We start from the raw sequence: 114190 nt of genomic DNA on the forward strand, positions 1-114190 counted from the left end.
GGCGCAGTCGGTGCAGCAGTCGGGTCTGCTGGGTCACGACCAGCCGACGGTGGGTGAGCAGCAGCAGGTAGTCGCCGGTGACCGGGCGGTCGGGGCGGCTGCAACGGGTGACCAGGATGGTGGCGTCACCGGAGCCGACACAGCGCCGGAAGACCGGCATGTGCCGGCTCACGGTCTGCACGGCCAGGCCAGCCTCAGCGGCGGCCGGAAGGAACGTTCGGGAGAAGACGTCCATGACGTGCCCAACGACCTCCCCAGCGGGGTGACGTGGGTCACGCCGATTTTTTGGAAGTTCCACGCGGCGGGTCGCACTGCCTGTCCGACTTCCGACTCCGACGGATCATGGTCAGGAGTCGGGCTGGAGGGGGTTGGCGGCGAACAACTCCTCCAGCCAGCCGGGAACCGCGTCGGCGTACTCGGCGCGGGACTCGTCGACGGTGTCCAGGGCGCGACGCCAGGAGAGTGACCGGCTCACCGGCCCCAGGCTGATCGCGAGGTCGGCGGCCTCGACGAGAGCCAGGCGGTCGTACCGGTCGGTCCACGCCTCCAGGTAGGCGTCGCGCAACCGGGCCAGCCGGGCGTCGTCGGCTGCCAGCTTCTTGGCGTACCGGATGGAGCGCAGGGTCACCAGCAGCGTGCCGAACGGGTGCCCCACCGAGGCGTCGCCCCAGTCGAAATAGCGGTACACGTCCCCAGCTGCGAAGACGTTGCCGTCGTGCAGGTCGTCGTGTTGCACCGTGGCCGGAATGCCGATGTCAGCGAGCCGGCGGCACCGCTCGGCGTACGACGGCACCTCCGCCCGCAGCCGCTCGTACAGGTCCGGGCTGAGCCCGCCCTCGGCACCGATCAGCAGTGACCCGCGATCGTCGAGCAGCTCGGCGAGCAGCCCGGCCAGCACCTCGGGGCGGTGGTCCGGCACGCCCAGAGCGACCAACTCGTCGGCACGCGGTGCGGTGGCCAGTTGGAGCGCCGCATACCCGGGCAGCGCCCGCTCCCAGTGCGCCAGATCGGGGTCTCGTCCCAGCACGTCGCGCAACGACTCGCCGCCGTCGGGCAGCAGCGACCAGCCCTGGACCGGGTCCACAGCGATCGGTGTCAGCACCCGTTCGGGCGTCAGCTGGGCGAGCGTCGCGATCAGGACGGTCTCGTGCACCGTGCCCGGGTTGTTGGCCTTGAACCAGACCGGGCCGTCGTCGGTGGGCACCCGCCACACCAGCGACCAGGGACGCACCCGGGGCTCCACCAGCCCGGTCACCCGCCGGCCGGCTCGGCTCAGGTGCGCATCGACCCAGGACCGGGCCCGCACCTGCCACTGCTCGCTGGACCAGTCGGGGGCGCGCTCACCGGCGATCGTCGTCACGCTGGGCACCCTAGGCGGCCTTACCGGGCCGGGGCGAGACATTTTCCTCGCCGGGGCGTCAGAGCAGCTCGACGATGGTGGCGTTGGCCATGCCGCCGCCCTCGCACATGGTCTGCAGACCGTAGCGGATGCCGTTGTCCCGCATGTGCTGGAGCATCGTCGTCATGATCCGGGCACCGGAGCCACCGAGCGGGTGACCGAGGGCGATCGCCCCACCGCGCGGGTTGAGCCGCTCCGGGTCCGCCTCGGTCTCCGCCAGCCAGGCCAGCGGCACCGGGGCGAACGCCTCGTTCACCTCGTACACCCCGATCTCCTCGATGCCCAGCCCCGCGCGGCGCAGCGCCTTCGCGGTGGCCGGGATGGGCGCGGTGAGCATGGTGACCGGGTCGTCGGCGGCGACCACGGCGGTGTGGATGCGGGCAAGCGGCCGAAGGCCGTGCCGGCTGGCCCATTCGGAGGTGGTCACCGCGAGAGCCGCTGCCCCGTCGGAGATCTGGGACGCGGACCCTGCGGTCACCACACCGTCGGCGCGGAACGGGGTGGCCAGCTCACCAAGCTTTTCCAGGGAGGTCTCCCGGCGGATGCCCTCGTCGGCGGCGAACTTGCCACCATCGGCCAGTGGCACCGGCGTCAGCTCCGGGTCGAACGCGCCGGCGTCCTGCGCGGCGGCGGCCTTCTCGTGGCTGGCCAGCGCGAACTCGTCGAGCTGCGTACGCGAAAGGCGCCACCGCTCGGCGATCAGCTCGGCCCCGACCCCCTGATTGAACGGCAGCGGCGCGTCGTCGGCGAAGCCCTCGACGCCCCGGTAGCGGGCGCGCAGCTGGTCGCTGAAGGGCATGCCGCCAGCCACACTGGAGCCCATCGGCACCCGGGTCATCGACTCCACCCCACCGGCGACCACCAGGTCGGCCTGGCCGGAGAGCACCGTCGCGGCGGCGAAGTGCAGTGCCTGCTGGCTGGAACCGCACTGCCGGTCCAGCGTCGTTCCGGGCACCGTCTCGGGCCAGCCGGCGGCGAGCACGCCGTTGCGGGCGATGTTCCACGATTGCTCGCCGACCTGGGACACGCAGCCCCAGTAGACGTCGTCGACCTGCTCCGGGTCGAGGCCGGTGCGCTCGGCGAGGGCGCGCAGCACGTGCGCCGAGAGATCGACCGGGTGGACGCTGGCGAGGCTGCCCTTGCGCCGCCCGACCGGGGTTCGTACCGCGCCGACGATGACCGCGTCACTCATGTTTACTCCCCGGTAACTTGGGCTGCCCCGATCCTACGTCGTTGATGGACCGGTCGTCCGCCCAGGCGTCGAGGTGCCTGCACGCCCAACCCGACGGCCGCTGGCATGCTGGGCGGGTGGATGAGACCTCCCCCGTACGGCAGTGGCGGGTGCCGGCAAGCCTGCCCGCCGCGAAGCTGGCCGGCGCGGTCCTGCTGGTCGCGCTCGGGCTGCTCTTCGCCGACGGCGACCCGGTCCGCCTGGCTCTGGCCGTCCTGGCCGCCGCACTGCTGGCCGGCTGGGCGCTACGCGATCTGGTCGTGCCCGTCCGGTTGGCGGTGGACGCCGCAGGGCTCACCGTCGTCCACGGATTCGCGAGCCGGCGGCTGCTGCCCTGGTCGGCGGTCGAGGCGATCGCCGTGGACCGTCGGCCACGGTTGGGGCTGGCCAGCGAAACCCTGGAAATCGACGCGGGCAACTCACTGCACCTGTTCGGGCGGTACGACCTGGGCGCCACCCCGGAGGAGGTGGCCGCCGCGCTGCGTGCCGCCCGCCCGAACCCGGCCGGATAGCCGCGAACAATCAGGCGAGCAGTTGGGCCGTCCGGAAGAGAACCAGGGCGAGCAGGATCAGCAGGATGATCGCACCGCCGGCGACCTGCACCAACGTGCGTCGGCCGCGCGGCGCGTACGCGAGCACCAGCGCCAACAGCGCGCCGACCACCAGGCCACCCAGGTGCCCGGGGATGGAGATGCCCGGCACGGCCAGCGTGAACACCAGGTTGATCACCAGGATCGGGATGATCTGGGAGATGTCCCGGCCCAGCTTGCGCTCGATGATGATCAGCGCGGCGAAGAGCCCGAAGATGGCGGTGGACGCCCCGGCGGTGGCGGAGTTCTGGGCGCTGAACAGGTAGGCGGCGACGTTGCCGCCGAGGCCCGCGATCAGGTAGAGCGCGGCGAACCGCACCCGCCCCAGGTTGGCCTCCAACGATCGGCCGAGCACCCACAGCGCCCACATGTTGAGCAACAGGTGGATCACGCCGTAGTGCAGGAACATGGCGGTGACCAGCCGGTACCACTGGCCGTCGGCGATGCCACCGAGCGTGCCGTCGGGGAAGACCGCCAGCCCGAGCACCGACCCCCAGTTGGTCAGCGGGGTGCTGCCACCCATCAGGCCGCCGAAGCCGGAACCGCCCACCGCCGCGTCCCCACCCCGGTCGGAGGCGATGGAGAGCAGCATGAGCAGCACGTTCACGGCGATCAGCGCCTTGGTGACATAGCCGTGCCGGCCGGCCGCACCGCCACCGAAGGCGGTACGCGCCGGCCGGACACTGCGACGTCCCTCGTTGACGCACTCCGGGCACTGGTGCCCGACGGACGCCTCCCGCATGCAGTCCGGGCAGATCGGCCGGTCGCAGCGGGTGCACCGGACGTAGGTCTCCCGACCTGGGTGCCGGTAGCAGACCGGGGCGGTCGGAGGGGACTCGCTCACCGGGCCGACCCTCCGTCCACCGCAGCGCGATACACCGGCGCCAGCCGGTGCGGTGCTCCGGAGCGCTCAATCATGCGAGCAAAGGTACCTCGCCGGTCAGTCAGGAAGCAGACCGCTCGATCTCGACCCGCTCGATGACGACGTCCTGGAGCGGACGGTCGCTCGGGCCGGTCGGGGTGCTCGCGATCGAGTCGACGATCTTCACCGACTGCTCATCGGCAACCTGGCCGAAGATGGTGTGCCGGTTGTTGAGGTGCGGCGTCGGAGACACGGTGATGAAGAACTGCGAACCGTTGGTGCCCGGTCCGGCGTTCGCCATCGCCAGCAGGTAGGGCCGGTCGAAGCGCAGCTCCGGGTGGAACTCGTCGGCGAACTTGTAGCCCGGCCCGCCCCGACCGGTGCCGGTCGGGTCGCCCATCTGGACCATGAAACCGCTGATCACCCGGTGCGAGATGGTGCCGTCGTAGTACGGACCACTGCCCGGCTGACCGGTGCGCGGGTCGGTGTACTCCCGGTTGCCCTCGGCCAGGTCGACGAAGTTGCGGACGGTCTTCGGCGCGTGGTTGGGGAAGAGCTCCAGCCGGATCGGGCCAGCGTTGGTGTGCAGGGTGGCGTAGACAGCCTCGGCCACGGGTACTCCTCACTTGTTGGTCAGTTCCATGCGGATCCTCCCATGTGCCCGATCTGGCATCGCGGAGGCATCCGAAGGTGGAGGATGACGAAGGAACAATTCCCAGGAGGTAGGACCGTGTTTGGATTCGGGCGGCGTAAGTCCCAGGGGCAGCAGGCCTTGGCCGAGCTGAACCAGAGCATCAGCCACCTGGTACAGGCAGCCAACCACGCCGCGAAGGGCGCCGGCGCAACCGTCAGCCCTCGGGTCCAGGTGGCCCGGGGCTACGTCGGGCCGGCCGCGGTGAAGGTACGCGACCGCGCGTCGACCAGCTGGGGGACGACTCTCACCACGCTGGCACCACTGACGGCGGCGGCCCGTAACGGCGCCACGCAGGCAGGGCCGCTGACCAGGAAGGCCAAGTCGAAGACCATGCGGATCTCCGGTAAGAAGAAGCAGCCGCGCCGTCGCGGCTCGATGATGACCGGCCTGCTGGCGGCGGGTGCCATCGCCGGCCTGGCCGGCGCGGTCGCCCTGCGTCGCCGACGGGAGCAGCAGGAGTGGGCCGAGTACGACCCGACCCGCACCCTGGAGCCGATGCACGACGAGGTCGACTCGATCGAGGTACGGACGCCGTCCGCCACCAAGGGGACCGACGGGTCCGCCATGACCGGTACGGCTGCCATGACCGGTGCGGGCAGCTCGGCGGTGGCCGGCGGCACGAGCGCCAGCACCACCGGCACGGCCAAGCAGACCGGTATCCGCCCGACCGACAAGGTTCCGTCGGTTGCCGAGGGTGCCACCGACGTCTCCGGTCGGCCGACCGACGACCTCACCAAGGCGCTGGGCAAGGACACGGCCCGCACCAACGGCCGCCGCTGACCGCAGCGTCACGGACAAGCGCCGGCGAGGCGGGGACCACCCCGCACCGCCGGCGCTTCCGCGTCCGGGTTGTGGTCCGACGCTGCCAGGCCGCTCGGTCAGAGCCAACCGTTACGGCGGAACCAACGGTAGAGAGCCAGGCTGACGCCGAGCATCAGGGCGAGTACGACGGGATAGCCGTACGTCATCTTCAGCTCGGGCATGTTGTCGAAGTTCATCCCGTATATCCCGGCGATGGCGGTCCACACCGCGGCAATGCCAGCCCAGGCGGCGATCTTGCGCATGTCGTTGTTCTGGTCGACGGTGACCTGCGCCAACCGCGCCTGGAGGATCGAGTTGAGCAGGTCGTCGTAGGAGTTGACCTGCTCCACGGTGCGGCTCAGGTGGTCCTGCACGTCCCGGAAGTAGCGCCGGATCTCCTTGGGCACCTCCCGGTTGACCTGGGAGGTCAGGGTCATCAGCGGGCGCTGCAGCGGGATCACCGCCCGCTTGAACTCCACCAGCTCGCGCTTCATCTGGTAGATCCGCTGGATCCGCCCATGGCCCTGACGGTCGAAGACCTCGGCCTCCAGCATGTCCAGGTCGTCCTCGAGCTGGTCGGCGACCTCCAGGTAGAGGTCGACCACCCGGTCGGTCACCCCGTACGCCACCGCCCACGGGCCCTGGAGCAGCAGATCCTGCTTGGTCTCCAGGTCGGCGCGGATCGGGGCGAGCCGGCAGGCATCACCGTGCCGGACGCTGATCACGAAGTTCGGGCCGATGAAGAGCATCACCTGACCGGTCTCCACGACCTCGGAGTTCTCGGTCAGCTCGGCGTGCTCGCAGTATCGGGCGGTGCGCAGCACCAGGAAGACGACATCGCCGAACCGCTCCAGCTTGGGGCGCTGCTCGGCCTTCACCGCGTCCTCGACGGCGAGCTCGTGCAGGCCGTAGGTCTCCGCGATGGCAGTCATCTCGGCCAGCTCCGGCTGGTGCAGGCCGATCCAGACGAAGCCGTGATCCTCGCGGCGGGCCGCGGCCAGCGCGTCCGCGTACGTCCAGTCGCCGGGTTGCCGCTTGCCGTCGACGTAGAGCGCGCAGTCGACCACGCCGCTGCGGCCGGTGCCAGTGGGGGTCGGCACGGGCGGCGAGCCGTCGGCGTTGAGGATCCGGGTCATCGCCCGGACCGGGGACGGCCACGCCCGAGGGCGTAGCACCCGACCGGTCGTCGACGATGCCGTCCGGTCCCGCTCTGTCCGATCCGTCATCGCGTCACCTCCCGCGCTCAGCTGCGGCTTGCAGGCTACGCCGCCTGCGGTCGAGGACACGTGTGACGGCGGTCGCGTGGGGGCGGCACCGGGTGGGCCGGGCCGCATCGGGGGGGTGCGGGGACGACACGGCCCACCCGGCGCCTGTGGGGGCGGGGGGAGTGCTGCCGCGTCATCCGGGTCGCCCAGCCTGGAGGCCGGGCGGTGAGCTCCACTACACCTGACGGGTGACGCTCGCAGCATTGTGGGCCGCCGGCCGCCCGGGCGGGAGCCCCGGGACGGCCGGCATCGTCATTCTGTCGGGAACCCGACAGACCAATCAGCTGCGTACGGCTTCGACGGCCTCCGCGAGGCGGCGAACGCCCTCGTCGATCCGGTCGGCGGTCACCGCCGAGAAGGCAAGTCGAAGGGCGTGCTGCCCACCATCCAGCACGAAGTCGCTGCCCTTGACCACGGCGACGCCGCGCTCGGTCGCCGCCGGGGCGAGCCGGTCCACCAGGACGTCCTCCGGGAACTCCACCCAGAGGAAGTAGCCACCGTCGGGCTCCACGAACCGGGCCTGCGGCAGGTGCCGGCGCAGCGACTCGGCGAGCACCCGGGCTCGCTCGCCCAGCGCCGCGCGTACGGTCTCGATCGAACGGTCGATGTCACCGGAGACGCAGAACTGGTGCACGATCGCCTGGGACACCATCCCGGGCGAGATGTAGAGGCTGGTCGCGTTCTTGGCGATGTCGGCGATCAGGTCCGCCGGGCCGACCAGGTAACCGACCCGCACACCCGGGCAGACCGTCTTGGTGAAGCTCGACGCGTGCACCACCACGTTGCGGGTGTCCAGCGAGAGCATCGACGGCAGTGCGTCACCACGGAAGCGGATGTCCGCGTACGGGTCGTCCTCGAAGATCGTGAACTCGTACTCGGCGGCCAGGTCGAGCAGCTCCCGACGCTTCTCCAGGGAGAGCGTCATGCCGGCCGGGTTCTGATAGTTCGGGATGACGTGGGCGAGCCGGGGTCGAACCCCGGACTCCAGCAGCTTGCGCAGCTCGGCGGTGTCCAGGCCATCCGGCTGGACCGAGATGCCGTGCAGCTCACTGCCCATCCGCTGAAGGTTGAGCAGCGTCCGGTCGTACGTCGGGCGTTCCACCACCACGGCGTCGCCGGGTCGGACCAGGTGGTCGAAGAGGAACGCGTCGGCCTGGAGCGACCCGTTGGTGATCAGCACCTGGTTGGCTTCGACCCCGTGCTTCTCGGCGATCCACTTTCGCAGCGGAAGGTAACCGACGGAGGTGCCGTACGCCGTGACCCCCGCAGGGTCGGCGTCGAAGGCGCGGACGGCGGCGGCCTTGAGCCCCTCGACATCGACGATGTCCAGCGAGGGAGCGCCACGGGCAAAGGAGATCAACTGCTCGGCGGTCATGGATGTTGAGCGTACGGGCGGCGGCGGGGGACGCGCGGACGGCACGGCGATGTCCGCATCCTGAGCCACCGGGTCGGGTGACCCGACTCCACCGGTCGGCGGCAGATCAGACCGGAAGGGCGAGCGCGTCGTGGTGCGCCGCCCGGGAAAGTCCCTCCAGCTGCACGCCGAGCGCATCGAGGAGCCGGCTCCAGTCGAAGTAGGAGCGCCAAGCGGTGATCCGACCCTTGCGGGCCCGGACCACGTCGGCCACCTCCCAGCTCACCACCCGGCCGGTGGGCGCGACGGTGCCGTACGGCGAATGCAACGTGCCGCTGTGGGTGCCGGTCAGGCGCAGCTCGACGGCCGCGCCACCTCCGGTGCGGACCGCGCCAAGCGGGTCGACCCGCAGGTCGGGGAACGCGCCGGTCCAGGTCCGCAGGAGCGCGGGCAGCTCGATCGGGCGCACCGTCACGCCCGGCATGGCGTAGAACGCCTCCGGGGCATAGAGATCCGGCAGGCGGGCCACGTCCCGACGCAGGAGCATGGCGTACTGCTGCTCGACCAGTCGCTCCGCGTCGCGCATCGGGACCTCCCCCGCGGGCCGCGGCACCTCCGCACCCGCAAGGGATCCCTACCCGTCTATCCGGCCGGGCACACCTACGCGCGCCGAGATTCCGACCCGCCCGGTCTGGTCGGCCCGCCGGTCACGACGCGGCGATGGCGGCCTGGTTCTCCGACCAGACCCGCATGATGTCCCGGACAGAGATCACCCCGGCCACCTCGCGGCCGTCCAGCACCACCAGGTGCCGGAACCCACCCCGCGCCATCGCGGCGGCAGCCTCGGCCACCGTCCACTCCGGCCCCGCGTAGACCACGTCCCAGGTCAGGTGGGCACCGGTGCGTTCCACGTCGCAGTCCAGGCCGGCGCCAATGGCCTTCAACACGTCACGTTCGGTCATGATCCCGACGCCCTCGGAATCCGGGTCGATCACGACCGCCGACCCGACACCGCGGGCCGACATCATCCGGGCCGCCTGACGGAGCGTGTGCTCCGGACCGACGACGAGGACCTGGCTGGACATCGCATCCCGTACCTGCATCACGCATCACCCCTTCGGGACGGTGGCATCCGGTACGGACATGGTGGTCCGTAGATGTTTCCGGGACAAGACCGAACATCGCCGAACCACCGGACGCTCGCTACTGTCGGACGGTGTCCACCGAGCCCCTGCGCTGCGCCGGCGCGCTGATCGTCGACCATGACGGCCGTATCTTCTTCCAGCGCCGCTCACCGCACCGGCGCCTCTTTCCCGACTGTTGGGACATTGTCGGCGGCCATCTGGAGCCCGGCGAGGAGATCGACGAGGCGCTCCGCCGGGAGATCACCGAGGAGACCGGCTGGTTCCTCTCACACGTCCTCGGCCAGGTGGGCGAGTACAGCTACGTGGGCGACGACGGCCTGGCCCGGATCGAGTACGACTTCCTGGTCCGCGTCGACGGTGACCTCGACCGCCCGACGCTGGAGGCCGGCAAGCACACCGAGTACCGCTGGCTGGCCGAACACGAGGTGACCGTGCTGGACGAGCACCGCGACGTCAACGACGGGCTGATCCGGCGGATCGCGGAGGAGGGCTTCGCCGTCCTGCGGTCGATCGGTCTGTGAACACCGTCGAGCTGGCGCCGCACCGGATCGCCGGGCTGCTCGCCCCTGCCGTGGACCGGACCTTCCGCGCCGGCATGCTGGCCGGCCGCGACGGTGGCGGCGCCGAGCTGTCCCAGCGGTACGGAGGCGTGGCGGCGAGCGGCTTCCTGGTCGACCTGCGCACCCGGCTGGCCGCACCCGGTGGCACGGTCGACGGGCCGGCGTTCGCGGCGATCACCCGCTACCACGACCCGGTCGCCTGCCAGCGGACCGTGGACAAACAGGTGGCGCACGGGATGCTCCACCGCAGCCCAGGCGGCGCGCTCTCCGCCACCGAGCGCGGTGCGGCCTTCCTCAGCGAGCTGTACCAGGTGCACGCCGAGGTCACCGAGGAACTGTGGGCCGGGCACGACGAGCGGGTGTCACGGCTGGTGGCGGCGCTCGGCCGGCTACTGGCGTACGCCCTGGTGCTGGCCGACGAGGAGAGGGACCGGGGCGGCTCGGCCTTCGCCGCGATGGCGCCACCGTACGAGCCGGACGGCACCCCGTCGGGCGTGCTGCTGCTCAACCGGCTCGGCACGCTGCGATACCACCGCGCCGACGCGCACGCCGCCGCCTGGGCTGCCGCCGGGCACACCGCATCGAGCATCGCCGCCCTGCCCACCGGCCCCGAGCGGCTCGCCATCGAGCTGGAAACCGACCGACGGGCAGCCGGGCCGTACGCCGCGCTCAGTGCCGAGGAGCGGCTGACCATGCTCGCCGACCTGGCGGCGTTGCCCGGCTGACCCGGTTGGCCGGAGCGGCGCGGCCACCCGGCGCTATCCTCCAGCGGTGACGGGGAGCAGGACGAGGGAGGATCTCGCGATGATCGGAATGGTGCTCGCGGCCGGAGCAGGACGCCGGCTGCGCCCGTACACCGACACCCTGCCGAAGGCGTTGGTGCCGGTGGACGGTGAGACCACGATCCTGGACATCGCGCTGGGCAACCTCGCCGAGGTCGGGCTCACCGACATCGTGATCGTGGTCGGCTACGCGGCGGACGCGGTCCGCGAGCGGCAGGCCGACCTGGAGAAGCGGTACGGGGTCACGCTCACCCTGGTGCACAACGACAAGGCCGAGGAGTGGAACAACGCCTACTCGCTCTGGCTGGCCCGGGAGTACTTCGCGCGCGGGGTGCTGCTGGTCAACGGGGACACCGTGCACCCGGTGAGCGTGGAGAAGACCCTGCTCGCCGAGCGTGGGCCGGGCATCCTGCTCGCCGTGGACACGCTCAAGCCGCTGGCCGACGAGGAGATGAAGACCACCTTCGACGCCGCCGGCCAGCTCACCCGGATCACCAAGCTGATGGACCCGGGCGAGGCGTACGGGGAGTACATCGGCGCGACGCTGATCGAGCCGCAGGTCGCCGACGCCCTCGCCGACGCGCTGGAGGCGACCTGGCGGCGCGACCCGAACCTGTACTACGAGGACGGCTACCAGGAGTTCTCCGACCGGGGCGGGGAGGTGCGGGCGGCGCCGATCGGTGACGTCCCGTGGGTCGAGGTCGACAATCACGCCGACCTGGCCCGCGCGCGGGAGATCGCGTGCCGCTACTAGCGCGGAGCGTCCTGACCCCGCTGCACATCGACGTGCGCCGGGGTGCGGTCGCCGACCTCGGCGCGATCCTGGCTGACGGGCGGATCTCCGCCGGCGGTGACGTCGCGGTGGTGGTCGGCCCAGGTCAGGGTGCCCAGATCGCGGAGATGATCCGGCCGTCGCTGCGGACGGCCGACGTGTTCACCGTCGCCGGGGGCACCCTGGACGCCGCCGACGACCTCGGCGGCAAACTCCGCGCCCGGTCGTACGACGCGGTGGTCGGCATCGGTGGCGGCAAGACCATCGACGTGGCCAAGTACGCGGCGACCCGCCGGGGTCTCCCGATGGTGTCGGTCGCGACGAGCCTCGCCAACGACGGGATCGCCTCCCCGGTGGCCAGCCTCATCACCGATGGGCTCAAGGGCTCCTACGGGGTGCACATCCCGATCGCGGTGATCGTCGACCTGGACTTCGTGGAGAGCGGCCCGGACCGGCACAACCGGGCCGGCATCGGCGACGTGATCAGCAACATCAGCGCGCTGGCCGACTGGGAGCTGGCCCGCCGGGTACGCGTCGAGCCGTTCGACGGGCTGGCCGCCTCGCTCTCCCGGGCGGGCGCCGAAGCGGTGCTCAACCACCCGGGCGACATGGCCGACGACGCCTTCGTCACCGTGCTGGCCGAAGCGCTGATCTCCAGCGGCCTGGCCATGGCGATCGAGGGGACCAGCCGCCCGTGCAGTGGCGGCTGCCACGAGATCATGCACGCCATCGACGCGCTCTTCCCCGGCACCGCCTCGCACGGCGAGCTGGCCGGGCTGGGTGCGCTGTTCTGCACCTGGCTGCGCGGGGACCTGCGCCGCTTCGGGGAGATGTCGGCCTGCCTGGCCCGGCACGGTCTGCCCCGGCTCCCCGCCGAGGTGGCGCTCACCGACGACCAGTTCGTGGAGGCGGTCCAGTTCGCGCCACGTACCCGACCGGACCGGTACACCATCCTCGAGCACCTGGCGCTGTCGCCTACCGAGACGCGGGAGCGGCTGGCAGACTACGCCGGTGCAATCCGCGACCAGCTTGGCTGACCCCCGTCCCACCGTCGCCGACTTCCACCGGGTGAACCGGGGCGGCGGCCTCTTCAGCGAGTCGATCAGCCAGTGGCTGGGCGCCGTCTTCGCGCTGGTCGCCCAGCGGCTCGGGCTCCGCCCGACCGCGTTGACCATCACCAACCTGGTGCTCGGGCTGGCCACCTCGGTCACCGTGGTGGCGCTCGCTGGCCCGGTCGCCGCCGGCGACGTACCGGCCTGGGTGGTCGGCCTGCTCGCCCTGGTCGGCTGGCAGGTGGCGTACTCCCTGGACTGCGCCGACGGGCAGCTGGCCCGGGTGACCGGCCAGGGCAGCGCGGCCGGCGCCCGCGTCGACGTGCTCTGCGACGTGGCGGCGCAGATCGCCCTGGTGGCCGCGCTGGCCGCCACCGCCGTGGCGCAGGAGCCGTCGACCCCGACCTGGCTGGTGGCGACGTTCGCGGGCACCTGGATGGTCAACCTGGTCACCTCGGTGATGCAGTCCGGCCCGAACGCGGCCAGCATGGTCACCTCGACCTCGCTGCCGGTTCGCCTGGCGAAGCTGGTCCGCGACTACGGCGCGGTGATCTTCGTGGCCGCCGTGGTGCTGGCCGTGGCCCCCGCGCTGGTCCTCTGGGTGCTGGTCGCGTTCACCATCGTCAACGGCGGCTTCCTACTCGCCAGCATCGCCTTCTCCGCCCGAGCCTCCCTCCGCTAACCCCCTGCCCCCGCCCCCACCCCGCCCCCGCCCTGCCCCACCCCTGAGCCGCGTCGATCTAGGGAAGATCGCAGTCAGTTGATCTCCAACAACAGCGATTCGCCCTAGATCGACGCGGCTCAGGGGTGGGGCGGCGGGGCGGCGGGGCGGGCGGGGCGGCGGGGCGGGGCGGGCGGGCGGGCGGGCGGGGCGGCGGGGGGTTAGGCGCGGGTGGGGGTGGGGGTTAGGTTGGCGTAGATATCGAGTAGGCGGTTGGTGACCACGTCTGGGTGGAAGGTCTGCTCGTAGCGGAGCCGAGCCGGCCCGGCGAGTGCGGCGGCGCCGGCCCGGGCGACGGGGAGCGCGGCGGCCAGTGCGGCCGGCTCTGGCGCCACCACCCAACCGGCGGTCCCGGTGGTCACACCGGTCGGCATCGGCACTCGGCCGCCCCCGGCGACCGCGGAGGCTACCTCGGCGGGTCCGGTGCCGGCGGGCTCGTGCGGGGCGTCGGCCCCGACCAGGTACGGGATGCCGCCCAACGCCGTGCCGAGGACCGGCCGGCCGCTCGCCATCGCCTCGATGATCACGGTCGGGAGCACGTCGTGCCACATGGCGGCGGCGATCACCACCGCGCTCGCCTCGACTGCGGCCCGCACACCGGCCCGGTCGAGCTGACCGAGGTAGACCACGTCGGGTCGCTCGGCGGCGGCGGCCTCGACGAGCGGGCGCAGCTCGCCGTCGCCCGCCATGCGCAGTGTGCCCAGCGCACCGACCGGGTGCCGGCGCCAGGCGTCCAGCAGCAGGTCGACGCCCTTCTCCGGTGAGAGCCGGGCCATGTAGAGGAACCCGTCACCGAGCGGCGTCGGCCGGCCCGGGTCGGGCACGGAGTTCGGCTTCACCACGATCCGGTCGTCCGGGATGCCGTAGTCACGGAGGTGATCGGCGATCGCCGAGGTGAGCGCGATGTACCGATCCACCGACCGCCAGGTGCCCCGGTGCACGGCCAGGGTGGTCGCCATCAACGCGCTCTGCGCCGCCGAATCGCGGTAGCAGCGGTGCTTGATCGCCGGCACGCCCAGCACACGGCCCTTGCAGTCCTGGCAGATCACCCCGTCGCGGAAGTAGATCCCCGACGAGCAGACCTGCCGGTAGTTGTGCACCGTCTGCACGACCGGCACGCCGTGGCGGTGCGCGGTCCGCACCACCCAGGGCGACAACAGGGGGTACGGGTTGTGCAGGTGCAGAACGTCCGGTTGGTGCTCGGTGAGCAGCCGGCTCAGGTCGTGCTGGGCGCGCGGAGCCCAGATCGGCGAGATCGGCAGCAGCGCCTTCGCCACCTTCGACATCGACGGGATCTCGTCCGAGCTGCGAATGAAGGGCAGCACCTCGACGCCAGCGGCGGTGAGTTGGGCGATCTCCGAATCGACGATCGTGTTCTCACCGGAGGGCTGGGCTTCCCGGTACCGGTTGTGCGCCACCACGATTCTCACAGAGCTCGCCTTTCGTTCGCGATTGCGGGACTCGCAAGCTCATTCCTCGCGCTCACCGGAAAGAAGGCTACCGTTGGCTGGTGCCCGAACTACCGGAGGTTGAGGCGCTCGCGGGTTACCTGCGACAGCGCTCGGTGGGGCGGCGTGTCGATCGGCTGGAGATCGCCGCGATCAGCGCCCTGAAGACGTACGAACCGGCGCCGACCGCGGTCACCGGTCGGGCGGTGGTCGACGCCAGCCGACACGGCAAGTTCCTCGATGTGCTCTTCGAAGGCGACCTGCACCTGGTGGTGCACCTGGCCCGGGCGGGCTGGCTGCACTATCGGGAGGCGTTCCCGGCCACCACCCCGTTGCGTCCCGGTAAGGGCCCGATCGCGCTGCGCGTACGCCTCGATGACGGCTCCGGCTTCGACCTCACCGAGGCCGGCACCCAGAAGAAGTTGGCCGCGTACCTGGTCGCCGACCTGGCGGCGGTGCCCGGGGTGGCCAAGCTGGGTCCGGACGCGCTCGCGGCGGACCTGCCCACCTTCGCCGAGCGACTGCGTGGCCGGCGTGGGCAGGTCAAGGGGGTGCTGACCGACCAGTCGGTGCTGTCGGGGGTGGGTAACGCGTACTCCGACGAGATCCTGCACGCCGCGAAGCTGTCCCCGTTCGCGATCACCGATCGGCTCACCGACGCCCAGATGGCCACGCTGCACGCGGCCACCCGGCAGGTCCTCGGTGACGCGGTCGAGCGGTCCCTCGGTCAGCGGGCCGCCGAACTGAAGGGCGAGAAGCGCTCCGGGTTGAAGGTGCACGCCCGCACCGGGCTGCCCTGCCCGGTGTGTGGCGACACCGTTCGCGAGGTGTCGTTCGCCGATTCCAGCCTTCAGTACTGCCCAACGTGCCAGACGGGCGGAAAGCCGCTCGCTGACCGACGGTTGTCCCGTCTCGTACGGTGAGTAATTCCACTCGGCGACTACGGAGCGGAATCGCCCTCACTGAGCGGAAGCTCCCGTCCGCCGTTCTGGTCACACGCGCATCCATCGGTATAGTGGCCCGGTCCCCGGCTTCTGGAATGGTGCGGAGCCGGCCAGATCCCGCCGGCACCATCGGTCGCCAATCTCCTTCGGGGCGGCGACCGGTCGGAGCCCGCGTGGGAGACTGGGACGGTGGGCGACCCGGGCCCTCACGCCGAGTGAGCGGCCCGTGTCATGCGGGAGGACATGGGTGAGGTGACGGCAAGCCTCCAGCGCCCGGTATCCAACGAAGGCCGGAGCAGACTCGTGCGGCACGTCGACAGCTTCGAGATCCAGCCGCCGACGCCGCCGTCACACAACGGCGTCCCTCGGTCGGCGTGGACCCGGGCGCGACGTCGTGTCTCCCGCTGGCACCGCCCCTACATCGCGATCCTGCTGCTGCTGGACTTCGGCGCGGCCGCGTTCGCCAGCTGGATCGCGATCCAGCTCTTCGACCAGGCTGCCTCCGGGTTCTCCGGCACGAAGCAGGACCCGACCTGGTTCCACACCATCTCCTACCTGCTGCTCCCGCTCGGCTGGGTGGTCATCCTCTGGAGCAACCGGGCGTACGACCGGCGCTATCTGGGTCTTGGCCCGGACGAGTTCAAGCGGGTGATCCGGGCCTCGGTGACGGTGGCCGCGAGCGTCTCCTTCCTCGCCTTCTCCACCGTGACCCAGCTGTCCCGGTTCACCGTGGGCACCGCGCTGGTCGGTGCGACGCTGCTGATCCTCTGGGGTCGGTTCGTGGCCCGCTGGGCACTGCACTACATCCGTCGGCGGGCCGGTCAGGCCGCCCACCGGATGGTGCTGGTCGGCACCCTGCCCGAGTGCCTGGAGGTCTACGCGGCTGTCACCCGCAGCCCGGCCGCCGGGCTGATGCCCGTCGCCATCCACATCACCGACGGGTACGCGGCGGCCCGCGGGATGCCGACCCCGGTTCCGGTGTACGCCGGACGCGACGTTCTGGCCCTGGTTCGTGAGGTCGGTGGCGACACCATCGCCGTCTGCGGGTCGGCCAGCGCGGAGCCGGGCGAGCTGCGCCGGCTGGCCTGGCAACTGGAGGGCTCCGGCGTCGACCTGGTGGTCGCCCCGCAGCTCACCGACATCGCCGGCCCTCGGGTGCACATCCGACCGATCGAGGGTCTGCCGCTGCTGCACGTCGAGGAGCCGACCCTCTCCGGGCCGGCGCTGCTGGCCAAGAATCTGATGGACCGGGTCGCCGCCGGCCTCGGCCTGCTGCTGCTGGTCCCTCTCTTCCTGGGCATCGCCGTGGCGATCGGGATCTCCGACCGTGGGCCGGTCTTCTTCCGCCAACCCCGGGTGGGGCACGAGGGGCGCACGTTCCGGGTGTGGAAGTTCCGGACCATGTACGTCGACGCCGAGGATCGGTTGGCCAGCCTGGTCGACCGGAACGAGACCGACGGCATGCTGTTCAAGATGAAGGAGGACCCCCGGGTCTTCCCCGTCGGTCGCTTCCTCCGGGCCACGTCGTTGGACGAGCTGCCGCAGCTGATCAACGTGCTCTGGGGTGAGATGTCGCTGGTCGGGCCCCGCCCGCTGCCGGCCGACGACGGCGACTTCCTGGGTGATGTGCGGCGGCGGCTGCTGGTCCGCCCCGGCATGACCGGCCTGTGGCAGGTCTCCGGCCGCTCCGACCTGTCCTGGGACGAGTCGGTCCGACTGGACCTCTACTACGTCGACAACTGGTCGCTCGCGTACGACCTGAGCATCCTGTGGCGCACCGTCGGGGTGGTGCTCGCCCGCAAGGGTGCGTACTAGGGGGTTGGCCTTCCGGCCCGCAGGGGCAAGGATCGCTGCGTGGGCGCCAACCTCTCCGCCGTGGTCGGCGTCGTATCACTCGTCACCGCGCTGACCGCAGCCCTGCTGGCGGTGTTGCGGTTGCGTGCCCGCCGTGGCATCGCCACCGCCACCCAACGGGCCACCTACGAGGTGCTGCACACCGCCGGCCTGGCTGCCGAGCCGCTGCGGGCTGGGCTGAGTGAGGCGGGCGCGGCGAAGGCCGTACGCCATCTGCGGGCCCTGGTGGGTGCGGCCGGGCTGGCGCTCACCGACGCCGACCGGGTGCTGGCCCTCGACGGGCGCGGCACGCACCACGGCGAGCAACTGCTCGCGGCGGCCCGACGGACGGTGGACACCGGGCGTTCGTCGGTGCTCGGTGAGCAGGAGCTGCACTGCGACCGGGTCGACTGCCCGGTCCGAGGGGCCGTGGTCGCGCCGTTGCAGGGGGCGGACGGCCGGGTCGTCGGCGCGCTGGTGGCGATCGCCGACGGCCCACCGGCACCGGGGTTGGTGCAGGCCACCCTGGAGACCGCGCACTGGGCCGGCAACCAGCTCGCCCTGGCCGAGCTTGACTCGTCGCGGGAGCGGTTGGCCCGTGCCGAGATCCGCGCGTTGCGGGCGCAGATCAGCCCGCACTTCATCTACAACGCGCTGACCGCCATCGGCTCGTTCGTGCGCACCGACCCGGAGCGGGCCCGAGAGCTGATCCTGGAGTTCGCGGAGTTCACCCGGTACTCGTTCCGGGCGCACGGGGAGTTCACCACCCTCGCCGAGGAGCTGCGGTCGATCGATCGCTACCTGACCATCGAGCGGGCGCGGTTCGGCGACCGGTTGCAGGTGCGCTTACAGATCGCACCGGAGGTGCTGCCGGTGACACTGCCGTTCCTCTGCCTGCAGCCATTGGTGGAGAACGCGGTCCGCCACGGGTTGTCCCGCAAGCCGGGCACAGGCATGGTGAGCATCGAGGCCCGGGACGCGGGCGCCGAATGCCACATCACGGTGGAGGACGACGGAGTGGGAATGGATCCGACCACGCTGACCGCCGGCATCGCCGAGCTGGCCCGCGGCACCGGCGACCCGGGCGACGACACGGGTCAGCACGTCGGCCTCTCCAACGTCGACGAGCGGCTGCGGTCGGTCTTCGGGGACCGGTTCGGCCTGGTCGTGGAGACCGGGCTGGGATCGGGCACCAAGGTGAGCATGCGGGTGCCGAAGTTCCACCCGGGCGTACGGGCAGGATCGTGAGCGAGCGCAGCGTGCGACCCGGGGCAGAGCAGTGAACGCAGCCGGTTTTCTTCGGGTGCTGGCGGTGGACGACGAGCCGCCCGCGCTCGACGAGTTGGCGTACCACCTGCGGGCTGACCCCCGGGTGGCCCGGCTGCACACGGCCGGGGACGCGACCGAGGCGTTGCGGCTACTCCGTGACGGTGACGTGGACGTGGTCTTCCTGGACATCCGGATGCCCGGCCTGGACGGGATGGAGCTGGCCCGGGTGCTGCGCCGGTTCGCCCGGCCGCCGGCGATCGTCTTCGTCACCGCGTACGACGACGGCGCGGTGGATGCGTTCGACCTGGGCGCCACCGACTACGTGCGCAAGCCGGTCCGCGCCGACCGGCTGGCCGAGTCGTTGCGCCGGGTGATCGGCTCGCGGGTGGTGCCGTCGCACCCGGCGGCACTGGCCCGCGCGGAGGAGGACCCCACCATCCCCATCGAGTTGGCCGGCACCACCCGGATGCTGCCCCGCTCGGCGGTGCGGTGGGTGGAGGCGCAGGGTGACTACGCCCGGTTGCACACCGCGGAGGGGTCGCACCTGGTGCGGGTCTCGCTGGCCACGCTGGCGGAGCGCTGGGCCGATGCTGGTTTTGTTCGGGTGCATCGGTCGTACCTGGTGCAGTTGAAGTTGATCGCGGAGCTGCGGCTGGTCAACTCCGGCTATGTGGTGGTGATCGACTCCACCGAGTTGCCGGTGAGCCGGCGACACACCCGGGAGCTCAAGGACAAGCTGGTCAGGGCTGCGAAGCAGGATTGGAATCGCTGAGCCGGGAATGGGAAGACCCCCGCCGTACGTTGTACGCTAGTCCGTACGACTTCCGGGAGGCCGCCGTGACCGTGACCCCGTTCGACGCCGAAACCGAGTTCGACCGTCAACTCGACCGACTGGTGCAGGTCGGCTACCCCGCCCTCGCCGGGCTGCCCGAGAGCACGTTCCGCGACCTGGTCACGCCGCTGCGGACCAGGGCGGTCGAGGGCACCGCCGGGCTGCCCGCCCCCACCGACGCCCGGGTGCCGTTCCTGCTGGTCATCACCCGCGACCTGGTCGGAGTGCTGGAACGGCTGGCACTCACCACCTTGGCCGGCAAGCGCAAGCCCGGCATCCTGGACCGGAACTACGCCGAGGACGACCTGCCCCGCTTCGACCCGATCAAGGAGTTGGAGGTCCCGGCCGGGCCGGCGTACCTGCTCTTCGACGTCGACCGGGGCGAGGAGTTCCGCAACCTGGCACCGGCCTCGGCCATGGAGGGAATCACCGCTCAGGGTCGGCTGCCGCTCACCATCGACGAGGGTCTCGCCTTCATCACGCTGCACCCGGCCGCGCTCGCGAGCAACCGGTGCTTCTCGCTCGTCGGCTCCCGGTGCGGCGACAAGCGGGTGCCGGCGCTCTGGATCAGTCAGGGCGCACCGAAGCTGGGCTGGTGCTGGTACGGCAACCCGCACACCTGGCTCGGCTCCGCCTCGGCCCGACCAGAGCGCATCGGCCTGGACTGACAGGCGCCGCGCCATGATCGAGCCACCCGCACTGAACTCTTTCCGTGCGAGGCGGTCAGTCCGGAGTTATCCACAGGCGTGACCGGTTCTCCACAGGTTATTCACAACGCGACCCACTGATCTCCACGGCGGCTCCCTACAGTCGGGACCCATGAAAGAACGCCGGGTACTGGTGGTCGAGGACGAACGGACCATCGCCGAGTCCATCGCCGCCCGATTACGGGCCGAGGGTTTCACGGTGGAGATCGCGGCGGACGGGCCCAGCGCGGTCGCGCAGTTCCACGCCGGGCAGCCGGATCTCGTCGTCCTCGACGTGATGCTGCCCGGCTTCGACGGCCTGGAGGTGTGCCGCCGGATCCAGGCCGACCGGCCGGTGCCGGTGCTGATGCTCACCGCCCGGGACGACGAGACCGACCTGCTGGTGGGGCTGGCGGTCGGCGCGGACGACTACCTCACGAAGCCGTTCTCGATGCGGGAACTGGCCGCCCGGGTGCACGTCCTGTTGCGTCGGATGGAGCGGGCCGCCGCCACTCCCGCGCCGCCCGCCATCCGCCTCGGCGACATCGAGATCAACGAGGCCGAGCGACGGGTCCGCCGGGGCGGCGTGGACGTACACCTCACCCCGACCGAGTTCGACCTGCTGGTCCACCTCGCGGGGCGACCCCGCACGGTGCTTCCCCGGGAACGGTTGCTCGCCGATGTCTGGGGATGGGGCGACGGGAGCGGCACCCGCACGGTGGACAGCCACGTGAAGGCGTTACGGCGCAAGCTCGGCGCCGACCTGATCCGGACAGTCCACGGCGTCGGGTACGCCCTGGAGGTGCCCGCGTGATCGACCGGCTGGCGGACTGGCTGGATCGGGTGCTCCCCCGTCCGCTCGACCCGGTCCGCTCGATCAAGATGAAGCTCGGCGTCCTTCTGGTCGCCTCCTGGGCCGTGGCCATCGGCTACTTCTGGTACGGCATCGGTTGGCTCCCGCCGGGTACGTCGATCACGGTCATCTGCATCGCGCTGGTCACCTCGCAGGTGCTCGCCCACGGCATGACCTCGCCGTTGCGGGAGATGACGGCGGCGGCCGGCGCAATGGCCCGTGGCGACTACACGCGTCGGGTGCGTGCCACCTCCCGCGACGAGGTCGGCGAGCTGGCCCAGGCGTTCAACAAGATGGCCGAGGATCTGCACGCCGCCGACCAGCGCCGACGCGAGCTGATCGCCAACGTCTCGCACGAGCTGCGTACGCCGATCACCGCGTTGCAGGGCGTGCTGGAGAACATGGTGGACGGGGTGGCCGACCCGGAACCCGCGGCGCTGCGCTCGGCGTTGGCCCAGACCGAGCGGCTCGGGCACCTCGTCGCCGACCTGCTCGACCTGTCCCGCCTCGACGCCGGGGTGGTGCCGCTGCGGCGGGTACGCATGGACGTGGGGGACTTCCTCGACGAGGCGGTGGAGCACGCCACGGCCAGCGCTTCCGGCGCAGGCCTGGACGTGCACTTCCAGCTCCGCGACCTGCCGGCTCCGCTGACGGTCCACGCGGACCCGTGGCGGCTGCACCAGGTTTTCGCGAACCTGCTCGACAACGCGGCGCGACACAGCCCACCCGGCGGCACCGTGCGGGTGAGCGCCGAGGAACACGGCGACCAGCTCCGCTTCGAGGTGAGCGACGAGGGCCAGGGCATTCCACCGGACGAGCGTTCCCGGGTGTTCGAGCGTTTCACCCGCGGCGACCGGTCGGCGGGCGGCGGGACCGGGCTCGGCCTGGCCATCGCCCGGTGGGTCGTCGAACTGCACGGCGGTCAGATCGGTGTCCTCGATCCCGCCGGACCACACCGGGGTGACCGGCCCGGCTGCCGCATCCAGGTCACCATCCCGTGCGACAGGCCATACCGAGAAGAGGCCGCATGACCAGCCCTGGCAGTACCCCACTTCCGGCCACCGGGCCGACCGGGCCGCCGCAGGTCGCCCCAACGGTCCGGCCCGGCCCGGCCGCACCGGCGACGGCGGCTCGACCCCAAGCCTCTCCGGCCGCACCAGCCCTGCCCCGGCCACCGTCGATGATCGCGCGGCGCTGGCCGGGACCGTCCGGCGCCGCCCGTCCGATGGTGCTGGCGGCGCTGACGGCGGCGGCAGTCGTCGGCGCCTCGGCGCTCACGATGGTTCGTCCGGGCCTCGGCTGGTTGGTGGCCGCGCTGGCCGGCACCGCCGCCCTCGTCACCGCCGGAGTCATCCGGTCCGGGACGTCCTCCCCGGTCGCGGACCGCACCACGCCGACCGCATCCGGCGCCGTACCCGCCCGTCCCGGTGCCACGGGGGCACCGGGGCGGGTGGCGCAGGCCGCCTGGGCCGCCGCGACGGTCGCGTTGGTCGCCGTCGGCACTGTCCGGGCCGCTGGCTGGCTCTTCGTCCTCTGCCTGCTCGCGGCGGCGGTGACCGGGACACTCGCGGTGACCGGCGGGCGAAGCCCGCTCGGGATGCTGGTCGCCGCGACGCTGCCGCCGGCCGCGACGGTACGGGCGCTCCCGTGGGCGGTACGCGGAGTGCGCACCACCCGCCCGGCGGGGTCGGGGATCGGGTTCGGGCGCATCCTGACCAGCCTGGCGATGTCCGCCGTCCTGCTGACGCTGTTCGGGCTGCTCTTCTCCTCCGCCGACGCGGTCTTCGCCGGCCTGGTCGGCGGTCTGCTGCCCGACATCTCGCTGGGCGGTGTGATCGGCTGGTTGATGCGTCTGCTCCTGATCGGCGGTGGTCTGCTCGGCGGCGCGTACCTGGTCAGCCGTCCACCCGACCTGGAGGGCCTGCGGCCGGCACCGTCGCGGCCAGCTCACCGGCTGGAGTGGACCCTCCCGCTGGTGTTGCTCGACGCCCTGTTCGCCGTGTTCGTGCTGGTCCAGCTGACGGTGTTGTTCGGCGGCGCGGGGCACGTGCTGCGCACGGCCGGGCTCACCTACGCCCAGTACGCCCGCGGCGGGTTCTGGCAACTGCTCGCCGTCACCGCGCTCACCCTGTTGGTGATCGCGATCGCCGCCCGCCGGGCGCCGAAGGCCACCCGGGCGGACCGGCTGCTGGTCCGCGTACTGCTCGGCACGCTCACCGCGCTCAGTCTGGTGATCGTCGCCTCGGCGCTCTACCGGATGCAGGTCTACGCCGACGCGTACGGGGCCACTCGACTGCGGCTCGTCGTGTCGACCGTCGAGCTCTGGCTCGGGCTGCTCTTCGTCCTGGTCGGGGTGGCCGTGGTGCGGCTGCGGGCCGACTGGCTCCCCCGGTTGGTGGTCGGCACAGCGGTGTTGGCGCTGCTCGGGTTGGCCCTGGTCAACCCGGATCGCCTGATCGCCGATCGGAACGTCGACCGGTATCTGGAGACCGGCCGCTTGGACGTCGGCTACCTGTCCGGGCTGTCGGCCGACGCCGTACCGGCGCTGGGTCGGCTGCCCGAGCCGATGCGCTCCTGCGCGCTGGGGGAGATCGCCGCCGAGCTGCCCCGGGACGGCTTCTGGGCGACGAACCTCGGCAGGGAGCGGGCCCGACGGGCGCTCGACTCGGTCCCGGTGAGCGGCAGCATCACGGACTGTCCCGGTCTGCGGCGCTGGTGAGCGCGAACGCTTGACAATCGCGTACGGCGGGTGAGACTGCCGGGGTGGCCAAGCAAATCCCTGACGTGGGGTCGGGCGGTGCGGTACCGCCGCCCCGGCGGACCCGGATCGTGCTGGCCGAGATCACCCGGCAGGACACCCGCGCCGAGCGGACCCGCGCCGAGTTGGCCCAGCAGACCCAGGTCGGCGAGGCGCTGGTCCGTGGCCTGGTCCGGGCCCAACTCGCGCTGGCCTTGCGGCTCTCCCTGGTGGTGGCCATCGGGTTGGGCGGGCTGCCCTGGCTGTTCGCCATCGCACCCTCGCTCGGCCGGACCACCGTCGCCGGCGTCAACCTGCCGTGGCTGCTGCTGGGGGTGGCCTCCTTCCCCTTCCTGATCGGGGTGGGCTGGGCGTACGTGCGGCTGGCCGAGCGCAACGAGCAGGACTTCACCGACCTGGTGCAGCGGCCGGAGCACTGAGGTGGGCAACGACTTCGTGGTCCCGGCCATCGTCGCGGTCACCCTGGTCACCGTCGGGATCGGCTTCTACGGACTGCGGATGGCCAGGACCACGTCCGACTTCCTGGTCGCGTCCCGGGCGATCAGTCCGACGTGGAACGCCGCGGCCATCGGCGGGGAATACCTGTCGGCGGCGAGTTTCCTCGGAATCGCCGGGCTGGTCCTCAAGTACGGCGTGGACGTGCTCTGGTATCCGGTCGGGTTCGCCGCTGGTTACCTGGCCCTGCTGCTCTTCGTGGCGGCGCCGCTGCGCCGCTCGGGCGCGTTCACCCTGCCCGACTTCTGCGAGCTGCGGCTCGGGTCCCGCCGGCTCCGCATCCTGGCCACCGCGTTCGTGATCTTCATCGGTTGGCTGTACCTGGTGCCGCAACTCCAGGGCGCGGGGCTGACCCTGGCCACGGTGGCCGGCTCCCCGTACCCACTCGGTGCCTTGCTGGTGGCCACCGTGGTCACCGCGAACGTGGCGCTGGGCGGGATGCGGGCGATCACCTTCGTGCAGGCTTTTCAATACTGGCTCAAGCTGACCGCGCTCGCCGTACCGGTGATCTTCCTGGCGCTGCAGTGGCAGGCCGACGGCCGCCCCGCGGTGACCCCGCCCGACGGGCCGACGTTCCGGGCCGCGACCACCGTCGTGGTCGAGCACCGCGCGACCCTCACCCTGCCCGACGGTGACATCCGGGAGGTACGCCCCGGCGACGAGTTGACCTTCGCGGCCGGTGACCCGGTGCCGGAGGTGTCCGGAGTAGCCACCGACGCCAGCGACTGGTTGCTGCCCAGCGCTGCGGGTGACGACGACCGAGGGCTGTTCGCCACGTACTCGCTGATCCTGGCCACGTTCCTGGGCACCATGGGCCTGCCGCATGTGCTGGTCCGCTTCTACACCAACCCGGACGGCGCGGCGGCACGCCGGACCACCCTGGTCGTGCTGGCCCTGGTCGGCGCCTTCTACCTGCTGCCCACGCTGTACGGGGTGCTCGGCCGGATCTACACCCCGCAACTGCTGGTCAGCGGGCAGACCGACGCGGTGGTGGTGTTGCTGCCCGGCGCGGCCCTCGGCGACGGGACAGTCGGGCGGCTGCTCGCCGCACTGGTCTCGGCGGGCGCGTTCGCGGCCTTCCTCTCCACCTCGTCCGGGCTGCTGACCAGCGTCGCCGGCGTGATCTCGACGGATGTGCTCGGCCGAGGGTCGGTGCGGGGCTTCCGGCTGGCCACGGTGATCGCCGGAGCTGTGCCGACGGTGCTGGCGCTGCACGTCTCCGGGCTTGACGTGTCGCAGGTCGTCGGGCTGGCCTTCGCGGTCGCCGCGTCGAGCTTCTGCCCACTGCTGGTGCTCGGCATCTGGTGGCGAGGGCTGACCGATCTGGGCGCCGCCGCCGGGGTGCTGGTCGGTGGCGGGGCGGCGATCGGCGCGGTGCTGGTCACCGTGCTCGGCCCGCCGCTGTCCGGTTGGCCGAGCACGCTCACCACGCAGCCGGCCGCCTGGACGGTGCCGCTGGCCTTCACCGTGATGGTCGCGGTGTCGATGGCGACCCGCCGACGGGCCCCCGCCGACGTCGCGGCCATCATGCTCCGCCTGCACACACCCGAAGCCCTCCGCCTGTAGAGGGGTGCCGTTAAGGCGGCGGCGGTGGCGGCGGCCGGCTCGGCGAGCGCCTGATCACTGCGCATCCTCTGGTGGCGGGGGTGTTCGGGTTCTCCTTTGCTCTGCTTCAGCGGAGGCAACACCCGGTGTCCGGATATCGGACGCGCGGTGTTGCCTCCGCTGAAGCAGAGCAAAGGGAGATGCGTAGGTGCATGCCCCTTCCGGACGCGCCAGAACTCGGTGCCGTCCAGACCGCACCGGACATTCCAAGACACCAGCGGTGCCATCCGCCTCGGGGATGACGGCAGGTCCGCCCGTTGCCGGACGGCAGAACTGGCGATCGGCGGATAACGTCGGCGCATGACTGTTGAGCACCCCGCGCTCGCACTGCGTGGCCTGGCCAAGCGGTTCGACGGCACGATCGCGGTGGCCGGCGTCGACCTGGACGTCCCCGCCGGCTCCTTCTACGGCCTACTCGGTCCGAACGGCGCCGGCAAGACCACCACCCTGTCGATGGCGGTCGGGCTGTTGCGGCCGGACGCCGGTTCGGCCTGGGTGCTCGGCCACGACGTCTGGCGGGACCCGGTCACCGCCAAGCGGCTGCTCGGCGTGATGCCGGACGGGGTCCGCCTGTTCGACCGGCTGACCGGGGCGGAGCTGCTGGCGTACAACGGGTTGTTGCGGGGGATGGACCCGGCGGTCGTCGACCAGCGGGCTGCGGAACTGCTGGACGTGCTGGCGCTCGGCGACGCCGGTCGGACGCTGGTGGTGGACTACTCGGCGGGCATGAAGAAGAAGATCGGCCTGGCCTGCGCGTTGCTGCACGGCCCTCGGGTGCTGGTGTTGGATGAGCCGTTCGAGGCGGTCGACCCGGTCTCCGCCGCGCTGATCCGGGACATCCTCACCAGGTACGCGTCCGGCGGCGGCACCGTGGTCTTCTCCAGTCACGTGATGGAGGTCGTCGAGCGGCTCTGCTCGCACGTGGCCATCCTGGCCGGTGGCACCATCAAGCGGGTCGGGACGATCGGTGACGTTCGCGGCGACCGCTCGTTGGAGCAGGTCTTCGTCGAGGTGGTCGGCGGACGCACCGCGACCGGCGATGAGCTGTCGTGGCTCTCCCGGTGAGCGCGACCGTCACACCCGCGGCACCCGTGCGTACGGTCTCCGCTCGGCACTTCGTGCGGCTCAAGCTGCGGGTGATGGGCAACAACTTCCGGGGCCAGGGCTGGCGGATCGCCCTGTTCATCGGTGGTGGGCTGGTCGGGCTCTGGTTCGCCGTCAGTGGCTTCTTCCTCTTTGCCGCGCCCGGCCTGACCGGCGACGGCCAGTACGCGGTGCTGGTCGCGGCGGCGGGTGGCGGGCTGCTGGTGCTCGGTTGGCTACTCCTGCCGCTGGTCTTCTTCGGTGTGGACGAGACTCTGGACCCGGCCCGGTTCGCGCTGCTGCCGCTGCCCCGCCGCACGTTGGTGACCGGCCTGTTCGTCGCGGCTCTGATCAGCGTGCCGGTGCTGGCGGTGCTGGTCGCGTCGTTCGGGCTGGTGTTCACCGCCCTGTCTCTGGGCGGTTGGTCGGCGGGGTTGGTCGCCGTCGTCGGCGTGATCGCCGGGCTGCTGCTCTGCGTGGCTGCCAGCCGGGCGGTGACCAGCGCCTTCGCCACCATGTTGCGTTCCCGCCGGGTACGCGACCTGGCGGCCGTGCTGCTGGCGGTGACCGCCGCACTACTCGGCCCGTTGCAGGTCTTCGGCCTCGCCGCGTTGCGGGAGGCGGACTGGGCCCGGCTGACCGGTGTGGCGACCGTGATCGGCTGGACGCCGTTCGGCGCACCGTGGACCGCCGGCATCGACGTGGCCCAGGGCCGGGTCTGGGCCGCGCCGATCAAGTTGCTGATCACGGTGGTGGCACTCGGTGCCCTGCTGGTCTGGTGGTCGCGGTCGCTCGAGTCGGCGATGGTGGGGGCGGCGAGCACTGGCAAGGCCCCGACGCTGCGCGGAGTTACGGGTGGGGCGGTCGCCCAACTGTTCCCCCGGGTCGCCGGTTGGGCCCGTCGTGACCGGTTCGGTGCCATGGTCGCCCGGGAGGCCCGTTACTGGTGGCGGGACGCTCGCCGCCGGGCCAACCTGATCACGATCGCGGTGGTCGGCATCTTCGTGCCAGTAATGATCAACCTGGGCGGCGCGGGGTTCGTGGCCGGGGACGGGCCGGATCTGACGACGAGTGCCAGCGACAGCTCACCGGTCCTGGTCACCATCTCCATGCTCTTCGTGGGCGTGCTCGCCGCGGTCACCCTCGCCAACCAGTTCGGCTTCGACGGCAGCGCGTACGCCGCGAACGTCGTGGCCGGGGTGCCCGGCCGGGTCGAGCTGCGCGCGCGAATGACGGCCTTCTCGCTGTACGTGCTGCCGATGCTGGCCTTCGTCGCGGTGGTGCTGTCGTTGCTGCTCGGCCGACCGGGATGGATCGGGCTCACGGCCGGCGGCCTCGCCGCCACCTATGGTGCCGGGCTCGCGGTGAACAGCCTGGTCTCGGTGCTCGGGGCGTACTCGCTGCCGGAGACGAGCAACCCGTTCGCGATGAACAGCGGTGCCGGCGTGGCGAAGGGGCTACTCACCCTGCTGGCCATGTTCGCCTCGGCGGTCGCCGCGGTGCCGATGGTGGTGGCCGCGGCGCTGCTCGGTGACGCCTGGCTCTGGCTGGCTCTACCGGTCGGCGCGGCGTACGGGCTGGGGGCGGCGCTGCTGGGTGCGTACCTGGCCGGCGACGTGCTGGACCGTCGTCAGCCGGAACTGCTGGCCACGGTCACCCCGCGCCGCTAACCGGCGTATCGGCTGGGGGCCTGGGCAGTGTCAGCGATGAAGCCACGCCAAGCGGCCGGAGCGAAGGAGAGGGCCGGTCCGGAGCGATCCTTGCTGTCCCGAACCAGGACGACACCGGGCAGGTTGTCCGCCACCTCGACGCAGTTGCCGCCGGAGTCGGTCGACCGGGTGGACGTGCGCCAGCGTGGCTCGTTCATCGTCATGGCGTCACCTTCAGCTTCCGGATCAGATCGATTGAGGCGTTTGTGGAGAGCGCTTCGCCGAGCAGACTATCCCATTTGAGATCAATCAATCCGATCATTTCGGGGTCATCCATGACGTGTCCGCGAGCGGCATTCTCCAGGTAGAGAACCCTGTCCCCGTCGGGCAAATCGGCGCACACGAACCCACCGCCAAGGCCGACATGCTCACCGACGCTCAGTGGGATGACGTGCAACCGGACGAACGGCAGATCTGCCGCCTCAAGCAGTCGGCCGAGCTGGGCATTGAGCACGGCGGGGCCGCCCACCGGACGGTGAAGGCCCATCTCGTCCACGAGGAAAACGCAATACGGTGGCATATCCCGGGACAGCAACAGTTGGCGTTCCAAACGAACCGCAACAAGTTCGTCGACCACATCCGGCGGATGCAGTCCACCTGCCGAGATAACGGCGCGGGCATACTCCTCGGTCTGCAGGAGGCCGGGCACGAGGCATGCCTCGAAGGCTCGTAGGCGCGTCGCCTGCTGCTCATATCCCCGCCACGGGACGAACCAGGATGGACCGCGCTCCTGGTCCGCAGCCTTGAGGAGTTCGGCTAGGAGGCCGCCGGTCGCCAGGGCCTCGTCGGCGGCGACCGCGAACTCCATGGTCGGTCGGCGTCGGCCGGTCTCGATGGCAGCCACCGTGGACGGGCTCCACTTGGTGAGGGTCGCCAGTGCCTCCTGGGACACCTCGGCACCGGCCCGGGCGGCCTTCAACGCCCGCACCCACATTTCGACGTTCATCCTTACCTCTCCGGTAAGTACGTGACCCCGCTGTGTAGTAAGCCCTGGCATCCTCCCCTGTCCGCGCCTCTCCGTCCAGGGTGGATGACACGCGGCCCGGCCGGTGGAGGCGACGTCCCGGCGTCCGGTCCTGCGTTCGGGGCCGCCCCGGTCATCCCCCGATCGGGGCGGCCCCGTTGACCGGGAGGAGATCAGCAATGTTCGGGTTCATTCGCGGCAGGAACGGGGCGCGGTGGTCGTACCGCAAAAGCAGGGTTGCGGCGGCGGTGCCGGGCGCGACCGGATCGGAGCGGTCGGCGGGCCCGCCGAATCAGCCACCCGCGTGGGCGAACGGCCCGACGGTGGCCATGCCGCGACCGGGCCGGGCCGGGTGGCTGACCCCGGCGCAGGCCTGGCGGGCGAACGGCGGCCGGCCGGCTCCGCCGACACGGTCGACCGGAGAGCGGTGGTGAGCCGCCCACACCTGCCGATGCGCCCGCTCTGGCGGTGTCGGGGCTGCGGCGCGCTCTGGCCATGCCAGCCGGCGCGGCTGGCGCTGCTCGCCGAGTACCGACACGACCGCGTGGCGCTGCTGGTCTACCTGGGCTCGGCGATGGCGGAGGCGGGCGATCAACTCGCCCGCCTCAACGGGCGACCCACCGACCTGCACGAGCGCTTCCTGGGTTGGGCGCGGGGCCGGGGCGGCACAATGTTTCACGTGAATCATGAGCCGGGTGCCGAGATCCACCACACTGATCCGTTCGCGGTGCCGACCGGGCAGCGATCACCGGTACGTCGTCTGCGTGGTCGGCTCGCCGCACCGGTGACCCTGTGGACCGCGCCTGGCCCGGCCGGGCTGACCGTCTCGTCCACGCTGGTGGCCGAGGGGGAACCGGACCGGCTGCTCGGGCTGATCGACCCGGAGTCCGACCTCTGGGCGGCCGTAGAGGAGGCGGGCCGGTTCGCGGTCGCGCCACTCGGCCCGCCGCACCGGCAACTCGCTGACCGGTTCGCCGGCCTCTTCCCCGCCCCGGGCGGGCTCTTCGCCACCGGCGCGTGGATCGAGACGCCGTACGGTCCGGTCCCGGCGGACGCCGGCGGCTGGGCCGGGTGCCGACTGGACACCGCCCGGGAGTACGGCTGGGCACTGCTGGTGGAGGCCACCGTCGAGGCGGTCGACCTGGCCGAGGAGGCCGCTCCGCTGCTGCACTATCGCGGTCGATATCACGAGCTGCCGGGCTGAACGGACGGGCCTCCCAGACCAACCGGTCACCGGAGTGACCTGGGTCACTTGGCGCAGCCAGCCAACCGCTCGGCGCACTTGCTGACCGGTGTCGATCTCAGCCTTCCTTGCTGGGAGTGCGCCTTTTACGGTGCGCGAAACTCCTCTGATGCCTGCGAAGGTGGTGATCCACAGATGTCCACGGACACACCCGCTCCGGCCGCTTCCCAGTCGGACAAGTACCTGGCCGTGCAACGGTCGGACGAGTTCGCCGGGCTGCGGCGTGCGTTGCGCGGCTTCGTCTTCCCGATGACCGTCGCGTTCTTCCTGTGGTATGCGCTCTACGTCATTCTCTCCGCGTACGCCCGGGACTTCATGGGCACGAGACTGTTCGACAGCAACATCAACGTCGCGCTGGTCTTCGGCCTGCTCCAGTTCGTCTCCACGTTCCTGATCGCCTGGCTCTACTCCCGGTACGCGGACCGGAAGATCGACCCAATCGCCGACCGGATCCGCACCGAGATCGGGGAGGTGACCCATGAGCAAGGTCCTCGCGGTTGAGACGTTCCTCGCGGCCGAGGCGGGCAACCACACCGCCCGCAACCTGACCATCACGCTCTTCCTGGTCTTCGTGGCGGTGACCCTGGCCATCACCATCTGGGCCAGCCGGCAGACCAAGACGGCGACCGACTTCTACGCGGGCGGCCGTTCCTTCACCGGATTCCAGAACGGCATGGCGATCGGTGGCGACTACATGTCGGCCGCCTCGTTCCTCGGCATCGCCGGCATCATCGCGCTCTACGGCTACGACGGCTTCCTCTACTCGATCGGGTTCCTGGTCGCGTGGCTGGTGGCCCTGCTGCTGGTCGCGGAGCTGCTGCGGAACTCTGGCCGGTACACGATGGCCGACGTGCTGGCCTTCCGGATGCGTCAGCGTCCGGTGCGTACGGCGGCGGCGGTCTCCACCATCACGGTGTCGATCTTCTACCTGCTCGCGCAGATGGTGGGTGCCGGCGCGCTGGTCGCGCTGCTGCTCGGCATCCGGCCGGGGACGACCTTCCTCGGCATGGACGCGGCCACCGCGAAGGTGGCCACCATCATCATGGTCGGCACCCTGATGATCATCTACGTCACCGTGGGCGGCATGAAGGGCACCACCTACGTACAGATCGTCAAGGCGTTCCTGCTCATGGGCGGCGCGCTGGTGATGACCGTGCTGGTGCTGGCGAAGTTCAACTTCAACCTGTCGGAGCTGCTCGGCCAGGCGGCCGCGGCCTCCGGCAAGGGCAGCGCGTTCCTCGAACCCGGGCTGCGGTACGGCGTCGAGGTCGCCGGCAACTCGACACAGACCTTCTACAACAAGGTCGACCTGCTGTCCCTGGGTATCGCCCTGGTGCTCGGCACTGCCGGTCTGCCGCACATCCTGATCCGCTTCTACACCGTGCCGACCGCGAGGGCGGCCCGTAAGAGCGTGCTCTGGGCGATCGGCATCATCGGCACCTTCTACCTGCTCACCCTGGCCCTGGGCTTCGGTGCGGCGGCGCTGGTGGGCAGCGAGGCGATCACCGCGCAGGACAAGGCCGGCAACACCGCCGCGCCGCAGTTGGCCGAAGCGCTCGGGATCGACTTCTTCGGCGGCGAACTCGGTGGGGCGGCTCTGCTGGCGATCATCGCGGCGGTCGCCTTCGCCACCATCCTTGCCGTGGTCGCCGGGTTGACGCTGGCCTCTTCGTCCAGCCTGGCGCACGACTTCTACGCGAACGTCATCAAGCGGGGTGAGGCATCGGAGCGGCAGGAAGTGCGGGTCGCCCGGATCTCCGCCCTGGGGATCGGCGCGGTGTCGATCGCTCTGTCGATCTACGCGCAGAACCTCAACGTGGCGTTCCTGGTGGCGCTGGCCTTCGCGGTCGCCGCCTCGGGCAACCTGCCGGCGATCCTCTACAGCCTCTTCTGGCGGCGGTTCAACACCTCCGGCGCGGTGTGGGCGATCTATGGCGGTCTGCTCGCGGCCGTACTGCTGGTGTTCTTCTCGCCGGTGGTCTCGGGTGCGCCGACCTCGATGTTCCCGGACCACGACTGGCAGTGGTTCCCGCTGTCGAACCCGGGCATCCTCTCCATCCCGTTCGGTTTCCTGTGCGGGTGGATCGGCACTGTCATCTCCAAGGAGCACGACGAGGAGAAGTACGCGGAGCTGGAGGTGCGGGCCCTCACCGGCTCCGGCGCCCACTGACCGCGGCACCTCTGAAGAAGGGCCCCCTGTCGATGCGCGACGTCAACAGGGGGCCCTTCCGCAATTTCGGGGGTCGGTAGGCTGAGCGGTATGAAGGTTGCTGAGCGCTTTGGGTCCGGTCACCGCGTCCTCGTCACCGGCGGGGCTGGTTTCGTCCCGTCGCACCTGGTGGACGTCCTGATCGCTCGCGGGTGCACGGTGGTGGCGCTGGACAACTTCGTGACCGGCTCCAAGGAAAACGTCGCCCACCTGCTGGATCGGCCAACCTTCACCCTCGTCGAAGCGGATCTCTCCGAGGGCCTGCCGACCCACCACCCAGCGCTGGCTGAGCGGTTCGACGCGATCCTGCACATGGCCTCACCGGCCAGCCCCACCGACTTCGCCCAACTGCCGGTGGAGATCCTCCGGGTCGGTTCGGTGGGCACCCTGCACCTGCTGGAGCGCGCGGTCGCCGACGGCGCCCGGTTCCTGATGGCCTCCACCTCCGAGGCGTACGGGGACCCGAAGGAGCACCCGCAGCGCGAGACCTACTGGGGCAACGTCAACCCGATCGGGGTTCGCAGCGTCTACGACGAGGCGAAGCGCTTCTCCGAGGCCGCGACGATGGCGTACCACCGCTACCGCGGGCTCGACGGGGCGATCGTCCGGATCTTCAACACGTACGGCCCGCGGATGCGTCCGGACGACGGCCGCGCCATCCCCACCTTCATCTCCCAGGCGCTGCGCGGCGAGCCGATCACCGTGCACGGCACCGGCAACCAGACCCGGTCCATCTGTTTCGTCGAGGACCTGGTGCGGGGCATCCTGCTGCTGCTCGACTCGACCGAAACGGGCCCGGTCAACTGCGGCACCGAGCACGAGCTGTCCATGCGGCAACTCGCCGAGTTGATCGTGTCGCTCTCCGACAGCACCTCGCAGGTGACCTACGTCACCCGCAGCTCGGATGACCCGGAGATGCGTCGGCCTGATCTCACGCTCGCCCGTGAACTGCTCGGATACGAGCCGACGGTGGCGCCCGAAGACGGCCTGCGACGCACGATCGAGTACTTCCGGGCGCGGCTAGGGTAACCGTTTCACCGCGCACCGCCTGCCGCTGAGTGTCGCCTGAAGGCGGCGGTGGCTCTTGCTACGTACCCTGAGTTACATGTCCGCGACTTCGTCTGCCGGCGTCCCGCATCCGCACCTGCACCGCAGCGCCGGACGCGCGTCGGTGCCTGGCCCCGATCGGGGCGCCTCCGGGCGTGCCCGTCCGACCGAGACGCGCTTCTACCCCTCGTACGACGAGGAGGAGCCCAGGTCCGGCGGCCCGGTGGGGCCGAGAGGACCCGGCGGACCTGGTGGCGCCGGCGGGTCGGGGCGGCGTGGCCCCCGACCGCGTTGGGGTCGGATCGCCCTCGTGGCGGGGATCGCGGTGCTGGTGCTGGCGCTGCTCGGCAGCGTGGGTGCCTGGCTGTACGCCCGCAACCTCAACAGTGACCTGGCCCGCACGGACCCGTTCGCGGAGATCACCGGTGGCCGACCGGCGAAGACCGTCGACGGTGCACTGAACATCCTGCTGGTCGGTAGCGACTCGCGGGACCCGGACGCGCCGGTCGACGCCAAGAGTCAGTGGCGTGCCGACACGATCATCGTCATGCACATTCCGGCCGACCACCAGGAGGCGTACCTGGTCTCCATCCCGCGTGACCTCTACGTGCCGATCCCGGAGAGCGCCGGCGCGGACTGCGACTCCGGCCAGCGCGCGAAGATCAACGCGGCGTTCGCGTTCGGCGGGCTGCCGCTGGCGGTGCGTACCGTGGAGTGCTTCACCGACGTTCGGATCGACCACGTGATGGCGATCGACTTCGGTGGTTTCAAGGAGGTCACCGACGCCCTCGGCGGGGTGGACCTGAAGGTGGAGCGGACCGTCACCTCGATCCACAAGCCGTACCGGACGTTCACCAAGGGCACCAACCACATGGACGGCGCGGAGGCACTGGACTGGATTCGGCAGCGCAAGCAGTTCCCGGACGGGGACTTCGCCCGCATGCGGCACCAGCAGGAGTTCCTTCGGGCGTTGATGGACAAGGCGGCGAGCACCGGCACGCTGGCGAACCCGAAGAAGCTCAACGACTTTCTCCAGTCGGTGACCGCGGCCGTAACCGTCGACCAGGGTTTCTCGGTTACAGACATGGCACTGCAGTTCCGCAACCTGCGCGGCCAGAACCTCACCTTCGTGACCAGCCCGAACTCGGGCAGCGACACGATCAACGGCGAGTCGGTGGTGGTCTCCGACCGGGAGAAGGCGCTCGCCATGTACCGGGCCATGTCGGCGGACACCATGGCGGACTGGGTCAAGGCCAACCCGCCGAAGGGCAACAACGGCGGCTGACCGTACGGGCGGGGTGGCCTGCCGGCACGGCTGTCGGCGGCCCTGCGGCCACCCGGCCGTTCGGGTCATCGAGCAGCGACGATAGACTGAATCCGAAAAAGTCGACGTCCGGATTGACCCGGGATGAACTCGCCAAGTCGATTTGATGTACGTACAGTGGTGCCTCCCCCTCCTGATCACGAGCTGGAGCACGAATGCCGGTTCAGGCCAGTCGTCGCCCTTCGTCCCCCGGGTCCGCCGCGCCAAGCGGCCGGGTTGCTGCGGCCATACCAGCGCAGCCGCGCTCGTCGGGCGGCGGGCCGGGTGGTCGCCCGCCCGGGAACGGTGGCGGTGACGGTGGCGCGGGTGGCGGTGGGTCGAAGAAGCGAACCAAACGCAAGGACCCACTCTGGGCCCGGCTGACGGTGGTGTTCGGTGCGGTGCTGATGCTCAGCAGCGGGGTGGCCATCGTCGGCAGCAAGGTGATGATCGGGCAGGCGACCGGCGACATCGCGCAGCGCAACCTGCTGGGTGAGGCCGGCAAGTCCGACGCCGAGGGCGGCGCGAGCCTGGACGGCCCGATCGACATGCTGCTGCTCGGCGTGGACGCCCGGGAACGCTGGGCCGCCGATGACGTCCGGTCGGACAGCATCATCATCCTGCACATCCCGGCGTCGCACGACCAGGCGTACCTGATCTCCATCCCGCGGGACACCGAGGCGCAGATTCCGGCATTCAAGGCGAGCGGCTACGCCGGTGGCACCGACAAGATCAACGCCGCGTTCCAGATCGGCGCCCGCAACGGCGGCGGCTGGGAGGGTGGCGCGCAGCTGATGGCGCAGACCATCAAGCGACTCACCGGGGTCACCTTCGACGGTGCCGCGATCATCAACTTCGGTGGGTTCAAGGGCGTCATCGATGCCCTCGGCACGGTGCGGATCTGCGTGACCCAGGAGGTCACGTCGCTGCACATGAAGTATGTCGACGGCAAGCCCATGTGGAACGCCGACGCCAAGAAGACCGGCAAGACGATGAAGCCCGTGGTGCACAAGAAGGGCTGCCAGGAGATGGAGGGCTGGGCGGCGCTGGACTACGCACGGCAGCGCAAGACCCTCCGCAACGGCGACTACGACCGGCAGCAGAACCAGCAGCAACTGATCAAGGCGATGGCCAAGAAGGCCACCGACGGCGGCATGCTGACCAGTCCGACGAAGCTCAACCAGCTCATGAAGGCGGCCGGCAAGGCGTTCGTGCTGGACACCGGCGGTGCCAAGATCGAGAATCTCATCTTCACCATGCGCGGCGTCACCGCGAACGAGCTGACCATGCTCAAGACCAACAGCGGCACCTTCAACGCCAACGGCAACGGCAGTGAGGGCCTGAACGCCGAGACGTTGGAGATGTTCCAGGCTCTCAAGCAGGACAAGCTCGCCGAATTCGTCTACAACCACCCCCAGGTGATGTCCAGCCGCAAGTAGCGGCCCCCTCAGCCGCCGGAAGTCGCCAAACTCCGGCGACCATCCGGTCACCCTCCGTAGGCTGACGTGAGTAGGTTTCACGTATCGGCTGCGGGGAGGCGGTCACGTCCAGGTGGGGACGGAACGCGGCAGGCCGGGCCGGAACAGCCCCGTCCGCCCGATCAGGCCGTGCCCGTGGGTCGCGGATCATGCTCGGCATCGGCCTGGCCCTCGTCCTGCTGGCCGGGCTCGCCGTGGCCGGGCTCAAGACGCTCAGCCACCGGTACGACCGCACGGTGACCAAGGAGCAACTGCTCGACCCCGACGCCCGTACCGACCGTACCGACCTGGACGGGCCCCTCAACTACCTTCTGGTCGGCTCCGATCGGCGACCCGGCGACAGCGGACCGGACCAACGCTCGGACACCATCCTCATCGTGCACGTGCCTGCCGGGCAGCGGGAGGCCTACCTGATCTCCATCCCGCGTGATCTGCTGGTCGCCATCCCGCCCGCGAACGGTTTCGGTGGCGGCCAGGACAAGATCAATGCCGCGTACGAGCACGGCGGCGGCGGTCAGGCCGGCGCCCAACTGCTCTCCGCCACCCTGAACCGACTCACCGGAATCCAGTTCGACGGTGCCGCGTTGATCGACTTCTCCGGTTTCCGGAAGGTCATCGACCTGCTCGGCGGGGTGGACATGTGCGTGGACACCGAGGTCCGCTCGATCCACACCAACCGGGTCTTTCCCACCGGCTGCCAGAAGATGGACGGGCCGCAGGCGCTGGACTACGTCCGACAGCGCTACGACCTGCCCGGCGGTGACTACGACCGGCAACACCACCAGCAACAGTTGCTCCGGGCGATGCTGGACAGCGCCGGCAAGGCGAACCTACGCAGCAACCCGGTCAAGCTGGACCAGGTGCTCCGGGCGGTCGGCGGCTCGTTGACCGTCGACACCAACGGCGTACCCCTGGAGGACCTGCTCCTCGCGCTCCGCGCGCTGCCGCCCGACGGGATGCGCGGCGTCCAGGTGCCGTCCGCGCCGCAGACCATCGACGAGGTCTCGTACGTGGTGCTGGACAACGGGGGCAACGGACTCTTCGAGGCGGTTCGCGGCACACAGGTGCCGGCCTGGGCGCAGGCAAACCCCCGCTGGGTGACCCGGTTGTGACGGTGCTGACGGCCAGGTCGGTGCCGAACCGGTCGACGAGGATCTAGTGTTGCTTCCTGTGTTCGGACCCCAGGTTCCCACCGTGCCCGTGACCGAAATCGCCGACGAGACGTACCTGCTGGATGTGCGGGAGGACGACGAGTGGGCGGCCGGTCATGCCCCCACCGCCCACCACCTGCCGATGATGGAGCTGCCGGCCCGAATGGCGGAGGTGCCGACCGACCGGGACGTGGCGGTCGTCTGTCGCTCCGGCGGGCGTTCCGCCCAGGTCGTCGCCTACCTGGTCAACAACGGCTGGGAGCAGGTGCGTAACGCCGACGGCGGGATGCGCCAGTGGGCCGCGGTCGGCCGCCCGGTGGTCGACGCGAACGGGCAGCCCGGCCAGGTCATCTGAGGCGGCCGGAATGGGTGGCCCACTTGTCTTCGCGCACCGCGGAGCCTCGTACGACCTTCCCGAGCACACCCTCGCCGCGTACCTGCGCGCTCTCGACGAGGGTGCCGACGGCCTGGAGTGCGACGTCCGGCTGACCCGGGACGGGCACCTGGTCTGCGTGCACGATCGACGGCTCGACCGCACCAGCAACGGGCGCGGTCTGGTCAGCGCGCGCACGCTCGCCGAACTGGACGCGCTGGACTACGGCTCGTGGCATCCGGGCAGCGCGCCGAACGGGGACCTACCGCCGGACGAGTCGCACACCCGGCTGCTGACCCTGGCCCGGTTGCTGGACGCGGTGCTCGCCGCCGGCCGGCCGGTCCGGCTGCTGGTGGAGACGAAGCACCCGTCCCGCTACGGCTCCAACGTGGAACGACGACTGGTCAGCATGCTGCGCCGGTACGGGCTGGCCGACCCGGCGCCGGACGACCCGGTGCAGGTCACTGTCATGTCGTTCTCCCCGCTGGCCGTCCGCCGGGTACGCGAGCTCGCTCCGACGCTGCCCACGGTGCTGTTGCTGGAGGTGTTGCCGCGCTGGCTGCGGTTGGGTCGACTGCCGTTCGGCGCCCGTGTCGCCGCGCCGGGCATCGGCCTGGTCCGGGCCCGCCCGCAGTTGCTGCCCGCACTGCGTGCGGGTGGCAACCAGGTGTACGTCTGGACGGTCAACGAGCCGACCGACCTGGAGCTGGTGCTCTCCGCCGGGGTCGACGGGATCATCACCGATCGGCCGGCGTACGCCCTCGCCCGGCTGGGCCGTTGACCGGGCGGGGGTGCCCAAATCCGGGTCGGCGGGGCAGACTCGGCACATGCCGGAGCGTATTGATTTCCCCGCTCTCATCACCGGCCACACCGTCGTGATCGAGATGATCAACTCTGGGGACGCGGGCCTGCCGGTCCTCACCCAGCTGCTCCGGGTGGCCCAGCCGGCACTCGGCGCGACCGGTATGGCGTTCGTCGAGTTCGGTCCGACCGGCGGTCGCGTGATCGCCGCGACCGGCGCGGCGGAATGGGCCCTCGGCCGCCCGCTGGCAGCCGACGACCCGGACACCGTCTGCCTGCTCTCCGGGCCACGGGTGCGCAAGGCTCGGGTGGGCCACCTCAACGGCAAACTGGCCGCCGAGCTGGCCGGCAGCGGCCTGGGATGGATGGCGGTCTCCCGGGCCGAGATCGGCGGCCACACCGTCGGCAGCCTGCACGCGCTCTATCCGGGCGTGGACGAGCCGGGTGTCGAGCAGCAGGGGGTGGTCGCCTACCTCGCGTCCTGCGTCGCGCACATGTACGGCGACCAGAGCGGCCTTCCGGTACACGGCGACGGCCCGGTGGTGGCAGCGCTCTCCGACGGGCTGGCCGTCGTCGACCGGGACGGGCACGTCCGACTCTGGAACCCAGCCGCCGCCCAGGTCACCGGCCGACCGGTCGAGCAGGCGCTGAGCCGCCCGCTGCCGTTCCCCCTGCCGCCCTCCGGTCAGGTTCGGGACCACCGGATGCCGGACGGCCGTTGGCTGCGGATCACCTCCGGTGAGTTGCCCGGCCCGGGCACGTTGCGCGTGGTCACCTTCCGCGACATCACCGACCAGCAGCGCCGCGACCACGACCGGGAGCTGTTCGTCGCGGTGACCAGCCACGAGCTGCGCACCCCGGTCACCGTGATCAAGGGGTACGCGGACACCCTCACCGACCACTGGGAGTCGCTGACCGACCTCGACCGACGGCAGGCTGCCCGGGTGATCGGGCAACGCGCCAACGAGTTGGCCCGGTTGGTCGACCGCCTCCTCAGCTCGGCAGCTGAGGCGGGGCCCGGGGACGACCCGCCCACCCCGTTCGACCTCGGCGAGGCGCTGCGCTCCGCCGTCGCGGACCTGCCGGCGGAGTTGCGTCGCCGGCTGGTGCTCCTCCTCCCGACCGACCTGCCCAAGGCGCTCGGCCATCGGCCCAGCCTGACCACTGTGCTGACCGAGTTGACGACCAATGCCGGCAAATACTCGGCACCGGATTCCCCGATCGAGATCAGCGCCTCGGTCGACGGTCACCTGGTGGCGTTCCGGGTCAGCGACCGGGGCATCGGCATCCGACCCGAGCACGTGGAGCGGGCGTTCGACCGGTTCTGGCAGGGCGAGTCGGGCGACCGGCGCGGCTACCCCGGGGCGGGGCTCGGCCTCTATCTCGTCCGCCGAATCGTTGAACAGCAGAATGGATGGGTATCCCTACGTCCGAGGAGCGGCGGCGGTACGGTCGCAGAGGTGCGGCTACCGCGCGGTTGACCGAGGTGGCGCGACGTGGAGGCGACGGTGGCAGCGGCAGCGAGGGACCGGGCGTGGTGCGTGGTGGTCCCCCACCACCCGGGCGGAGCACGGCTGGCCCGGCACCGCCTCGCCGGTGAGCTGGCGGACGTCGTACCCCCGATGCTCCTCGCGGATCTGATCGCGGTGCTCGCGGAGCTGGTGGGCAACGCGGTGCGGCACGCCAGACCTCTGCCCGGCGGGGTGATCCGGGTGGCCTGGCGGTTGCGGCCCTCGGCCGACGGCGCCCTGATCCAGCTGCGCGTCACCGACGGGGGCGCGAGCACCGGGCCACGGCTCCGGACGGCCAGACCCGACGCGGCGGACGGGCGAGGGCTGCACATCGTGGCCGGTCTGGCCACCCGCTGGGGCGTCGAGCGGGACGGCATGGGCCAGCGCGTCTGGGCGGAGTTCGACCCGACGCCGACACCCCGACCCGACCTGGTGTCGGCGGGCTGAGCGCGGCTCGGGCGGGTCCCGCCCACGGCGAGCCGGTCGGGGCTCTAGGCTGTGACGCCGTGAGCAAGCGTCGAAAGAGCCAGCGCACCGCCGCCGACACCGCCCCCCGCCGAGAAAAGGTGCGGGACGTCTTCGTGCCGCGTCCGTTCGAGGGGCTGGTCGACGAGCCCGAGTGGATCGCGTTGCGCGAATTGGTCCCCGCCGCCTCCGCGCCGCTGCGGCTGGCACCCGCCCTGGTCGAGGAGTTCGGCGACCGGTCGGCGACGCTCGCCACGGTGCTGCCGATGGCCGCCCCGGCGATCACCAAGCCGGACGGCCGGGTGCTGATCGGCCTTCAGCGCCATCAGCAGTCCGGTGACGTCTCCCGGGATCTGGCCGAGGCACTGCTCTGCGCGCTGCGGGCCGAGCCGGGTGGCCAGGTGACTGTGCCGCCGCTGCCCGGCCCCGGCCCCCGCCTACAGGACATCCTCGTGGACGGGCCGCTCGACATCACCATGCACGACGGTTTCGATTTCTGGCTCGATCCCGGGGCCGCCGACGATCCGACCGTCCAGGCGTCGCTGGAGCGGGCGAACGCGGCCATCTACCCGACGGTGCGGCTGACCGCGGCGAAGGCCGCGTACTGGTGCCAGGTCCCGGAGAAGTCACACGTGCGCTGGGTGCTGCCGGACGACGAGGACGCCGCCCTGGACGCGTTGGCCCGCCTCGGCGCGGCCGGCACGCTGCCACTGGGCGAGCAGACCAAGTTCGCCGGCATGTTCCGGGCGCACGGTCGACTGGTGCCGGTCTGGGACCTGCCCGAGAAGACTCCGGCGACCGAGTGGGAGGAGCCGGTGGCGCAGTTCGCCAAGCGGTACGCCGAGGCGCTCACCGCCACCGACCCGCTCGACGCCGCCGGCCGGCGCGCCCGACAGGGCCTGCTCGGCCGCCAGCTCACCCTCCGCTGACGTTCATGCGGTAGGCGTCAGTGAGGGGCCCGTCCTTGTGAGCGGGTCGCGGGTGATCGGGCAGGACATGCACCGCGGCCCGCCCCGGCCGGAGCCCAGCTCGGAGCCAGCGATCGGGATCACCTCGATGCCCGCCCGCTCCAGCTGGGCGTTGGTCTCGGTGTTGCGCTCGTAGCCGACGCAGAGCCGGGGCGCCAGAGCGAGGGTGTTGTTGCCGTCGTCCCACTGCTCCCGTTCCGCGGTGACCGGGTCCAGCCCGGTGTCGATGACCCGGAGCAGGTCGAGGTCCATCGCGTCGGCGGCGGCCCGCAGGAACGGCGCGGGCCCGTCCACCCTCGGGTCCTCACCGTCCGAGCCCGCGATCACGGTGTACGCGGACAGCGTGCTCGCGATGTTGGGATACATCAGTACGGCGTCCACGTCGACCATCGTGCAGACGGTGTCGAGGTGCATGGTGGCGCGCTTCTGGGCGATCGGCACCACCAGGATGGTGTGGGCCAGGCCGGCGGCGAAGACCTGCCGGCCGAGGCGTTCGGCTCCGGCTGGCGTTGTCCGCTCGCCGACCCCGACCGCCAGCACCCCGGGTGCGAGCAGCAGCACGTCCCCACCCTCCAGGTGCTCAAGGTTCGGGCGGTAGACGAACTCGGTGCCGGCGAAGCGCGGGTGGTGGCGGTAGATGGCGTCGGTCAGGGTGGTCTCGCGGCGGCGGGCCGGCATGGCCAGGCTGGTGACACCGACCCGATCGCCGATCCACAGCGAAGAGTCGCGGGTGAACAGCAGGTTGGGCAACGGATCGATGACGAAGTCGTGTCGGTCCATCAGCGTGTAGACCAGCCCACCCGGCCGCTCTGAACTGATCCGCAGTTCCTCGTGGGCCAGCCCGGCGGTGAGTACGTCGGCCAGGGCCGCCGGGTCCAGGTAGGAGAGGTGGTCGGCGACGCGGGCCCGCAGGGTGTCACCGAGTCGCCGGGAGCGCAGCACCTGCTCGGTGAGTTCGGCACGGGCCTCCGCGACGGCCAGCGTCTCGGTCAGCAGGGCCGCCAGGTAGAGGACCTCGACCCCGCGCTCGCGCAGGGCGGCGGCGAACGCGTCGTGCTCCTCCTGTGCCCGCCCGACCCAGGGGATCGCGTCGAACAGGAGCGAGTCGTTGTTGCGAGGGGTGAGCCGGGCCAGTTCCGGGCCGGGCCGGTGCAGCAGTACGGTGCCGAGCCGGCCGACTTCACTGTCGACGTAGTGGGTCACTCCCGCAGCGTAGGGCAGGGTTTGGCGGTATCCGAGAAAAGAACTGTGGATGAATATGGCATTCATCCACAGTCACTCCGGCGTTCCGGCTTGCCGAACACGGGTAGTGGCAACGTAGGGTAGTGAGGACATAACTTCGAGGGACCTTTTGCCGGAGGTCGCGATGACTGTCTTTCCCGCACGACGAGCCGTACCGTCCGCTCGGGCACTGCCGCCCGTCGCGGTGCCACACCCCCGCGTCGAGTCGCCGGGGGTTCTCGAACCGATCCGTCCGACACCTCTCGAATGGGCCCGCCGCCGTCGGGCCGAGCGGGGTGCGCGTCGCCTGGAGGCGGCCGGGGCGCGGGCACTGGGTCAACTCGACCACCTCGGGCCTTCCTGGCACGTCATCGAGTGGCCACGTACCGACGTGGCCGACGTCCTCGACCGAGGTCAGGACGAGCGCGCAGGGTTCCTCGCCATCGGGCCCAGTGGCCTCTTCGCCGTGACCATCGCCGACCACGGCCGGGCCAGGGTGCTCGTCGCCGGGGACGTCGTGCAGATCAACGGCAAGCGACCGCCGTACGTGGCCGAGTCCCGCCGGGACGCCAGGCGGGCCAGCAAGGCCCTGTCCGACGCGGTGGGGCTGCCCGTTCCGGTGACGCCGGTGCTGACCTTCGTCGGCTCCGGCGTGATCAGTGTCTACGGCCTTCCCAAGGACTGCCTGATGGCCACTCACCGGGAGCTGGACCGGCTCCTCGTGGCCGGTGGCAGCCGGATCAGCCCCGCCACCGCCGAGAAGCTTTCCCGGGTCGCACAGCACCCCGGCACCTGGCTGAACGGCACTTACCGTCCAACGGCCGACTACCGGTGGTATGACGAGGGCCGAACGGCCGCTGACAAGCCGGCCCACCACCGGTAACGTCACCGGCGACGCCACGCGGCTCCGGTCCCCCCGTCCACCTCACCGGTTTTCGCGCCGTCACCGGCCGCCTCGGTTCAGGCTGTGCGGCCCGGTGACCCGGTGCGCTCGGTGATTCCGTCGGCGACCCGCTAGCGTGGACAGTCGATCGGAGTACATAGGAGGCGCGGTGGCCCACGTCGAACTTTCGCTCTCGGAAGCGTTCGTGCCGGCGGCGCGGGCCTCGACAGAGCCGGAGTCCGACAATGTCGGCCAATGGTCGTCGACAGTCTCCCGGGCCGACGAGCCGTGCCTGCTGATCGACGCGGCCACCCGGGTGGTGGCGATCTCCACGGCCGGCTGCGCGCTGCTCTGCCTGGGCGAGCCGGACGGCCTGATCGGGCGACCGCTGCTCGACGGCGGGCTGCGCCTACTCGATTTCACGGCCAACCGGGGCGAGCTGACCGAGGCCGAGATCGACATGATCCCGCCCCTACTGGCGCTCTCCTCCGGCCGACTCGCCCGCGGGCTGCTCCGGGTGCAGGCCGCCTCGGCGAGCAGCTCCGACGCGACCGTCGACGCGATCTCCACCCCGTTGCTCACCCACGGCGCCGTCGCCGGCTCGCTCACCTTCTTCTCCGAGGTCTGACCTGCGGCGGAGTGTGTCCTTCGCCGCACGCGGCGTTGCCGGTGCGGCCCCACCAGGAGGCCGTAAGGTGCCCTCATGCTCGATATCGCTCTGCTGCCGGGGGAATACGCTGTGTGCCGGTTGACCGCCGGTGCCACCCTGCCGCACGCGTTGTCGAGTGGGCTACGCGGCACCGACGTGGTCACGGTGAGCTGGACTTCCGACGGGATCTCCGTGATCTGCCCGACCGACCGGGCACCGGCGCAGGCCGTTGTGGAGACCGCCTGGCGCTGTCTTCGGGTCACCGCCCCGCCGGAGTTGGCCAGCACCGGTAGCCTGGCCGCGCTCGTCGACCCACTCGCCGAGGCACGGGTCAGCGCGGTCACGTTCTCCACCTTCGACACCGACTACCTGCTGGTGCCGGCCGTCCGGCTGACCGAGGGCACGGCCGCACTGCAGCGCGCCGGGCACCGCGTCATCGGCTGAGCTTCACCCGGCCGGCCGCTCACCCTACGATGGGCTCGGCCACCCCGGCCGCGAAGAATTCTCCGATGTCCCGAGGATCGGCCCGTGCCGTTCACCCCGCCCCGCCCCGCGTCTCCCCCACCGCGGGCGACGATCCACACCCCACCCGCGATCCTGCCAGTGGTGCTCGCGCTGCTCACCGTCGTGGCGCTGGCCGGCTGTGGCGCCCCACCCGGGCTGGGGGAGCCGACAGCCGTACCCACTCGCACCGCAACCCCGACGACACCCGGCCCGAGCACCCCACCCGCCACCGCACCCGCCACCGCACCGCCAATCCGTACGGTCACGCCCACCCCGGACGCCGGGCTGGTCGCGACGGCCTGTCAGAACGGGCCGACCGGGCAGCGCGTGGTGCAACTGTTGCGCGGCCGGGCAGGAGTGCTCCCGGCCAACGTCCGGGTCCAGGTCCGCACCGGGCCGCTCTGCGCCGGTGACTGGCAGTTCACCGTGCTGGAGGTGACCGGGCATGAGGAACTCCAGGTGGTCACCCGGGGGCAGCCCACCGCACCGGTGCTGGTCACCGCCGGCACTGACGTCTGCACCATCGAGGTACGCGCCACCGGCCCGGCCGGGATTCGCACCCTCGCCTGCGACGCCGGTCCGGCCATCCAGCCGGGTGCGTAGGCTGTTCGGCATGCCGGGAACACCGCCGACGCGCTTCGTCTACCTCGGGCCGGAGGGCACCTTCGCCGAGCAGGCCCTGCGCACCGTCCCCGCCGCCGAGCGCGGCAACCGTACGCCTGCCCGCAGCGTCGGGGAGGCCCTGGACAACGTCCGGGCCGGGGACGCCGACGCCGCGCTGGTGCCGCTGGAAAACTCGATCGGCGGCGCGGTGGGCGTCACGCTGGACGAGATGGCCGAGGGCGAGCCGTTGGTGATCACCCGAGAGGTGATCCTGCCGGTGGAGTTCGTGCTCGGCGCTCGGCCCGGCACCTCGCTAACCGCGATCCGCACCGTGGCGGCCCATCCGCAGGCGTCCACCCAGTGCCGTGGCTGGCTTCGCGACCATCTGCCCGACGCCGTGGTGGTCGACGTGCTCTCCAACGGCGCGGCCGCCGCCGGTGCCGGTGCCGGCGAGTACGACGCGGCGATCTGCGCACCCATCGGGGCGACCCGGCACCGGCTCGTGACACTCGCCGACAAGATCGCCGACCACCCCGACGCGGTGACCCGGTTCGCGTTGGTGTCCCGCCCCGGGCCGCCACCGCCCCCGACCGGCGACGACCTCACCTCACTCGCGGTCTACATCGCCCACGACCGGGTCGGCGCACTGCTGTCGGTCCTGATGGAGCTGGCCGTCCGTGGGGTCAACCTGACCCGGATCGAGTCCCGCCCGACCGGTGAGGCGTTGGGCCGGTACGTCTTCTTCCTGGACTGCACCGGGCACGTGGCCGACGTACGCCTGGGCGAGGCGTTGCAGGGGCTTCGCCGGGTCTGCGCCGACGTCCGCTTCCTGGGCTCGTACCCCCGGCACCGATGGGCCGAGGCGGCTGGCGAGCGGCCGGTGCCCGCGCCGGCGGGCCTCTCCGACGGGGACTACGCGGACGCGGCGGCCTGGCTGGCCCGCCTGCGCACCGGTGAGTTGACCTGACCGGGCGGGGCGCCCCCAAAGATCGGGAGCGCCCCGGGCGCCGCTCCCGACCAACCCAACAGTCCGGGAGCGCCCGCACCGCTGCGATCAGCTCAGCAGACCGCCGAGCAGACCGCCCTCCTGCTGCTGCTGGCCGCTGCCCATGACCGGCGGCTCCTCGGACGGCTGCACCACCACGAAGCCCTGGCCGGCGAAGCTCATCGTGAACGACTCACCGGTGCGTCGACCCAGCAGCGTGCCGAGGCCCATCTGCTCGGCCCGGTGGTAGCCGGTCTGGAGGTTGGCCGACCAGCAGACCGCGGCCTGCGGGTCGACGTACGTCGGGGCGTCCACGTTCAGCACCACCGGGGTGCCCTTGGTGGTGATGGCGATCCGCCCGTAGCCACTGAACACGCAGTTGAACAGGCCGGACGAGGAGGCCATCCCGGCGCCGCCGACCATCCTGATGTCGTACTGGAGGGTGGAGTCGAAGGCGAGCACGCTGGAGCCGTTGATGGAGAGGGCGTCGCCCGGCTCCAAGTCGATGATGTGCACGTCCTTGGCCAGCTCGGCGAGGAAGACGTCACCCTGGCCGGAGACCTTCATCAGCGGAACGCCCTCGCCGGTGAGCTTCTGCTTGAGAAACTTGCCGAGCCCGCCCGAGCCCAGGGCCTGGAACTGCACGTTTCCCTGGTAGGCGACCATCGACCCGACCCGGGCCATCGCCTCACCGTTGAGCTCGATCTTCAACATCTTGGAGTTTTGCAGCCGCATGCCGGGCTGCGCGGACTCCTTCTCCAGATTTTCCGCGGAGAACAGCTCGCTGCGCATGAAAGTGCCTCCTGAAAGGGTCGCGGTAGCTGCACCGAAGGTAGGCGACCAGGGCAACCAAGGGCCATCGGCCGAGCGGCGTGGCGCGGCAGGCGGTGAGCCGGCCGGTCAGCCCCAGCCCAGCGCGTGCAGTCGCGCGTCGTCGATGCCGAAGTGGTGGGCGATCTCGTGCACCACGGTCACCGCCACCTCATCGACGACATCGTCGTCGTTGTCGCAGATCCGCAGGATCGGACGTCGGTAGATGAAGATCCGGTCCGGCAGTACGCCGGAGTAGTCCCAGCCGCGATCGGTGAGCGCGTGGCCCTCGTAGAGGCCGAGCAGATCGGGCTCGCCCTGCGGCGGGTCGTCCTCGACGAGGATCACCACGTTGCTCATCAGGCCCAGCAGTTCCTCGGGCACCTCGTCGAGAGCATCGGCGACAAGTTCCTCGAAGCGCTCGCGGGTCATCTCCACCGGCACCTCACCCATTCTGCCCGATGCCGGGTCCGGCCGGCCCGGTCACGATGTGCCGCTGACCGGACCCGCAGGTCCACGGCGAGAGTGACCGCCCAGGGACGGGCGGAGACTCTGACCGTGAACGAGCGGGTGTGGGTCGACCGGCTCAGGCAGCCAGACGGGCGTTGAGAGTGATCTCGGCGCCCGGCGAGAGCAGCCGGGAGATCGGGCAGTTGGCCTTGGCGGCCTCGGCGAGCTTCTGGAACTCCGCGTCGTCGATGCCCGGGACCTGGCCGACGGTCTCCAGGTCGATCCGGGTCACGGTCATCCCGGCGTCGGTCTTGTCCAGGTGGACCTTGGCGGTGGTCTCGACCGAGGTGGCCGTCGAGCCAGCGTCGGCGAGCGCCTTCGAGAACGCCATCGAGAAGCAGCCAGCGTGCGCGGCGGCGATCAGCTCCTCGGGGTTGGTGCCCTCGCCCTCCTCGAAGCGCGACTTGAAGGAGTAGTTGCCCGACAGGCCACCCTTCCCGGTGCGAACGGTGCCGGCGCCCTCGGTGAGATTGCCCTGCCATTGTGCTGAAGCGGTACGGATAGGCATGAGGAGAACGCTATCGGAAAGGTGACCGCCGAGCGACCGACCGGCACGACGCCCGCCCTGCGATCCCGGTCACCGCCGGCAGGCTGTGCCATGATTCGACCCAGGTCCGTGACCGGCGGAGGGATGGCCGATGTCCGAGGAGCTTCCGATCCCACGGCAGGGCGACCGTTCCGAGGGTCCCGCCGTGATCGAGTGGGGTGCTGTCGACCCGAGCCCGCGGCGCCGGTTCGGTTGGTCCCTGACCGGCCTCACGCAAGATCCTCGACTCCCCCTGCTGCTCGCCGGTCTGGGCGCGGTGGCCGGGGTCGCCTCGATGATCGGTGAGTGGCTGGTGATGAGCCTGCCGAACGGCGGGCCCGAGGGGGACACCACGATCGAGGTGCCCGCCGGGGTGTCCGAGGTCGGCGGCTTCGGGGTTGGTTACCTGGTTGGGCTTCTCGGCCTCGTCTGCGCCGTGGTGCTGGCCCTGCGGGGCACGGCGGCCGTGCGGCCGAACGCCCGGCTGGCCGGTCTCACCCTGGCCGGCGCCCTGTTGGCGCTGCTGATCGCCGCCACGGCCACCCTCAACGATCCCGGTCAGCGCAACTTCTTCTACTCGCCTCAGGACGGCTTCCGGGCCGAATACGGACGCGGCATGGTGATGGCGTTCGCCGCCTGCGTGCTGCTCGGCGCGGCTCTGCGACTGGCTCCAGCCGCACTGCCCGGCACGCCGGCCGGGTCCCCGGAGGACGACCAGCTGCGGGATGCGCCAGCGACCCGCGCAGGCTGGCGCCGCCGCCGAGACCGCGACCCGGTTCAGGAGGACGGCCTGCCCGCGCCGGCCGACCTGACCGTCACCCCGGCCGCCCCGTTCGCCCGCCCCGAAAACCCTTCCTGAGCTGCACGCCCGCTCGCCGCGCCGATCTTGCACTTCCTGCCCCGACATAAGGTGCATTCCACGCAGCACAGCGACCGCGAGTGCAAGATCGCGCGGGGGAGCCTGGGGGCGCGTGTTGGTGTCTGATTCGCCTGGAAGCCATGGATGCGACCCGTTCCGCGAGGTACGGTTGCTGCCCGCTGTTGCGCCGGGTCTCGGCTTTTCCGACCGCACGGCAGGCTGCGACGCGCGGCGGGCGAAGGAGGAACGATGACTCGCCCGGGACTACCCAAGCTGATCGCGACCGACCTCGACGGCACGCTGGTGCGCAGCGATGACACCGTCTCCGCGTACACCCATGGGGTGCTCGACCGGGTGCGGGCCGCCGGAATTCCGGTGGTCGGCGCGACCGGTCGCGGGCCTCGGCTGACCGAGTTGACCCGTAACGACATCCGCGCCGCCGACTTCCTGGTGATGGCGGGCGGCGGACGGGTGGTCGACCAGAGCGACCCGACCGGCCCGCTGGTGCTCCGCGACGAGCGGCTGCCCGCCGAGGTGCTGGCTCGACTGCTCGCCGACCTGGAGGCCGAGGTCGGCCCGCTGACCGTGATGGTCGAGGCGTCCGACGAGCACGACGCGCCGCTCTGGGGCGACTACCACGAGAGCTGGCCCTACCAGGATCGGTTCGAGGCACGGAGCCGCACGGAGTGCCTCTCCTGCGACGTGATCAAGGCGTTCGCCCGGACCGCCGACCACCACGTGGACGAACTGTTGGCGGTGGCCCGCCGGATCGTCCCGCCGCAGGTCGCCACACTCACCCAGGCGGGGCTCGGCTTCATCGAGATCTGCCCGCCCGGTGTGGACAAGGCGAGCGGGCTGACCGTGGTGGCGCAGACCCTCGGGGTCGACCCGGCCGACGTGCTGGTCTTCGGTGACATGCCCAACGACCTACCGATGTTCGAGTGGGCCGGCTGGTCGCGGGTGGCGGTGTCCAACGCCCACCCCGACGTCCGGGCCGCCGCCGACGAGGTGACCCTGCGCAACGACGACGACGGCGTGGCGGTGTATCTGGACCGGCTACTGTCCCGGTGATGGGAGAGATACCCCGGCTCATCGCCACCGACATCGACGGCACTCTGATCCGCGACGACCACACGGTCAGCCCGCGCACCGCCGACGTGCTCGCGCGGATCTCCGCGCGAGGCACGCCGGTCGTTCTGGTCACCGGCCGTCCGGTCCGCTGGCTCAAGATGGTGTACGACCAACTGGCCGAGCCGCTGCCGGCTGTCTGCGCCAACGGCGCCGTGGTCTACGACCCGTTCAACGACGAGGTGCTGCGGGCCGATCCGCTCGCGCCGCAGCACCTGGCCGAGGTGGCTCGGAGGCTGCGCGCCGAGGTGCCCGACATCAGCTTCGCCGTGGAGATCCTGAACAGTCGGGAGATGCGGCACGAGGCGCACTACCCGCTGCGCTGGGACGTCGACCCGGACGGCATCCGGCCGATCGAGACACCGGAGGAGTTGCTCTCGGTGCCGGCGGTGAAGCTGCTCGCCCGGGCCGGCGAGCAGGACCCGGATGCCTTCGTCGAGCTGATCGCCGCAGCGGTGGCGGGGCTGGCCGAGGCCACCCACTCGTCATCCTCGGGCCTGGTGGAGATCTCCGCAGCCGGGGTGACCAAGGCGGCCGGCCTGGACTGGTACTGCGACCGGATCGGGGTGAGCGCGACGGACGTGCTGGCCTTCGGCGACATGCCCAACGACGTGCCGATGCTGAGCTGGGCCGGGCGGGGCGTGGCCGTTGCCAACGCGCACCCCGCCGTCCTGGCGGTCGCCGACGAGGTGACGACGGCGAACTCCGAGGACGGCGTGGCGGCGTACCTGGAAAAGGTCTTCGGGGTGGGCTGAGCGGGCCGTGACCGGTCGGTCAGAGGTACTGGCCGGTGTTGTGGCCCTCACCGCCGCCCGGCTGGCCGATGCCCGGCATCCCGGGGACCACCCCGCCGGGACCGCTGGGCAGCGCCTGCCGGCCGCCGCGCATCTGCTCCAACTGAACCCGGGCGGCCATCTGCTGGGCCACCAGGGCCGCCTGGATGCCGTGGAACAGGCCCTCCAGCCACCCGACGAGCTGGGCGTGCGCGATCCGCAGCTCGCCCTCGCTGGGGGCCTTGTCCTCGGCGAAGGGCAGCGAGATGCGCTCCAGCTCGTCGCGCAGCTCGGGGGCGAGGCCCTCCTTGAGCTCGACGATCGATCGCTCGTGGATCTCTCGCATCCGGTTACGGCTGGCGTCGTCGAGGGGGGCGGCCTTCACCTCCTCCAACAACTGCTTGATCATGCTGCCGATCCGCATCACCTTGGCCGGCTGTTCGACCAGGCGGGTCGGGTCCTCGCCCTGGCCCTCGTCTGTCTGCATCGTGCCGATCGGCCGGCCGTCCGGGCCGACCACCACAACCGTGCCGGAGTGGCCGGAGTCGTCGGTGCCGGCCTCTTCGTCCTGTCCAGCTGAGCGCGCGTCGGTCATGGGGTCCATCTTTACCCAGTGGGCTCGACCCATGCCGCTCGGGACCTACTACCGGGGCCGAACCACCCGGGCGGGGCGCGCTACCGTCGGGCCATGCCTGCCGACCCGCGCGCCGTGCTGACCCGGCCCGCACCGGAGCCCGACGGGACCGTGGCGTACGGCGACCACCCGGATCAGGTGGCCGACCTGCGGCGCCCGGCGGGAACCGGCCCGGCGCGGCCGCTGGTCGTCGTGTTGCACGGCGGTTTCTGGCGGGCCGAGTACGACCGGCGGCACACCGGCCCGCTGGCTGCGGCCCTCGCCGCCTGCGGCTATCCGGTGGCGCAGCTGGAATACCGGCGGACCGGGCAGCCAGGGGGTGGTTGGCCGGGTACGTTGACCGACGTGCTGACCGGGGTGGCCGAGCTGCCCGTGCTGGCCGCCGAGGCGATGCCCGGCCGGGTGACCCTGGCCGCGCCGATTCTGATCGGGCACTCCGCCGGCGGCCACCTGGCGCTGTACGCGGCAGCCGCCGCCCCGGCGACGGTGGGCGGGGTGCTCGCGCTGGCCCCGGTGGCCGACCTGGGCGAGGCGTACCGGCGGAATCTGGACTCGGGCGCGGTGGCCGCGTTGCTCGGCGGCGGCCCGGCAGAGTTTCCGGACCGGTACGCGGCAGTTGATCCACGATTGTTGGTGCCCATTCGGACACGGACAGTAGTCATTCATGGCTCAGAGGATCAGCAGGTTCCGGCGGAGATGAGCCGGGACTTCGTCACAGAGGCCCGTGACGCGGGATCCGATATTTCCCTTGTTGAGCTGCCCGGGTGCGAGCATTTCGGGCTTATCGACCCGAAGTCTCCCGCGTGGCCTCGGGTTCTTGATGTGTTGCGGTCCATGCACGATGATCATTAGCCATTGACGCAGCGTCGCGGACCAGGTAGAACGCCGGAGGGGCGGTGTTCTGCCCTGCAACGCTCCTTGGAAGGAACTCGGTGTCGCAGATGAATCGCAGGCGGGCGCTCCAACTGTTGGCCGCGCTCGGTACCACCGGGCTCGCCGCCGGATGTGGCTCCGACACCGAGGCCGAGCCGAACGCGAACCGCAGCCCGATCAAGATCGGGCTGATCACGCCGCAGGGCGGCGGTGTCAAGAGCATCGGCGACGACATCACCAACGGCTTCCAACTCTTCCTCGACATGCACGACCAGCGGCTGGGTGGCCACCCGGTGGAACTGCTGACCGCCGACGAGGGTGACACCGCGAAGACGGGCAAGGCCGCCGTCGAGGGCCTGCTCAAGCAGGGCGTGCTGGCACTCACCGGGGTGGTCAACTCGGCGGTGATGGTCGGCATCCGGGACACCGTGGAGCAGGCCCGGGTCCCGCTCATCGGCTCCAACGCCTCACCGAGCAGCCTGCAGAGCGTCTTCTACATCTGGCGGACGTCGTACGTGCTGGACGAGGCCGGCCGGGCGCTGGGCCGCTACCTGCGCGACCAACTGCCGCCCAACGGCCGCGTCGCAATCATCATGCCGGAGAACGTCGGCAGCCCGGACGTGGTGCGAGGCTTCCGGCAGGAGTTCGGCACCACCGACTCGCGTATCGGCGACCCGGTGACCTACACCAACCCCACCCCCAACCCCGGCAAGACGACATACTCCGCGGACATCAGCAAGGCACTGGCCAAGAGGCCCACGGCGGTCTTCTGCTTCTTCGCCGGGGCGGCCGCGGTGGAGTTCATCAAGCAGCTGCGCGAGGAGTTCTCCGGGCCGATCTACGCGCCCGGCTTCCTCACCGAGGGCAGCGTGCTGGACAACCTGAAGGAAAACGCGCTGGGCATCCAGACCGCGCTGAACTACTCGGCCGACCTGAACAACACGTCCAACCGGGTCTTCGCCTCGGCCTACCGCAAGAAATACCAGGTCACGCCCACCACGTACGCGATGGCGTCGTACGACGCGGCGCAGGTGCTCGACCAGGCGATCCAGCTGACCGGCGGCTCGCCCACCCCGCAGCAGGTCAACCTGGCGCTGGGCAAGATCGGCCAGATCGACAGCCCGCGCGGCATCTGGCAGTTCAACCAGCCGCGCACCCCGCAGCAGAAGTGGTATCTGCGGGAGGTGCAGCGCGACGGTCAGGTCATGTCGAACGTGCTGATCAACGAGCTGGCCACGCTGGGCTGAACGCCCACCCGCAGCACGGTTCGGGGCCGGTCTCCCATTGGGAGGCCGGCCCCGAAACAGGCGCGGGTCAGTGCCGCAACTCGGCGATGCAGCACTTCACACTGCCGCCGCCCTTCTTCAGCTCGGCCAGTTCGACGGGTACCGGGGTGTAACCGGCGGCCTTGAGCTTTCCGGCCAGGCGGGTGGCCTCGCTGTTGAGCACCACATTCGCGCCGTCGCTGACCAGGTTGAGCCCGAAAGCCATCGCGTCCTCGTCGTCGGCGATCACCGCGTCCGGAAAGAGTTGGGTCAGCACCCGCTGGCTGGCCGCGGAGAACGCGCCCGGGAAGTAGACGACGTTCGAGTCGTCGATGGCCGCGAGCGCCACGTCCAGGTGGTAGAAGCGGGGGTCGATCAGGCGCAGCGACACCACCGGCCGGCCCAACGCCTCCTGCGCCTCGGCGTGCGCCGGGATCTCGGTGCGGAAGCCGTGCCCGGCCAGGATGAGTCCGCCGTGCGCCTCCGGCACGTACGCGAAGTCACCCTCGCCCTCGTTGGTCTCGCTCGGTGCGATGAACCGCCAGCCCTGCGACTCGTAGAACGCGTGGTGGACGCCGGCCTCAGCGGCCCGCTGCTCGTGCTTGAACCGAGCGCCGTACACGCTGCCGTCCACCATGAAGGCACCGTTGGCGGCGTAGACCATGTCGGGCAGGCCCTGCTCGGGGGTGAGCAGGTGCACCTCGTGGCCGAGGCCGACCAGCGTCTCGCGCAGCCGGTCCCACTGCTTGACGGCCAGGTCCCGGTCGACCGGGGTGGTCACGTCCATCCACGGGTTGATCGCGTACTCGACCGCGAAATGCTCCGGCGAGCACATGAGATATGTCCGCTTTCGCGGCAGTCGCTGCTGGTTCACGGTCACCAAGAGTAGGTACCGTAGAACTTTGGTAACAGCCACAACCGTTGCTTCCCAGAGGCGGAACGTTGCAGATAGACGCGGTAGACCAGCGGATCATTGCGTTACTCGTTGCAGACGCCCGCGCGTCGTACGCCGACATCGGCACTCGGGTGTCACTCTCCGCCCCAGCGGTCAAGCGTCGCGTCGACCGATTGCGCGCCACCGGCGTGATCAGGGGATTCACGGCGGTGGTGGATCCGGCCGCCGTCGGCTGGACCACCGAGGCATTCGTCGAGCTGTTCTGCGCCGGCCGGACCACCCCGGCGCAGATCGGCGTGGCCTCCCGCCGACACCCGGAGGTGGTCGGCGCGTACACCGTCTCCGGGGAGGCGGACGCGCTGGTGCACCTGCGCGCCGCCGACATCGCCCATCTGGAGGCGGCGCTGGAACGGCTGCGCGCCGAGTCCTTCGTGACCTCCACCCGCAGCACCATCGTGCTCTCCCGGCTGGTCGAATCCCCCGGCGTCGGCCCGTCCCCCCGCACCCCTTGACCTCAACCCCGGTTGAGGAGATGGACTGGCCAGGAGTGTGGGCGCGCGCCCACCGCAGCCGAGGGGGATTCCATGCGGGCAGTCTGGCTACGTGAGTTCGGCGGGCCCGAGGTGCTGGTGCCCGGCACCGCACCCGACCCCACGCCCGGTCCCGGCCAGGTGCTGATCGACGTCGCGCACGCGAACATCACCTTCGTCGAGACGCAGCTGCGCTCGGGTCGCCCTGGCCCGTTCCGCGTCACCCCACCGCTGATCCCCGGCAACGGCGTCGGCGGGGTGATCGCCGCCGTCGGGCCGGACGTCGACCTGGCGCTGATCGGGCGGAGAGTGGTCAGCGCCACCGGCGGCTCCGGCGGATACGCCGAACGCGCAGCGGTGGACGCTTCCGCGCCGATCGAGGTGCCAGCCGGGTTGGCCGTGGACGCGGCCGTGGCGCTGCTGGCCGACGGGCGTACCGCGACCATGCTGGTCGACGCTGTCGGCGTACGCCCCGGTGACCGGGTGCTGGTGGAGGCCGCCGCGGGCGGAGTGGGCAGTCTGCTGGTGCAGCTCGCCGCGCGGGCCGGCGCACGGGTGGTCGGCGTCGCCGGAGGGCAGCGCAAGGTGGACCTGCTGCCCGGGCTGGGGGCCGAGCTGGCGGTCGACTACCGCGAGCCGGGCTGGGCGGACCGGATCCGGGACGCGGTGGGCGGCGTCGACGTGGTGCTCGACGGGGTCGGCGGGGCGGTGGCCCGGGCGGCCTTCGACCTGCTGGACCCGGGCGGCCGCATGGTCAGCTACGGATTGGCGAGCGGGGAGTGGTCCCCGGTCTCGGCAGAGGCCGCCACCGCACGGCAGGTCACCCTGGTCCGGCCGGACGTGCCACCCGAGCAACTGCGGGCGTACACCCACCAGGCCCTGGCGGACGCGGCGGCCGGCCGCCTGCGACCGCTCATCGGTCAGCGCTTCCCGCTGGAACGCGCCGCCGACGCGCACGCCGCCATCGAGGCGCGCGCAACGGTCGGCAAGACCCTGCTGGACGTCTCCTGATCGGGTCTCAGAGGTACATGCCGGTGCGGTGCTGCGACTCGTCGCGCAGAACCGGCTTGTCGCCCTCGCCGAAGAACCGCTTGCCGCCGAACTCGCCGTGCAGACGGTCGTCCAACTCGTCGGCGAGACCGGTCATCACCTGCACCGCCAGCATCAGGTGGGTGGCCTGGAAGTTGCGGCCGAAGACCGGGATGGACGCCCAGACCGTGTCGTCGGCGCAGTAGAGGCGGCCGATCGGCATCCGGTTCGTCAGCTCGGAAAGCTTGACGTAGAGCCGCTCGGTCGGCTCCACCTCGGTGAGCACCGGGGAGAAGACGTCCACCAGGGGCGGGTTGTCCCGCACCCGGACGAAGACCATCGCCGAACCCGCCCGGATGTTGATGTCACCGTCCGAGTCGATCTGCAACCGGTCGGTGTCCGACTTGAGCATCGTGGAGACCACGGTGCGGACCCGATCCGCCAGGTCGAGCACGTCGTCCCGCTCGACCTGCGCGGCGGCCGCCTCGGCCAGCGCCTCCTCCAGGTCGGCCTCGACGTCGGCGTCCGGACCGAACTCGCTGCGCGCGGTGCCCAGCGGGTCCACGGCCAGCGGTTCGCCCTCGGTGTCGTGCACCAGGTAGACGAGGAAGGCCGGGTGCGGGGCGCCGTAGACGTCACGCAGCGTCCGCGAGAGCAGCGCGGCGATCCGGGTCGACTCGGTCGTCGTACCGTCCATCCCGAAGGAACCGCCGGAGCCGGCGACCACCCCGGGCGGAGACCAGCCGAGCGCGATCATGTCCGCCACCGCGCCGCGGTCCAGCCGGTAGCCCGCCGGCAGGGCGGCGTTTCCGACTGCTCGGGCGGACAGCACGCCATCGCCGTCCACGTCGACGCTGATCGAATAGACGGCGTCGCCGGTGCCGGAGGCGGTGGGGTCCAGGGTCACGTCGAGGTGCGCGCCGACGGGAAGCTCTCCCAGCCGTACGGCGAGCGCGCGGGCGAACTCCCGCCACGCCTCGGTCACCTTCGCCCGCAGGTCAGTGGTGCTGGGCTCGTCGAGCAGGATCGATTCCGTCGGCCCAGTCGTAGCGCCGGGCAGCTCACCGTGCGGCGCCGAGGGGTGGTCAGCCGTCATGATCGCCTCCGTCCGTCACGATCACCCTACCCACGCCACCCGAAAGCCGAATCAGCCCGGACCGGGATCGGACAACGGCGGTCAGGGGGCCGTCGGGTCCGCGGGGTCGGCGCCCAGCTCGACCGGCCAGGTCCCCGCCAGGGCGCTGAGTCGGGCCGCGGCGTCCACCGGGTCCGCACCCCGGCCAACCGCCAGCCCAAGCAGGTACGCGGTGACCGGCGCACCCGGCCGCAGCACCTGGTGGGCGACGTCGCGGGCCAGATCCAGCACCGCCGGCACGGGCACCCCGGCCGGGTCCAGATCCAGCTCGGCGCACACCGCAGTGACCCAGTCGTCCAGCACCGTCATCGCGCCCACTCCTCCGCCCGGCGTACGTCCTCGTCAGTGTCGCAGTCGAACCAGGGCGGCGGGCCCTCGCCGGACCAGGGCACCTCCCGCACGACGAGACCGGCCAGCAGCGCCCGGACCGGGGCTCCGGCCAGGCTCCCACCCCGCTCGACCGTCAGCCGGTCCAGCCCGGCCCGCAGCGCGGCCACCCGCCAGACACCACAGAGCGACTGCCGCCGTCCGTCCCCGTCCACGAAGCAAGCTCCGTCGGGCCGCCTCTGCGACCCGGCGAGGCTGGTGCCGCTCCGGGCGGTGCCGTCGCCCGAGGTCAGGTGGTTCAGCAGGTCACCGATCGCGGCACGGGTGAGCAGTGGCAGGTCGGCGGCGAGCAGCGCGACAAGTGTCGTGTCGGGATCGAGCAGCGCCAGGCCGGCCGCCGCCGCGCAACCGGGCCCCCGCCGGGCGGATCCTCGCGGGTGACCCGCACGCCCTCCGGAACGGCGTCGGCCGGACCGACCAGAACCCGTGGCGCGGCATCGGTGACGGCTGCCAGCACACGGTCGCGCATCGGTCGGCCGCCGACCGGGAGCGCGGGCTTGTCGACCCCGCCCATCCGTCGGGCGGCCCCACCCGCGAGCACCACGGCGGCGTACGTCCCCACCCGGCCACCGTAGCCGTGTCGACGCTCGGTTGGCGGTCGCTGCCGGGTGCCCGATGCCCGGTGGCCGTGCGAGCGTGCCGGGGCGGGGTGGAGGATGGCGGGATGGGACGGGCAACTGATCGACGGGGCGTACTCCGGATCGACCTGGACGCTGCGGACGCCGGGCGCGGGTCCGTCCGCCGACCGGACACCCTCGCGGTGGAGGAACCGCTGGAGATCCGGGTCGGCGCGGCCGGCCCCGGCCGGCGAAGGCCCCTCGCCGTCACCATGCGCACCCCCGGCGACGACCTGGACCTGGCCATCGGGTTCCTGCTGACGGAGGGGCTGATCCGGTCGACCGACGACGTGCTGACCGCGCAGCTCTGCGCCGGCGCGGAGACGCCGAACACGTACAACGTGGTGGACGTGGTGCTCGCCCCTGGCGTGCCGGAACCGACCACCGACCCGTCCCGGAACTTCTACACGACCAGTTCCTGCGGGGTCTGCGGCAAGGCCAGCATCGACGCGATCCGCACCCGGTCGCTCTTCCCGGTCTCGGCGGATCCGCTCAGCGTGCCGGCCGCGCTCCTCACCGAGTTGCCCGATCGGCTGCGCGCCGCCCAGCGTGGCTTCGATCGGACCGGCGGACTCCACGCGGCAGGGCTGTTCACCCCGGACGGTGAGCTGGTGGTGCTCCGGGAGGACGTGGGCCGGCACAATGCCGTGGACAAGGTGATCGGCCGGGCGGTACGGGAACGCCGGCTGCCGCTCGCCGGGCACCTGCTGCTGGTCTCCGGCCGGGCCAGCTTCGAGCTGACCCAGAAGGCGTGGATGGCCGGGTTGCCGCTGCTGGCCGCGGTGTCCGCGCCCAGCACCCTCGCCGCCGAGTTGGCCGAGGAGGCGGGGATGACGCTTGTCGGCTTCCTGCGCGGCCGAACCATGAACGTCTACACCGGGCCGCACCGGATCACGGTGGAGCAGCCAGCCTGACGCGCAGCGGCCCGTCAGCGACCGATCCGGTCGATCAGGTCGAACAGGGCCAGCCGTGCGGCGGCGTCGCGGGCGATCAGGAAACCGGCGATGCCGAGGATCCAGCCCAACGCGCTGCCCGCCTTCGTGACGATCCAGGTGTTCAGGCGGGCCAGCACCGGCTCGACCAATGTCGGTCGGGCCACCCTGGCGCCCAGCAACAACACCGCCGGCAGCACCATGACCAGGCAGTATCCGGCGAGCAGCCCCACCACGCCCGCCGCTCCCACGTCTGAGGTGGCCAACAGACCCACCGCACCGAGGTACGGGAGCATGGTCGCCACCTCGGCCAGTGCGGCGAGCAGCGCGAGCCCCACCAACCAACGGGCCGAGGAGTCGCCGGCGGTAGCCCGGTCCCGCCAGCGCAACACGCCACCGCTGCGGGGGCGTCGTTTGCCGTCGTAGCGGAAGCTGAGCGCCAGCATTCCCACGCCCAGGACGAGTTGCGCCCAGAGGACGCCCCGGTTGTCCAGGGCGCCACCCAGCGCGTCGCCCAGCGTGCTGCCGCCCCAGACCAGCAACAGCCCCACCGCGAGGTAGAACACCGCGATGGTGGCGAGGTAGCCCAGGATCCGCCGGACGTTGACCGGCCCGGGGGCGAGCAGCAACCAGACCGGGATGAAGAGGGTGCCGATGCTGGTGCTGTCGATCAACGCCAGCCCGGCCAGCGACAGCAGCAACTCGAGGGTCATGTCGTACCAGTACGAAGAACGGACACTCAACCAGTGTCCGGCGACGTCTGCCCCGCCGAGTCGGCCGCGATCAGGAGAATCGCGTACATCCTTCGACGGAGGCCCGCCGAGGGAACCCGCCCCGGGCGATCGACCTCGGGGGACGAGGGATCAGCGCCGGGGCGGGAATCGGCGGGGCTATCGAGCCTGGACCCAGCCGGTGAATCGTTCGGTCAGGCTGCCCGGAGGCGTGCCGCTGTTCAGCTCAGTGAGTTGTTCGGTCGCCTCGGCTTGCAGTGCCTTGAGGTGCTCGAACAGCTCGTCGCGGTGGGCGCGGTACTCGCCGAGCAGGCGCAGTTTCGCGGCGGAGCATGGCCACGCGATCCCGCAGGTTCGGCATCGCCAGGCCGGCTTCATGACGGCGTGCTCCGTGCGGCGGGTCATCTATCCGGCCCGCACTGGGACACGTCCGCCCTGCGGTCGGGTGGTGGGGCAAGCTGTCTCGGGCCGTCCGGATGACAACAGGTCGACCCCCTCGCGGAGCACGAACAGTTCCCGCTTGGCCCGCGCACTGCCGTCCGTTCCCAACTCGTACGCCTCAATCCAGGTCCAGCCGTGGTAGGTGTGGCGGTCGGTGAGTTCGCGGATGATCCGGACCGTGATGGGTTGGACGAACTGCGGGCTCGCGGCGCGAGTCAGGCGAATGAGGTCTCCGGCTTTCATCGTCCCGATCATCTCGCCGCCGTTGGCGCGGTCCAGCGCGACGCGGGTCGCGTCGGTGGCGGGTCCGTGGGCTTCGGCTTGTCCGGCATGGTTTCCCCTCGTCGTTGGGAAGGGCCGCCCCTGAGTGCTCGCCCATGGGCGGCCCCGCTACGAACGCGACCGCCGGGTCTCGGGTAGTCCCTGCCGGCCGCGCCGCCTGAGAAGCACACTTCCAAGGGTTGCGGTCCGAATACACTGCGTAGGAATATCTCTTGTGGACGTCTGGGACGTACCGGAGAGGATTCGGATGAACCGCGCAGTCGCTGAAGCCATGTCAGCATCCGGCCTGACAGCGGACAGTCTCGCAGCTCAGATCGGGGTGGATCCGAAGACGGCGGCCAAGTGGGCGAACCCGGGACGGATTCCGCAGACTCGCCACCGATCAAAGGTCGCCGAGATCCTCCGCCGCGACGAGGGCGACCTTTGGCCCGACCTGTTCAAGCGGCGCGAGCCAGCGTGGTTCCGGCCCTGGACGGACATCGAGCGCGAGGCGGTGGGGTTGCGCTGGTACGAGTCCGCGGTCATTCCCGGCCTCCTACAGACCGAGGCGTACGCCCGAGCCGTGTTGAGCAGCGGGCTCTGGGCCGACGACGACCTGGCGGCACATGTGGAAACCCGCCTTCGCCGGCAGGCCGCCGTGTTCGATCGGCCTCGTCCACCGCTGAGCGTCTTCGTCATCGACGAGGCCGCGCTGCGCCGGGGACGACCCGACATCATGGCCGACCAGCTCGACCACCTGATGGTGCTCGCCGAACGGCCGGCCGTGATGATTCACGTGCTTCCCCTGACGGCTGGATTCCACCCCGGCCAGGCCGGGCCGTTCGTCATCGCCAGCACACCCGACGGCGGCGATGTCGGCTATCTCGACGACCAGGCGGCGGGGCGCCTCAGTAATGACGTTGCTCCGTTGTGGGCGGTCTGGGATAGCGTGAGGTCGTTAGCGCTACCGCGAGACCTGACCATCGACCTGATGAGAGCGCGAGCATGGATGACCTGAGCGGCGCCCGTTGGCGCAAGAGCACCCGCAGCAGCTCGAACGGTGGAGCGTGCGTCGAGGTGGCCGACAATCTGCCGGGTGTCGTGCTCGTCCGCGACACGAAGGACCGGGACGGCGGCACGCTGACTTTCGGGCCGGCGGCCTGGGCGGGCTTCGTCACGTTCGCGAGGGAGATCGGCCCCGTCGGCTAGGCGAGCCCTGTCGATCGTCACAATCGACTCGGGTTCGCTGATAGCGGGGTGTCCCGGTAGCGGTAACACCCCGAGTTCCGGAAAACGGAGTTGATCAGCACCGGTCGCGCCGTGGACGCTGCCCTGCCGTACGTCAGGTCAGGTCGAGGATGCTCCAGTTGGTTGGTAGCACCTTCGCCGCCATCGTGGACTGCGCGGTCGCGTAGTGCGCCTCGTGGGTGAGTGCCGCACGGGCGGCATGGCCGAGCGAGATGTCTCCACCCGCGGCACGGGCCAGTGTGCCGGTGTCCCGCACATCGTCGGCATCGAGTGGCAGCAGGCAGATCATCGGGGCAGTCATCATCAGGGCCAGCAGCGCGGCACCGATGTCGTCGTCCACGCTCGCGAACGCGACCGCCAGGCAGGTCGCGGGAACGGCCACCTGCCGCCCCTCATCGGCGACCTCCAGCATCAACTCCCCCACCGACACGTTGCCCTCGAGGTAGGCCGTCAACGCTGACGCGTCGAACACGGCCGCGATCCGATCGCTCATCCGGCACCTCCCAACATCCGGCGTCCCTCGGCCAGGGCGTCCGGCGGAATGGGTGTCGCCAGCCGCTCCCGCCACCGTGCCCTGCCCGCCTCGGTCGCCTCGATGCCGGCTCGGCGCAGCACCTCGTGGACGTGCACGCCGGCCATCTGGGCCCGCACCGCCGCGGTGATCGCGGCCGAGACGTTGGGCTGCTGGTCGAGCCACTCCGCGACGTCGTCGGGGAGGCTCACGGAGCGCTTCACGGTCATGGCCGCCAGCCTATCAACTCTGGTAGCACCGCCGGTGCTACCGAACTGGTCAGCGGCGGCCACGTCGGCTCCGTTTACGAGGGCGGATCACACCGGGCATCCCGACCGACGGCCAGCCGTCCAGCTCGGACGGGGGCACGCCGCGCCGGAGCAGGTCGTCCAGCAGCACGGCGAGCGAGTAGTCGGGGTGCAGGCTCAGCGTCCGTTCGAGCGCGACCGCCGCCAACGCCCCCTGCCCCGCGCGCCAGGCCGCGAACGCCAGCAACGCACCGGGCGCGGCGGCCAACTCCGGCTCGACCCGGCGCAGCACGTCGGTCCAGAGGGCGATGTCCCGGTCCCGACCGTCGGTGCGTTCCCAGGCGTGATCGCGGACCGGTAGGTGGGTCAGCAGCAGGCTCAACCAGGCCACTTCATCGTCGTCTAGTCGCTCACCGCGCCGCTGCCGGCGCTGGGCCTCGCGGACCGCCGCCACCCCGGCGGAGCGCAGCGCCCGAGCGCCGAGCAGGTCGCTCTCGGGAGCATGCTCGACCAGCTCGACCAGCCTCAACTGGGCGCGGGCGGTGGCCGCGCGCGCCGCGTCCCGGGCCGGGCCGTCCACCGGTGACACCTGCGCCACGAGGGCGGCCCGGTCGGGGAGTGCGACCTGGCCGGCGAAGACCGCCGAGGCGGTCACCGGGTTCGCGGTCGGGTCGTAGCGCCGACCCTCGGGCGGGCAGCAGTCGGGCTCGGTGCAGAGATAGGACCACCACCGGCCGTCGGTCACCCGCAGCGCGTCGAGCACCTCCATCCCGGCGGCGCTCAGTGCGGCGCGCACCGCGTCCACGACCGGGGTGACCCGGTCGGGTTGCCCGTAGCCGACCACGGTGGCGGCCTCCGCGCCCTGCCGACGGATCACGCCGGCCAGGTGCCGGGCCCGCTCGACCGCATCAGTCGACGGGTCGGGCAGGTCCGCACGGGCGGCGAAGATGATCTGCCGGCCGAGCAACGCCACGGCGACCACGCTGTCCGTGGGATGAAAGCCGAGCAGGTACGGCACAGCGGCGATCAGATCGGCGGGCGAGCGGACGGCGAGCTGAGGGCGTTCGGTCGAGGTCATGTCGGAAGCCTGCGGCGGATCTGCCCGGCTCCACAGACCCTGTGGATGACACGCGGCTTATCCACAGTTACTCAGCGTGTTTTTCCTGCTCATCCCGCACCTACGGGTGCCGGAAGAGACTCGATGTCTTCGGGCGGGACCGAGTTGTCGCGGGGAGCGGTTACCGTGCGCTGATGGACCTGGCGTACCTGCGCGCACACCCGGCACACCTGCCGACCTTTCGGACGCACCAGCGGATCCGGGAGACGCCGGTCGCCGGGGGAAACATCTGCGCCGCCGCCCGACTCACCCTGGACGACGGTCACTCCGTCTTCGCCAAGTCCTGGCCCGAGAGGGCCGACCGACCGGCGCCGGAGGGCTTGTTCGCCGCCGAGGCCGCCGGGTTGCGCTGGCTGCGGGAGGCCGGCGCGGTCGGCGTACCCGAGGTGATCGTGGCGTTGCCAGACCTGCTGGCGCTCGACTGGGTGGAGCCCGGCGAGCCGACGCCGGAGGCCGCGGAGCGCTTCGGCCGGGAGTTGGCTGGCCTGCACCGGGCGGGCGCAACCGCCTTCGGTGCGACCTGGCCCGGTTTCATCGGGTCACTTCCACAGGACAACACCCTCGCGGACGGGCCCTGGTCGACCTGGTTCGCGGAGCGGCGCCTCGCCCCCTACCTGCGACGCTCGGTCGACGGTGGTGCGCTGACCAGTGCCGACGCCGCGCTGGTCGAGCAGGTGATCGGTCGGGTCGACGGGCTTGGCGGCGACGAGCCGCCCGCACGCATCCACGGCGACCTGTGGCCGGGCAACGTGCTGTGGGGCGTCGACGACCGGGCCTGGCTCGTCGACCCGGCGGCGCACGGCGGGCACCGGGAGACGGATCTCGCCCAGCTCGCTCTCTTCGGCGGCATCCCCTACCTGGACCGGGTGCTGGCCGCCTACCAGGAGAGTTGGCCGCTGCCGGACGGGTGGCGCGACAGGGTGCCACTGCATCAACTGCATCTGCTGCTCGTGCACACCGCGCTCTTCGGTGGCAGCTACCGGGATGTGGTCGTCCAGACTGCCCATGCCGTCCTGGGCCGGGCCGAGCGCGCTACGGTCGACAGGTGAGCGTCACCCCGGGGACCGACGGCGTCCTCGTCGACCGGTACGACCGCGTCGCCCGAGACCTGCGCGTGTCCCTCACCGACAAGTGCAACCTGCGCTGCACCTACTGCATGCCGGCGGAAGGGCTGCCCTGGCTGGCCGGCCCCGAGTTGCTGACCGACGAGGAGATCGTCCGGCTGGTCCGGGTGGCCGTCGAGCGGCTCGGTGTGACCGAGGTGCGGTTCACCGGCGGTGAGCCGCTGATCCGACCCGGGCTGCTCGGCATCGTGAGCGCGGTCGCCGCGTTGACACCCCGCCCCCGGGTCTCGCTGACCACCAACGGCATCGGCCTGGACCGGCTGGCCCCGGCGCTGCGCACGGCTGGCCTGGACCGGGTGAACGTCTCACTGGACACCCTGGATCCGGACCGCTTCCTCCGGCTCACCCGCCGCCCCCGCCTCGACGCGGTGCTGGCCGGGCTCGCCGGGGCGGCGGCGGCCGGGCTCAGTCCCGTGAAGATCAATTCTGTGCTGATGCGCGGTGTCAACGAGGACGAGGCGCCGGCCCTGCTCCGCTTCGCTCTCGACCACGACTACCAGCTGCGGATCATCGAGCAGATGCCGTTGGACGCCCAGCACGGCTGGGACCGCGACACGATGGTCACCGCCGAGGAGATCCTGACCTCCCTGCGTACCGCCTTCGATCTCAGTCCCGACCCGACCGAGCGCGGCGCGGCACCGGCAGAGACGTGGCTGGTCGACGGCGGCCCCGCCCGGGTCGGTGTGATCGCCAGCGTCACCCGCCCGTTCTGCGGGGACTGCGACCGCACCCGGCTGACCGCAGACGGCCAGGTCCGCGCCTGCCTCTTCGCAACGGAGGAGTCCGACCTGCGTGCCGCGCTCCGCACCGGCGCGGACGACGACGAGTTGGCGCGTCGCTGGCGTACCGCGATGTGGGGCAAGCGCGCCGGGCACGGCATCGACGACCCCACCTTCCTCCAGCCGACCCGGCCGATGTCCGCGATCGGAGGTTGAGGCGTGGACACGACGCCGCTGACCGTCCGCTACTTCGCGGGTGCCCGCGCCGCCGCCGGGCGCGCCGAAGAGGGCATGCCCGCAGGCCGGTCGCTCGACGCCCTCACGGCCGAGCTGACCCAGCGACACGGCGACCGGCTCGCCGCCGTGCTTCGTGTGGCGAGTTTTCTGGTGGACGGCGTCACCTGTCATGATCGTCAGGCACCCCTGCCGGCCGGGGCCACGATCGATGTCCTGCCCCCGTTCGCGGGCGGCTGAGGGAGGCGCGCGCACATGTTGGCGGTTCTGGGGTTCGTGGCTGTCCTGGCGCTGGCCGTCGGCGGCATCCATTTCTACCTGTGGAAGCGGCTCATTCGGGACACCACCACCCCGGGCCGTTGGCGGCGGGCCGGCGCGATCGCCGCCGTGGTGTTGGCGCTCCTCGTGCCGGTCACCCTCGCCGGAACGCAGGCCGGGCTCTACTGGCTCGCCTGGCCGGGCTACCTGTGGCTCGCGCTGATGTTCTACCTGCTGGTCGTGCTGGTCGTGCTGGAAGTACCGATGCTGGTCACCCGGCTGGTGCTGCGCCGCCGGGTGGTTGCCGCGGAGCCGACCACCGCCGCGCCGGAACCGGTGCTGGTCGGTGCCGCCGGGCCGACCGAGCCGCCGGCCACCGGCGCTGTCGCGGCACCGGACCACGACCCGGCCCGTCGGCTGCTGCTGGCCCGTGGGGCGGCCATCTTCGCCGGCCTCACCGCCACGGGCATCACGGGGTACGGCATCCGCACGGCGCTCGGCCCGCCACGACTCGACCGGGTGCAGATCCCGCTCGCCAAGCTCCCCCGCAGCATGGATGGCCTGCGCATCGCCACCGTCTCCGACATCCACCTCGGCCCGCTGCGCGGTCGGGCACACACCGAGCGGATCGTCGCCGCGATCAACCGGCTCGACGCGGACCTGGTCGCGGTTGTCGGGGACCTGGTCGACGGCTCGGTCGCCGAGCTCGGCTCGGCCGCCGCGCCGCTGCGCGACCTGCGTTCCCGGTACGGCAGCTTCTTCGTCACCGGCAACCACGAGTACTACTCGGGGGTGGAGGAGTGGGTCCAGGAGGTCGATCGGCTCGGCCTGCGGGTGCTGCAGAACCGGCGGCAGGAGATCCAGGCCCGGGGCGGTGTGCTCGACCTGGCCGGCGTGAACGACCTGACGGCGGCGGGCACTGGCCTCGCCGCCGGGCCGGACTTCGCCGCCGCCCTCGGTGACCGCGACCCGAGCCGCCCCGTGGTTCTGCTCGCACACCAGCCGTTGGCGGCGAAGGAGGCGGCCAGGTACGGCGTCGACCTGCAACTGTCCGGGCATACCCACGGCGGGCAGATGGTGCCGTTCAACCTGGCCGTACGACTGGAGCAACCGGTGGTCAGCGGGCTCGGCGAGGTCGACGGCACCAAGGTCTACGTAACCAACGGCGCCGGTTTCTGGGGGCCGCCGGTCCGGGTCGGGGCCGAGCCGCAGATCAGTCTGGTCGAGTTGCGCTCGGCATAGCGAGCGTCACGTCCGCGCGTGGCGGCAGGCGGCCGGCGCGGCGGGCGTGACAGGATGCGGCGTGCCTCCGTTCAGCGCCGTACCCCCCGGTGGCCTCCCGCCATTCGTCGCGGACCTGCACATCCACTCGAAGTACTCGCGCGCGTGCAGCCGTGACCTCACCCTGCCGAACCTCGCGTGGTGGGCTCGGCGTAAGGGCATCGGTCTGCTCGGCACCGGCGACTTCACCCACCCCGCCTGGTACGACCACCTGCGGGAGACGCTGCGCCCGGCCGAGCCGGGGTTGTACCGGCTCGACGCCGAGGCCGAACGGGACATCGCCCGCCGGCTGCCGCCCCGCCTCGCCGGGACGGCGGAGGCGGACCCGGTCCGGTTCATGCTGAGCGTGGAGATCTCCACCATCTACAAGCGGGACGACCTGACCCGCAAGGTGCATCACCTGATCTACCTGCCGGATCTCGACGCGGTGGCCCGCTTCAACACCGCGCTCGGTCGGATCGGCAACCTCGGCTCGGACGGCCGGCCGATCCTCGGCCTGGACTCCCGCGACCTGCTGGAGATCACCCTGGAGGCCAGCCCGGACGGTTACCTGGTGCCGGCGCACATCTGGACGCCGTGGTTCTCCGCGCTGGGCTCCAAGTCCGGCTTCGACGCGATCGCGGACTGCTACGCCGACCTGGCCGAACACATCTTCGCCGTGGAGACGGGGCTCTCCTCCGACCCGGCGATGAACTGGCGGGTCGGGAGCCTGGACGGCTACCAACTGGTGTCCAACTCCGACGCGCACTCGCCACCGGCCCTGGGTCGGGAAGCGACCGTGCTGACCGCCGAACGGGACTACTTCGCCGTCCGGGAGGCGCTGCGGACCGGCGATGGCCTGGCCGGCACCATCGAGTTCTTTCCGGAGGAGGGCAAGTACCACGCGGACGGGCACCGACTGTGTGGGGTCACCTGGTCCCCGGAGCGCACCCGCGCGGCCGGCGGGCGCTGCCCCGAGTGCGGCAAGCCGCTCACCGTGGGCGTCCTCAGCCGGGTCGAGGAGCTGGCGGACCGCCCGGTGGGGCACCGGCCGGCGCACGCCCGTGATGTCACCCACCTGGTGCCGTTGGCCGAGATCCTCGGTGAGATCAACAAGGTGGGCGCCCGGTCGAAGAAGGTCGAGGGGCGACTCAACGAGTTGCTCGCCGCGCTCGGCCCGGAGCTGGAGATCCTGACCACGACGCCGCTGACCGACATCGCGCAGGCAGGTGGTGAGCTGCTGGCCGAGGGCATTGGACGGTTGCGGCGCGGCGAGGTGCACCGGGTGCCGGGCTACGACGGCGAGTACGGGGTGATCACGCTCTTCGACCCGGCGGAGCTGGGCGCCAACGCCGGCACCGCACAGGAGACGCTGTTCGACGTACCGGTGCCGGCGCAGCGGCGACCCACGGAGCCGGCGGCCCGCTCGACGGCCAAGCGCCCGGCGGTGGCGAAAGCGGAGCCGAAGCGTAAGCCGATCCCGGCTCCCGCACCGCCGATCGCGTCGCCGCCGTCTCCCCACGAACCGTTCGAGCCGATGCTCTCCGGCATGGAGGAGGTCGGCACCGGCCTGCTGGACCGGCTGGACGCGATGCAGCGGGTGGCCGCCTCCGCACCCGGCGGTCCGCTGCTCATCGTGGCTGGTCCGGGCACCGGCAAGACCCGGACGCTCACCCACCGGATCGCCTACCTGTGCGCGGAGCTGAACGTCTTTCCCGAGCACTGCCTCGCGATCACGTTCACCCGCCGGGCCGCCGAGGAGCTGCGGCACCGCCTCGACAGCCTGCTCGGCCCGGTCGCGGAGGACGTCACCGTCGGCACGTTCCACGCGCTGGGGTTGACCATTCTGCGGGAGAACGCCGACGCGGCGGGCCTGCCGGCCAGTTTCCGCATCGCGGACGACGCGGAGCGGGCGGCGGCCCGGTCGGAGGCCGGTGACGACAGCGCCGGTTACACCGCGCTGCTGCGCAAGCAGGACCTGGTCGACCTGGACGAGCTGGTGAGCCTGCCGGTGGAGCTACTGAAGGCCGATCGGAAGCTGGTCGAGCGGTATCGGGACCGCTGGCGGTGGATCTTCGTCGACGAGTACCAGGACGTCGACGCGATGCAGTACGAGCTGCTGCAGCTGCTCAGCCCGGCGGACGGCAACCTGTGCGCGATCGGCGACCCGGACCAGGCGATCTACTCGTTCCGGGGCGCCGACGTCGGCTACTTCCTGCGCTTCTCCGCGGACTTCACGGACGCCCGGTTGGTCCGACTCAACCGCAACTACCGCTCGTCGGCGCCGATCCTGGCCGCCGCGGCGCAGGCCATCGCACCGTCCTCGCTGGTCCGCGGCCGGCGACTGGACCCGGCCCGACTCGACCCGGAAGCCCCGCTGGTCGGGCGCTATCCGGCAGGTTCCGTCACCGAGGAAGCCGACTTCGTGGTCCGTACCGTCGACGATCTGGTCGGCGGGCTGTCCCACCGTTCGCTGGACTCGGGTCGGATCGACGGCCGGTCCACCTCGCTGTCGTTCTCCGACATCGCCGTGCTGTACCGCACCGACGCGCAGGCCGCGCCGATCGTGGACGCCCTGACCCGGGCCAACATTCCAGTGCAGAAGCGTTCACACGACCGACTTCGGGATCGGCCGGGGGTGGCGGCGATCGCCCGCGAGCTGCGACACGCCGACGGGTTGGCCGGCTCGCTGGCGGCTCGGGTGCGGCTGGCCGGCCAGGTGGTCGCGGAGCGGTTCGCCGTGCCCACCCTGGATGGCACCGGCACGGTACGTCCCGAGGACGTCCGCTCGGCCGTGGACCTGCTGACCCCGCTGGCCCGACGCTGCGGCGACGACCTGGAGACGTTCCTGTCGCAACTGTCCACCGGTGCGGAGGTGGACGCGCTCGACCCGCGCGCGGAGGCGGTCACGCTGCTCACCCTGCACGCCGCGAAGGGCCTGGAGTTCCCGGTGGTCTTCCTGGTCGGCGTCGAGGACGGGTTGCTGCCGCTGCGCTGGCCGGGCTCGACGACCGACGAGGACGCGGTCGCCGAGGAGCGCCGGCTCTTCTTCGTCGGCCTGACCCGGGCCCAGGACCGGCTGTACGTCAGTCACGCCGCCCGCCGCACCCGACACGGCACGGAGCGGGACTGCGCCCCGTCGCCATTCCTCAGCGTCATCGACCCAGGCCTGTTCGAGCGGTTCGGCGAGACAGAGCCCCGACGCCCCAAAGACCGCCAACTCCGCCTCATCTAACCCCCCGCCCTCTCTCCCCCCTCACCCCCACCGCCGCGCGATCTTGCACTTTCGGTCGCTGTGATACGTGGAATGCCCCTTATGTCGGGGCAGGAAGTGCAAGATCAGCGCGAAAGGGGGGAGGGGACGACGGACCAGGGGTCAGGCTAGGAGGACGGCTAGCCAGGCGCCCGCTAGCAGGGTTGGACCGAGTGGCAGCAGGGTGTCCCGGCGTACCCGCCGCGCGGCTAGCAACCCGAGCACCAGGCCACCGTGCAGCAGGTGAGGCAGGAGCAGCCCGGCCAGCAGAGCGTCCCGGCCCAGCCAGCCGAGCGGCAGGCCGAGAACGGCGGCGAGCTTCACGTCCCCGAAGCCCAACCGGGAGCCGGGCAGCAGGGCCAGCAGCACGTGCGCTGAGCCAGCGACCGCCGCGCCGGCCAGCGCGCCGAGTAACCGGCCGGGAGTGCCGGCCAGCACCGCCGCAGCGGTCAGACCACCGAGGGCCAGCACCCCGGCGACGAGGACCAACGGGTCAGGCAGCCGCAGGCAGGCCAGATCGACCACGGCCAGCACCAGCCCCACCGCCGCAACCGCGAGGAAGACCGGCAGCGCAGGGTCGTCACCCCGGGCGACCGCGAGCCCGGCGAACACCACGGCCGCGACCGCCGGGCTGAGCCACACCCACGCGCCCCGCCGCCGTCGCGGGCCAGCCCCCGACCTGGCCGGCCGGGTGGTGAAGCGCCGGGCCAGTCGGGGTACGACGAGGCCGACCAGCGCGCCGAGCAGCGCGACCGGCACCAGCGCAGCAGCCGACATGGGCCGGACGCTACCGGCGGTCGCTCACCGGCGAGGTCCCCGAACGTGATCCCGCGCCCGCCCGGCGGGGCCGTTCGGTGGTCACCACCAGAGCGACCCCGGCGACGATGACCGCACCGCCGAGCAGCACCTGCGGGGTGATCGGTTCGGCCACCAGCAGCGCACCGAGCGCCACCGCGACCGCCGGATTGACGTAGGCGTACGTCGACACCAGCGAGATGGGAGCGTTGTGCAGAAGCCAGACGTACGCGGTGAACGCCACCAGCGAGCCGGCCACCATGAGATAGGCCAGCGCCAGCCAGGACCGGGTGCTGACCGCCGCCGGGTGGAAATCGGCCAGCTCGCCCCGACCGGCGGCGACGACGGCCAGCAGCAACGCGCCGGCCAGCATCTCGTACACCGTGGCCACGAAGGGGTCGGCGGGCATCCGGATCCGTCCGGACAGGAACGACCCGACCGACCAGGAGGTAGCCGCCGCCACCACGGTCAACGCCCCGACCAGCGGCACCGCGTCCGAGTTGCCGGCGGGCAGCACCAGCAGGATCAGGCCAGCGAAGCCCACGGTGACCCCGGCGAACGTCCAGATCGGTGGCCGGTCCCCGCTGGCCGAGCGCAACAGCACCACGAGCAGCGGCACGGTCGCCACCAGCAACGCGGCGATCCCGGACGGCACCGCCACTCCGGGCGGCCCGGATTCGGCGAGCACCACCAGGCCGTTGCCACCCGCGAGCAGGAGCACCCCGACCAGCGCGGCGGAGCCGAGTTGCCGCCGGTCCACCCGCAGGGCCCCGGGGCCTCGGCGCAGCCGCAGCACGACCGCCAGGATCAGGCCGGCGACGGCGAACCGCAGGGCGGCCGACAGCAGTGAAGGCAGCGTCTCCACGGTGATCCGGATGGCCAGATAGGTGGACCCCCAGAGCACGTAGACCACGATCAACGCGGTCCAGATCAGGGTCGGCGCGGCGCCGGCGCGTCGGTCAGCGAGGGCTGCGGCGCTCGGTGGAGGTGAGCTCATCAGTGGACCACGCTACGGTGACGTTGGAGTCGGCGTCGCGCATTGGTGGCCGGCCTCTCACCACTTGTGCAGGAGGGCGGCATGACGAACTACGGACCACCGGGGGGCGGTAACCCGGGACCGTGGCGTGGGCAACGACCCGACGAGACGCCCGGACGGCCGGTGCAGCAGCCCTATCCGCCGGCAGTCCCGTCATACCCGCCCGCAGCTCCGTCCTATCCGCCCACCGTTCCGTCCTACCCGCCCTCGCCTCAGGGGCGACCTGGGCCGTACGGCGGCCCACCCGCCGCTCCCTACGGAGGTGGTTCAGGGTCGCCCTACGGCGACTCGTACCAGCCTGCGGGGCCGAACCCGGCGTACGGCGGGCAGCCGTACCGGCCCGACGAAGACCCGTACGGCGGGGATCCGGCACCGGGCCGACGCGGTCGGGGACCGCTGATCGCGGTAGTGGCCGTCGTACTGCTGGTGGTGGCTGCCGGCGGTGCGTTCTGGCTCCTGCGCGGGCAGGACGACCCAGCGCCGCTGGCCGCGCCGTCTGGTTCGGCCGTTGCCGGTGAGCCCAGCGCGGACGCGACCGAACCCGCACCGAGCGCCGCAGCGCCGGAGTCGTCGGCAGATCCCCGATTCGCCAAGGTCGGCCAGTGCGTCCGCAACGACGGCGCGGCGGACGGCAAGCCCAAGCTGCTGATCAGCGGCTGCGCCGCGAAGTCGTACGAGGTGCTGAGCCGGATCGACGGCCCGACCAGCGGCGAACGGGACGCGGAGGCCAAGTGCGGGAAGGTCCAGGGTTACACCAACTGGTACTTCTTCGACAGTGAGCTGGACACTCTCGACTTCGTCCTCTGCCTGAAGCAACGCTGAGACCACCCACCCTCGGGGATGACATGACGACCTACGGACCAGCGGGTTCCGGTCAGCCGGACGACCCGTACCAGCGCCCACCAACCGGTTCTGACGGCTCGCCGCCGGTCGACCCAACCGTGCCCCAGTGGGGCACCCCACCGCCCGCCGAGGATCCGACCCGCCAGCAGTGGGGGCCGCCGCCGACCGGCGCGGAGCCGCCGACCGCACCGATGTGGGGGCCGCCGCCGAACAACCCGGAACCGCCGACCGCACCGATGTGGGCACCACCGCCCACCTCGGGCCCGGGATACCCGCCACCCGGGCCGTTCCCACCGGCCGGGCCCATGCCGGGTCACGGGCCCATGCCGGGTCAGCCGCCCGCGCCGTGGGGGCAACCGCCCCCGGGCGGTTACGGGATGCCGCCCGTCGCGCCGGTGAAGAAGACCGGCCGCAAGGTCGCTCTCATCATCACGCTGGTGGTCCTGCTCCTGCTCTGCCCGTGCCTCGGCCTGGCCGGTTGGGCGGTCTGGAAGGTCGCCGATGCCAGCGATGACGCCGCACGTACGCCGTCGACGAGCGCACCGGTCGTTCCGCCCGCCCTGCCCAGCGACGCACCGAGGTCGGCCGCGCCGACTCCGGATGAGGAGTTCGCGAGGGGCGACTGCGTGGTGAACGACGGCACCGAGGACGACGCGGAGTTGCGCAAGGTGCCGTGCGGCCCGAACACCTATCAGGTGCTGCTGCGGATTCCGGCGACGACCGACGCGGACCGGTGCGACACGCTCGCGCCGCAGGCAACCGCGAACTACGTGCACGACAACTCGGTCGACCTGTTCGACTATGTGCTCTGTCTGAAGAAGCGATAGTCCCGATTGCCAAAACTAGGGCTGTCTAGCGTGGACGCTAGACAGCCCTAGTTTTCTGTCGACGGCCTCGACACGCCGGTAGCCCCATCTATGCATGTCTAGCCTCGCAGCTAGATGGCCCGATACTCTGCAATGCGTGGATCCGGTCCGCAACCCGTACGCGCCGGGCGCCGGCCAGCGTCCGCCCGAACTCGCCGGGCGGGGGCGGGAGCTGGACGTCTTCGACATCGTGCTCGAGCGCATCGCACGGGGCCGACCCGAACGCAGCCTGATGCTCACCGGCCTGCGCGGCGTCGGCAAGACGGTTCTGCTCAACACTCTCCGGTCGCAGGCCATCAACCGCCTCTGGGGCAGCGGCAAGATCGAGGCACGGCCGGACCAGTCCTTGCGTCGTCCGGTCGCCGCCGCGCTGCACATGGCGGTCCGGGAGCTCGCCCCCCGACACCGTGCGCCCGATCGGATCGACGGGTTCCTCGGCGTCCTCAAGGCGTTCGCCCAGCGGTCCGCCCCGACCGGCCGGGCCGGTGCCGCCCCGAAACTACGCGACCGGTGGCAGCCCGGCATCGACGTGCCCGCCGCCAGCGGCCGGGCCGACTCCGGCGACATCGAGATCGACCTGGTCGAGCTGTTCAGTGACGCCGCCGCAGTGGCCAGCGACGTGGGCACCGGCATCGCCATCTTCATCGACGAGATGCAGGACCTCGGCCCGGAGGACGTGTCGGCGCTGTGCGCCGCCTGCCATGAGCTGTCCCAGCTCGGCGCGCCGCTGATCGTCGTCGGCGCCGGCCTGCCGCACCTGCCGGCGGTGCTCAGCGCCGCCAAGTCGTACTCCGAACGGTTGTTCCGCTACCAGCGCATCGACCGGCTCGACCGGATCGCCGCCGACCAGGCACTCTGCGCGCCCGCCGAGCGCGAGGAGGTCGAGTACGAGCAGAAGGCACTCGACCTGCTCTACGAGAAGTCCGGCGGCTATCCCTACTTCGTCCAGGCGTACGGCAAAGCGACCTGGGATCACGCGCCGCGCTCGCCGATCACCGCCGCCGACGTGCGGGTCGCCGCGCCCGAGGCGGAAGCCGAACTGGCGGTCGGGTTCTTCGGATCCCGGTTCGAACGGGCCACCCCGGCCGAACGCGAGTACATGCGGGCGATGGCCATGATGTCCGCGGTCGAGGGCGAGTCCGGAGCGGTGGTCCGCGACGACATGGACGCCGCAGTGCCCACCGCGGAGATCGCCCGAGCCCTCGGCCGCAAACCCGCCAGCCTCTCCCCGGCCCGGGACGCGCTGATCAAGAAGGGCCTGATCTACTCCGGTGAGCGGGGCACGGTCGCCTTCACGGTCCCGCACTTCGGCCGGTACCTGCGCACCCAACCGGCCTGACCGGCACACACCGCGTCGGCGCGGTCAGACCTTCGCCCAGGGCGCCGGAAAGAGCACCTCGCCGCGAGGCGGGGGACCTTCATCACTGGTGGACGGCGGCAGCACCAGCGCCTGCCAGGGCTCACCGAGACCGGCCCACGGGCCGGACAGACCCAGCTCAGTCGCAGGGCTGAAGCCGAACCGGCGGTAGAAGGCCGGGTTCCCGAGGACCACGACCAGCCGCTCACCCAGCTCGGTGGAGGCGTCCAGGGCGGCCTGCACGACCGCCGTGCCGTGCCCGACACGCTGTCGGTGCGGCGCGACCGCCACCGGGCCGAGTGCCAGAACCGGCACGTCCGAGCCCTGCTCCGGCCGCACACGCACCCGGGTGAGCAGCGCGTAACCGACCACCTCGCCGCCGTACTCGGCGACCATGGCCAGCTCCGGAAACCAGGCGGGAGTGCCGCGCAACTCGTCGACCAGGCTCACCTCCGGCGGCGTCGCCACGTCCGGGCGGGCGAAAGCGGCGGCCAGCACGCGGCGTACCGGGCCGGCGTCGGCCGGGTCCTCAGGTCGTAGCCGCAGCGTGGTCACCCGCGCGACGTTACCCGCCACAGCCGGCGCATCCGTGACGGTCGCTCGAATCGGCGTGGCGCAGGTACACGACCACCGATCCGGATCCTGCTGTTGCCGGGGTAGCAAACGCCGCGACGGGGTATGACTGATCCATGACGCCCGTACGCTCCCTCGCCCGTGCCATGTTGAGCGGGATCTTCGTGGTCAGCGGATACCGCAACTTTCGTTCCCCGCAGCGGCTCGCCCAGAAGGCCGCGCCGGTGACCGAACGGGCGGCGCCGCTGCTGCAGAAGGTGCACCCCAGCTTCCCCACCGGGACCGAGCAGCTGATCCGGATCAACTCGGCGGTGCAGCTCGGCGCCGGGCTGATGCTCGCCACCGGGCGGCTGACGCGGCCCGCCGCGCTGATCCTCGCCGGTACGCTCGTGCCGACGACCATTGCCGGGCATCCCTTCTGGAACGACGACGACCCGGCCACGCGCGACACGAACAAGGTGAATTTCCTGAAGAACGTCGGCCTCTTCGGCGGTTTGCTGCTCGCCGCGGCCGACACCGAGGGCAAGCCGAGTCTGCGCTGGCGAACCGGCCACCGCATCGGCCACTCTCGACGTTCCATGGAGCGCGCCGTCCGGACGGCCAAGCGGGAGGCCCGGATCGCCGTCCGCTCCGCCTCCACCGCACGGCGACTCCCCGGCTGACCTGCGTCGATCCGTTCCTGTGCCACCCCCATCCCCCGCTAAGGCCGCGAATTACCTGAACCACCCGGTAGGCGTTAACGCGGTGGAAATGTCAAAAACATGTGTGGGATCGGACACGGTCGCATAACGCGGGAGGCACTGACGTGAGGCGCCGCTCTAGGCTCCGTGCAGGACCTGGACGGGTAGGACGACCTTGGTACGGGGGTGGCCACGCCATGCCGACGGCTGTCGGTAGACGGGCGGACCGCCTCGCCCCAATCCAACGTGTGACGCGCGGGATCGACCGCGTGACGCGCGGGATCGATCGCAGGAACGTCGTACGGGGCGCCATCGTGGCTGCCGTCGCCTACGCCGCATGGCTCGCCATCGGTGCTTTCGGGCGGCCGTACAACTTCTTCGACATGAAGATCTACCACGGTGCCGTGGTGTGGTGGGCGAGCGGTCACGAGCTCTACGAGTTCATCGCGCCCGGAACCACGCTCGGCTTCACCTACCCGCCGTTCGCCGGGCTGGTCATGCTGCCGATGGCGCAGCTGCCGATCGGCGCGGCCGGCCTGGTCAACGCTGGCGCCAGCATCGCCGCGTTGGCGCTGGTGCTGGCCGGGTTGCTCCGCCCGATCGTGGACCGGCTGGGCTGGCCACTGTGGTTCACGGTGGCTGTGGCGGTGCCGCTCGCGGTCGCCATCGAGCCGAGTCGGGAGACCCTTGGCTACGGCCAGGTCAACATCCTGCTGTTCGCGTTGATCATGGCTGATCTGATCGGCCTTCGCTGGCGCTCCCGCCGGGGCACCCACTACGCCGCGACGGACGGCCCCCTGCTGCGCTTCATCTACGGCGGGGCCTGGGCCGGCGTCGGCATCGGCCTGGCCACCGCGGTCAAGCTCACCCCGGCGCTGTTCATCGCCTACCTCCTGCTCACTCGCCAGTGGCGGGTGGCGGCCACTGCCATCGGCACCACGATCGGCGTGACGGTGGCGACCTTCGCGATCGTCGGCGACGAGTCGCGAACCTACTTCGGCAGCGTGCTCTGGCAGACGGAGCGGGTCGGCGCGGCAGACATGACGCCCAACCAGTCACTCGCCGGCCTACTCGCCCGGCTGTACGACTCGATCGAGACCCCCGGGCTGCTCTGGCTCGCCTTCTCGGTGCTGATCCTGGCGCTGGGCCTGTCCCGGGCGGCCAGTTCCCGCGCCGACGGTGACGAGCTGACCGCGTTCACGCTGGTCGGACTGACCGCGAACGTGATCAGCCCGATCTCCTGGACGCACCACCTCGTCTGGGTGATCCCGGCGATCATCGTGCTGGCCGACGCCGCGGTGCGCCGCCGGGAGGCGAGCCGGGGGATGCCGCTGCGCACCGGCCAGGGCCAGGTGTTCGGCGGGCTGCCCGGGGTGAACGGGCTCCGCCCGCCGATCTGGTATCCCACGCTGACCGGGCTCCGCCACGGCGTCGCCGCGATCGGGCTCTACCTGCTTTTCCTGATCTCCCCGATCTGGCCGTACGAGCACCAACTACCGGAGATGTCGCACTATCAGGATGGTCTCTTCGGTGCGCTGATGGAGAACTCGCTCGCGGTCGCGCTGATCGTGCTGGTCGCAGCCCTGCCGTGGCGCCCGGGCGCGGAGCCGGCGTTCTACGGCGACCGGCTCGCCAGAGGCGTGCTGGTCAACGGCCGCCGCTGAACGAACGCGGTCAGGGGCAGTTGACCCATTCCTCGGTGCCGTCGGTGAAGACCTGCCGCTTCCAGATCGGCAGGCGCGCCTTGACCTCGTCGACCAGTCGGGCGCAGGCCGCGAAGGCAGCCGCCCGATGCGCGGTGCTCACGGCGGCCACCAGCGCCACGTCACCGATCGCCAGCGGGCCGACCCGGTGCGACACCGCCACCGCGTAGACGTCGGGCTCTGCGGCGATCTCGGCGGCCACCTCGCGAAGCACCTGTGCGGCGCTCGGGTGTCCCTCGTATTCCAGGCTCGTGACCTGGCGGCCGTGGTCGTGATCGCGGACCACGCCCTGGAAGGAGACCACGGCGCCGGCCCGGCGGTCGGCGACCGCCGCCTCGTGCGTGGCGAGGTCGAGCGGCTGGTCGGTGATCTCGCCGAAGGTGATCGCCGGCGCGGTCACGACGCACGCTCCCCGGGAAGCAGCGGCAACGGCACGATCGGCACCCGATCGCCGGTCTTGCCGCTGGTGCCGGGCCGGATGACGGCGAACCCGTCCGCGCCGGCCAGCCCGCGCAGCATCGCCGAGCCGACGTGTCGCACCGGGGACGCGGTCCCGGCGGCCCGGTCCAACCGGACCAACGCCAGGTGGGTGTGGTCACCGCGACCGGGCACCGCCTCGGTCAACGTGGCGTGCGGCAGCACCGGCATCGAGCGGGCCTGCAGGCCGGCGAGCAGCGGGGCGACCAGCGACACCAGCGCGACGATGGCGGACTGCGGGTTGCCCGGCAGCCCCGCCACGAACCGGACCCGCCCATCGTGGCCGGACAACCGGGCCAGCAGCATCGGGAAGCCCGGCCGGACCGCCACCGTGTTGACCACGTAGTCGGCGCCGAGCGCCTCCAGGGTCGGGTGCAGGTGGTCGACCGGGCCGTTCATCGTGCCGCCGGTGGTGCACACCAGGTCGGCACTGGCCAACGCCGAGCGCAGGGCCGCCACGTGCGCGGGCAGCGTGTCGGCCACCGGGCCGACCACGTCGGATGGGCGGACCTGACAGCCGTACCGCCGCAGCCACGCCGGCACCGCAGGGCCCAGCGCGTCCCGGACCCGACCGGCCGAGGGAGGGCCCGCGGTCAGCAGCTCGTCGCCGAACACCAGCAGCGCGGCGCGCGGCGCCCGCCGGACCCGCAGGGTGTCGTGCCCGCAGGCGGCCGCCAGGCCGATCACCGCCGGGTCGACCGGCGTGCCGACCGGCAGAAGTTCCTCACCGGAGTACGCCTCCTCGCCGGGCTTCCGCCACTCGGGCGTCTCCCGGGGAGTGCCGGCGACCAGGCCCTCGACAGTCGTGGACTCCTCCACGCGCAGCACGGCGGTGGCGCCCTCCGGCACCATGGCCCCGGTCGCGATCTCGACGGTCGTGTCGTCCTCGGTGAGCGGCGCGGGGGTGCTGCCCGCCAGCACCCGGCCGACGACCCGCCACGGGCCGTCGCCGCGAACCGCCCAGCCGTCCACGCTGGAGGTCGGGAAGGCGGGCAGGTCGGTGCGGGTGGTCAACGGCTCGGCCAGGGTCGACCCGTCGGTATCGACCAGTGGTCGGGCGACGGCGGGCAGCGCGGCGGCCAACCCGACCGCGTAGACCCGCGACCGCGCTTCCTCCCACCCGGCCGGTGGGGGTGCGGCGACCCGATCCGCGGTGGGTGCGGTTTCCGTGCTCACCGACCGAGCCTAGCGGCACGGACCGACACCCGCCCGAGCCTGGCGTGCACCGGTCCGAGGTCACCGCCGCGAATTCAGTGGTCACCGCCGCGAATTCAGTGGTCTCCGCCGCGAAGCTGGTCGACGGTGTGCCCGAGGATCGGCCCGAGCACGGCCAGGCCGTCCCGGGCGCCGCCGGTCGAGCCGGGCAGGTTGACCACCAGCATCCGGCCGGCGACCCCGGCCAACCCTCGGGACAGCACCGAGGTGGGCACCCGGTCACGACTGTGCGCGCGGATCGCCTCAGCGATGCCGGGGATCTCGTAATCCAGCAGACCCCGAGTCACGTCCGGCGTCCGATCCGACGGGGTAACCCCGGTGCCACCGCTGGTCAGCACCACGTCGACCCCGTCGGCGCGGGCCGCCTGCAAGGCGATGCCGACCGGCTCACCGTCGGGCACCACCACCGGCTCGTCGACCTGGCACCCCAACTCGCGCAGACCGGCGACGAGCAACGGACCACTGGTGTCGGCGTAGACACCGGCCGCGGCCCGGTTGGACGCGACGATCACCCGGGCCCGGATCACGGCCGGTCCTCCGGCCGGACCCACTCGCCGGTCTTGCCGCCCTCCTTGCGGAGCACCCGGACCGCCTCCACCGAGGCCGCCGGGTCGACCGCCTTGACCATGTCGACCAGAGCGAGACCAGCGACGGCGACCGCCGTGAGTGCCTCCATCTCCACCCCCGTACGGTCCGCCGTGCGGGCGGTGACCGTGATCTCCACGGTGTCGGCGGTCAACCGCAGGTCGACGGTGACGCCGTGCAGGGCGATCGGGTGGCAGAGCGGGATCAGGTCCGGAGTGCGCTTGGCCCCCATGATCCCGGCCAGTCGACCGACCGCCAACGCGTCGCCCTTGGGCAGCCCGTCGCGGTGCAGCAGGTCGATGACCTCGGGCGTGGTCCGCAAACGGCCGGCCGCGACGGCCAGCCGGCCCGTCACCGCCTTGGCGGAGACGTCGACCATGCGGGCCGCGCCAGCGCGGTCGACGTGGCTGAGCTGCGCGGGTTCGGTCACGGCCGTGAGCCTATCGGTGCGGTACGACGGTGCTCGGAAGGAGCGGCGTCACACTATCCGCCGCGCCGGGTGCTGACGGCGCACCGGCGGGACGCCACTCCTTCCTCACCGACCCGCCGCCGAGGTCGCTGGGGGGACCCGGCAGCGGGTGCGTGTCGACGACCCGGTTCTGCCCAGAGGGCAGAACCTCCCCCGTTCGCCGATACGGCCGAGAAGCTACCCGGCTCGGCGATAAGAAATCGATAAGCGCCGTCCCTGCTGGTCAGCGCCCCGCGTGCACGGCGTGTCAACCCAACTCGACGAGACGGCGTTCGGCCTCGAAGCGCTCCGGCACACCCATCCGCCGGAAGATCGCCAACGCCCGCTCCCAGTGCCGCCGGGACTCGGCCGAGTCGACGCGGGCGAAGTGTTCGGCAAGCCCGGCCAAGGCTCGTCCCTGCTCGTACGGGTGTGAGATCCGAGTCGCCAACCGCAACGCCTCCCGGTGCATGTCGGCCGCCTCGCCGCCCCGCCCCTGCGCCAGCAGGGTGCGCCCGAGCTCGTTCAACGCAGCTGCCTCGACGTGTCGTTCCCCAGAACCGATCGACAACTTCCGGGCCACCTCATGCTCCTGCTGGGCCTCGACCAGACGGCCCAGACCGCGGTAGGCGATCCCGAGGTCGTTGCGCACCTCGGCCTCCGCATACCGGTGGCCGGTGCGGTCGCGCAGCGCCAACGAGGCCATGAGGATCCGGATTGCCTGCGGAAGGTCACCCATGCGGATGCGTACGGCGCCGATGTGGCTGAGTGCGTTGAGCGTGTGGAATTCGTCGGAGTTCGTCCGGGCCCACGCCAGGTGCAGGCGGTGCAGCCGTAGCGCCTCCTCGTAGCGACCCAGCGACGTCAACGCCAAACCAAGATTCGGCAGCAGCATCGGCACCCCGACGTTTCCATACACTTTGCAATCCCGCAGACAGTCGAAGCCCAGCGTCACCGCCTCGGTCAGCTGACCGCTCCACCAGTAGACAGCGGCGAGGTTGGCGCGGTATCGCGCCGCGTTCAGGACATCCGGCGAGTTGCGGGAGAGGTCGACCGCACGGGTCAGGTGGTCAAGCGCCCCCCGGTTGTCCCCGGTGCGGACGTAGGCGGAGGCCAGGTAGTTGTTCGTCAACGCCATCGCTTCGATTTCTCCCGTTGCCTCCGCCGCGCTCAGGGCATGGCGGTGGGTCAGGATGATGTCCTCGAAGTATCCGCGGATATAGCAGAACCGCCAGATTGCACGAGCCAGCCGCCACGAGTGCTCGTGAAAGCCCGACTCGAGCGCCGACAACACCATCCTGACCAGGTCTGCTCGCTCCGTTTCCAGCCAGTCCGCAGTGAGTTCGCCGATGGCTTCGACCAGCTCAGGCCTTCCGAACGGGAGGTGATTGACCTGGGACCTGATGACGCCGGGCTCCAGTGTCTCGGCGACCCTGAAGGCGGCCTCCAGCACGAAGCCGAACAGCTGTGCCAGTCCGAGCCTTCGGTCGTTGGGGGAGTCAATGCGTAAGCCCAGTTCGACGGAGTACTGGCGCATGAGGTCGTGCAGTCGATATCGCGTCGAGTCCAGGTCCTCCACCAGGTTCCTGTCGACGAGGTCCTCGAGCGCCGCACGAGCTTCCGCAACCGTCAGGCCAGTCAGTGCGGCGACTGCAGGCAGGCTGAAGCGGTTACCGGGATAGAGACCCAGAAACCGGAAGACACGCTTAGTCGAATCTGGGAGAGGCTCATAGGAAGCGGCGAAGGCGCCGGTGACAGTGCTCTCTTCCTGAGCTAGGTGGTGCAGCACCAGGGGATCGCCAGCCATTTGTTCGGCAAGGTCCGCCAACCGCCAGCCGCCCCGATGGGCCAGTCTGGCACCGGCCAGCCGAATCGCCAGGGGAAGGTGCCCACATCGCCGGACCACCTCAGAGGCAGCCTCCGGCTCCGCTTCGACCCTGACCCGACCGACGCTCAAGCCAAGGAGATCCACACTCTCCTGAGGGCTCATGACCGGCAGCGTCTGCGACGGCCCGACATCCGGGTGGGACAGACGTCGCCGCGAGGTCACCAGCACGACGGTCGTCGGCTCGGCCGGCAAGAGAGGCATGATCTGCTCGCTGCTCGCTGCGTTGTCCAGAACTATCACTGACCGCCGACGGGCCAACTCCTGTCGCCACAACTCAACTCTGGCGTCGAGTTCGACTGGAACGCGATTGGCTGGCACGCCGAGCTGTCGAAGCAGGGTGACCAGGGCACTCGCCGGCTCCACCCGGCTCTTCTCGCCATGCCCACACAGGTCGATGAACAATGCGGCATCCGGGTATCGGTCGGACAGCCGGCGCGCCAGGTGCACGGCGAGGGTCGTTTTACCACTGCCCGCCATCCCGTCGATGATGTGCACGGCTGACACTCGTTCCTCGACCCTTCGGGTCTCCGCCAGTAGTCGCGACAACACACCCTCCCGCCCGACGAAATCAGTGACCGCCCGGGGAAGGTGATCCACGGGGTCGACCCGACCCGCCTGTTCGGCGACCGCACCAACCGCGCCCGCTACGGAACCCGCTGGGCTGGTTCCCCCATCGCGGACGACGACGCGGGCCGAGCTTGGGCGCGACACCGCCGCGACAATCGACCGGCGCAACTCTCGGATGTTGCCCCCGGGATCTACTCCTAACTCCGTGATCAGTTTTGTCCGGATCTGGTCGTACGCCGCCAGCGCCTCCACGTTGTCCCCGCGCTCGTACAGAGCCCGCATGAGAAGGACGTAGGCCGGCTCGCGGAGGGGATGTCGAGCCACTACTTCACGCAGTAACGGAATCGCCAGGTCGTCCCGGCCCGATCTCAGCTGTACGTCGGCGAGAAGCTCCACGGTCAACAGCCGCTCCTCTTCGGTCGCGACGGTTCGGGCGGCAAGGACGGGTCCGAGCGGGATGCCGGCGAGCATCGGACCATGCCACCGAGCCAAGGCGCGGCCCAATAGCTCCCTCGCCTCGTCCAGATTTCCGGTCGTCAGGGCGTCCCGACCTGCGCGACGCTCCGTCTCGAAGAGAGAGACATCGATCAGATCGGGCCGCAAAACGAGCCGATAGCCGTGGCGTTGCCGCACGATAGCCCGTTGACCAGGCTGCAAAGTCTCGAAGCCTCGGCGCAGATTGGCGGCGTAGGTCCGCACATTCGCGACTGCGGATTGCGGAGGGCAATCGGGCCATAACTCATCGACAAGATCTTCCAAAGTCACCAGCTGGCCAGGCTGAACTGCGAGCATCGCGAAGACTGCCTGCTGTTTTGGCGTGCCCAGGTGCAAAGTGCGGGCGGGGAGTTGCACCGAGAGGCCGCCAAGAACTCGAATCTCCACCCGTCCCCCTACCTCAATGGCAGTGACGTATCCAGTCGATCACGCACCGAAGCTTACGGTCGCCAGCTCAACCGGCCTACCTCGCAAGCCTTAGCTCCACCTGGAATGATCTGCTCCAGGCGCTTCCTCACGAACGATCCGATTCGCCTCGACAGGTGGCCCGAAGTGCGGATGAACCAGGGAGCTGGGCTCCGCGACACTGAGTACGCCTTGCAAGTTGCGGCATCAATGGTCGGTCCATCCCGGCTGATCGGTATGAAGAGTTGAGCGCTCCGCTCAGGGGTGTGGACAGAAAGTGACATATCCGCCTTAGCTTGGCTAATGTTGCGCATACCGACATTAATTATTCCTTCCTGCACACGAACCTCCCTACTCTCTGCCTACGAACGAATGGCGTCCTAGAGGGCGATCCGTAGTGGCAGGGGGGTCGAACGATGCGCAACAGCACCGAGTGGGACTAGTCCAGCTTCAGCCCGATGCAAACCCTCGACGCTGAAGGGATGCCAGATGCGCAGCACCGAATGGGACTGATTCCTTATCACCTCGACGACACAGCGGTACGCTGCCCGTCAGCGGACACCGACGGTGGGTTACGGGTGAGGTTGAGTGAGCCGGACGACGCGTCGTCAGACGGGATTCGACCCACGCCTGCTCAGTCTCGTCGGAGTGCTGGTGCTGCTGGCAACCGTCGTCGCCGTGACAGCAGCAATCGCGACCAGACGCAACGTGCCCGACAGCGCAGGAGACGTCTCAACGATCTCGGCGCTCGTCCTGATGATCGCACTAGGGGCAGTCGTCAAGGCGCGTCTCCGGATCAGATCCACGACCTTCTCGTTCGCCTGGGTGGAGACGGCCATTGTTCTCGGGCTAGCTCTCGCCCCGTCACCCTGGGTAATTCTGTCCACGGGCGTCGGCATCGCCTGCGTCTCACTTCTCAACCGGCTGACTGCCATCAAAACGGCTTTCGGTATCGCCAAACACACTCTCGTGGCGGGTGGCGCCACTCTAGTGATCATGCTCCTCGGCCAGCGCTGGCCACCGGACGGCTTATGGAACCACCTCATACTGCTCGGGGTGGTCTACCTTGCCGCCGCAGTACTCGATGATCTACTGGCCATACCGGTCATCGCCCTGGCGTCGGGCACTCGGATCGCCCGACAGTTCCGCAATCACCTCGACCTACGGCTAGCCGGATTCGCCGTCCGGTTCGTGGTGGCCGCCCTCACCTTGATCATCCTCAAGGCGGATCAACGGCTACTGCTCGCCGTTCCGCCCCTGGTCCTGAGCCTGCACCTGGCCTACTCCGCGCGCATCCGGGGGCGCACCGAACAGCAGGCGTGGCAGCGGCTGGCCCGGACCACCGACGCGCTCAACGTGGTCGACCTGGACAACGTCCTCACCACCGCCGTCACCCAGGCCGCCGAGTTGTTCTCCGCCGACGAGGTCGAGATCGAGCTGCACGACGGCGGTCGCACCGTACGCGGTGGCACCGGCGGCATCACCTTCGACGGTCCGACCGGTACGCCCACCGACGTGGACGGCACGATCGTCCCCACACCGCTGGAAGGGCATGACCGGACTGTCGATGTCGGCGTGCTGCGGCTGCGTTTCCGCGGCCCCGTGCAGCTCTCCGAGCGGGAGCAGTACACCCTGCGTACCTTCGCGTCCGCGCTCTGCACGGCCGTTCGTAACGCGCAGGCGTACGCCGAGCTGGCCCGGGTCGCCGACGAGCACGCGTACGCGGCCGCGCACGACGCGCTGACCGGCCTGGCCAACCGCCGGCACCTCCTCGACGAGGGCACCGAGCAGTTGAGCGCCCGGCACGCGGACGGGGTGACCGCGCTGGTGCTGATCGACCTCAACCACTTCAAGGAAGTCAACGACACGCTCGGGCACGCCGCTGGTGACCAGGTGCTGGTGCAGGTCGCCGACCGGTTGCGGGGCGCCGCCCAGGCGAGCGACCTGGTGGCCCGTCTCGGCGGCGACGAGTTCGCCGTACTCCTGCGTGGGCTGCCGGCCCCGGCGGTGGCCGCGCACCGGGCCGAGACACTGCTCGCGGCTCTGCATGAGCCGTTCGAGCTGGACGGCATGCGGATCAGCGTCGAGGCCAGCGGCGGGATCTCCGTCGCCCCGTCGAGCGGTGGCATGGCCGAGTTGCTGCGCCGCGCGGACGTGGCCATGTACCAGGCGAAGCGGGCCGGGCAGAGGATCTCCACGTACGCCCCGACCCGGGACACCGCCGACCTGGGCCGCCTCACCCTCGGGGGCGACCTGCCACGGGCCGTCGCCGACCACGAGTTCGTCGTCAACTTCCAACCGATCGTCGACCTGGCCACCGGTGAGGTGACCAGCGCGGAGGCGCTGGCCCGCTGGCACCACCCCACCCACGGAATGATCGACCCGCTGCGCTTCCTGGAGGCGGTGGAGCGTTCGGGCCTGCTGCCGGCCTTCGCCGAAGCGATCCTCGATCAGGCGCTGATCGCGGCGGCCAATTGGCGCGACGCCGGCTTCGACATACCGGTCGCGGTCAACGTGTCCCCGCGCAGCCTGCTCGACGCCCGCTTCCCAGGCTCGGTGCTGGCCCGCCTGCGCGCCCACGACCTACCGCCGGACCGGCTGGTGCTGGAGCTGACCGAGACGCTGACGCTGAGCCAACTCGACGTGGTCGACCGGGTGCTCAGCCGGCTGCGCGACGAGGGCGTCCGGTTGGCGTTGGACGACTTCGGCACCGGCTACTCCTCGCTCTCCCTGCTCTCCCGCATCCCGGTGCACGAGTTGAAGATCGACCGCAGCTTCGTGACGACGATGGAGAGTTCGGCGGAGGCCGCCGCCGTCATCCGCTCCACGCTCGATTTGGGCCGCAGTCTCGACCTGGATGTGGTGGCCGAGGGCGTGGAGAGCGAGCCACAGCGGCGGGCCCTCTGGGAGTTGGGCTGCGTCGCCGGCCAGGGGCACCTGTTCGCCCGGCCGATGCCGGCCGGCACCCTGCTCGCGGCGATGCAGCGCGGTTCGGGCGGCCGGCCGGGTGCCCTGGCCGCGCCGCTGCACGACGCTGGCGCGGTGATCCGGTTGAACCAGAACCGCCGCCAGGCCGGCCGTTCCCGCCCCGATCGCCTGCCGCACCTGCCCGCCTGATCTGGCGGCCCGGTGCGGGAGCAGGCCGGTCTGCCAGACTGGCGCCGTGATCGCCGACGACCCGACCGCACGCCGCCGTCGCTGGCACTGGCACTGGCGGACGCTCGACACCGCCGCCGGCGGGCTCGCCCTCGACCTCGGCCTCTACGCCGTCTCTGCCATCTTCGCCGCGATCACCGCGGTCACATCGACCCTGCTGCCGCACCGGGCCTGGGGCGCGGTCGCCGCCGTCGGGTACCTGGTCGCGGCGCTGGTGGCGATCGCTCAACTCCTGCTGCGTCGGCGCTCCCCGGCATCCCGGCTGGTCGGTCTGCCAGCTCGCTGGGCCGTCACCGGATTCGCCTGGGCGGGCACCGCACTGCTGCCCCTGCTCTGGCAGAGCATCGAGCGGGCCAGCGGGCGAACCGACCGGGCCCAAGAGGAGGTGCTGGTCGTGGAGCAGGCCGGCATCCGCCTCCTCGAACACGGCACGCCGTACCTCGGACCCGACGCGATAGCCGCCCTGCCACCCGGCGAGCAACTGCTCGGCTACACCCCGTACCAGCCCGGCATGGCGATGTTCGGCCTGCCCAGAGCACTCGCCGACACCTGGTGGACCGACTCCCGCGTCTGGTTCGCGGTGGGCACCGCGCTGGCGCTCGCACTCGCCGTGGCCGCCCTGCGCAGAACACCGGGCACCACCGGCCAGGCCGCCACCGCCGACACAGCTCACCGGCGGAACGCCGCGGTGCTGCGGGGCGTGCAGGCGGCCACCGTACTGCCGATCTGCGCCCTCACCCTCGCCACCGGCGGCGACGACCTGCCCGTACTCGCGCTCTGCCTGCTGGCCCTCGCGCTCGCCGCCGCCGACCGACCGGGCCGGGCCGGCCTCGCGGTCGGGCTTGCTGGCGCGCTGAAGCTGTTCGCCTGGCCGGTCGCCCTGGTCCTGATCGTCTGGGGCCTGACCCGGCGCGCCGGCATTCGGGTCGCCGCCGGCGCGATCGGCCTGCCCGTCGCCGCCCTCCTGCCGGCGATGCTGGTCGACCGCGACGCGCTGACCGAGAACGTGCTGCGCTTCCCCCTCGGTCACGGCCTGGTCACCAGCCCCGCGCAGTCGCCGTTCCCCGGCTACCTGATCGCCACCGCCCTGCCCTCCGGCCGGCTGATCGCCGCCGCGCTACTTGTCGCGGCCGGCGTGACCATCGCCGTCCGGCTCGCCCGCCGCCCGCCCCGCACCGCCGTCGCCACCGCGCTGATCTGCGGGTACGGGCTGCTCGTCGCCATCGCTCTGATGCCCTCGACCCGCTTCGGCTACCTGCTGTACCCGTTGGCCCTGCTCACCTGGGCACCCGCCCTGCACCGCCCGGTCGACACGCCGACCGCCTCGGTCCCCGCTGACCTGTCCGGTCGGACCACTTCGGCGTAACTGCCAGGCGGAAGGGTCGGTCAGGGCGTAGACCTGAAGACATGACGACGTACCGCGACCGTGCCGAGGCGGGCCGGGTGCTCTCCGATCGGCTCACCGCACTCATCGGCGATCCGGACGTCGTCGTCCTCGGCCTCGTCCGCGGCGGCGTGCCGGTCGCCCGGATCGTCGCCGAACGGCTCGGCGCGCCACTGGACGTGCTGGTCGTCCGCAAGCTCGGCATGCCGTGGGCCCGGGAGGTCGCCTTCGGCGCACTCGGGCCGGGCGGTGTCCAGGTGCTCAACGACGCGGTGGCCAGCGGACTCAGCAGCGACGACATCGCCGAGGTCAGCCATCGGGAGCAGACCGAATTGGAACGCCGGGAGCGGCTCTACCGCGGCGGTCGCGCACAGTTGGACCTCACCGGGCGGACCGCGGTGATCGTCGACGACGGCCTGGCCACCGGCGCTACCGCCCGTGCCGCCGTGGCGGTCGTCCGCCAACTCGGGGCACACCGGGTCGTGGTCGCGGTCCCGGTCGGCGCGCAGGAGGCGTACGAGTTGCTCGCCGCCGAGGCGGACCAGGTCATCTGCACCCAACGCCCACCGGATTTCGGTGCGGTGAGCGTCTACTACGAGGACTTCCACGAAGTTTCCGACGAGGAAGTCGCCGAGGCGCTCACAGCAACTGCCTAGGTCGAGCGGGTACCGTCGGGCGATGAGTAGTCTCACCTGTCCCAAGTGTCACGGAGATATGCGCCAGTACGAGCGCAGCGGCGTCGTCATCGACCAGTGCGGGGAGTGCCGAGGCATCTTCCTGGACCGCGGCGAGTTGGAGAAGCTGTTCGAGGCGGAGGCCAACTGGAGTCGCCAACAGGGTGGTGGCGCGCCAGCGCAGCCCGCCCAGCAGCCGGCCGGCTACCCGCCCCCGCCGCCTCCGGCGCAGCCCGGTTACGGTGCCGTTCCGCCGCCCCCGCCCGCACACGGCTACCCGCCGGCGCCGGCCTACGGCCACCAGCAGCAACAGCACCAGGGTTACCACGGGCACTACCGACAGAAGAAGCGCAAGGGCTTCCTCGACGACATGTTCGGCTGAGCCGAGACCGGCAGCCCGCCCGGGTCGATCCACGCATCGGCCCGGGCACATCGTCGGGACGGTCCATGCGAGGCTGAATCGCATGACGGCGATCCGACCGGACGATGCGCTGGCCCAGGCGTACGACGGGATCACCGCGGTGGTCGGCGACCTGGACGACGCTGACCTGCAACGAGCCACCCGGTGCCAGGGCTGGCTCGTCGCGGACCTGCTGCTCCACCTGCTCGGCGACGCCCAGCGGGCACTTGTCGCTCTGGCCAGCCCCGCCGAGGGTCCCGCCGACGTCGACGACGTGAGCTACTGGCGTGACTTCCCCGCCAGCGCTGACGACGACACCCGGCACGCCTGGTGGGTCCGCCGATCGGCCGCCGCGTTCGACCGCCCGACCGGGATCGTCCGGCTCTGGCGGGAGACCGCCCCTGCGGCCGTCCGCGCCGCCGCGTCAGCCAACCCCGAGGGGTACGTGACCACGCAGGGGCACGTACTGCGCGTACCGGATTTCCTCGCCACCCTGACCACCGAGGCCGTCGTCCATCACCTGGACCTGACAGCAGACCTGCCCGGCGCGCCGCCGCCCGGCCCATTGGCGGTACGCGTCGCGGTGGCCACCATGGACGGCCTGCTCAGCGACGACACGGTTCGCCCCACCGCCTGGAACGACCACGACTTCCTGCTGAAAGCCACCGGGCGCGTCCCGCTCACCGACCGGGACCGGCTGGAGTTGGGCGAGTCGGCGGGCTGGTTTCCGCTGCTCGGCTGACCTGCCCCCGCGTTGATCAGCCGATGGCCATGTCCACGAAACGGGACAGGTGCAGTTGGGCCGCGACGGTCACGGTGTCGGTCGGTCCATTTCGATGCTTGGCAACAATAAAATCCGCCTCGCCCGCCCGCGGCGACTCCTTGTCGTAGTAGTCGTCGCGGTGCAGAAGGATGACAACGTCGGCATCCTGCTCAATCGATCCCGATTCACGCAAATCGGACAACTGGGGCCGCTTGTCGGTGCGCTGCTCCGGGCCACGGTTCAGCTGACTGACCGCGATGACCGGGCACTCGACCTCCTTGGCCAACAGCTTCAGACCACGCGAAAGGTCTGCGACCTCCTGCTGGCGGCTCTCGGTGCGCTTCGGTGAGGTCATCAGCTGGAGATAGTCGACCACGATCATCTTGAGGTCGTGCCGCTGCTTGAGCCGACGAGCCTTGGCCCGGATCTCCATCAGGTTCATGCTCGGCGTGTCGTCGACGAAGAGCGGCGCCTCGCTGATCTCGCCCATGCATCGGGCCAGCTTGGTCCAGTCGTCGTCGGAGAGTTGTCCACTACGCAGCACGTGCAGTGGCACCCGCGCCTCGGCCGAGAGCAGTCGCATCACGATCTCGACCTTGCTCATTTCCAGCGAGAAGATCGCGGCGGCCTGGTTGGCGCGAATCGCGGCATGTCGGGCAAAGTCCATGCTGGCCGTGCTGTTGTGAGTAGGAATCATTGCCCGGCTGGCCAGGTAGAGATGGTCGGGGTTGTCGACCGTGACACACCGGACCGGAACGCTCGGCACCGGGCGAACGTCGACGATGAACCGCGAGGTCGTCCGGACGTCGGAGGCGGTGCGGCGGCGTTCGGCGTGCGCATCCTGCTTTCGCTTGAGCCGGAAGATGGCATCTGGCGTGGAGAAGTTCAACGTGTACGCGATGGACGACTCGGGGGTGCGACCGCGTACCGGCTTCGCGGTGACCGTGCAGCGGTAGCCGAGGCTGACGACGAGTTCGCGCACGTTCTCCGCCAACCGCTTCGAGGTCGACGTGTACTGGAGGTTGCCGGCGGGGGCGACGGTGCCGTCGTTGTCCATCAGCCCAGCCAGCAGCGCTCGGCGCTGAGCCTCTGAGGCGCGCAGGTAGCCGCCCGGGATGTGCTTGTCAGCCGCCACCCCGATCTGACGCAACAGCCCGAGGAAAGATCCGTTCCGGCTGTGGCAGCCGGCATACTTCATGGTTGCTGGATTCTCACGCAGCGCCCGGGTCGAACCGCCGCAGTCCACGCAGAAGCCGTTTTCACGAGCGGCAGGCTTGGGCGGCAACAGGATGGTGTAGACCATCGGCCCGGTGGGCCGAACGGCGAAGCCGTCCGCCTCGACCTGCGTGACCATTTCCGGATCGGCGGTGGTAAATCGGCTGGCCGCGGTGTGGCCGTCGCCGAGCCACACCCCCAACGTGTAGGGCGGGACCAACAACTCCCGGTCCGAAAGCTGAAGGGGAGCGCTGTTCCGTACGGCGTGGTTGAGCCGTCGTTCGGCGGTGGCAGTACGCAGCGTGGCCGCGATCTCGGCAGTGGTCACGACACCGTCGTGGTCGGCCCGGCTGTCAGCATTGACCTCCCGCTCGGCCCGTTGAAGAAGCGCGCCCAGAAGCGGACCGGCCGGATAGCCGGGCGCAGCCAAGTTCCGTGGCTTGCCGCTACGGACGATAGGGCGGCTGATCCGGCCAATCGACCCGACCTCACGGGCGACGGTGTGCAGGACATGCCGAAACTCCGGCCCAACCTGCTCGATCGTGTCGAAGAGTGTGATCGGCTGGTTCTGCAAGGCGCTGAGCCTCTTGTTTGCCGCACGTAGATTGGCCAGCGAGGACTCTGGCCAGTGCCGCCTTTGCCGCGCCGGTCCCTGCCGCCGACTCGCGCGGCTGGTGGTCTTCCACAGGTGCTCCGCGTCGGCCACGATGACCGTGCCGTCGGAGAACTCGACCTCGTAGCAGGGACGGTCGTGCATGACATCGAAGGCGTGTGTGACCGTGGTGGGGCTACCGTCTGCCGCTAGTAGTCGATCACCCGCACGGACCTCGCCCATGGTGGTCCAGCCATCGGGAGTCGGCAGCGGGGTATCGAGCGCGAGCGCCTTGCCCAGACCGGGCCTTCCGGCCACGATGATCAGCTGCCCGGCGTGCAGGCCGTTGAGCAGTCGGTCCAGGTCGCTGAAGCCGGTCGGTACGCCGGTCATCATGCCGCCCGACGCCCCCACCGCCTCGATCTCGTCGAGCGTCGGCTGCAACATGTCGGCCAGGATCGCGAAGTCCTCGCTGACCCGGCGTTCGGTGACGTCGTAGACCGCCTGCTGGGCGAGGTCCACGACGTCGTCGACGTCGCGGCTGCCGCCACTGGCGGTGCCGTAGCCCAGCTGCACGATCTTGGTGCCGGCCTCGACCAACCGGCGCAGCACCGCCCGTTCGCTGACGATCCGCGCGTAGTAGGCGGCGTTCGCGGCGGTGGGCACGCTGGCGATGAGGGTGTGCAGGTAGGGCGCGCCGCCGATGCGTACCAGGTCACCGGAGTCGGCCAGCGCCGCCCCGACCGTGATCGAGTCGGCCGGCTCACCCCGGCCGTAGATGTCGAGAATGATGTCGAAGATGGTGGCGTGCACCGGCCGATAGAAGTCGTTGGTCTTGAGGATCTCGACGACGTCGGCGATGGCGTCCTTGGAGAGCAGCATGCCGCCGAGGACGCACTGCTCGGCGGCAACGTCCTGGGGCGGGGTCTTGTCGAACTGGCCGTCCCGCTGCGCGGGTGGCTGGCCGCCACCGGAGCGTGGCTCTGCCCGCATGTCGTCGGTGACCGACACGGGTACCCCCTCCACTGCGCCGGATCCGATCCCAGCTCTACCGCTGGGGTGCGACACTTCCGTCCGACCGGGCCGGTCGATCGGGGGCCATCGCCGGCGGTCGAGGGCCAACCATACGGACCCCGAGGTCAGAGACTCAACAACGCCGGTGGACGAGCCTCTGGACAACCTGTGGATGCCGGGCGACAGCATGTGCGCAGGGTGTGCACAGCCTGTGGACAACCACTGGGGAATTCTCAGTCATAAGTCGTTGACCTGCGCAAACATGCTCCCCAGCCTGTGGAGGAGAATATTTCGGTCGGGCCTGTGACACGATCGTCCCGTACTATCTCCAGCGAACGGCTACACCTGGACAGCGGATTCCGCTTTCGGTTCAGAAGGGTCACACTCCGGCCGTGAATTACCGGGACTGGGGACGCGGGGAAGGAAGCCCGCGCGAGCGCCAGCCGACCGCCTCGTGGGATGAGCGCGCGGCGTCCCTTCCTGTTGACCCTTACGACGAGGACGGGCGCTACCGCACCTCCAGCCGGCGGCGTGCCTTGGACCGAGGCCAGGACGAGCCCGTCGACGCCTACCTGCCCCGGTGGGCATTGGAGTCGGGAGTCCGGCACGCTGACGGCGACGGTCGCCACGCGGCACCGGACGAGCGCGAGCCCGAGCGGCCGACGTCCGGTACCGGCCGTCGGTCCGCCGAGTCGCGGGGCAGCCGGCGGCGGAGCGGTGAGACGAGTTGGCCGGAGCAGGCGGCGATCAGCGCGGCACCGGAATCGGACCACACCCGAGAGTGGACGCTCGACCGTCCGCAGGAGCAGGGGTACGCGGGTCGCCGACGCGCCGACGCCGGGGAGGACGAACCGGTCTCCGGCGCTGTCCCGGACCGCCGTCCCCGCCGTGCACCCGCTGGCCGCCCGCAGGTGATCTGGTCGGGTGGGGATCTGGAACCCGCCCCGACCGATCCGCCGCCTGAGCAGGAAGTGAGCCGACCCAGCCGGCGCAGCCGCCGTGCGGCGGAGGAGTCCTGGTCCCGCCCGGCGGCCGACCCATGGGCACGCGGGTCGGAACGGGCGGCTGAGCCCGAGCCGTCGTACCCGCCTGCGGTGGATCCGTGGGACGCCTCGGGCCTGCACGCGTGGCCGCCTGCGGACGCTGCGGACCTGAGCGGGCAGTGGTCGGCGGTGGAGAGCGTCGGTGGCTGGGAACGGTCCGACCGCACCGGCCAGTGGGAGCGGTCCGCGATCGAGGACGACCAGTGGGACCGTACGATGCCGCCGCGCTCCGACCGGTCGGTGGCTGCCGAGGGTTGGCCGCCCCGGGACGACGGGTTCTTGTCCGGCGCTCGGCTGGCCGATGATGACCCCCGTTGGACGGATCCGCCGACGTCGGCGCCCCGGTCCCCGGTGGTGGGCTACACCGCCCCGCGCCCGCGCAGCGCGCCGGTGCCCCGCGGGGGTGCGCCACGGCGTCGGGCGGACCGGCCGGCGGTTGGGGCGGCGTCGGTGCGACAGCGAGTCGAGTCGGCGGCCACGGGCGCCTGGGCGCGGCGCCTGGAGGACGACCTGCTCGACCCGGACCCGGGTGGGTCCTTCCGACCGTTGCTGTACACCGCCGCCTGTTACCTGGTGCCGGCGGTTCTGATCTTCGTCTGGCTGTTGACGTTGGACAGCCAGGCGCCGGCTGGTTGTGTGACCGACATCAGCGGGGGCGGGTGCGACTCGCCCCGGTCGCGCGCGTTGGAGTCGCTACTCGGCGGCTCGCCGCGCTTCGGGTTGGCGCTGGTGAGCAGTCTGGTGGTGGCTGCGCTGTTGCGTCGGGTGGGCACGACGTGGCGCTCGGCGACCATCGCGCTGGCTGCCGCCGTGGTCGGTGGCGGCCTCTCGACGGTGCTGATCAGCGCGGTGACCGGTCAGCCGATCGGCTGACCGGCGTGCGGGTCGACGCCGCACCGAGCAGGCCGCCCGCACCAGCCCGGATGACGTACTACGCACGAGGGCCCGCACCGATCGCTCGGTGCGGGCCCTCGTGGTGGTGTTGCGGACGTCAGCCCTGAACGACGTTCAGGTTGAACGACGCGGTCACCTCAGGGTGCAGCTTGATCTTCACCGGGTAGGTGCCGATCGACTTGATGTGACCGGGCACCTCCAGCCGCCGCCGGTCGAGGACCGGGCCGGTGGCCGCCTTGACGGCGTCGACGATCTCGGCCGGAGTGACCGAGCCGAAGAGCCGTCCGCCGTCGCCGGCGCGGACCTTCAGGTTGACCTTGAGACCCTCGAGCTGAGCCTTGACCTCGTTGGCGTGGTCGAGGTCGCGGATCTCGCGGGCCCCACGGGCCCGCTTGATGACCGTGACCTGCTTTTCCGCGCCCTTGGTCCAGACGATCGCGAAGCCCTGCGGCAGCAGGTAGTTACGGCCGTAGCCGTCCTTGACCTCGACGATGTCGCCCGGGGCACCGAGGCCGGACACTTCCTGAGTCAGGATGATCTTCATATCGGTGCCTCCTCTCAGCGGGTGGTGGCCGTGTACGGCAGGAGCGCCATCTCACGGGCGTTCTTGACCGCACGAGCGATCTGACGCTGCTGCTGCGAGGTAACGCCGGTCACCCGCCGAGCGCGGATCTTGCCGCGGTCGGAGATGAACTTGCGCAGCAGCGCGGTGTCCTTGTAGTCGATGTAGGCGATCCCGTCCTTGTCGAGCGGGTTCACCTTCTTCTTGGGCTTGCGCAGTGCCGCAGCCTTGGCCGTTGCACGTGCACCTGGTTTGCGATCGCGGGCGCTCGGCGCCATTAGAAAGGTGGCTCCTCGTCAAAATTGGCGCCCGAACCGGCACGCGCGGGAGAGGGAGCAGCCGAAGCCCAGGGGTCGTCGAAGTTGCCTCCGCCGCCACCCTGGTTACCACCGCCACCGCCACCGCCGCCACCGAAGCCGCCGCCAGCGCCGCCGGAGCGGGACATCTTCTGCACCTTCGCCGTGGCGTAGCGCAGCGACGGGCCGATCTCGTCGACCTCAAGCTCGATGACAGTGCGCTTCTCACCCTCGCGGGTCTCGTAGGACCGCTGACGCAGCCGGCCCGACACGATCACCCGGGCGCCACGCTGCAGCGACTCGGCGACGTGCTCGGCGGCCTGCCGCCAGACGGTGCAAGCGAGGAACAGCGGCTCGCCGTCCTTCCATTCGTTCGACGCCTTGTCCATGAAACGGGGCGTCGAAGCGACTCGGAACTTGGCGACCGCAGCCCCGGAGGGGGTGAACCGCAACTCGGGGTCATCGGTCAGATTGCCGATGACCGTGATGGTGGTGTCTCCTGCCATGACCATCTCCTCGCGCACTCAGCGTCTCGTCGTACAGGCTCGCAGAGCCGTGCGACAGAGTCGCGGAGGCTGATCCGGACGAACCGGGGTTTGAATGCTTTAGCGCATTTCCGGTCGGATGACCTTGGTGCGCAGCACGGACTCGTTGAGCCGCAGCTGACGGTCCAGCTCGGCCACCGCAGCAGGCGTGGCCTGCATGTCGATGACGGCGTAGATGCCCTCAGCCTTTTTGTTGATCTCGTACGCGAGGCGCCTACGGCCCCATACGTCGGTCTTCTCAACCGAGCCACCCGCGGTCCGAATCACGTTCAGGTACGTGTCGAGCGACGGTGCGACGGTGCGTTCCTCGAGGCTGGAGTCGAGGATGACCATTACTTCGTAATGACGCAAGACGTGCTCACCTCCTGTGGGCTAAGCGGCCACGGTCCTTCCGTGGCAGGAGGTCGTGCGTCGCTGCCCGCACGTTCCGGGGGAACCCGGCCGGACGCGGACAACCTGACCAGGATACCCGGTCCGGAGGATCATGCCCGGGGAGGTCGGGTCAGCGTTCGGACGTGCTGACGGGGGTCCACCGTCCGACCGTCTTCCGGCCGGTGGTGGACCCCCGTCTACAAGGCCGCGGGGCGTCTGGTCCGCATTCCTTGGGTGGGACCTGGGGAGGAACGACCACACCGATGAGGTTGGACCGAAGACGCCCCGCGGAGCTTTATCGTGTTGTTATCTGACGATACAACGGCACTCGTACCTTGTCGGGGGGAAAAGCACAAATTTCCGAGATTCTTCATCGGTGGACATCCGGTAGGCGAAGGGCCCTCCCCCGCCACGCCGGGCCGCGCGGCGGGGGTGACCTCGCTGTCGGCCGTCGACCACCGGTCGCCGTACGCGGCGGCTCGCGCCGTCGGCGGCCCCGGGCGCTGGTCGCCGGTTCAAACCCATCAACGATCGTCGGTCCGTCAAGTGACGCGACACCGCCCCGGCCGTCGCCCCACCAGTCACGGTCGCGACGTAGGCTCGCTCGCATGCGTATCGGAGCCCACGTCGATTCGACCGACCCGCTGGCGGAGGCGGCCGCCCGGTCCGCCGACACCGTGCAGTTCTTCCTCGCCGACCCACAGGGGTGGAAGGCGCCCAAGCCTCGGGAAGACGCCGAGCGGCTGCGCACGGCCGAGGTCGACCTCTACGTGCACGCGCCGTACGTCATCAACGTCGCCACCCTCAACAACCGCATCCGGATCCCCAGCCGAAAGCTGCTGCTCGGGCACGCCAACGCGGCCGCTGACATCGGCGCCAAGGGCGTGATCGTCCACGGTGGGCACGTCAACGCCGGGGACGACCTGGCCGTCGGCTTCGACAACTGGCGCAAGACCTTCGCGTACGCAGCTGACTCCGGCGGCTTCGGCGTGCCGGTCCTCATCGAGAACACCGCAGGCGGCGACAACGCGTGCGCCCGACGACTGGACGCGCTCGCCCGGCTCTGGGACGCCATCGGCGACTACGAGGTCGGCTTCTGCCTGGACACCTGCCACGCGTACGCGGGCGGCGAGGAACTGCTCGGCGTCGTCGACCGGGTCAAGGCGATCACCGGAAGGATCGACCTGGTGCACGCCAACAACTCCAAGGGCGCGTTCAACTCCGGCCAGGACCGACACGACAACCTGGGCGGCGGGACGATCGACCCGGAGCTGGTGGTGGCGGTGATCCGAGCGGCCGGTGCACCGGTGGTCGTCGAGACACCGGGCGGCGTGACCGGCCAAGCCGCCGACATCGACTTCCTCCGCCAGCAGCTCGGGACGGAGAGCCCGGCAGCATGACGACCGGACAGCCTGGGACCGGGAACGCCCGGCCCACCCCCGCCAGCGCGGACGCCGAGATCCGACCCGCCACCGCGTCGCCGGCGGGCGCCCCCGCCCAGCCGGCTCGCACCTCCGACGCCGTCTCGGACAAGGCCGTGCCGAGCGCTCAGACCGCCCCGGACAACCCGCAAACGAGTGACGGTGGGACGACCGGAGCCGCCGCGAACGGCGACCCCGAGCTCGACCGCCCGACGAGCGGTGTCGCCGGGAAGGACGCGGCCGAGGGCGGTGACGCGGCCAAGGGTGAGAAGGCGAGCGAGACCGACGGTCAGGTGCAGACCGACGGCGAGGCGAAGCCGGTCGGTCCGGAGCGTTGGGAGGCGTTCGCCTCCGCTCCGGAGCCGAGCCCCTCCATCTTCAGCCGGGCGGGCCGAGCCGTCGGCCGGTTCCTGATCCACGAGTGGACCCTGGCCACCCTCGGCGCGCTGGCACTGGCCGTGCTGATGACCTGGCCGACGCTGCGCTATCCGCGCTACACACTCCCGCAGGACTACTGGGACCCGAGCCTGCAGGCCTGGCAGATGGCCTGGTCCGGGCACATTCTGCTGGCCGACCCGGCGCACCTGTGGCAGTCCAACACGTTCTTCCCCGAGCTGTGGAGCTTCGCGTTCTCCGACACACTGCTCGGGTACGCCCCGGCTGGGATGCTCGGCAGCGGCCCCGAGGACGCGTTGCTGCGCTACAACATCATGTTCGTGCTGGCGCACGCGCTCGCCACGCTCGGGGCGTACGCGCTGGCCCGACAGCTCGGGGCTGGCCGCATCGGCGCCGCAGTCGCTGGCGTCAGCTACACCTACGCACCATGGTTGCTGGCTCAGGCCGGGCATCTGCACGTGCTCTCCAACGGTGGGATTCCGCTGGCGCTGGCGATGCTGGCGCGCGGGCACGGCTGGTCACTGCGGCACGGTTACCGACCCGAGCGCCGGCACGACGGTTGGATCTACGCCGGTTGGTTGATGGCGGCCTGGCAGCTCAGCCTCGGCTTCGGCATCGGGCTGCCGTTCGCGTACTTCCTGGCCGGCGCCTTGCTGGTCGCCGTCGTCCTCTTCTTCGCGCGGCGGCTGCGCACCGGTCAGGCCGTGCCGTTCGGTCGCCGGTTGTTCATCGCCGACCTGCTCGGCGGGTTGTTCTTCGCGGGCGTGGGTCTGCTGATGGCGTTCCCGTTCTACAAGGTGACCGAACTGCACCCGAACGCCGAGCGCACCATCGGCGACATCAGCATCTTCTCGCCGCCGGCGACGGGTTTCGTGACGGCGCCCGCCGAGTCGCGGATCTGGGGTGGGCTGCACGAGGGGGCCCGCGCGGCACTGCCGTGGCACCCGGAGATGACCCTGCTGCCGGGCTTCGTGCTCTACGCGCTCGCCGCGGGTGGGCTGTTCTTCTCGGTCTGGCGGTTGCGGCACCGACTGCTGCTGCTCACCGGGGTGCTGGTGACGATGGCGTTCGCGATGGGCACCCGGTTCTTCGACGGCACCTTCACCTACGTGCCGCTCTTCGATCACCTGCCGGGCTGGAGTGGGCTGCGTACCCCTGGTCGGTTGATGCTCTGGACCACGTTGTTACTCGGCCTGCTCGCGGCGGGCGCGGTCACCGCGCTCACCGACCGGGTCCGCGAGTTGACCGCGCAGCGGATCCCGTCGTGGCCGGGGCCGTGGCTGCGGATGGCCACCCTGCTGCCGCTGCTGCTGGTCACGATCGAGGGCCTGAACACCACCCCGCATCCGGTGGTGCCGACCCAACCGGCGGCGATGCGTACGGCGGAGGGGCCTCTGCTGGTGCTGCCCAGCAACCAGAGCCTGGACCAGCACGTGATGCTCTGGTCGACCAGCGGGTTCCCCGACGTGGTCAACGGCGGCAGCGGCTTCACTCCGCGTCAGCTCGACGACGTACGCCGGGTGAGCCAGTCGTTCCCCGACCAGACCAGCGTCGACTACCTGCGCACGCTCGGCGTCCGCTCGGTGGTGTTGCTGCGTGGGCAGGTGGTGGGCACACCGTGGGAGATCAGCATCGACGCACCGGTGGAGTCGCTCGGCATCAGCCGGCAGGACGTCGGCGACGCCGTCGTCTACCGGCTCTGACGCGAGCAGGCGGCGAATCCTCGCTGATCAGGTGGTGGCGGGCTCGGGTTCGGGTGCGGGGTTGGTCGTTCGGCGGCGCCAGCGGTCCAGCCAGGGAGCATCCGGTGCGCCGTCGAGCACGCCACCGTCCGGGTCGTCCGGATAGGTCGCCCGCACCGCGTCCCGCTCGGGGTGCAGGATCTCCTTGACGACCAGCACGCAGAGCACCACCACGGTGGCCAGCCGCAACGTCGAGGCCAGCACGAACACCCCTTCCGGGAAGACCGGGCGGCCGGTCGCCGCGCCGAGCAACTCACCGTAGAAGGCGACGAAGTAGCAGACTTCGGCGATCTGCCAGGCCAGGAAGGCACCCCACTTCGGCCGGGCCAGCACCACCAGCGGCAGCAGCCACAGCACGAACTGCTGCGACCAGACCTTGCTGAAGATGAGGAACGCCGCCACCACCAGGAAGGCGACCTGACCCAGCCGCGGTCGGCGCGGCGCCCGCAACGCCAGCACGGCCACACCGAGACAGGCCAACCCGAAGAGGGCGTACGAGATGGTGTTGAGGGTGGGAATGTTGGCGTTCAGCCACTCGAACGGGCCGAGCCGGGCGGGGTCGTTGCCCACCTTGCCGTCCAGGTAGCGCCCGATGTACCAGAGCGTGCCCCAGTCGATCGGCCGGGTGGTGTTCAGCTCGAAGAATCGGTCCCAGTTCTCCGGGTAGAACCGTGCGGCCGGCAGGTTCACCAGCACCACGGCGGCGATCGCCGTACCGGTGGCGATGAGCGCGGCGCGGACCCGGTCGGCCCGTAGCGCCAGGACGAGGATCGGCCCGAGCAGGAACAGCGGCCAGAGCTTCGCCGCACCGGCGAGCCCGAGCAGCACGCCGGCCACCGCTGGTCGTTTGCGAGCCCAGGCCAGCAGGCCGAAGGCGGCCAGCCCGATGGCGAGCAGGTCCCAGTTGACGGTGGCGGTGAGCACCAGCGCCGGGGCGAGCGCGAACAACGCGGCGTCCCATGGTCGTCGGCGGCGGAGCGCCAGGATCACCGCCACAGTGGCCACCGCGAGCGCGCCCAGCACCAGCGCGTTGAGGTTGTAGAACCACTGGCCCTGGTTGATGGTCGGGTCGCCGTCACCGATGGCGTGCACCGGCAGGCCAAGCGCCCCCATGAAGTAGCCGGTCAGCACCGGGTATTCCACCGGGTGGTCGCGGTAGGGCACCTTGCCCTCGTTGAGCCCCTCGGCGTAATACAGGGCGAGGACGTCGGTGTAGCAGAACCGGGTGTACTGGACGTTGTTCTGCCAGGCACCGTCCTGGCAGGGCGACTTCTGCACCCAGTGCAGCGCGAGCGTGAGGCACGTGAGCGCCAGCACGATCCGGACGGCAGTCCAGAAGCGACGCTCCCGGCCGACCGGCCGGTCCAGCGCGGTCGCGTGGTCGCCCAGCGGGCCGCCGATGACGCCGGAGACGCCGCGGACGAACCCGTCGGAGCGGGACGGGTGATCGGTGGTTCCGGCGTCGTCGATGCCGGGCGTCGACTGGGTGCTCATGAAGAGGCATCCTGCCGTACGACGGGGGTGTCCGTCCCGTCCCGACGCGGAGATCCGGGTACGAAAACGCCGCCGCCGGCCGGGACAGATCGTCCGGCCGGCGGCGGCGGCGTGCAGCGGTGCGGGTCAGTCCCGGTTGGGCGGCAGGCTGGGCAACAGCCCGCCGCCGTTACCGCCGTTACCGGGGCCGCCGGGAGTGTTCGGGTTGTTGCCGCCGGGGGTGCCCCCTTGGTTGCCACCGGGATTCGGGCAGAAGAAATCGGTCAGCGGGTTGCAGGCCGGCTGATTCGGCTGATTCGGCAGGGTCGGCGTCTCAGGCGGCGGGGGCGGCGCTTCACCGTTTCCGGAATCCGGGTCGCCGATGTTCGCCGCCGGCGGGAAGTCGGCCTTCGGTTTGCCCTTCAGCGCCTCGTTCATGAACCGCTCCCAGATGTCACCAGGGAGGTTGCCACCGCTGACCTTGCGCTTGTCCGTGAGAATGAGTGGCTTCCGGTCCTTGACGTTGCCCACCCATACCGCAGTGGCCAACTGTGGCGTGTAGCCGATCATCCAGGCGTCGCCGTTGTCCTTGCTGTCGCCCTTGAGCTCCCAGGTGCCGGTCTTCGAGGCCGCCTTACGGCCGTCATCGAGCCGGTGGTTGACCGCAGCCGGATAGTCCTTCAGCACCGACGTCACGTCGTCGACCACGCCCTTGTCGATCTTCCGCTTCGAGTCGAGCTTCTCGCTGTAGACCTTGTCCCACTTGCCGGAGTTCGGATTCTGTTTCTCCACCGAGTACAGGAAGTGCGCCTTGTTGTAGACGCCCCCGTTGGCGAAGGTAGCGACGCCGTTGGCGTGGTCCAGCACCGTGATCGGGTATTGGCCGTAGCCGACCACATTGAAGAACGGATCCGGCGTGATGTCCTTCGGGTTGGTCTTGGTCAGGTCGTAGGACTTCGCCGGGTTGGTGTCAGTACGCCACATGGTGGTGACACCGGCCTGCTTGGCCATGTCCACGACCTTGTCCGCGCCGATCTCCTCGGTGACGTAGTAGAACGGCACGTTCAGGGACTTGAGCGTGGACACTCGGAGCGTGCAGGAATTGTGGCAGGACGGGTCGTCCGTGCCGGCGTTGCTGACCTTGAACTTGGTGCCCTCCGGGGTGAACGCCTTGCCCTTCCAGCGAGACTCAAGCGCCTTCTTTTCCTTGAGCGCGGCCGCCAGGGTGTAAATCTTGAAGCTGGAGCCCGGTGAGTGGCCACCGCTCAGATTGCCGCTGGAGTCGGTGTTCTTACCGGCGTAGTCGGTGCCGGTGCCGTTGTCGCCGCCGTAGTAGGCGACCACCCGACCATTCGAGGGATCGATCGCGACCACTGCGGCCATGAGGTTGCTCGGCTGGCCGGCCAACTCGGAACCCTTGGACTTGCGCTGAGCCGTCTCGACGGCCGCCGCCTGGATCTTGGTGTCGACGGTGGTGCGGATCCGGTAACCACCAGCCATCAGTGCCTGAGAGCACAGCGGCTTGGCTTCCGTCACCTGCGTGTCCTTGTCGACACAGATGCCTCTGTCCCGCATCTCTTCCCGGACGTAGTTGATCACGTTGCCGTACGGCGTGTCGACGCCGAAGTCGACCCCGATGCCGCCCTTCTTCGGGGCCTTGATGCTCTTGGGGTAGGCGGCAGGCCGCGGCTCCTTGCCGGGCACACCAAGCCAGCCCTCCTTGACCATGCCCTCGATCACGTAATTCCAGCGATCCTGGGCCGCGGTCGGGTTGACCGCCGGGTCGTACCCCTGGTGGGTGGAGCTGGGCTCTGGCTGCTTGATCAGGGCCGCGAGCACTGCGCCCTCGCCCGGGTCGAGCTTGCTCACCGTCTTGCCGAAGTAGGTCTGCGCCGCCGCTTCGATGCCGTACGCGCCTCGGCCGAAGTAGATGACGTTGAGGTAGTGCTGCATGATCTGCGGCTTGGTGTACTCATCGTTCAACTTGGAGGCGAAGATCGCCTCCTTCACCTTGCGGCCGTAGGTGTCGTCCTTGAGGTTCTCGATCGCGTTGCGGGCGTACTGCTGGGTGATCGTCGACGCGCCCTGCTTGTCGCCGCCGGAGAGGTTGTTCCAGGCGGCCCGGGCGATGCCCTTGTAGTCCACGCCGGAGTGCCGGTAGAAGTTCCGGTCCTCGGCGGCGGCCACCGCGTCCTGCACGTACTGCGGGATCTGGTCGATGCTCACCAGGGTGCGGTTCTGATCGCCCACCTTGGCAATGATCGTCTTGTTGTCGAACGCGTAGAGAGTGGTCGCCTGCGGTGGGATGATCTCGTCCGGCATGACCACGTTGGTCGAGTAGTAGGTGAACCCGACCACGCCGACGCCGGCGAGCATGATGAAGACCGCGAAACCGGCGATCAGCAGGTTCATCCGCTTGCGCTTCTTCGCCCGCGCCGCAGCGCCCGAGTCACCCGGACCACGACCGCCCCGACCCGGACCGTTGGGCCCACCCGGGCCACCTGGTCCGCCCGGGCCACCTGGGCCACCTGGGCCGCCAGCGACCGGTGAGACACTCGCCCGGGCGACCGCCGCACGGCCACCCACCGACGCGGAACCGACACTGGCCCGGCCCGCCGAGGCGGTCCCGACAGAAGCGGCGCCGACGGCAGCGGCACCGACCACGGCCCGACCTGCCGGTGCGCCCGGCGCTGGGGAGACGGGCACCGAGGCCCGGCCCGCGCCAGCGCGACCGGCGGCCACACCCGGTGCCGGCGACACCGGCACCGAGGCCCGGCCCGGGGATGCCGAACCCACCGAGGCGGACCCGGCGGCCGCACCGCCACGCGGTGGCACCGAGGCCGCACCGCCACGCGGTGGCACCGAGGCCGAACCGCCGACCGTGGCCCGCCCACCGGCGGCCCGTGGTGTCACTGAGGCACGACCCGGGGTTGCCGCGCCGCCCTCCGATGCCGACCAGCCGCTCCCGCGGGAGTCACCGCCGGGTTGTCGGTACGCGTCGTCCGCGCCCGGCCCGGGGTCGCCGTCCGTGCCCGAGTATTGGGCCCGTCCGCGCGCAGAACTGGGTTCGCCGTACGAGTTCATTCCTCACACCCTGCCGGTCGCGGTGAGGCGCGGCTGCGCCACCACCGGGTTGCCGTGAGTTGCTTCACCCGGGACGCCGGCACGGGGGTGCCGTTTCACCGAGGTAATTGCAGTATTAATCGGGCCAATCGGACCATCGAGTGGTCGACCATCCCAGGTTTCGTCTGCGGCCCCTGGGCCGGTCCAACCAGCTGCGATCACCGTTGCGCCTCTCGCCTCCGCCGGCCGGCACCTTCGGCGCCAGCCACGTCCTGCTCGCCGGTGCCGTCGATGTCACCGGTCACACCGTCCCGACCGAGCAGGTACTGCTCGACGAGATGGTTCCAGTCACAGCCGAGGCACACCTCCACCACGAAGACCTGGAACTCACGCAGTGTCATCGCCAGCACGGGCAACTCGGTCAGTGTCCGGGCCTGGCCGGCGGACTGCTTGAGTTCGTCGCCGTAAATGTAGTGGACGAGGGTCAGGTTCTCGCTGCGACAGATCGGGCACCGCCGGTCGGTCGGCTCACCGTGGAACCGGGCGGCGTTCTTCAGGTAGGGCGACGCGTCGCAGACGTCGTACGTGCCGACGCGGCCGGCCAGGAGCTCACGCAGCACTGCTCGCTTCTGAAGCGAGTAGTCGACGACCTGGCGCTGCGTACGCATGCGGAGAAGGGTACGCGGTCCGGCCCGAGCAGGCGACCATGCTCACAATCCGTGACGTTACCGTCCTGGAACGGGGGTTTGCCCTGGCCGACGCGACCCGCTAACGTGCGATGTATCGGTTCGATACATCGCGGCGGTTACCACTTCACGCCGGAGGGTAAAGAGAGGGTGGCCAGTGCTCGAGTTCGCCATCCTCGGCCTCCTGCAAGAGTCTCCGATGCACGGCTATGAGCTGCGCAAGGAGCTGACCGCCAAACTCGGTGCGATCCGGGCGGCAATCAGCTACGGCTCGCTCTACCCGACCCTACGCAGGCTGCAGGCGGCGGGATGGATCACCGAAGCTGCTGAGACGCCCGCCACTGCCGAGGAGGTTCCCGCGCTGACCAGCCGACGAGGTCGGGTGGTCTACAAAATCACCGCGGAGGGCAAGGAACGCTTCGCCCAGCTGATCGCACAGGCAGGGCCCGAGACGTACGACGACGCGGGCTTCGGGGTGCACTTCGCGTTCTTCGCCCGGACCGACCAGGCGACCCGACTGCGCATTCTGGAGGGTCGCCGCCGCAAGATCGAGGAGCGTCGCGAAGGGCTTCGTGACGTGCTGGGCCGGGCGGCCGAGCGCCTCGACGCTTACACGCTGGAACTGCAGCGCCACGGCCTTGACGCCTGTGAGCGCGAGGTCCGCTGGCTGGAGGAGCTCATCGCCAACGAGCGCTCCGGCCGAGCCCCGACGGTCCCGAACATCGGGACAGCCGGCGGCCGACGACAAGACAACAGCCCGCCTCCGCCTGGAGAGACCAGGAATGAGCGGCCGTGACAGAAAAGAAGGAGGCAGACGCTATGGGCTCCGTCCGCGTCGCCATCGTCGGTGTGGGTAACTGCGCCTCGTCCCTGATTCAGGGCGTCGAGTACTACCGGAACGCCGACCCGAACGACCGCGTCCCGGGTCTCATGCACGTCACCTTCGGCGACTACCACGTCTCTGACGTGCAGTTCGTCGCCGCGTTCGACGTGGACGCCAAAAAGGTGGGCATGGACCTCTCGGAGGCGATCGTCGCCAGCGAGAACAACACCATCAAGCTCTGCGACGTACCGCCGACCGGCGTGTCCGTGCAGCGCGGCCCGACCTTCGATGGTCTGGGTGAGTACTACCGCGAGATCGTCGAGGAGTCCGACGCCGCGCCCGTCGACGTGGCGCAGGCGCTGCGCGACGCGCAGGTCGACGTCGTCGTCTCCTACCTGCCGGTCGGCTCCGAGCTGGCCGACAAGTTCTACGCCCAGGCCGCGATCGACGCCGGTTGCGCGTTCGTCAACGCCCTGCCGGTCTTCATCGCCTCCGACCCCGAGTGGGCCAAGAAGTTCGAGGACGCGGGCCTGCCGATCGTCGGCGACGACATCAAGAGCCAGGTCGGCGCCACCATCGTGCACCGCGCTCTCGCGAAGCTCTTCGAGGACCGCGGGGTCGAGCTGCTGCGCACGTACCAGCTCAACTTCGGCGGCAACATGGACTTCATGAACATGCTGGAGCGCAAGCGGCTCGTCTCGAAGAAGATCTCGAAGACCCAGTCGGTCACCTCGCAGATCCCGCACGAGATGAGCAAGAGCGACGTGCACATCGGCCCGTCGGACCACGTGCCGTGGCTGGACGACCGCAAGTGGGCGTACATCCGCCTGGAGGGCCGTTCGTTCGGTGACACCCCGCTCAACGCCGAGCTCAAGCTCGAGGTGTGGGACTCGCCGAACTCGGCCGGCGTCATCATCGACGCGGTCCGGGCCGCCAAGATCGCGCTGGACCGGAAGATCGCCGGGCCGATCCTGTCGGCCTCGTCGTACTTCATGAAGTCCCCGCCGGTGCAGTACGCCGACCACGACGCCCACCAGGCCGTCGAGGAGTTCATCGCCGGCGAGGTCGAGCGCTGACCCGCTGAACGCACAGCACTACTCAGCACAACACGGCGAGGGCCGGATCCGTTCGGATCCGGCCCTCGCCGTGTTCAGCTCGACATTGCGTCAACCGTGGGACCAGGCGTTTCGCAGCGCGACGCCGGCCTCCAGCTCCAACAACTTGACCTTGCGAGGCAGGCCCCCACCGAAGCCGACCAGCTTGCCGCCCGCGCCGACGATCCGGTGACACGGCACGATCACCGGGACCGGGTTGCGGTTACAGGCCACGCCCACCGCCCGTGCCGCTCCGGGATCGCCGACCAGTCGCGCCACCTCGCCGTACGTCAGCGTCTCCCCGTACGGAATCCGCGTCATCTCCCGCCACACGGCGCGTTCGAAGTCGGAGCCGCGCGGCACCGACACCGGAACGGTGAACGCCGTCAACTCACCGGCGAAGTACGCCCGCAGCTCGTCGACGGCCTGCCGGGACAGCGCGTGGTCGGGTTGCTCGGTGGCCGCGTCGACCCGGCCGAAATGCGCGCCGCAGACGCTCGTGCCGTCGGTGGCGACGGAGAACTCACCGATCGGTGAGTCGAGCACGGCCCAGCGCATCCACCCATTCTCCCCGACCCGGCGTACCCCGCCGGCAGGAGGCGACCGGCGTTGCGCGGCGTCGATACCGTTCAGGTCGTGGCAACGGGGACGCTCATCTTTTTGATCATCGGCGGGGCGGGCATCGGGGTGCTCGCGCTCGCACTGCTCGGCACCGAGATTTTCCAGTTCGGGCACGCCGACGTGGACGGTCCGATCTCGGTCGAAACGGTCGCCGGCTTTGCCGGGGCGTTCGGGTTCGGCGCGGCCATCGTCAACGAGTTGCTCGGTGCGCGTACACCGGGCATGCTCGTCGGCGCGGCGGCCGGTGGCGTGCTCGCGGCCGTGCCCACCGGCTGGTTGGCGTCCCGGCTGAGCCGGGCGGCGCGGAACATGCGCACCGACCCCACCCCCACCCGCGACGACCTGGTCGGCGCGCTCGGCCTGGTCGTCACCCCGGTGCCGGTCGACGGCTACGGCGAGGTCCGGGTACGCCTCGCCGGCCAACCGGTCAAGCTCAGCGCCCGCGCGGACAAGCCGATACCGCTCGGCACCCAGGTCTTCGTGGTGCAGGCGCTCAGCGAGACCAGCGTGCACGTCGAAACCTACTGACTTCCTCTCGTAGACGGGACTTCTCTATGGCCCTGCTCATCGCCATCGGTGGTGCGGTCCTCCTCGCGCTCATCCTGGTGCTCTTCGTGCTCTCCCGGATCAAGGTGGCCGGACCGAACGAGGCGTTCATCGTCACCGGCCGCAAGGGCCGCACCACGCAGACCGCCGACGGCGCCCGGTCGACCGACAACTCCGGGCAGAAGGTCGTGCTGGGCGCCTCGGTCTTCGTGCTGCCGGTGGTGCAGAAGCTCCAGTCGCTCGACCTGTCCAGCCGGCGGATCGACGTCGGCATCCGGGGCGCGGTCAGCAAGCAGGGCATCCGCGCCGATCTGCACGGCGTGGCGATCGTCAAGGTCGGCGGGACCGAGGACGCGATCCGGGCCGCTGCCCAGCGGTTCCTGCACCAGCAGGACGAGATCGACAACTTCACCCGGGAGGTGCTCGCCGGGGCGCTGCGCTCGATCGTGGGCCGGCTCACCGTCGAGGAGGTCATCCGGGACCGGGCGGCGTTCGCGAGCGCCGTGGCCGAGGAGGCCGAGCACTCGATGACCAACCAGGGTCTCGTGCTGGACACCTTCCAACTCCAGGACATCCTCGCCGAAGGGTCCTACCTGCAGGACCTCGGCCGACCCGAGGCCGCCCGCGTGCTCAAGGACGCGGCCATCGCCGAGGCGCGGGCCCGGCAGCAGGCCGAGCAGGAACGGCTGCTCGCCGAAGAGGCCATCGCGGAGGCGAACCGGAACCTGTCCCTCAAGCAGGCCGGCATCCAGGCCGAGATCGACGCGGCGAAGGCGAAGTCCGCCGCGGCCGGTCCGCTCGCTCAGGCTGAGCGGGACCAGGCGATCCTCTCCGAGCAGCAGAAGGTCGCCGAGCGCAACGCCGAACTCAAGCAGCGCCAGCTGGACACCGAGGTGCGCAAGCCCGCCGACGCGGCCCGGTACAAGGTGGAGCAGGAGGCCGAGGCGTCCCGCAACGCGGCCGTGCTGCACGCGGACGCCCAACGGCAGTCGGTCATCGCCGCCGCGCAGGCCTCCGCCGAGCAGGCGCGACTCACCGGTGAGGGCGAGCGGGCGCGGCGTGCCGCGCTCGCCGAGGCGAACGCGATCGAGGGCGCCAAGGAAGGTGAGGCCGAGCAGCGCCGACGCTCGGCGATCGCCGAGGCGGTGGAGCGGGAGGGTCAGGCCGAGGCCGCAGCCATCCTCGCCAAGGGTGAGGCGGAGGCGGACGCGATGGCGCGCAAGGCCGAGGCGTTCGCCGCGTACGGGGAGGCAGCGGTGTTGGACCTCCTGGTCAAGGTGCTGCCGCAGGTGGTGGCGGCGGCCAGCGCGCCGATCGGGGCGATCGACAAGATGACCGTCATCTCCACCGACGGTGCCTCGTCGCTGACGAAGTCGGTGGCCGGCAACGTCGCCCAGGGGCTCCAGCTCGGCAGCGACCTGACCGGGATCGACCTGCCCGGTCTGCTGGCCCGGCTCGGCTCGGCGTCCGCCCCGGCCAGCAAGGACAACGGCTCGGTGGACGGGACGGCCGTCGAGACCCGCTGACGGATGTACGCCGACGGGCGCCGCTCCCGGAGTCGGGGCGGCGCCCTCAGTCGATCAGGCCCTCGGCGCGGGCCCACCGCAGCAGTTCCACCTCGGCGGCGTCGCGGTCCAGCGGCCCGTGTTCGAGGCGCTGCTCCTTGAGGTGCTTCCAGGCCCGCCCGACCACAGGCCCCGGCGGTACGCCGAGCAACTCCATGATCGCGTTGCCGTCCAGGTCGGGGCGGACCCGGGCCAGGTCCTCCTCGGCCTCGATCCGGGCGATCCGATCCTCCAGCGCGTCGTAGTCGGCCGCGAGCTGGGCGGCCTTGCGCCGGTTGCGGGTCGTGCAGTCCGAGCGGGTCAGTTTGTGCAGCCGGGGCAGCAGATCACCGGCGTCGGCGACGTAGCGACGCACCGCCGAGTCGGTCCACTCGCCCCGCCCGTACCCGTAGAAGCGCAGGTGCAGCGCGACCAGCGCGGTCACCTTCGCGGTGATCTCCTTCGGGTACCGCATCGCCTTCATCCGAGCCTTGGTCAGCCGTGCACCGACCACCTCGTGGTGGTGGAAGCTGACCCGACCGTCGGGGGCGGCGGCCTTGGTCGCCGGCTTGCCCACGTCGTGCATGAGGGCGGCCATCCGCAGAATGAAGTCGCAGCCCTCCTCCTCGAAGGAGACCGCGTTCTCGACGACCGTCAGCGTGTGCTCGTAGACGTCCTTGTGCTGGGCGTGCTCGTCGATCTCCAGCTTCAGCCCGGTCAGCTCCGGCAGGAACCGCTCGGCCAGCCCGGTGTCGACCAGCAGCCGCAACCCGGTGATCGGGTCGACGCCGCAGAGCAGCTTGGTGAACTCGTCGCGGATCCGCTCGGCGGTGATCCGGTCCAGGTCGGCGGCCATCTCGCCCATCGCCTTGTGCACGTCCGGGTGCACGGCGAAGCGCAACTGCGCGGCGAACCGGGCGGCCCGCAGCATCCGCAACGGGTCGTCGCCGAACGACTCACGCGGGGTGCTGGGGGTACGGATCACCTTGGCCGAGATGTCGTCCAGCCCGCCGTGCGGGTCGGTGAACCGGTGTTCCGGCAGGCTGACCGCCATCGCGTTGATCGTGAAGTCGCGCCTCTTCAGGTCCTCGTCGAGGCTGGTGCCGTACACCACCATCGGGTTACGGCTGACCTGGTCGTACGACTCCGCTCGGAAGGTGGTGATCTCCAGCCGGAGGCCGTCGCGCTGGGCGCCGATGGTGCCGAACTCCCGACCGGTCTCCCAGATCGACTCGGCCCAACCCTTGATGATCCGCAGCGTCTCGTCGGGGTGCGCGTCGGTGCAGAAGTCGAGGTCGTCCCCGAGTCGGCCGAGCAGGGCATCCCGTACCGAACCGCCCACCAGGTGCAGCTCGTGACCGGCGCGGACGAACCGGCGGCCCAACTCGTCGGCGACCGGGGAGACCCGGAGCAGTTCGGCGACGGCGTTGCGTTGCGCTGCGGTGAGTTCGCGACGGTCGGCGGCGTGGGGAACAGAGGCTTCGGACATGGGACCGCCAGCGTATCGGGCCGGGGTGTGATCCGATCCGCCGGGCGCGGGTAACAGGTAGCGGTTGACTAAGGTCTGTGGCGTGCGGGTCGGTGCCCGGCTCGACGTACCCCTGGGAGGCTGGAGATGAGCGGCGGGCTCTACCGCAGCGCGAATGCCGCGCACGACGGCGGGCCCGGAGCCGGCGGGCGCCCGGGAGACGAGGCGATCTTCATCTCCGCCGAGCCGCTCAACCAGCCAGCCATGGAATCGACCGCGCCGCCGCAGGAGCAGGTGGCCGAGGCGAGTGCAGCGACCAACAGCGCCATGATGGCGGTCGGCAGCCTGGTCAGCCGTGGCACTGGTTTTCTGCGTACGTTGGCGTTGACCGCCGCGCTCGGTGGCGCGCTGGTTGGCGACGCGTACACCACCGCGCAGATTCTTCCCGGAATGGTCTACGAGTTCCTGCTCGGCGGCATCCTCACCAGCGTCCTGATTCCGGTGCTGGTCCGTCGGCGCAAGATCGACACCGATGGTGGTCAGGCGTACGCCCAGCGGCTGCTGACCCTCGCGGTGCTTGCCCTCGCCGTCGCGGCGCTGGTGGCGGTGGCCTTCGCCTCGGTGTTGACCTCGCTCTACGCCAGCAAGAAGACGGGCGCGGACTTCCGGAGCCTGGTCACGGCCCTGTCGTACCTGATGTTGCCGATGATCTTCTTCACCGGCCTCAGCGCGCTGATCAGCGCAGTGCTGAACACGCGGGGGCACTTCGCCGCACCGATGTGGGCGCCGATCCTGAACAACATCGTGGTGATCGCCACCGCGGGCCTGTATATCGCGATCTTCGGTGCGGAGATCGTCCGTCCCGAGGAGATGACCACCGGCCGGATCCTGCTGATCGGTGGCGGCACCCTGCTCGGCGTCGCAATCCAGGCCGCTGGGCTGCTGCCGGCGCTGCGCAAGGTCGGCTTCCGCTGGCGTTTCCGGTTCGATTTCCGCACCCTCGGCCTGCGTGAGCTGGGACGCCTCGGCGGCTGGATGTTCTGTTACGTCGCGGTGAGCCA

Annotated in this window: 113 protein-coding genes and 1 pseudogene (2 of these 114 only partly in view); 69 read left to right on the plus strand and 45 right to left on the minus strand. The window is 70.8% G+C overall.

Going from position 1 to position 114190, the window contains the following annotated elements; genetic code table 11:
- The 3 genes from PCA76_RS31950 to PCA76_RS31960 all read right to left on the minus strand — a co-directional run.
- Positions 1 to 235: the 5' portion of a hypothetical protein gene (locus PCA76_RS31950; RefSeq protein WP_272614224.1), read on the minus strand. 278 nt of this gene lie to the left of the window's left edge; only the first 235 of its 513 coding nucleotides appear in the window; its start codon is at positions 233 to 235; its stop codon lies off the left edge, out of view.
- 111 nt (positions 236 to 346) lie between these two features.
- Positions 347 to 1360, minus strand: coding sequence for a phosphotransferase (locus PCA76_RS31955; RefSeq protein ID WP_272614226.1), 1014 nt, complete (start codon positions 1358 to 1360; stop codon positions 347 to 349).
- A 58-nt stretch (positions 1361 to 1418) separates the two neighbouring features.
- The gene (locus PCA76_RS31960) at positions 1419 to 2591 is read right to left on the minus strand and encodes a thiolase family protein (protein ID WP_272614228.1); all 1173 of its coding nucleotides are present in this window, start codon (positions 2589 to 2591) and stop codon (positions 1419 to 1421) included.
- Positions 2592 to 2707: 116 nt separating this feature from the next.
- Between PCA76_RS31960 and PCA76_RS31965 the strand changes: the two genes are divergently transcribed.
- Positions 2708 to 3142 (plus strand): PH domain-containing protein, encoded by a 435-nt coding sequence (locus PCA76_RS31965; protein ID WP_272614229.1) that lies wholly within the window; start codon positions 2708 to 2710, stop codon positions 3140 to 3142.
- Between the two features lie 10 nt (positions 3143 to 3152).
- Here PCA76_RS31965 and PCA76_RS31970 read toward each other — a convergent pair whose 3' ends face one another.
- Together PCA76_RS31970 and PCA76_RS31975 are read right to left on the minus strand one after the other, a co-directional pair.
- Positions 3153 to 4064 (minus strand): rhomboid family intramembrane serine protease, encoded by a 912-nt coding sequence (locus PCA76_RS31970; RefSeq protein ID WP_272614230.1) that lies wholly within the window; start codon positions 4062 to 4064, stop codon positions 3153 to 3155.
- Positions 4065 to 4164: 100 nt separating this feature from the next.
- A complete protein-coding gene (locus tag PCA76_RS31975; RefSeq protein ID WP_272614231.1) occupies positions 4165 to 4695 on the minus strand; it encodes a peptidylprolyl isomerase in 531 nt (176 codons plus the stop codon).
- 84 nt (positions 4696 to 4779) lie between these two features.
- Here PCA76_RS31975 and PCA76_RS31980 point away from each other — a divergent pair, with 84 nt between their 5' ends.
- Positions 4780 to 5556, plus strand: a complete 777-nt coding sequence (locus PCA76_RS31980) for a hypothetical protein (protein WP_272614232.1) — start codon at positions 4780 to 4782, stop codon at positions 5554 to 5556.
- Between the two features lie 98 nt (positions 5557 to 5654).
- Here PCA76_RS31980 and corA read toward each other — a convergent pair whose 3' ends face one another.
- The 4 genes from corA to PCA76_RS32000 all read right to left on the minus strand — a co-directional run bounded on the left by corA (position 5655) and on the right by PCA76_RS32000 (position 9299).
- Positions 5655 to 6803, minus strand: coding sequence for a magnesium/cobalt transporter CorA (corA, locus tag PCA76_RS31985; RefSeq protein WP_272614234.1), 1149 nt, complete (start codon positions 6801 to 6803; stop codon positions 5655 to 5657).
- Positions 6804 to 7122: 319 nt separating this feature from the next.
- The gene (locus PCA76_RS31990; RefSeq protein ID WP_272614235.1) at positions 7123 to 8217 is read right to left on the minus strand and encodes an aminotransferase-like domain-containing protein; all 1095 of its coding nucleotides are present in this window, start codon (positions 8215 to 8217) and stop codon (positions 7123 to 7125) included.
- 106 nt (positions 8218 to 8323) lie between these two features.
- Positions 8324 to 8782: an ester cyclase gene (locus PCA76_RS31995; protein ID WP_272614236.1), complete on the minus strand. Its 459-nt coding sequence runs from the start codon at positions 8780 to 8782 to the stop codon at positions 8324 to 8326.
- 121 nt (positions 8783 to 8903) lie between these two features.
- A complete protein-coding gene (locus PCA76_RS32000) occupies positions 8904 to 9299 on the minus strand; it encodes a CBS domain-containing protein (protein WP_272614238.1) in 396 nt (131 codons plus the stop codon).
- Between the two features lie 113 nt (positions 9300 to 9412).
- On the opposite strand from PCA76_RS32000, the gene PCA76_RS32005 reads away from it, so the two are divergent.
- The 5 genes from PCA76_RS32005 (at position 9413) to PCA76_RS32025 (ending at position 13189) form a co-directional block, all read left to right on the plus strand.
- Entirely contained in the window at positions 9413 to 9862 is a 450-nt protein-coding gene (locus tag PCA76_RS32005; protein ID WP_272614239.1) for an NUDIX hydrolase, read from the plus strand.
- Positions 9859 to 10626 carry a hypothetical protein gene (locus PCA76_RS32010; RefSeq protein WP_272614240.1) on the plus strand — a complete coding sequence of 256 codons (768 nt, stop codon included), beginning with the start codon at positions 9859 to 9861 and terminating at the stop codon, positions 10624 to 10626. Before PCA76_RS32005 ends, PCA76_RS32010 begins: the two co-directional genes overlap by 4 nt.
- A gap of 79 nt (positions 10627 to 10705) precedes the next feature.
- Complete coding sequence (locus PCA76_RS32015) at positions 10706 to 11437, plus strand: phosphocholine cytidylyltransferase family protein (protein WP_272614241.1); 732 nt, start codon at positions 10706 to 10708, stop codon at positions 11435 to 11437.
- The gene (locus tag PCA76_RS32020) at positions 11425 to 12492 is read left to right on the plus strand and encodes an iron-containing alcohol dehydrogenase family protein (protein ID WP_272614242.1); all 1068 of its coding nucleotides are present in this window, start codon (positions 11425 to 11427) and stop codon (positions 12490 to 12492) included. Before PCA76_RS32015 ends, PCA76_RS32020 begins: the two co-directional genes overlap by 13 nt.
- Entirely contained in the window at positions 12467 to 13189 is a 723-nt protein-coding gene (locus tag PCA76_RS32025; protein WP_272614243.1) for a CDP-alcohol phosphatidyltransferase family protein, read from the plus strand. Before PCA76_RS32020 ends, PCA76_RS32025 begins: the two co-directional genes overlap by 26 nt.
- A gap of 200 nt (positions 13190 to 13389) precedes the next feature.
- Here the strand turns inward: PCA76_RS32025 and PCA76_RS32030 are convergent, their stop codons facing one another.
- Positions 13390 to 14658 (minus strand): glycosyltransferase family 4 protein, encoded by a 1269-nt coding sequence (locus PCA76_RS32030; protein ID WP_272614244.1) that lies wholly within the window; start codon positions 14656 to 14658, stop codon positions 13390 to 13392.
- Between the two features lie 80 nt (positions 14659 to 14738).
- Between PCA76_RS32030 and PCA76_RS32035 the strand changes: the two genes are divergently transcribed.
- The 12 genes from PCA76_RS32035 to PCA76_RS32090 all read left to right on the plus strand — a co-directional run bounded on the left by PCA76_RS32035 (position 14739) and on the right by PCA76_RS32090 (position 28704).
- A complete protein-coding gene (locus tag PCA76_RS32035; RefSeq protein ID WP_272614246.1) occupies positions 14739 to 15599 on the plus strand; it encodes an Fpg/Nei family DNA glycosylase in 861 nt (286 codons plus the stop codon).
- A gap of 264 nt (positions 15600 to 15863) precedes the next feature.
- Positions 15864 to 17435: a sugar transferase gene (locus tag PCA76_RS32040; protein ID WP_272619784.1), complete on the plus strand. Its 1572-nt coding sequence runs from the start codon at positions 15864 to 15866 to the stop codon at positions 17433 to 17435.
- Between the two features lie 39 nt (positions 17436 to 17474).
- The gene (locus tag PCA76_RS32045; protein WP_272614247.1) at positions 17475 to 18701 is read left to right on the plus strand and encodes a sensor histidine kinase; all 1227 of its coding nucleotides are present in this window, start codon (positions 17475 to 17477) and stop codon (positions 18699 to 18701) included.
- A gap of 31 nt (positions 18702 to 18732) precedes the next feature.
- A complete protein-coding gene (locus PCA76_RS32050; RefSeq protein ID WP_272614248.1) occupies positions 18733 to 19494 on the plus strand; it encodes a LytR/AlgR family response regulator transcription factor in 762 nt (253 codons plus the stop codon).
- A gap of 65 nt (positions 19495 to 19559) precedes the next feature.
- Complete coding sequence (locus PCA76_RS32055; RefSeq protein WP_272614249.1) at positions 19560 to 20222, plus strand: DUF5701 family protein; 663 nt, start codon at positions 19560 to 19562, stop codon at positions 20220 to 20222.
- 151 nt (positions 20223 to 20373) lie between these two features.
- Complete coding sequence (locus PCA76_RS32060) at positions 20374 to 21054, plus strand: response regulator transcription factor (protein WP_272614251.1); 681 nt, start codon at positions 20374 to 20376, stop codon at positions 21052 to 21054.
- Positions 21051 to 22124, plus strand: a complete 1074-nt coding sequence (locus PCA76_RS32065; RefSeq protein WP_272614252.1) for a sensor histidine kinase — start codon at positions 21051 to 21053, stop codon at positions 22122 to 22124. Before PCA76_RS32060 ends, PCA76_RS32065 begins: the two co-directional genes overlap by 4 nt.
- Positions 22121 to 23812: a DUF4153 domain-containing protein gene (locus PCA76_RS32070; RefSeq protein WP_272614253.1), complete on the plus strand. Its 1692-nt coding sequence runs from the start codon at positions 22121 to 22123 to the stop codon at positions 23810 to 23812. Before PCA76_RS32065 ends, PCA76_RS32070 begins: the two co-directional genes overlap by 4 nt.
- Before the next feature lie 44 nt (positions 23813 to 23856).
- Complete coding sequence (locus PCA76_RS32075; protein ID WP_272614254.1) at positions 23857 to 24270, plus strand: hypothetical protein; 414 nt, start codon at positions 23857 to 23859, stop codon at positions 24268 to 24270.
- 1 nt (position 24271) lies between these two features.
- On the plus strand, positions 24272 to 25912 hold the full coding sequence (locus tag PCA76_RS32080; protein ID WP_272614255.1) for a sodium/solute symporter: 1641 nt from the start codon (positions 24272 to 24274) through the stop codon (positions 25910 to 25912).
- Positions 25913 to 26251: 339 nt separating this feature from the next.
- Positions 26252 to 27016 (plus strand): ABC transporter ATP-binding protein, encoded by a 765-nt coding sequence (locus PCA76_RS32085; RefSeq protein WP_272614256.1) that lies wholly within the window; start codon positions 26252 to 26254, stop codon positions 27014 to 27016.
- Positions 27001 to 28704, plus strand: coding sequence for an ABC transporter permease (locus PCA76_RS32090; RefSeq protein ID WP_442930183.1), 1704 nt, complete (start codon positions 27001 to 27003; stop codon positions 28702 to 28704). The genes PCA76_RS32085 and PCA76_RS32090 overlap by 16 nt, the downstream gene beginning before the upstream one ends.
- On the opposite strand, the gene PCA76_RS32095 is transcribed toward PCA76_RS32090, so the two are convergent.
- Both PCA76_RS32095 and PCA76_RS32100 read right to left on the minus strand, forming a co-directional pair.
- On the minus strand, positions 28701 to 28907 hold the full coding sequence (locus PCA76_RS32095; protein ID WP_272614257.1) for a DUF397 domain-containing protein: 207 nt from the start codon (positions 28905 to 28907) through the stop codon (positions 28701 to 28703). The two genes, PCA76_RS32090 and PCA76_RS32095, sit on opposite strands and share 4 nt — an antisense overlap.
- Positions 28904 to 29689: a helix-turn-helix domain-containing protein gene (locus PCA76_RS32100; RefSeq protein WP_272614258.1), complete on the minus strand. Its 786-nt coding sequence runs from the start codon at positions 29687 to 29689 to the stop codon at positions 28904 to 28906. Before PCA76_RS32100 ends, PCA76_RS32095 begins: the two co-directional genes overlap by 4 nt.
- 469 nt (positions 29690 to 30158) lie before the next feature.
- Here PCA76_RS32100 and PCA76_RS32105 point away from each other — a divergent pair, with 469 nt between their 5' ends.
- The 12 genes from PCA76_RS32105 (at position 30159) to PCA76_RS32160 (ending at position 42217) form a co-directional block, all read left to right on the plus strand.
- Positions 30159 to 30911, plus strand: coding sequence for a flavin reductase family protein (locus tag PCA76_RS32105; RefSeq protein ID WP_272619787.1), 753 nt, complete (start codon positions 30159 to 30161; stop codon positions 30909 to 30911).
- Positions 30912 to 31085: 174 nt separating this feature from the next.
- Positions 31086 to 31451: a DUF485 domain-containing protein gene (locus PCA76_RS32110; protein WP_272614259.1), complete on the plus strand. Its 366-nt coding sequence runs from the start codon at positions 31086 to 31088 to the stop codon at positions 31449 to 31451.
- The gene (locus PCA76_RS32115; RefSeq protein ID WP_272614260.1) at positions 31429 to 33120 is read left to right on the plus strand and encodes a solute symporter family protein; all 1692 of its coding nucleotides are present in this window, start codon (positions 31429 to 31431) and stop codon (positions 33118 to 33120) included. Before PCA76_RS32110 ends, PCA76_RS32115 begins: the two co-directional genes overlap by 23 nt.
- 90 nt (positions 33121 to 33210) lie before the next feature.
- Positions 33211 to 34188, plus strand: coding sequence for an NAD-dependent epimerase/dehydratase family protein (locus PCA76_RS32120; protein WP_272614261.1), 978 nt, complete (start codon positions 33211 to 33213; stop codon positions 34186 to 34188).
- Positions 34189 to 34264: 76 nt separating this feature from the next.
- On the plus strand, positions 34265 to 35491 hold the full coding sequence (locus tag PCA76_RS32125; protein WP_272614262.1) for an LCP family protein: 1227 nt from the start codon (positions 34265 to 34267) through the stop codon (positions 35489 to 35491).
- A gap of 407 nt (positions 35492 to 35898) precedes the next feature.
- Positions 35899 to 36948: an LCP family protein gene (locus tag PCA76_RS32130; protein WP_272614263.1), complete on the plus strand. Its 1050-nt coding sequence runs from the start codon at positions 35899 to 35901 to the stop codon at positions 36946 to 36948.
- 188 nt (positions 36949 to 37136) lie between these two features.
- Positions 37137 to 38099 (plus strand): LCP family protein, encoded by a 963-nt coding sequence (locus PCA76_RS32135; RefSeq protein ID WP_272614264.1) that lies wholly within the window; start codon positions 37137 to 37139, stop codon positions 38097 to 38099.
- 58 nt (positions 38100 to 38157) lie between these two features.
- Positions 38158 to 38493 carry a rhodanese-like domain-containing protein gene (locus PCA76_RS32140; RefSeq protein WP_272614266.1) on the plus strand — a complete coding sequence of 112 codons (336 nt, stop codon included), beginning with the start codon at positions 38158 to 38160 and terminating at the stop codon, positions 38491 to 38493.
- Between the two features lie 10 nt (positions 38494 to 38503).
- The gene (locus tag PCA76_RS32145; RefSeq protein WP_272614267.1) at positions 38504 to 39292 is read left to right on the plus strand and encodes a glycerophosphodiester phosphodiesterase; all 789 of its coding nucleotides are present in this window, start codon (positions 38504 to 38506) and stop codon (positions 39290 to 39292) included.
- A 46-nt stretch (positions 39293 to 39338) separates the two neighbouring features.
- On the plus strand, positions 39339 to 40793 hold the full coding sequence (locus PCA76_RS32150) for a sensor histidine kinase (protein ID WP_272614268.1): 1455 nt from the start codon (positions 39339 to 39341) through the stop codon (positions 40791 to 40793).
- Positions 40794 to 40853: 60 nt separating this feature from the next.
- Positions 40854 to 41270: an ATP-binding protein gene (locus tag PCA76_RS32155; protein ID WP_272619790.1), complete on the plus strand. Its 417-nt coding sequence runs from the start codon at positions 40854 to 40856 to the stop codon at positions 41268 to 41270.
- 59 nt (positions 41271 to 41329) lie between these two features.
- Positions 41330 to 42217, plus strand: coding sequence for a DUF5926 family protein (locus PCA76_RS32160; protein WP_272614269.1), 888 nt, complete (start codon positions 41330 to 41332; stop codon positions 42215 to 42217).
- 3 nt (positions 42218 to 42220) lie between these two features.
- Here the strand turns inward: PCA76_RS32160 and PCA76_RS32165 are convergent, their stop codons facing one another.
- Entirely contained in the window at positions 42221 to 43459 is a 1239-nt protein-coding gene (locus tag PCA76_RS32165; protein ID WP_272614270.1) for an arginine deiminase, read from the minus strand.
- Between the two features lie 163 nt (positions 43460 to 43622).
- On the opposite strand from PCA76_RS32165, the gene PCA76_RS32170 reads away from it, so the two are divergent.
- From PCA76_RS32170 to pheA, 5 genes are all read left to right on the plus strand, one after another.
- Positions 43623 to 44360, plus strand: coding sequence for a hypothetical protein (locus tag PCA76_RS32170; protein WP_272614271.1), 738 nt, complete (start codon positions 43623 to 43625; stop codon positions 44358 to 44360).
- Between the two features lie 169 nt (positions 44361 to 44529).
- A complete protein-coding gene (locus tag PCA76_RS32175) occupies positions 44530 to 44988 on the plus strand; it encodes a hypothetical protein (protein WP_272614272.1) in 459 nt (152 codons plus the stop codon).
- Positions 44989 to 45063: 75 nt separating this feature from the next.
- Positions 45064 to 45453, plus strand: a complete 390-nt coding sequence (locus PCA76_RS32180; RefSeq protein ID WP_272614273.1) for an ACT domain-containing protein — start codon at positions 45064 to 45066, stop codon at positions 45451 to 45453.
- An 84-nt stretch (positions 45454 to 45537) separates the two neighbouring features.
- Positions 45538 to 46116, plus strand: coding sequence for a hypothetical protein (locus PCA76_RS32185; RefSeq protein WP_272614274.1), 579 nt, complete (start codon positions 45538 to 45540; stop codon positions 46114 to 46116).
- A 10-nt stretch (positions 46117 to 46126) separates the two neighbouring features.
- Positions 46127 to 47083 (plus strand): prephenate dehydratase, encoded by a 957-nt coding sequence (gene pheA / locus PCA76_RS32190; RefSeq protein ID WP_272614275.1) that lies wholly within the window; start codon positions 46127 to 46129, stop codon positions 47081 to 47083.
- 87 nt (positions 47084 to 47170) lie between these two features.
- Here pheA and PCA76_RS32195 read toward each other — a convergent pair whose 3' ends face one another.
- The 3 genes from PCA76_RS32195 to PCA76_RS32205 all read right to left on the minus strand — a co-directional run bounded on the left by PCA76_RS32195 (position 47171) and on the right by PCA76_RS32205 (position 48929).
- Positions 47171 to 47893, minus strand: a complete 723-nt coding sequence (locus PCA76_RS32195) for an AIM24 family protein (RefSeq protein WP_272614276.1) — start codon at positions 47891 to 47893, stop codon at positions 47171 to 47173.
- Positions 47894 to 48001: 108 nt separating this feature from the next.
- On the minus strand, positions 48002 to 48349 hold the full coding sequence (locus PCA76_RS32200) for a metallopeptidase family protein (RefSeq protein ID WP_272619792.1): 348 nt from the start codon (positions 48347 to 48349) through the stop codon (positions 48002 to 48004).
- A 148-nt stretch (positions 48350 to 48497) separates the two neighbouring features.
- Complete coding sequence (locus tag PCA76_RS32205; protein ID WP_112583873.1) at positions 48498 to 48929, minus strand: OsmC family protein; 432 nt, start codon at positions 48927 to 48929, stop codon at positions 48498 to 48500.
- 130 nt (positions 48930 to 49059) lie between these two features.
- Here PCA76_RS32205 and PCA76_RS32210 point away from each other — a divergent pair, with 130 nt between their 5' ends.
- From PCA76_RS32210 to PCA76_RS32220, 3 genes are all read left to right on the plus strand, one after another.
- Entirely contained in the window at positions 49060 to 49806 is a 747-nt protein-coding gene (locus PCA76_RS32210) for a hypothetical protein (RefSeq protein ID WP_272614280.1), read from the plus strand.
- 249 nt (positions 49807 to 50055) lie between these two features.
- Entirely contained in the window at positions 50056 to 50877 is an 822-nt protein-coding gene (locus PCA76_RS32215) for an HAD family hydrolase (RefSeq protein ID WP_272614281.1), read from the plus strand.
- Positions 50877 to 51689, plus strand: a complete 813-nt coding sequence (locus PCA76_RS32220) for an HAD family hydrolase (RefSeq protein ID WP_272614283.1) — start codon at positions 50877 to 50879, stop codon at positions 51687 to 51689. Before PCA76_RS32215 ends, PCA76_RS32220 begins: the two co-directional genes overlap by 1 nt.
- A 19-nt stretch (positions 51690 to 51708) precedes the next feature.
- On the opposite strand, the gene PCA76_RS32225 is transcribed toward PCA76_RS32220, so the two are convergent.
- The gene (locus PCA76_RS32225) at positions 51709 to 52311 is read right to left on the minus strand and encodes a bacterial proteasome activator family protein (RefSeq protein ID WP_272614285.1); all 603 of its coding nucleotides are present in this window, start codon (positions 52309 to 52311) and stop codon (positions 51709 to 51711) included.
- A gap of 84 nt (positions 52312 to 52395) precedes the next feature.
- On the opposite strand from PCA76_RS32225, the gene PCA76_RS32230 reads away from it, so the two are divergent.
- Together PCA76_RS32230 and PCA76_RS32235 are read left to right on the plus strand one after the other, a co-directional pair.
- Positions 52396 to 53193, plus strand: a complete 798-nt coding sequence (locus tag PCA76_RS32230) for an alpha/beta hydrolase family protein (RefSeq protein ID WP_272614286.1) — start codon at positions 52396 to 52398, stop codon at positions 53191 to 53193.
- Between the two features lie 80 nt (positions 53194 to 53273).
- On the plus strand, positions 53274 to 54461 hold the full coding sequence (locus PCA76_RS32235; protein ID WP_272614287.1) for an ABC transporter substrate-binding protein: 1188 nt from the start codon (positions 53274 to 53276) through the stop codon (positions 54459 to 54461).
- A gap of 67 nt (positions 54462 to 54528) precedes the next feature.
- On the opposite strand, the gene ddaH is transcribed toward PCA76_RS32235, so the two are convergent.
- Positions 54529 to 55362, minus strand: a complete 834-nt coding sequence (gene ddaH / locus PCA76_RS32240) for a dimethylargininase (protein WP_336298036.1) — start codon at positions 55360 to 55362, stop codon at positions 54529 to 54531.
- Between the two features lie 59 nt (positions 55363 to 55421).
- Here ddaH and PCA76_RS32245 point away from each other — a divergent pair, with 59 nt between their 5' ends.
- Positions 55422 to 55886: an Lrp/AsnC family transcriptional regulator gene (locus tag PCA76_RS32245; RefSeq protein ID WP_272614288.1), complete on the plus strand. Its 465-nt coding sequence runs from the start codon at positions 55422 to 55424 to the stop codon at positions 55884 to 55886.
- 72 nt (positions 55887 to 55958) lie between these two features.
- Positions 55959 to 56915, plus strand: a complete 957-nt coding sequence (locus PCA76_RS32250) for a zinc-binding dehydrogenase (protein WP_272614289.1) — start codon at positions 55959 to 55961, stop codon at positions 56913 to 56915.
- A 7-nt stretch (positions 56916 to 56922) separates the two neighbouring features.
- On the opposite strand, the gene PCA76_RS32255 is transcribed toward PCA76_RS32250, so the two are convergent.
- From PCA76_RS32255 to mobA, 3 genes and pseudogenes are all read right to left on the minus strand, one after another.
- Positions 56923 to 58029, minus strand: a complete 1107-nt coding sequence (locus PCA76_RS32255) for a T3SS (YopN, CesT) and YbjN peptide-binding chaperone 1 (protein WP_272614290.1) — start codon at positions 58027 to 58029, stop codon at positions 56923 to 56925.
- Positions 58030 to 58110: 81 nt separating this feature from the next.
- Positions 58111 to 58377, minus strand: coding sequence for a DUF6457 domain-containing protein (locus PCA76_RS32260; RefSeq protein WP_272614291.1), 267 nt, complete (start codon positions 58375 to 58377; stop codon positions 58111 to 58113).
- A pseudogene (gene mobA, locus PCA76_RS32265) lies at positions 58374 to 59017 on the minus strand (molybdenum cofactor guanylyltransferase). The gene PCA76_RS32260 and the pseudogene mobA overlap by 4 nt, the downstream one beginning before the upstream one ends.
- 102 nt (positions 59018 to 59119) lie before the next feature.
- On the opposite strand from mobA, the gene fdhD reads away from it, so the two are divergent.
- Positions 59120 to 59986: a formate dehydrogenase accessory sulfurtransferase FdhD gene (gene fdhD / locus PCA76_RS32270; RefSeq protein ID WP_272614292.1), complete on the plus strand. Its 867-nt coding sequence runs from the start codon at positions 59120 to 59122 to the stop codon at positions 59984 to 59986.
- Positions 59987 to 60000: 14 nt separating this feature from the next.
- Here the strand turns inward: fdhD and PCA76_RS32275 are convergent, their stop codons facing one another.
- From PCA76_RS32275 to PCA76_RS32285, 3 genes are all read right to left on the minus strand, one after another.
- Positions 60001 to 60717 (minus strand): GAP family protein, encoded by a 717-nt coding sequence (locus tag PCA76_RS32275; protein ID WP_272614293.1) that lies wholly within the window; start codon positions 60715 to 60717, stop codon positions 60001 to 60003.
- A gap of 177 nt (positions 60718 to 60894) precedes the next feature.
- Positions 60895 to 61140, minus strand: coding sequence for a flavin reductase (locus PCA76_RS32280; protein WP_272614294.1), 246 nt, complete (start codon positions 61138 to 61140; stop codon positions 60895 to 60897).
- Positions 61141 to 61419: a hypothetical protein gene (locus PCA76_RS32285; RefSeq protein ID WP_272614295.1), complete on the minus strand. Its 279-nt coding sequence runs from the start codon at positions 61417 to 61419 to the stop codon at positions 61141 to 61143.
- A 286-nt stretch (positions 61420 to 61705) separates the two neighbouring features.
- Between PCA76_RS32285 and PCA76_RS32290 the strand changes: the two genes are divergently transcribed.
- On the plus strand, positions 61706 to 62455 hold the full coding sequence (locus tag PCA76_RS32290) for a DUF5753 domain-containing protein (RefSeq protein ID WP_272614297.1): 750 nt from the start codon (positions 61706 to 61708) through the stop codon (positions 62453 to 62455).
- On the plus strand, positions 62452 to 62646 hold the full coding sequence (locus PCA76_RS32295) for a DUF397 domain-containing protein (protein WP_272619796.1): 195 nt from the start codon (positions 62452 to 62454) through the stop codon (positions 62644 to 62646). Before PCA76_RS32290 ends, PCA76_RS32295 begins: the two co-directional genes overlap by 4 nt.
- Positions 62647 to 62779: 133 nt before the next feature.
- Here the strand turns inward: PCA76_RS32295 and PCA76_RS32300 are convergent, their stop codons facing one another.
- Genes PCA76_RS32300 through PCA76_RS32310 form a run of 3 tightly spaced genes read right to left on the minus strand, consistent with a single transcriptional unit; the run spans position 62780 to position 64522 of the window.
- Entirely contained in the window at positions 62780 to 63178 is a 399-nt protein-coding gene (locus tag PCA76_RS32300; protein WP_272614299.1) for a hypothetical protein, read from the minus strand.
- Complete coding sequence (locus tag PCA76_RS32305) at positions 63175 to 63426, minus strand: hypothetical protein (RefSeq protein ID WP_272614300.1); 252 nt, start codon at positions 63424 to 63426, stop codon at positions 63175 to 63177. Before PCA76_RS32305 ends, PCA76_RS32300 begins: the two co-directional genes overlap by 4 nt.
- 49 nt (positions 63427 to 63475) lie before the next feature.
- Positions 63476 to 64522 (minus strand): DUF4192 domain-containing protein, encoded by a 1047-nt coding sequence (locus tag PCA76_RS32310; RefSeq protein WP_272614302.1) that lies wholly within the window; start codon positions 64520 to 64522, stop codon positions 63476 to 63478.
- A 173-nt stretch (positions 64523 to 64695) separates the two neighbouring features.
- On the opposite strand from PCA76_RS32310, the gene PCA76_RS32315 reads away from it, so the two are divergent.
- From PCA76_RS32315 to PCA76_RS32335, 5 genes are all read left to right on the plus strand, one after another.
- On the plus strand, positions 64696 to 65610 hold the full coding sequence (locus PCA76_RS32315) for a fructosamine kinase family protein (RefSeq protein WP_272614303.1): 915 nt from the start codon (positions 64696 to 64698) through the stop codon (positions 65608 to 65610).
- A complete protein-coding gene (gene moaA / locus PCA76_RS32320; protein ID WP_272614305.1) occupies positions 65607 to 66620 on the plus strand; it encodes a GTP 3',8-cyclase MoaA in 1014 nt (337 codons plus the stop codon). Before PCA76_RS32315 ends, moaA begins: the two co-directional genes overlap by 4 nt.
- 3 nt (positions 66621 to 66623) lie before the next feature.
- A complete protein-coding gene (locus PCA76_RS32325; RefSeq protein WP_272614306.1) occupies positions 66624 to 66878 on the plus strand; it encodes a MoaD/ThiS family protein in 255 nt (84 codons plus the stop codon).
- 15 nt (positions 66879 to 66893) lie between these two features.
- Complete coding sequence (locus tag PCA76_RS32330) at positions 66894 to 68138, plus strand: metallophosphoesterase (RefSeq protein WP_272614307.1); 1245 nt, start codon at positions 66894 to 66896, stop codon at positions 68136 to 68138.
- A gap of 61 nt (positions 68139 to 68199) precedes the next feature.
- Positions 68200 to 71391 carry a UvrD-helicase domain-containing protein gene (locus PCA76_RS32335; protein WP_272614309.1) on the plus strand — a complete coding sequence of 1064 codons (3192 nt, stop codon included), beginning with the start codon at positions 68200 to 68202 and terminating at the stop codon, positions 71389 to 71391.
- A 141-nt stretch (positions 71392 to 71532) separates the two neighbouring features.
- On the opposite strand, the gene PCA76_RS32340 is transcribed toward PCA76_RS32335, so the two are convergent.
- Positions 71533 to 72186 carry a prepilin peptidase gene (locus tag PCA76_RS32340; protein ID WP_272614310.1) on the minus strand — a complete coding sequence of 218 codons (654 nt, stop codon included), beginning with the start codon at positions 72184 to 72186 and terminating at the stop codon, positions 71533 to 71535.
- A gap of 10 nt (positions 72187 to 72196) precedes the next feature.
- Positions 72197 to 73201, minus strand: a complete 1005-nt coding sequence (locus PCA76_RS32345) for an EamA family transporter (RefSeq protein WP_272614311.1) — start codon at positions 73199 to 73201, stop codon at positions 72197 to 72199.
- Positions 73202 to 73636: 435 nt separating this feature from the next.
- On the opposite strand from PCA76_RS32345, the gene PCA76_RS32350 reads away from it, so the two are divergent.
- From PCA76_RS32350 to PCA76_RS32360, 3 genes are all read left to right on the plus strand, one after another.
- A complete protein-coding gene (locus PCA76_RS32350) occupies positions 73637 to 74062 on the plus strand; it encodes an LppU/SCO3897 family protein (RefSeq protein ID WP_336298085.1) in 426 nt (141 codons plus the stop codon).
- Positions 74063 to 74460: 398 nt separating this feature from the next.
- Positions 74461 to 74910, plus strand: coding sequence for an LppU/SCO3897 family protein (locus tag PCA76_RS32710; protein ID WP_336298086.1), 450 nt, complete (start codon positions 74461 to 74463; stop codon positions 74908 to 74910).
- Positions 74911 to 75046: 136 nt separating this feature from the next.
- Positions 75047 to 76288: an ATP-binding protein gene (locus PCA76_RS32360; protein ID WP_272614313.1), complete on the plus strand. Its 1242-nt coding sequence runs from the start codon at positions 75047 to 75049 to the stop codon at positions 76286 to 76288.
- 24 nt (positions 76289 to 76312) lie between these two features.
- Here the strand turns inward: PCA76_RS32360 and PCA76_RS32365 are convergent, their stop codons facing one another.
- Entirely contained in the window at positions 76313 to 76861 is a 549-nt protein-coding gene (locus tag PCA76_RS32365; protein ID WP_272614314.1) for a GNAT family N-acetyltransferase, read from the minus strand.
- A 134-nt stretch (positions 76862 to 76995) separates the two neighbouring features.
- Between PCA76_RS32365 and PCA76_RS32370 the strand changes: the two genes are divergently transcribed.
- Together PCA76_RS32370 and PCA76_RS32375 are read left to right on the plus strand one after the other, a co-directional pair.
- Entirely contained in the window at positions 76996 to 77541 is a 546-nt protein-coding gene (locus tag PCA76_RS32370) for a DoxX family protein (protein WP_272614316.1), read from the plus strand.
- A 215-nt stretch (positions 77542 to 77756) separates the two neighbouring features.
- On the plus strand, positions 77757 to 79223 hold the full coding sequence (locus PCA76_RS32375) for a glycosyltransferase 87 family protein (protein WP_272614317.1): 1467 nt from the start codon (positions 77757 to 77759) through the stop codon (positions 79221 to 79223).
- 10 nt (positions 79224 to 79233) lie between these two features.
- Here PCA76_RS32375 and PCA76_RS32380 read toward each other — a convergent pair whose 3' ends face one another.
- The 5 genes from PCA76_RS32380 to PCA76_RS32400 all read right to left on the minus strand — a co-directional run bounded on the left by PCA76_RS32380 (position 79234) and on the right by PCA76_RS32400 (position 85324).
- On the minus strand, positions 79234 to 79662 hold the full coding sequence (locus PCA76_RS32380; RefSeq protein WP_272614319.1) for a molybdenum cofactor biosynthesis protein MoaE: 429 nt from the start codon (positions 79660 to 79662) through the stop codon (positions 79234 to 79236).
- Entirely contained in the window at positions 79659 to 80915 is a 1257-nt protein-coding gene (locus PCA76_RS32385; protein ID WP_272614321.1) for a molybdopterin molybdotransferase MoeA, read from the minus strand. Before PCA76_RS32385 ends, PCA76_RS32380 begins: the two co-directional genes overlap by 4 nt.
- A gap of 95 nt (positions 80916 to 81010) precedes the next feature.
- On the minus strand, positions 81011 to 81481 hold the full coding sequence (locus tag PCA76_RS32390; protein WP_272614322.1) for a MogA/MoaB family molybdenum cofactor biosynthesis protein: 471 nt from the start codon (positions 81479 to 81481) through the stop codon (positions 81011 to 81013).
- The gene (moaC, locus tag PCA76_RS32395; RefSeq protein ID WP_272614323.1) at positions 81478 to 81969 is read right to left on the minus strand and encodes a cyclic pyranopterin monophosphate synthase MoaC; all 492 of its coding nucleotides are present in this window, start codon (positions 81967 to 81969) and stop codon (positions 81478 to 81480) included. Before moaC ends, PCA76_RS32390 begins: the two co-directional genes overlap by 4 nt.
- A gap of 286 nt (positions 81970 to 82255) precedes the next feature.
- The gene (locus PCA76_RS32400; RefSeq protein WP_272614325.1) at positions 82256 to 85324 is read right to left on the minus strand and encodes an AfsR/SARP family transcriptional regulator; all 3069 of its coding nucleotides are present in this window, start codon (positions 85322 to 85324) and stop codon (positions 82256 to 82258) included.
- A gap of 606 nt (positions 85325 to 85930) precedes the next feature.
- Here PCA76_RS32400 and PCA76_RS32405 point away from each other — a divergent pair.
- The 5 genes from PCA76_RS32405 to PCA76_RS32425 all read left to right on the plus strand — a co-directional run bounded on the left by PCA76_RS32405 (position 85931) and on the right by PCA76_RS32425 (position 91698).
- A complete protein-coding gene (locus PCA76_RS32405) occupies positions 85931 to 88459 on the plus strand; it encodes a putative bifunctional diguanylate cyclase/phosphodiesterase (protein ID WP_272614327.1) in 2529 nt (842 codons plus the stop codon).
- Positions 88460 to 88505: 46 nt separating this feature from the next.
- Entirely contained in the window at positions 88506 to 89864 is a 1359-nt protein-coding gene (locus tag PCA76_RS32410; protein WP_272614329.1) for a glycosyltransferase 87 family protein, read from the plus strand.
- 41 nt (positions 89865 to 89905) lie between these two features.
- Entirely contained in the window at positions 89906 to 90538 is a 633-nt protein-coding gene (locus PCA76_RS32415; protein ID WP_272614331.1) for a phosphoribosyltransferase, read from the plus strand.
- A gap of 22 nt (positions 90539 to 90560) precedes the next feature.
- Positions 90561 to 90938 (plus strand): TFIIB-type zinc ribbon-containing protein, encoded by a 378-nt coding sequence (locus tag PCA76_RS32420; protein WP_272614333.1) that lies wholly within the window; start codon positions 90561 to 90563, stop codon positions 90936 to 90938.
- Positions 90939 to 91020: 82 nt separating this feature from the next.
- Positions 91021 to 91698 (plus strand): maleylpyruvate isomerase N-terminal domain-containing protein, encoded by a 678-nt coding sequence (locus tag PCA76_RS32425; RefSeq protein WP_272614335.1) that lies wholly within the window; start codon positions 91021 to 91023, stop codon positions 91696 to 91698.
- Positions 91699 to 91714: 16 nt separating this feature from the next.
- Here PCA76_RS32425 and dnaB read toward each other — a convergent pair whose 3' ends face one another.
- Positions 91715 to 94537, minus strand: a complete 2823-nt coding sequence (gene dnaB, locus PCA76_RS32430) for a replicative DNA helicase (RefSeq protein WP_442930184.1) — start codon at positions 94535 to 94537, stop codon at positions 91715 to 91717.
- Positions 94538 to 95076: 539 nt separating this feature from the next.
- Here dnaB and PCA76_RS32435 point away from each other — a divergent pair.
- Positions 95077 to 96456: a hypothetical protein gene (locus tag PCA76_RS32435; protein ID WP_272614339.1), complete on the plus strand. Its 1380-nt coding sequence runs from the start codon at positions 95077 to 95079 to the stop codon at positions 96454 to 96456.
- 118 nt (positions 96457 to 96574) lie between these two features.
- On the opposite strand, the gene rplI is transcribed toward PCA76_RS32435, so the two are convergent.
- The 4 genes from rplI to rpsF all read right to left on the minus strand — a co-directional run bounded on the left by rplI (position 96575) and on the right by rpsF (position 98231).
- A complete protein-coding gene (gene rplI / locus PCA76_RS32440) occupies positions 96575 to 97021 on the minus strand; it encodes a 50S ribosomal protein L9 (protein ID WP_272614341.1) in 447 nt (148 codons plus the stop codon).
- A gap of 14 nt (positions 97022 to 97035) precedes the next feature.
- Positions 97036 to 97317, minus strand: coding sequence for a 30S ribosomal protein S18 (gene rpsR / locus PCA76_RS32445; protein WP_051723758.1), 282 nt, complete (start codon positions 97315 to 97317; stop codon positions 97036 to 97038).
- Positions 97317 to 97859, minus strand: a complete 543-nt coding sequence (locus PCA76_RS32450; RefSeq protein ID WP_272614347.1) for a single-stranded DNA-binding protein — start codon at positions 97857 to 97859, stop codon at positions 97317 to 97319. The genes rpsR and PCA76_RS32450 overlap by 1 nt, the downstream gene beginning before the upstream one ends.
- Positions 97860 to 97940: 81 nt before the next feature.
- The gene (gene rpsF, locus PCA76_RS32455) at positions 97941 to 98231 is read right to left on the minus strand and encodes a 30S ribosomal protein S6 (protein WP_272614349.1); all 291 of its coding nucleotides are present in this window, start codon (positions 98229 to 98231) and stop codon (positions 97941 to 97943) included.
- Between the two features lie 629 nt (positions 98232 to 98860).
- Between rpsF and PCA76_RS32460 the strand changes: the two genes are divergently transcribed.
- Both PCA76_RS32460 and PCA76_RS32465 read left to right on the plus strand, forming a co-directional pair.
- The gene (locus tag PCA76_RS32460; protein WP_272614351.1) at positions 98861 to 99652 is read left to right on the plus strand and encodes a deoxyribonuclease IV; all 792 of its coding nucleotides are present in this window, start codon (positions 98861 to 98863) and stop codon (positions 99650 to 99652) included.
- Complete coding sequence (locus tag PCA76_RS32465; RefSeq protein WP_272614352.1) at positions 99649 to 101772, plus strand: hypothetical protein; 2124 nt, start codon at positions 99649 to 99651, stop codon at positions 101770 to 101772. The genes PCA76_RS32460 and PCA76_RS32465 overlap by 4 nt, the downstream gene beginning before the upstream one ends.
- A 27-nt stretch (positions 101773 to 101799) precedes the next feature.
- Here PCA76_RS32465 and PCA76_RS32470 read toward each other — a convergent pair whose 3' ends face one another.
- The 3 genes from PCA76_RS32470 to PCA76_RS32480 all read right to left on the minus strand — a co-directional run bounded on the left by PCA76_RS32470 (position 101800) and on the right by PCA76_RS32480 (position 107015).
- On the minus strand, positions 101800 to 103305 hold the full coding sequence (locus tag PCA76_RS32470; protein WP_272614354.1) for a glycosyltransferase family 87 protein: 1506 nt from the start codon (positions 103303 to 103305) through the stop codon (positions 101800 to 101802).
- Between the two features lie 126 nt (positions 103306 to 103431).
- Complete coding sequence (locus PCA76_RS32475) at positions 103432 to 106368, minus strand: transglycosylase domain-containing protein (RefSeq protein WP_272614356.1); 2937 nt, start codon at positions 106366 to 106368, stop codon at positions 103432 to 103434.
- A 197-nt stretch (positions 106369 to 106565) separates the two neighbouring features.
- On the minus strand, positions 106566 to 107015 hold the full coding sequence (locus PCA76_RS32480) for a DUF5318 domain-containing protein (protein WP_272614357.1): 450 nt from the start codon (positions 107013 to 107015) through the stop codon (positions 106566 to 106568).
- Positions 107016 to 107190: 175 nt separating this feature from the next.
- Here PCA76_RS32480 and PCA76_RS32485 point away from each other — a divergent pair, with 175 nt between their 5' ends.
- Positions 107191 to 107829 (plus strand): PadR family transcriptional regulator, encoded by a 639-nt coding sequence (locus PCA76_RS32485; protein ID WP_272614358.1) that lies wholly within the window; start codon positions 107191 to 107193, stop codon positions 107827 to 107829.
- 23 nt (positions 107830 to 107852) lie between these two features.
- Complete coding sequence (locus PCA76_RS32490) at positions 107853 to 108932, plus strand: inositol-3-phosphate synthase (protein ID WP_272614359.1); 1080 nt, start codon at positions 107853 to 107855, stop codon at positions 108930 to 108932.
- Between the two features lie 90 nt (positions 108933 to 109022).
- Here the strand turns inward: PCA76_RS32490 and PCA76_RS32495 are convergent, their stop codons facing one another.
- Positions 109023 to 109508, minus strand: coding sequence for a methylated-DNA--[protein]-cysteine S-methyltransferase (locus PCA76_RS32495; protein ID WP_272614360.1), 486 nt, complete (start codon positions 109506 to 109508; stop codon positions 109023 to 109025).
- Between the two features lie 78 nt (positions 109509 to 109586).
- Here PCA76_RS32495 and PCA76_RS32500 point away from each other — a divergent pair, with 78 nt between their 5' ends.
- A complete protein-coding gene (locus PCA76_RS32500) occupies positions 109587 to 110099 on the plus strand; it encodes a hypothetical protein (protein WP_442930185.1) in 513 nt (170 codons plus the stop codon).
- 26 nt (positions 110100 to 110125) lie between these two features.
- The gene (locus tag PCA76_RS32505) at positions 110126 to 111643 is read left to right on the plus strand and encodes a flotillin family protein (protein WP_272614362.1); all 1518 of its coding nucleotides are present in this window, start codon (positions 110126 to 110128) and stop codon (positions 111641 to 111643) included.
- 46 nt (positions 111644 to 111689) lie between these two features.
- On the opposite strand, the gene PCA76_RS32510 is transcribed toward PCA76_RS32505, so the two are convergent.
- Positions 111690 to 113150, minus strand: a complete 1461-nt coding sequence (locus PCA76_RS32510) for a CCA tRNA nucleotidyltransferase (protein WP_272614363.1) — start codon at positions 113148 to 113150, stop codon at positions 111690 to 111692.
- Between the two features lie 126 nt (positions 113151 to 113276).
- Here PCA76_RS32510 and murJ point away from each other — a divergent pair, with 126 nt between their 5' ends.
- Positions 113277 to 114190, plus strand: partial view of a murein biosynthesis integral membrane protein MurJ gene (gene murJ / locus PCA76_RS32515; RefSeq protein WP_272614364.1) — the 5' portion only. Its footprint extends 844 nt past the window's final position; the window shows 914 of its 1758 coding nt (coding positions 1–914); the start codon lies at positions 113277 to 113279; its stop codon lies beyond the right edge, outside the window.

It is taken from the genome of Micromonospora sp. LH3U1, from assembly GCF_028475105.1.
GTDB lineage: Bacteria > Actinomycetota > Actinomycetes > Mycobacteriales > Micromonosporaceae > Micromonospora.

Coding starts and splice junctions, on each gene's coding strand:
- PCA76_RS31960 (WP_272614228.1), bottom strand. CDS start 2,591: ATGAGTGACGCGGTCATCGTCGGCGCGGTACGAACCCCGGTCGGGCGG.
- PCA76_RS31980 (WP_272614232.1), top strand. CDS start 4,780: ATGACGAAGGAACAATTCCCAGGAGGTAGGACCGTGTTTGGATTCGGG.
- corA (WP_272614234.1), bottom strand. CDS start 6,803: ATGACGGATCGGACAGAGCGGGACCGGACGGCATCGTCGACGACCGGT.
- PCA76_RS31990 (WP_272614235.1), bottom strand. CDS start 8,217: ATGACCGCCGAGCAGTTGATCTCCTTTGCCCGTGGCGCTCCCTCGCTG.
- PCA76_RS31995 (WP_272614236.1), bottom strand. CDS start 8,782: ATGCGCGACGCGGAGCGACTGGTCGAGCAGCAGTACGCCATGCTCCTG.
- PCA76_RS32000 (WP_272614238.1), bottom strand. CDS start 9,299: ATGCAGGTACGGGATGCGATGTCCAGCCAGGTCCTCGTCGTCGGTCCG.
- PCA76_RS32015 (WP_272614241.1), top strand. CDS start 10,706: ATGATCGGAATGGTGCTCGCGGCCGGAGCAGGACGCCGGCTGCGCCCG.
- PCA76_RS32040 (WP_272619784.1), top strand. CDS start 15,864: ATGGGTGAGGTGACGGCAAGCCTCCAGCGCCCGGTATCCAACGAAGGC.
- PCA76_RS32060 (WP_272614251.1), top strand. CDS start 20,374: ATGAAAGAACGCCGGGTACTGGTGGTCGAGGACGAACGGACCATCGCC.
- PCA76_RS32070 (WP_272614253.1), top strand. CDS start 22,121: ATGACCAGCCCTGGCAGTACCCCACTTCCGGCCACCGGGCCGACCGGG.
- PCA76_RS32085 (WP_272614256.1), top strand. CDS start 26,252: ATGACTGTTGAGCACCCCGCGCTCGCACTGCGTGGCCTGGCCAAGCGG.
- PCA76_RS32095 (WP_272614257.1), bottom strand. CDS start 28,907: ATGACGATGAACGAGCCACGCTGGCGCACGTCCACCCGGTCGACCGAC.
- PCA76_RS32100 (WP_272614258.1), bottom strand. CDS start 29,689: ATGAACGTCGAAATGTGGGTGCGGGCGTTGAAGGCCGCCCGGGCCGGT.
- PCA76_RS32105 (WP_272619787.1), top strand. CDS start 30,159: ATGCGCCCGCTCTGGCGGTGTCGGGGCTGCGGCGCGCTCTGGCCATGC.
- PCA76_RS32110 (WP_272614259.1), top strand. CDS start 31,086: ATGTCCACGGACACACCCGCTCCGGCCGCTTCCCAGTCGGACAAGTAC.
- PCA76_RS32115 (WP_272614260.1), top strand. CDS start 31,429: ATGAGCAAGGTCCTCGCGGTTGAGACGTTCCTCGCGGCCGAGGCGGGC.
- PCA76_RS32120 (WP_272614261.1), top strand. CDS start 33,211: ATGAAGGTTGCTGAGCGCTTTGGGTCCGGTCACCGCGTCCTCGTCACC.
- PCA76_RS32125 (WP_272614262.1), top strand. CDS start 34,265: ATGTCCGCGACTTCGTCTGCCGGCGTCCCGCATCCGCACCTGCACCGC.
- PCA76_RS32135 (WP_272614264.1), top strand. CDS start 37,137: ATGCTCGGCATCGGCCTGGCCCTCGTCCTGCTGGCCGGGCTCGCCGTG.
- PCA76_RS32145 (WP_272614267.1), top strand. CDS start 38,504: ATGGGTGGCCCACTTGTCTTCGCGCACCGCGGAGCCTCGTACGACCTT.
- PCA76_RS32150 (WP_272614268.1), top strand. CDS start 39,339: ATGCCGGAGCGTATTGATTTCCCCGCTCTCATCACCGGCCACACCGTC.
- PCA76_RS32170 (WP_272614271.1), top strand. CDS start 43,623: ATGACTGTCTTTCCCGCACGACGAGCCGTACCGTCCGCTCGGGCACTG.
- PCA76_RS32180 (WP_272614273.1), top strand. CDS start 45,064: ATGCTCGATATCGCTCTGCTGCCGGGGGAATACGCTGTGTGCCGGTTG.
- pheA (WP_272614275.1), top strand. CDS start 46,127: ATGCCGGGAACACCGCCGACGCGCTTCGTCTACCTCGGGCCGGAGGGC.
- PCA76_RS32195 (WP_272614276.1), bottom strand. CDS start 47,893: ATGCGCAGCGAGCTGTTCTCCGCGGAAAATCTGGAGAAGGAGTCCGCG.
- PCA76_RS32205 (WP_112583873.1), bottom strand. CDS start 48,929: ATGCCTATCCGTACCGCTTCAGCACAATGGCAGGGCAATCTCACCGAG.
- PCA76_RS32210 (WP_272614280.1), top strand. CDS start 49,060: ATGTCCGAGGAGCTTCCGATCCCACGGCAGGGCGACCGTTCCGAGGGT.
- PCA76_RS32215 (WP_272614281.1), top strand. CDS start 50,056: ATGACTCGCCCGGGACTACCCAAGCTGATCGCGACCGACCTCGACGGC.
- PCA76_RS32220 (WP_272614283.1), top strand. CDS start 50,877: ATGGGAGAGATACCCCGGCTCATCGCCACCGACATCGACGGCACTCTG.
- PCA76_RS32225 (WP_272614285.1), bottom strand. CDS start 52,311: ATGGACCCCATGACCGACGCGCGCTCAGCTGGACAGGACGAAGAGGCC.
- PCA76_RS32230 (WP_272614286.1), top strand. CDS start 52,396: ATGCCTGCCGACCCGCGCGCCGTGCTGACCCGGCCCGCACCGGAGCCC.
- PCA76_RS32250 (WP_272614289.1), top strand. CDS start 55,959: ATGCGGGCAGTCTGGCTACGTGAGTTCGGCGGGCCCGAGGTGCTGGTG.
- PCA76_RS32255 (WP_272614290.1), bottom strand. CDS start 58,029: ATGACGGCTGACCACCCCTCGGCGCCGCACGGTGAGCTGCCCGGCGCT.
- PCA76_RS32260 (WP_272614291.1), bottom strand. CDS start 58,377: ATGACGGTGCTGGACGACTGGGTCACTGCGGTGTGCGCCGAGCTGGAT.
- fdhD (WP_272614292.1), top strand. CDS start 59,120: ATGGGACGGGCAACTGATCGACGGGGCGTACTCCGGATCGACCTGGAC.
- PCA76_RS32275 (WP_272614293.1), bottom strand. CDS start 60,717: ATGACCCTCGAGTTGCTGCTGTCGCTGGCCGGGCTGGCGTTGATCGAC.
- PCA76_RS32280 (WP_272614294.1), bottom strand. CDS start 61,140: ATGACCCGCCGCACGGAGCACGCCGTCATGAAGCCGGCCTGGCGATGC.
- PCA76_RS32285 (WP_272614295.1), bottom strand. CDS start 61,419: ATGAAAGCCGGAGACCTCATTCGCCTGACTCGCGCCGCGAGCCCGCAG.
- PCA76_RS32290 (WP_272614297.1), top strand. CDS start 61,706: ATGAACCGCGCAGTCGCTGAAGCCATGTCAGCATCCGGCCTGACAGCG.
- PCA76_RS32300 (WP_272614299.1), bottom strand. CDS start 63,178: ATGAGCGATCGGATCGCGGCCGTGTTCGACGCGTCAGCGTTGACGGCC.
- PCA76_RS32305 (WP_272614300.1), bottom strand. CDS start 63,426: ATGACCGTGAAGCGCTCCGTGAGCCTCCCCGACGACGTCGCGGAGTGG.
- PCA76_RS32310 (WP_272614302.1), bottom strand. CDS start 64,522: ATGACCTCGACCGAACGCCCTCAGCTCGCCGTCCGCTCGCCCGCCGAT.
- PCA76_RS32315 (WP_272614303.1), top strand. CDS start 64,696: ATGGACCTGGCGTACCTGCGCGCACACCCGGCACACCTGCCGACCTTT.
- PCA76_RS32330 (WP_272614307.1), top strand. CDS start 66,894: ATGTTGGCGGTTCTGGGGTTCGTGGCTGTCCTGGCGCTGGCCGTCGGC.
- PCA76_RS32340 (WP_272614310.1), bottom strand. CDS start 72,186: ATGTCGGCTGCTGCGCTGGTGCCGGTCGCGCTGCTCGGCGCGCTGGTC.
- PCA76_RS32345 (WP_272614311.1), bottom strand. CDS start 73,201: ATGAGCTCACCTCCACCGAGCGCCGCAGCCCTCGCTGACCGACGCGCC.
- PCA76_RS32710 (WP_336298086.1), top strand. CDS start 74,461: ATGCCGCCCGTCGCGCCGGTGAAGAAGACCGGCCGCAAGGTCGCTCTC.
- PCA76_RS32370 (WP_272614316.1), top strand. CDS start 76,996: ATGACGCCCGTACGCTCCCTCGCCCGTGCCATGTTGAGCGGGATCTTC.
- PCA76_RS32375 (WP_272614317.1), top strand. CDS start 77,757: ATGCCGACGGCTGTCGGTAGACGGGCGGACCGCCTCGCCCCAATCCAA.
- PCA76_RS32415 (WP_272614331.1), top strand. CDS start 89,906: ATGACGACGTACCGCGACCGTGCCGAGGCGGGCCGGGTGCTCTCCGAT.
- PCA76_RS32420 (WP_272614333.1), top strand. CDS start 90,561: ATGAGTAGTCTCACCTGTCCCAAGTGTCACGGAGATATGCGCCAGTAC.
- PCA76_RS32425 (WP_272614335.1), top strand. CDS start 91,021: ATGACGGCGATCCGACCGGACGATGCGCTGGCCCAGGCGTACGACGGG.
- rplI (WP_272614341.1), bottom strand. CDS start 97,021: ATGAAGATCATCCTGACTCAGGAAGTGTCCGGCCTCGGTGCCCCGGGC.
- rpsR (WP_051723758.1), bottom strand. CDS start 97,317: ATGGCGCCGAGCGCCCGCGATCGCAAACCAGGTGCACGTGCAACGGCC.
- PCA76_RS32460 (WP_272614351.1), top strand. CDS start 98,861: ATGCGTATCGGAGCCCACGTCGATTCGACCGACCCGCTGGCGGAGGCG.
- PCA76_RS32465 (WP_272614352.1), top strand. CDS start 99,649: ATGACGACCGGACAGCCTGGGACCGGGAACGCCCGGCCCACCCCCGCC.
- PCA76_RS32470 (WP_272614354.1), bottom strand. CDS start 103,305: ATGAGCACCCAGTCGACGCCCGGCATCGACGACGCCGGAACCACCGAT.
- PCA76_RS32475 (WP_272614356.1), bottom strand. CDS start 106,368: ATGAACTCGTACGGCGAACCCAGTTCTGCGCGCGGACGGGCCCAATAC.
- PCA76_RS32480 (WP_272614357.1), bottom strand. CDS start 107,015: ATGCGTACGCAGCGCCAGGTCGTCGACTACTCGCTTCAGAAGCGAGCA.
- PCA76_RS32490 (WP_272614359.1), top strand. CDS start 107,853: ATGGGCTCCGTCCGCGTCGCCATCGTCGGTGTGGGTAACTGCGCCTCG.
- PCA76_RS32495 (WP_272614360.1), bottom strand. CDS start 109,508: ATGCGCTGGGCCGTGCTCGACTCACCGATCGGTGAGTTCTCCGTCGCC.
- PCA76_RS32505 (WP_272614362.1), top strand. CDS start 110,126: ATGGCCCTGCTCATCGCCATCGGTGGTGCGGTCCTCCTCGCGCTCATC.
- PCA76_RS32510 (WP_272614363.1), bottom strand. CDS start 113,150: ATGTCCGAAGCCTCTGTTCCCCACGCCGCCGACCGTCGCGAACTCACC.